Source organism: Rhizobium sp. BK060, assembly GCF_014193145.1.
Classification (GTDB): Bacteria; Pseudomonadota; Alphaproteobacteria; order Rhizobiales; family Rhizobiaceae; genus Rhizobium.
On the sequence record NZ_JACHYW010000019.1, the window covers coordinates 1 to 112,483 of the forward strand.

Consider the following 112,483-nt stretch of genomic DNA (forward strand, 5'->3'; position numbering starts at 1 on the left):
GGCGTGGCCCCGCCGTTCCAGTTCCTTGTCGAGATCGTCAAGCAGGATATTTGACATCAGCGGCGAAAGGGGACCCCCTTGCGGGGTCCCTTCACGGCGTGCCGTTTCCATCCCACCCGTCATCAACCCAGCCTGCAGGTAGCGACGGATCAGTCGCAGTCCGGATACCATCCAGGTCAAACGGTGCCCTCCCACGACGCGCCATGCCTCGCGCACAACGAAAAAAAGCGCCTGAGCATCAGGCGCCTTTTGCTGGAATATGAATGCTTAGGCTGCGTTCGAGGTCTGCTCCTCATTGAGGAACGCATAGATCGCCGAAGCGGAGTCGGTCGCACGCAGCTTGGCGACGAGATCATGATCGCGCAGCACGCGGGCGATGCGCGACAGAGCCTTGAGGTGATCGGCGCCCGCGCCTTCGGGCGCCAGCAGCAGAAACACCAGATCCACGGGCTGATCGTCCAGAGCCTCAAAATCCACCGGCTGATCGAGACGTGCGAAGATGCCGACGATGGAGTGGACGCTTGCGAGCTTGCCGTGCGGGATGGCGATGCCGTTTCCGACGCCGGTCGAGCCGAGGCGCTCGCGCTGCAGGACAACATCGAAAATTTCCCGCTCCGAAAGCCCTGTGACTTTTGACGCCTTTGCAGCCAATTCCTGGAGGAGCTGTTTCTTGGAATTTACCCTGAGGGCGGGAATGATCGCATTTTGCTGCAGCAAATCTGCCAATGCCATTTTATTTTCCTTCTGCGCCAAGAAAGGGAGAGCGGCAGCCTAACTGCCGCCCTTCGCCCCGATCTCAGCTTTTGATGCTGGCTGCATCGATCCAGCCAATGTTACCGTCGTGCCGACGATAAACGATGTTTAGTTGTTCCTTGCCGGGGCTGCGAAAAAGCAGCAGCGGCTCGTCCGTCATGTCGAGCGCCATCACGGCGGTCGCTACGGACATTGTTTTCAGTTGCTTGGTGCTTTCGGCGACAATCGCCGGCGCGAAATCATCCGGAATCTCGTCGTCGTGGTCCGACATCCCACCCATCACGGTATACGCGACTTCCGCAGAACCATTCTGGTGATTTCCGGAGTGGTGATCCTTCAGTTTGCGCTTGTAGCGGCGAAGACGCTTCTCAATCCGTTCGGACGCTGCATCGAAGGCCAGCTGCGGATCCATCGCCTCCCCGGCGGCATGCAATACAACTCCGCTATCGAGATGAAGCTTGCAGTCGGCGGAAAACCGGGCGTTGGCCTTCTGCACGATCACTTGACCGGAATACCCTCCGTCGAAGTATTTCGTGACGGCGACACCGATTTGGTCCTCGATCCGCTGACGGAACGAGTCACCAATTTCCATATGTTTACCGGATACACGCACACTCATGGAGTTTCCCTTCTTATGATGGTTTGCGAGTACCAGTCTACGCCAAGGCTCACCCTCATCCAAGCACTTCGCGCGACCCCAAGCAAGATCGGCCGAAGTTCCCGGCTTCAGGCGCCCTGAGGATGATGGGGATAACTTCCAACGCTGTCCACAGCGCCAATTGCGGCGCGCTTCTAGCCAGAAGTTACCAAAATGTCAACAGACACATGCATTAGAACGTTGGAATACACGCGGTGGTCGCCTCAGGCAACAGTCAAAAGCCGGCGACCTTCGCCAAAGCCCGCTTCTCCCGCCTGCGCTGGACGGACGAAGCAATACTCATCGCCTCGCGATACTTGGCCACTGTACGGCGGGCAAGGTCGACGCCGCCTTGCTTCAGGATACCGACGATATCGTCATCAGAAAGCACGGCATCCGGGCTTTCCTGCAAGATCAGCGTCCGGATCTTGTGGCGCACGGCCTCGGCCGAATGGCTGTCACCGCCCTCGACGGCACTGATCGAGACGCTGAAGAAATACTTGAGCTCGAAGAGCCCCCGCGGTGTCAGCATGTACTTGTTTGACGTCACGCGGCTGACGGTGGATTCGTGCATCTTGATGGCGTCGGCTACCGTCTTAAGGTTGAGCGGCCGCAGGTGATCAACACCATGCATCAGGAAGGCATCCTGCTGTCGAACGATCTCGCTTGCGACCTTCATGATCGTCTTGGCCCGCTGGTCGAGGCTCCGGGTCAGCCAATTGGCGGTCTGCAGGCATTCCGACAGAAAGGCGTGATCGTCACCACTCTTCGTGACTTTGGAAAAATACGTTTGATTGACCAGAACGCGCGGCAGCGTGTCCGGATTGAGCTCCACCAGCCAGCCGCCATCGGAGCCCGCGCGCACGACGACGTCGGGCATGATCGCCTCCGACATTCCGGCTTCGAAGCCGGCGCCCGGCTTCGGATTGAGCTGGCGGATCTCGCCCAGCATATCGAGCAGATCTTCTTCGTCCACGCCGCAAAGCCGCTTCAGCGTCGCGAAGTCGCGCCGAGCCAGAAACTCGAGATTGCAGACCAACGCCTGCATCGCGGGGTCAAAGCGGTCCTTCTGCCGAAGCTGGATCGCCAGGCATTCGGCCAGGTTGCGGGCGAAAACACCGGGCGGATCGAGCGTATGCAAGGCGGCGATCACGCGCTCGACATCGTCAACGCTCGCGCCCAGCCTATCGGCAGCTTCCGTCGCATCGCCCTGGAGATAGCCTGCCTCGTCCAGCTGATCGACGAGGTACTGGGCGATCAGGCGATCGGACATGTCGGGCAGGATAAAGGGCAATTGTTGGGCAAGGTGATCGCGCAGCGAGATCTGACCGGCGACGAAATCATCAAGATCGTAGCTCTCTGCCCCTTCGCCGTTGCCGGGCATCGACTTCCACTGGCTGATCAGCTCGGGAGCATCGGCACGCTGCGGGGCGCCATCATCGGGAAAGACGTTCGCATAGTTGGCGTCGAGCTCATCATTGAGGCGGCTTGCACCGGCGCCGTTGCCACTCTCGTACCAGTCGCCCGACAAAACCTCGGTGCGGCTGTCGTAACCGTCATCGGAGGACTCTTCCGCTTGATGTGGATAGGCCTCGTCTTCCGCTCCACTGCGCTCGGTGCCTACGTCCGCATCATTTGACGGAAGCTCCAGCAGTGGGTTCTTTTCGACTTCCTGGGCAATGAACTGCGTCAGCTCGAAATGCGTCATCTGCAGCAACTGAATGGACTGCATCAGTTGCGGTGTCATGACCAGCGACTGGTTCTGGCGCAGGAAAAGATTGGCCGACAGTGCCATAGCGGACGCGAAACTCCCGTTCGTCTCCTCCGGGAAACCGCGTCCTGTCACGGGCTCAGGCCACGGAAATCCAAGTTGGCCCAAAAATTGCTTTTTTATTCTATTTGGTCAAGCGGAACTGTCACAGAAGGTGAATTTCCGCGGCGCCGGAGCGCGTCAAAGGCTGAAATTGTCGCCCAGGTACAGGCGGCGCACTTCCGGATTGTTGACGATGTCGTTGGCACGACCATGCGTCAGGACTTCGCCGGCATGGATGATATAAGCGCGGTCGATCAGCCCCAGCGTCTCGCGCACATTGTGGTCGGTGATCAGCACGCCGATACCGCGCGCCGTCAGATGATGAACGAGATGCTGGATGTCGGCGACGGAGATCGGATCGACGCCCGCGAACGGCTCGTCGAGGAGCATGAAGGTAGGATCGGTCGCCAGCGCGCGGGCGATCTCGAGGCGGCGACGCTCGCCGCCGGAAAGCGATACGGCCGCGCTCTTGCGCAGCTTACGAATGTGAAACTCATCGAGCAACTCGTCGAGCTTCTTTTCGCGCGCAGCCTTGTCGTTGATATGCACTTCCAGAACGGCGCGAATATTCTCTTCGACGGTCAATCCCCGGAAGATCGACGCTTCCTGCGGCAGGTAGCCGACGCCCAGCCGTGAGCGGCGATACATCGGCATCGTCGTAACCTCATTGCCGTCGATCTCGATCGTGCCCTCGTCAACGGGCACAAGCCCGGTGATCATATAGAAGCAGGTCGTCTTGCCGGCGCCGTTCGGACCCAGCAGGCCAACGGCCTCGCCGCGTCGAACGACCAGCGACACGCCGTTCACGACACGCCGGGTGCTATAGGTCTTGGTCAGACCGCGCGCAATCAGCGTGCCCTGGTAACGGCTCTTGTCACCGGCGGGGGTCTCTGCAGCCACTTGGTGCCCGGACCTGCCGAACATGGTCGATAACGAGAATAAGTTCACGTGGTAAGGCCGGGGTCAGTTCTGTTTCTGTGACTTCGGATCAAGCTGAATCTGGACGCGCCCCCCGCAGCTGTCCAACTGTGCCTGTCCCGTCTCCATGTGCACCGTCAACTGGCAACCCGTGAATACGTTCGGTCCATCGGTAAGGATCACCTTATCGCCCTTGAGGATGAAAAGTTGCTTGGTCATGTCGAAGGAACCATTATCGGCCGTGGCTGTCTGCGTGCCTGAGTTCAGGAACACCTTGTCCGTCACGATGATGTGATCGATATCGGCGTTGCCCGATGAAATCGAGGCCGAAGCGGCCTTGGCGCCATCCGCCGGGGCCGCATTCGCGTCGCCGCCCTTCGGCTTGTAATAGACCGTCATATGTCCGGCCTGCAGTGTCGTCTTACCCTGCACCACCTTCACATTGCCCGTGAAATCGGCCGTGTGCTCCTGATCGTGGATCTCCAGCTTGTCGCTCTCGATCTGGATCGGCTCGTCACTGTTCAGCTTCAAACCGTCCATCTGGCTGGTCGTTGCCTGCGCCAGGGCGCCCCCGGCCAACAGCAGCAGCGCCACCGCGCCACTGAGAAATACTGCTCCCGCCTTGCGGGTAGAAATGCGACAATCGTTTGTCATGGTGACCCGGCTGTTAAGTGCCCTGTTTGTGAATAGCGGACGGATCGACATTCATGCGTACATTCCCCTCGAATGTGATCGTCTGCCCCTTATCCGTCATCTTCATCGAGCGTGCAACAATAGACGCGCCATCTTTCTGAATACTTACGGGATCCTCGCTCGTGAGCTTCCCGCCCTTAATGTCGACCTTGGCGCTCTGGAAGTTGGCTGTCAGCCCGTTGCTCAAAAGGATGGCAAAGGGTGATTTGACATCGAGATTATCGGTCGAACGGTCGTAATCTGCAGCCGTCGCTTCGACGCGGGCAATGAGATCGTCCTTCATCGGTACCGCAGCCTTGATGTTCTCCAGCGTCATCAGGTTGGGATTCTTGATATCCTGAAGCGCCCGTTCGGCCAGCATCGAATAGTTGACCCCATTCGAATTGCGGCCGGAGATTGCGGGCTTCTCCATCACCACCTTGCCGTTCTCGATCTTTGCACCCTCGATCTTGATGTTCTCCGGCAGATAGGTGCGGACCACGGAAACACCAATAAAGACCAACGACACCACAACGGCAGCGATCGGAAGGATGATCTTCAGGCGGCGCACGCGCGCGGAATGGAAGCGCGCAGCACCATAGGCGCTTCGCTCCGGCTTCACATAGTCAGCCTTTCCGCTGGTGTTCAAAGTGTTGAGCATAAACAAGGTCCGTGTCGGTGATCAGGCGACGTATATAGGCATTGTCGCGCTCGATCACAGTTCGTTTCGCATTATTACACTGACTTGCCAATATGGATTTTTTTCTGCAACAAGCAAGAAAGGCGCCGACGCGTGGTAAATCAACGTGTCCGAACGGCGCTCGGGCCCTAGATTTACGGGATTGCGCGTGCTCGCCGCCCCTGGAGGAATGAATGGACAGTTCGATGATCGCCGATCGCCGCAGGCTTCGCCGAAAGGTCGGTTTCTGGCGCGTCGTTGCGGTATTGTTGCTTGTAGCACTGGGTTTTGCCGCCTATCGGGCATTCGTCGGCGACATCGCAACCCGCCGGCCACACGTCGCCCATGTGACCATTTCCGGGCTGATCACCGATGATAACGAACTCCTGGAGCGGCTGAAGAAGATTGAAAAGAACGACGCGGTGAAGGCCGTCGTCGTCTCGATTTCCTCGCCCGGCGGCACCACTTATGGCGGCGAGCGGGTCTTCAAGGCAATCCGCGCCGTTGCCGCCAAGAAGCCTGTCGTATCCGACGTGCGCACACTGGCTGCTTCCGCCGGCTATATGATCGCGACCGCCGGCGACATGATTATTGCGGGAGACAGTTCGATCACCGGTTCGATCGGGGTGATCTTCCAATATCCGCAGGTTAAGCCGCTGCTCGACAAGATCGGCGTTTCGCTGGAAGAAATCAAATCGTCACCGTTGAAGGCCGAACCCTCGCCATTCCATCCGGCAAGCGAAGAGGCCAAGGCGATGATTAACAACATGATCATCGATAGCTATGGCTGGTTCGTCGATCTCGTCGCCGAGCGGCGCAAACTGCCACGCGACGAGGTGCAGAAGCTCGCGGACGGCACGATTTTCACCGGCCGTCAGGCGCTCAAGGCAAAGCTGATCGATCAGATTGGCGGGGATGACGAGATCAGGGCCTATCTTGAGACACGCAAGGTCAGCAAGAGCCTGCCTGAGGTCGATTGGGACAAGAAGAGCAGCACACCCTTCCTGCTCGCAGACAGCGCGTCTCGGATCCTGGCGCTGCTTGGCTACGACGATCTTGCCAAGGCTCGCGATCTCGGCGGAATCCTGCCTCAAAAGTTGCTCCTTGACGGGCTCCTTTCAGTTTGGCAGGTTGGCCATGACTGATAAGAAATCAATAATTTAAGGGGGCGAAAGTGATCAAGTCCGAACTGGTGCAGATAGTTGCAGCCCGCAACCCCCATCTTTACCATCGCGACGTCGAGAATATCGTCAACGCGGTGCTCGATGAGATCACCGACGCGCTCGCCGCGGGTAACCGCGTCGAGCTGCGCGGATTCGGTGCGTTCTCGGTAAAAAATCGCCCGTCCCGCTCCGGCCGCAACCCGCGCACCGGTGATACCGTTTTCGTCGAGGAGAAGTGGGTTCCCTTCTTCAAAACCGGCAAGGAGCTTCGCGAGCGCCTCAATCCGGGACAGGCCGACGAAGAGGATTGATCCCTCTTAGACATGGCTGCTATATGGCTGCCTGCGGCAACCCCGCACTTGAACTTGGCTCTCGGCCCACTATCCTGCTGATCAGAGCAAAGCGCCGCGCCAAAGACGGCGCGCGTTGAAATACGGAGGCCGAGCATGGCGAAAAAGATCACTAACCTATTGATTTTTCTGCCATTTGGAATCATTCTGATCGTCTTTTGCGTCGCCAACAGACAGGTCGTGACACTCGCCTTCAATCCCTTCCTGCCGGAAGACCGAGTTCTCTCGCTGTCGGCGCCATTCTTCGTGTTCATCTTCATCGCGCTGATCATCGGCATCGTCGTCGGCTCGGCGGCCACCTGGCTGAACCAGGGCAAATACCGCAAGCGTGCTCGCACCGAGGCCAAGGAAGCCGTTCGCTGGCAGGCAGAGGCGGATCGCCACAAAAACCGCGCCGAGGAAATTGTCGGGCAGCTGCCGTCGCGGTGACGCGCTCGACAGGGCCGAAGGCTAGAGCGCAGGCTGAAATTCCGGGGCGCAAACACTTGCAGCCGCAGACCCACCTCCATAGCTATATAAAATAGGCCCCACTGCACATCTGCCAGGCACAGTCGTTTCGCGACACACGCGCCGCGCCTTGCGAGGATGAGACTATGAATATCGACGAAGTCCTGCGGTCAGTTGTGGCCGTTCGCTCCTCAATTCCGGAAGATGCCTTTACCGCCGGCACGCTCGGCACACGCCGGGAAGGCAGCGGCGTCGTCATCAGGGAGCCCGGACTGGTCCTCACCATCGGCTACCTGATCACCGAGGCCGAGGAAGTGTGGCTGACCACGCTTGACGGGCGTGTCATCGCAGCCCATCCGCTCGCCTATGACCAAGAGACCGGGTTCGGGCTGCTTCAGGCGCTGGGCGATCTCGGCCTGCCGGCATTGGAATTCGGCGATGGCACCGGAGCCAGCCTCGGCGACCCCGTTGTGCTGGCGGACGGCATCGGCCAGTTCGTGGAAGCCAGGATTGTGGCAAAGCAGGAGTTCGCCGGCTATTGGGAATATCTGCTTGAGGAGGCGATCTTCACGACACCCGCGCATCCCTCCTGGGGAGGCGCGGCACTCATTGACGCCGAGGGCAAATTGCTTGGGATCGGTTCATTGCGCCTGCAGATGAGCCAGAACGACGAGGTCGCCGATATCAACATGATCGTGCCGATCAACCTGCTTCCGCCAATTCTCGACGATCTGATGACCCGCGGCCGCGTGAACAAGCCGCCGCGGCCATGGCTCGGAGCCTTCTCCGCGGAAAGCAATGGCGATGTTGTCGTGATGAGCGTGGCCGAGGGAAGCCCGGCGGCTGACGCCGGCTTGCGGCGGGGCGACATCATTTCCGAGATCCGCGATGGCGAAGTTGATGGACTCGCCGATTTCTATCGCAAAGTCTGGAGCAGCGGACCCGCGGGCGCGGAAATCCCAATGCGAGTTCTGCGCGATGGCCGCGAGGCGTGGCTGCGCATCAGGTCCGCCGATCGCAACGCGTTCCTCAAGAAGCCGCAGTTGCAGTAGGGTCGGCGAATGCCGATTCTACGCGCCCGGATAAAAGCTCATCTCCTCGTAGTCGCCTTCCGCTGATGTGCCTGATCCCGTAACGACGAACCCCTTGGAACGATAGAAGGCCTTCGCGCGGCCGTTCTTCACCAAGCACTTCAATCGATACCTGTTGTGCGGCCAATCCGGCAGCGCCGTGAGCAGCGCGGCACCAGCACCCTGCCCCTGCCAGGATTTGCTGACATAGAGCATGTGAATGAAATCGTCCGGCGGCCATAGCGTCATGAAGCCTGCGGTCTCCCCATTCGGGGCCTCCGCAAGCCATAGATCTTCGCCTTGCGTGTGGGCTTGGAAATCTTCGTGGCGGAAGCTTGAGGGATCGACCCACACGAAGGTTTCACGACGTACGGCCAGATAAATGCTGGCCAGTGTTTCCAAGTCCGACTGGCGTGGCGATCTGATGGTCCACTTTACGGATTGCGGCTGCATCTGAATGGAGAAATCTGTCAATTTGGACCCTTACTCTGCGGCCTTGGCGCTGACGGCAGCGTTGAAACTGGAAAAGAACTGCTGCGCCAGCTTCGTCGATGTCGAATCGATCAATCGCGCGCCTAGCTGCGCGATCTTGCCACCGACCTGGGCTTTTGCTTCGTACTGCAGGATTGTTTCGCCACCGTCGTCCTTCAGCACGACGTCGGCTCCGCCCTTGGCGAAACCGGCAATACCGCCTTTGCCCTCGCCCGAGATCGTATAGCTTTCCGGCGCCTTGATGTTGGATAGCAAGACCTCGCCGTTAAACGTTGCCGAAACCGGACCGATTTTGACCTTCACCACCGTTGTCAGCTCGGTCGGAGATTTCATCTCCAGGCTCTGACAGCCCGGAATGCACTGCTTCAATATCTCAGGGTCGTTGAGCGCTGCCCATACGACATCCCGGGGTGCGGTGATCCGTTCTTCGCCGGTCAAGTCCATCCGAAATCCTCCCATTTCGACCTGCCTCAATTTATCACAGCCGGAAAGCGCTTTGCCAAGGTGAAACGGAATGCTATTTGCACGAGCTCTATCGAATTGAATCACGCGGAAGATCACGTTGAGACAGAAAGAACGCCGGCCGGGCCAGAAATTCGCCGCCGGCCCCTCCGGCGGGCGCCGCGCCGACGATCGTGGCCAGCGACCGACAAAACCCGCTGCCAAGCCTGCGCCAGCGCGCGAAAAGGTGCGTGAACCGGCCTCGGTGCCGACGGCAATCGAGCGACCGCTGATGGAGCGCACCGGCGAGCGTCCGGCCGAACGCGTGCCCGTCATTCTCGAATCCCTTGGCGCAGGCGACTTTCATCTCATCGACAGCGGCAATGGCGAGAAGCTGGAGCAATACGGCCCCTACCGGATCGTACGCCCTGAAGGCCAGGCGCTGTGGCAGCCGTCCTTGCCAAAGCAGGCCTGGGAAAAGGTCGATGCCGTCTTCACCGGCGATACCGACGAGGAAGGCACCGGGCGCTGGCGCTTTCCCAAGGAAGCGCTCGGCGAGACCTGGCCACTCAACCTGCTCGGCGTAGACTTCCTCGGCCGCTTCACCTCCTTCCGGCATGTTGGCGTCTTTCCGGAGCAGATCGTCCACTGGACCTGGATGAAGCAGCAGGTCGAAGCCGCCGGACGACCGCTAAAGGTGCTGAACCTCTTCGGCTACACTGGCGTCGCCTCGCTGGTTGCGGCGGCAGCGGGCGCAGAGGTTACCCATGTCGATGCGTCGAAGAAGGCAATCGGCTGGGCGCGCGAAAACCAGGCGCTGAGCCGGCTGGAGAAGGCGCCGATCCGCTGGATCTGCGAAGACGCGATGAAGTTCATCCAGCGCGAAGAACGCCGCGGCAACAGCTACGACATCATCCTCACCGACCCGCCGAAATTCGGCCGTGGGCCGAATGGCGAAGTCTGGCATCTGTTCGAGCATTTGCCTGTCATGCTCGACATCTGCCGCGAAATCCTGTCGCCCAAGGCGGTCGGGCTGGTGCTGACCGCCTATTCGATCCGCGCCAGCTTCTATTCGATCCATGAGCTGATGCGCGAGACGATGCGCGGTGCCGGCGGCGTGGTCGAGTCAGGCGAGCTCGTCATTCGCGAGGCCGGGCTGGACGGCAAGGCGCCGGGACGCGCGCTCTCCACCTCCCTTTTCTCCCGCTGGGTGCCGAAATGAGCCATGAACACAAGGGCCACGGCCCGCATAAAGTCGGGCACGTGAAAGAGGTCACCTCACTCGCCAATCCCATCATCAAGGATATCAAGGCGCTCAGCGACAAGAAGACGCGCGAGCAGAGCGGCACCTTCATGGCTGAAGGGCTGAAGCTGGTGATCGATGCGATCGACCTCGGTTGGACGATCCGCACGCTGGTCTATGCGAAGGCTGCCAAAGGCAAGCCGCTGGTCGAGCAGATGGCTGCAAAGACTGTCGCTTCCGGGGGACTAGTGCTCGAGGTCAGCGAAAAGGTGATCTCGTCAATCACCCGCCGCGACAATCCGCAGATGGTCGTCGGCATCTTCGAAAGCCGCTGGAAAGCATTGCGCGAGATCCACCCGAAGCGGGGTGAAACCTGGATCGCCCTCGATCGCGTCCGCGATCCCGGCAATCTCGGCACGATCATCCGCACCGCCGACGCCGCCGGCGCCTCCGGCGTCATCCTCGTCGGCGAGACGACCGATCCCTTCTCGCTCGAAACGGTGCGCGCCACCATGGGCTCGGTGTTTGCCGTTCCCGTTGCGCGTGCCACGCCTGAAGAATTCATTGTCTGGAAGAAGCACGCCGGCGTTTCCGTCGTCGCGACGCACCTCGCCGGGTCGGTCGATTACCGCACGATCGACTACAAGATGAAGCCGGTGGTGATCCTGATGGGCAACGAGCAATCCGGTCTGCCGGAGCATCTTGCCAAGGAAGCCGACGCGCTTGCCCGTATTCCGCAGCAGGGCCGCGCCGACTCGCTTAATCTTGCCGTCGCGAGCGCCGTCATGCTGTTCGAGGCACGCCGCCATCTCCTCTCACTCGACGAGGCCAAATGACCGAACAGACGCTAGAACGACGGACCCTGTTTGCCCGGCCCCTGCCGATCCTGATCTTCATCATCATCGCCGTCGTGCTCGACCAGATCGTCAAGATCGTCGTCGACCATACGCTGCCGCTGCAGGAGCCGGTGCATCTCATCCCGATGCTGGCCCTCTACCGGACCTACAACCTCGGAGTCGCCTTCTCGATGCTGTCGGGCATGAACGGCTGGTTTATCGTCGGCATGCGCCTGATCATCGTCGCTTTCGTCATCTGGCTCTGGAACCGCACCGACAAGCAACGCACCTTCGCCCATCTCGGTTATGCGCTGATCATTGCCGGCGCGCTCGGCAACCTGATCGATCGCTTCCTCTACGGCCACGTGATCGACTACATCCTGTTTCATACCAAGACATGGTCGTTCGCCGTCTTCAACCTAGCCGACAGTTTCATCACGATCGGCGCGGGATGCGTGATTCTAGACGAGCTGATACAACCTAAAAACGCAAACCGCTAAAATCTTAGCGGTTTGCTGAAGGCATTTAGAACCGCCGTTATGCTATCCCGGCACCATGCACGGTCTCGGTCAATTGCACGAAAGACTTGCCGCCGCGTTCCGGCGGCTTACCGCTCATCGCGACGGCGAGCGGATTTCGGACGCTGTTGCTTATCAAACCGAGGTCGTTTCTCCACCACTCCAACGTGAACGCGTGGGCCGCAAGCTGCTGTCATGGTGGTTGGGCGGCCTTGGAACTATTGCCGGCTCCGCCGTTGTCGTCGCGGCACAGGCGGGCGGTCCACTGCTGCTTTCGATCAGCCTCGGCGCCGCTGCGCTTTCCGCTATGGTCCTTCTCGCAATTCTTTCGACTGCCAGGCAGAGAACCGCGCGCAAGCACCCCACCTGCGTCTCATCCATATGGAGCCAGGGTGCGGCGCTCTTCGCCGATATCCATGATGCGCTTGGAGACATTACCGTCACGCGCAACATGGACCGGCGTATCGTCGGCGCCAACGAGGCGTTTCGCCGGCTGACCGGCAGGCTCAATCCAGAGGGACTGACCTGTGAGGAGATCGGGATCGCCTTTCGTCCCGGCCCGGCACCGCATCGCTTCGAAGTGGAGATCTCGACGCCCGAAGGCCAGCGTATCTACTTCTGGCGTGACGTCGTTACCCGCGACCCTGGCGATGGACGATTGCTGCTGCAGAGCATCGCCCGCGACGTGACCGAAGAGCGACTGACCGCGCAAGCCCGCGAGGAGGCCCGGCAGAAGGCCGAATACAACAGCGCTGCCAAGTCGCGCCTGCTTGCCACCGTCAGCCATGAAATCCGCACGCCGCTTTCAGGCATCCTCGGCATGACGCATCTGCTGACCGAAACCCGACTGACGCAGGAACAGCAGAACTATCTTACAGGCATCCGCCAATCCGGCTTTGCTTTAACGCAGCTCGTCGAGGACCTGCTCGACTTCTCGACCATCGAAGTCGGTCGCTTTCAACTGCGGCCGCGAGCCGAATCGCTGCGCAAGCTGCTCGAGAGCGTCGTCGAAATGCTCGCCCATCGCGCCCATGAAAAAGGTATCGAGATCGGCGCCACTGTTTCCTCCGACCTGCCCGAATTGATGAGCTTCGATCCAGCGCGCCTGCGTCAGGTGTTGTTCAACGTCATCGGCAACGCCGTGAAATTCACGCAGGCAGGCGGCGTTTTCGTGCGGGCATCGCTGCAGGGCAACGATGTGCTGATCAGCGTCACCGACACCGGGCCTGGCATGACCGAGGAGGAACAGAACCGCATCTTTGGTGAGTTCGAGCAGGGCGGAACGCCGATCGAGAAGAGCGCCGGGACAGGTCTCGGCCTCTCGATTTCCGCCCGCATCATGCGCGAGTTCGGCGGCTCGCTTACGGTCGCCAGCGAGAGAGGAACCGGCAGCGAGTTCAGCATCCGCTTTCCGATCGACATTCCAGAGGAAAGCCGCGGCCGCCGCAACGGCGTGCTTGCCGGCAGCGTCGTGCTGCTGCTGGCGCCTGCCGGCGCGGCACGCATGGCGATATCAGAGACGATCGCAACACTCGGCGGCGATTGTCACCTTGTCACCGACGGCGCGAGTGCACATGCGATGTTGCTTTCGATGGCCTCTCTCGGTCGCCGGCCAACCGACATCATCGTCGACCACCGCATGTCGGCGGAGTTTGCCGAGCACCTGGCCGACCGAGCCGAGATCGCGGCATTGGGACTGCGCAAGATCTTCTTGGTCAACCCGGAACAGCGAAACGCCCATGCACTCGACCTGTTCGACGCCTGGCTGATACGGCCGCTGCGAGAGCAATCGCTGATCGACGTGCTGCGTGGCCGAATGCGCGGCATGGAGAAGCGCGATGCGCTCAACGACAACCAGCCCGGGTTTAGCGTCTCCATCCCCGAAGCAGGAATCCAGAGCGGCTTGCGGATTCTGCTGGCGGAAGACGATCCAATCAACGCGATGCTCATCCGTGCCATGCTCGAAAAGGCCGGCCATGCCGTCGAGCACGTCGAACATTTCGAGATGCTTCTCGACCGTGCGCTGTCAGAGGGAAGCGTGCGCCCCGATATCGTCATCAGCGATCTTTCCATGCCCGGCGGCGACGGCATCGATATGCTTGGCCGGCTACGCGGCCATGAGCGCCGGCTTGATGTTCCGCCCGTCCCGATCATTGTGCTGACCGCCGACAAGCGCGACGAATCCCGTAGACAAGTCTTGCTGAATGGTGCAAACCGCGTCATGGTAAAGCCGGTTGACCCGATAAGGTTGCTGACGGAAGTCCAAGCTGTTGCTGCGCTTTCGGCCCGCCGCGCGGAAGCGCGGTAAGCCATCAAACAACCGGCACGCTTCTTGCCTGTGGCGGCTGTATGATGTCACTTTCCTGTCGCATATAAGTGTTTTATGGCGTGTCAAAAGCCGGCAACGGGAGAATCACCATGCCAGTAGACGCCCTCAACTGTGACGCCGTCGCCGAGATCCATCGGCCGTCTAGCACGCTTGCACCGAAGGAAGGCGATATTCTTGGCCGCATCGGCAGTCTTGAGACCCGCCTTGCCCGCACGGCCAGCGAGATCGATGCTGCCCAGGCCGTCCGCTTCCGCGTCTTCGTCGACGAAATGGGTGCACAGCTTTCGCCGGAGGCCATGCGCCGCAGGCGCGATTTCGATTCCTACGACGCATTCTGCGACCATCTGCTCGTGCTCGATCGCTCGATCGAGGGCGACAGCGAGGATCAGATCGTCGGCACCTATCGCCTGCTGCGACAGGAAGTCGCCATGGCGAATGGTGGCTTTTACTCGGCTTCGGAATTCGCGATCGACGAGCTGCTTGCCCGCCACCCGGATAAGCGGTTCATGGAGCTCGGCCGCTCCTGCGTGCTGCCCGACTACCGCACCAAGCGCACGGTCGAGCTTCTGTGGCAGGGCAACTGGGCCTATGCGCTGAAGCATGGCATGAGCGCCATGTTCGGCTGCGCCTCCTTCCCGGGCATCCACCCGGAAAGCCATGCTCTGGCGCTGTCCTTCCTGCATCACAACGTCGCCGCCAAGGACGAGTGGGCCGTCAGCGCCCTTCCGCACCTGGCACGCGACATGGATCTGATGCCGGTTGAAGCAGTCAACCCGAAGCGGGCGCTGATGGCCCTGCCGCCGTTGATCAAGGGATATCTCCGCCTCGGCGCCATGGTCGGCTCGACCGCCGTCGTCGACAAGGCCTTCAACACGACGGATGTTTTGATCGTTTTGCCGATTGCCAGCATTTCCGATCGCTACCTGAACTACTACGGCGCCGACGCCGGACGGTTCGCGAGCTGATTTTCCACCGATATAACGACGGAGCGGGAGAATGCCTCCCGCTCCGTTTCTATTTCACGATCCAGCGTAGGCCGCGATTGCGGCCATATTGACGATGTCGGAATCCTTCGCGCCCATCGAGGTGATCTGAACTGCCTTGTCGAGGCCGACGAGAATCGGACCGATGACGGTCGAGCCGCCAAGTTCCTGCAGCATCTTCGTGGAGATCGAGGCCGAGTGGAAGGCTGGCATGACCAGCACGTTGGCGGGTCCCGACAAACGGCAGAACGGGTATTGCTCCATCACCTTGCGATTCAGCGCCACGTCGGCCGCCATCTCGCCGTCATACTCGAAATCGACACGTCGCTTGTCGAGGATCTTCACAGCCTCGCGCACGCGCTCGGAGCGCTCACCCGAGGGATGGCCGAAGGTCGAATAAGCAAGCATCGCGACACGCGGCTGATAGCCCATGCGGCGTGCGAAGCCTGCGGCTTCCACAGCGATATCCGCCAGTTCCTCGGCATTCGGCATGTCGTGAACCGCCGTATCGGCGACGAAAACGGTGCGGCCGCGGCAGAGCGCGATGGATACACCGATGACGCGGTGGCCGGGCTTCATGTCGATGCAGCGGCGCACATCTTCGAGCGCCGTCGAATAGTTGCGCGTGATGCCGGTAACCATCCCGTCGGCGTCGCCCAGCGCCACCATGCATGCGGCGAAGTGGTTGCGGTCCTGATGGATCAGGCGCTGGGCATCGCGGTGCAGGTAACCTTTGCGCTGCAGACGCGCATAGAGGTAGTCGATATAGGCTTCGACACGGGTTGAAATGCGTGCATTGACGATTTCCAGTCCCGGCCGATTGAGATCGATGCCGGCGCGTTCGGCGGTCGCGTGAATCAGGTCCTCACGGCCAAGCAGGATCGCCGTACCGAGCTGCTGGTTGGCATAGGACATTGCCGCACGCATGACCTGCTCTTCTTCAGCCTCGGCAAAGACCACCCGTTTCGGACGGCGACGAACGCGCTCGTAGAGGCTCGCCAGCGTTGAGGCGATGGGATCGCGGCGGGCAGAAAGCTCGCGGGAATAGGCCGCCATGTCGGTAATCGGCTTGCGGGCGACGCCGCTATCAATTGCGGCCTGCGCCACGGCGACCGGGATCGCCGAAATTAGCCGCGGATCGAACGGCACCGGAATGATGTACTGCGCGCCGAAACGCGGACGGTTGCCCTGATAGGCGGCAACAACATCATCCGGCACGTCCTCGCGCGCGAGGTTTGCCAGCGCCTGCACGGCGGCGATCTTCATGGCGTCGTTGATAGTGGTGGCGCGAACGTCCAGCGCCCCTCGGAAGATATAGGGGAAGCCCAGGACGTTGTTGACCTGGTTCGGATAGTCGGACCGGCCGGTTGCCATGATGGCGTCGTCGCGGACGCGGGCGACCTCTTCCGGGGTGATCTCAGGATCGGGGTTGGCCATGGCGAAAATGATCGGGCGGTCGGCCATCGAGCGGATCATCTTGTCGGAGAAGGCGCCCTTCTGCGAGAGGCCGAAGACGACATCCGCGCCCTTCATCGCTTCCTCGAGCGTGCGCGCCTTGGTCTTGACCGCATGCGCCGACTTCCACTGATTCATGCCTTCGGTGCGGCCCTGGTAGATCACGCCCTTGGTGTCACAAAGGACGATATTTTCGGGCGCGAAGCCCATGGCCTTGATCAGCTCGACGCAGGCGATCGCTGCTGCACCCGCGCCGTTGCAGACGAGCTTCGTCGTCTTCAGGTCGCGACCGGTCAATTCCAGCGCGTTGATGAGACCGGCGGCGGCAATGATCGCCGTGCCGTGCTGGTCGTCGTGAAAGACCGGAATGTCCATCAGCTCGCGCAGGCGCTGCTCGATGATGAAACAGTCGGGCGCCTTGATGTCTTCAAGGTTGATGCCGCCGAACGAAGGCCCGAGAAAACGGACGCAGTTGATGAACTCGTCGACGTTCTCGGTGTCGACTTCCAGGTCGATGGAATCGACGTCGGCGAAGCGCTTGAAGAGCACCGATTTGCCCTCCATCACCGGCTTCGAGGCCAGCGCGCCGAGATTGCCAAGACCGAGGATTGCCGTACCGTTGGAGATCACCGCGACCATGTTGCCACGCGTCGTGTAGTCGTAGGCGGTAGCGGGATCGGCGGCGATTGCCTTCACTGGTACGGCAACGCCGGGCGAATAGGCGAGCGACAGATCGCGCTGCGTTGCCATCGGCTTCGTGGCGTTGATCTCCAGCTTTCCGGGCCGCCCCATGGCGTGGAACTCAAGGGCCTCGTTGTCGGTCACTGATGTAACCGGCCGCTGCTTCTTCTCGGTATCGGGCATTTTTCCTCCAACGTCTTGTGGGTGACGCCTTGCTCTTCCTCAATCGCGGTTGTCATCTATAGCGGCGGGCGGCTAGGGTTGGCACCTCTTTTTTGGAAAAAATGCATCTCCGTGAACGAACGAATAGACACTGGAATAGAAGCCTTTTCGGCTGCCGAGCTCGCCACGGAAGAAAGCCGTGCCTCGGCAACGCCGATGATGGAGCAATTCATCGAGATCAAGGCCAACAACCCTGACTCGCTGCTGTTCTATCGCATGGGCGATTTCTACGAACTGTTCTTCGAGGATGCGCTGGAAGCCTCCCGCGCGCTCGGCATCACGCTGACCAAGCGCGGCCAGCATATGGGGCAGGATATTCCAATGTGCGGCGTGCCGGTGCATGCGGCCGACGACTACCTGCAGAAGCTGATCGGGCTCGGCTTTCGTGTCGCCGTCTGCGAGCAGGTTGAAGATCCGGCCGAAGCCAAGAAGCGTGGCTCCAAATCGGTGGTGAAACGCGACGTCATCCGGCTTGTGACGCCGGGTACGATCACCGAGGAAAAGCTGCTTTCGCCGTCGGAATCGAACTATCTGATGGCGCTTACCCGGATTCGCGGCGCATCCGAGCCCGTGCTGGCACTTGCCTGGATCGACATCTCGACCGGGATTTTCCGGCTGGCCGAGACCGAAAGCTCGCGGCTGCTTGCCGATATCCTGCGCATCGATCCACGCGAACTGATCGTGCCGGACACGATCTTTCACGATCCCGAGCTGAAGCCGGTCTTCGATGTGCTCGGTCGCACGGCCGTTCCGCAGCCGGCTGTCCTGTTCGACAGCGCCACTGCCGAAGGGCGGATCGCACGTTATTTCAACGTTTCGACGCTCGATGGCTTCGGCACTTTCTCGCGCGCCGAGCTCGCCGCAGCAGCTGCAGCCGTGGCCTATGTCGAGAAGACGCAGATCGCCGAACGGCCGCCACTCGGGCGCCCGGAACGCGAGAGCGCCGCTTCAACGCTCTTCATCGATCCCGCGACCCGCGCCAATCTCGAACTTGCCCGCACGCTCTCCGGCGACCGCCATGGCTCGCTGTTAAAGGCAATCGACCGTACCGTAACCGGCGGCGGAGCGCGGCTGCTCGCCGAGCGGCTGATGTCGCCGCTGACCGACCCCGCGCGCATCAATGAGCGGCTGGATTCGATCGGCTTCCTGATGGAGGAGCCGTCGCTCTGTGGCGACCTGCGGCACCACCTCAAGCATGTACCCGATATGCCGCGTGCGCTCTCGCGCCTTGCGCTCGACCGCGGCGGGCCGCGCGACCTTGCCGCCATCCGACAGGGCTTGAGTGCTGCGGGCGATCTCGCCCGATTGCTGGCCGAAGCGCTGCTGCCGGAAGAGCTGAAGCTTGCGCTTTCGAGCCTCCAGGCCCTCCCCGCCGCTCTCGCAGCGCTGCTTTCCGAGACGCTTGGCGACGAGTTGCCGCTGCTGAAGCGCGACGGCGGCTTCCTGCGCGACGGCGCCAATGCCGAACTCGACGAGGTCCGGGCGCTACGCGACCAGTCGCGCCGCGTCATCGCCGGGCTGCAGCTGCAATATGCCGAGGAAACCGGCATCAAGTCACTGAAGATAAAACACAACAATATCCTCGGCTACTTCATCGAGGTTACCGCCGGCAATGCCGGGCCGATGACCGATACGCCGGAGGCGAAAGGCCGTTTCATCCACCGCCAGACGATGGCAAACGCGATGCGGTTCACCACGACCGAGCTTGCCGACCTCGAAAGTCGGATTGCCAACGCCGCCGACAAGGCGCTTGCCATCGAACTCGCGGCCTTCGACCACATGACGGAAGCCGTCGTTGCCGAGGCGGAAGCAATCAAGGCAGGCGCCCGCGCTCTCGCCGTCATCGACGTCGCGGCGGGCCTCGCACTTCTTGCCGATGAACAGGCCTATTGCCGGCCGCTAGTCGATGCCTCGAAGAGGTTTGCAATCGAGGGCGGACGCCATCCGGTCGTCGAGCAGGCACTGCGGCGGCAATCGTCGGGCCCGTTCGTCGCCAACAATTGCGACCTGTCGCCGGTTGCCGACGGCAAGGATGGCGCGATCTGGCTGCTGACCGGTCCGAACATGGGCGGTAAATCGACCTTCCTGCGCCAGAACGCGCTGATTGCGATCCTCGCGCAGATGGGCTCCTTCGTGCCGGCGACGTCCGCCCATATCGGCATCGTCGACCGGCTGTTCTCGCGCGTCGGTGCCTCCGACGATCTCGCGCGCGGCCGCTCGACGTTCATGGTCGAAATGGTCGAGACGGCGGCGATTCTCAACCAGGCGACCGACCGCTCACTGGTCATTCTCGACGAAATCGGCCGCGGTACGGCCACCTTCGACGGCCTGTCGATCGCCTGGGCCGCTGTCGAGCACCTGCACGAGGCGAACCGCTGCCGTGGTCTCTTCGCGACCCACTTCCACGAACTGACCGTGCTGTCCGAAAAGCTTGCGCGGCTATCGAATGCGACGATGCGGGTGAAGGAATGGGACGGCGACGTGATCTTCCTGCACGAGGTCGGCCCCGGCGCTGCCGACCGCTCCTATGGCATCCAGGTCGCCCGACTTGCCGGCCTGCCGGCCTCTGTGGTGGGGCGCGCGCGTGACGTGCTGACGCGCCTCGAGGACGCCGATCGCAAGAACCCGGCAAGCCAGCTGATTGACGATCTACCGCTGTTTCAGGTGGCGGTGCGCCGCGAGGATGCCAACCGCGGCCCCTCGAAGGTGGAGGAAGCGCTGAAGGGCATGAGCCTCGACGACATGACCCCGCGCGAAGCGATGGACGCGCTTTACGAACTCAAGAAGAAGCTGAAGCGGGGCTAGCCGATGTTCATGGACCGGCTGTTCAACGAGACTCAGAGGCTTGCGGCGATCTTCAGCGCGATCGAAGCATTGCGACTTGCCGACGAGCGGGGCACTCCGCGCGGCTGGGCCTCGCCCTTTGGGTTGCTCCAGATCATCCGCTGCTGCGCCAGGATTCTGGAACTCTCCTCGTGCGTTGCCAAAGCCGGGTACCGCGAATGCGACCGCGAGACGCTGGAGGCGATCGCCGGCGAGACCCGTCAGGTGCTCTATTCCGTACAGGCGCAGGTGGCAGCCTGATTGCCGCACGCGGGCGGTTTCGGGCATGGCAACACCTTTTCGCCAAAATTAAAGGTTCTGCAGTATGAAAGCCCGTGTCATCGGCGGGCAAAGAGGCTATAGCGCATGCAGACGAAACGAGAGGCACAGCAGGAAGCGGCTGCGCCGCGCGAACAGGAAGCCGCCCCGCGCATGGCGACGACGAACGACATCGATTTCTCCGATATCCTCGACACCGACTGTCTCTTGAAGATGTGTGACGCCGTTGCCGAGGCCAACAAGACGCGGCCTGACGTCATGCGGTCCGATCTGCTAGCAATCCTCAAGAAGGCGAGTAGCGAGGGACGCCAGAAGGCGCGCGCGCTGCTCTCGGCCGACGGCAGCGGCATCAATTGCGCCCGCCGTATCTCCTGGCTGCAGGACCAAATCATCGCGGTTCTCTACGAATTCGTCTGCGCCCACGTCTTCCCGCAGCAGAAGGACAAGTTCGCCGTCACCGCCGTCGGCGGCTATGGCCGCGACACGCTGGCGCCGGGCTCCGACATCGACCTGCTGTTCCTCTTCCAGCCGAAGCCGGCGGAAGAGACACATAAAGCAGTCGAATTCATGCTCTACGTCCTCTGGGACATGGGCTTCAAGGTCGGCCACGCCACGCGTACTCTAGAAGAGTGCATCGCGCTCTCGAAATCCGACATGACGATCCGTACCGCGATCCTCGAGATGCGGTACATCTGCGGCCTGCGCTCGCTCGAAACCCAGCTCGAGACCCGCTTCGACAAGGAAATCGTGACCGGCACCGGCCCCGAGTTCATCGCCGCCAAGCTTGCCGAGCGTGACGAACGGCACCGCAAGGCCGGCGACACGCGCTATCTCGTCGAGCCCAACGTCAAGGAGGGCAAGGGCGGCCTGCGCGACCTGCACACGCTCTACTGGATCTCGAAATATTACTACCACGTCCGCGACACGGCCGAACTCGTGCCGCTCGGCGTTCTCTCGAAGCACGAATATCATCTTTTCCAGAAAGCGGACGACTTCCTCTGGGCGGTGCGCTGCCACATGCATTTCCTGACCGGAAAGGCCGAGGAACGACTGTCCTTCGATATTCAGCGCGAGATCGCCGAGGCACTCGGATATCATTCGCGACCCGGCCTTTCCGCCGTCGAGCGCTTCATGAAACACTACTTCCTTGTCGCCAAGGATGTCGGCGACCTGACGCGTATTCTCTGCGCGGCGCTCGAAGATCAGCAGGCGAAGTCGACGCCAGGTCTGACCGGCGTCATTAGCCGCTTTGCGCATCGCAGCCGCAAGATCGCCGGCAGCACGGAGTTCGTCGAGGATCGTGGTCGTATCGCGCTCGCAAGCCCGGATGTTTTTAAGAGCGACCCGATCAGCATCATCCGGCTCTTCCACGTCGCCGATATCAATGGGCTGGAATTCCATCCGGACGCGCTGAAGCGCGTCACCCGCTCGCTCAGCCTGATCGACAACAATCTGCGCGAGAACGACGAGGCAAATCGTCTCTTCATGTCGATCCTGACCTCGAAGCGCGATCCGGCGCTCATCCTGCGGCGCATGAACGAGGCCGGCGTGCTCGGCCGCTTCATCCCGGAATTCGGCAAGATCGTCGCGATGATGCAGTTCAACATGTATCACCACTATACGGTGGACGAGCATCTCATCCGCACCGTCGACGTGCTATCGGAGATCGACAAGGGCAAGGCCGACGATCTGCATCCGCTCGCCAACAAGCTGATGCCCGGCATCGAGGACCGCGAGGCGCTTTACGTCTCAGTCCTGCTGCACGACATCGCCAAGGGCCGCCAGGAGGACCACTCGATCGCCGGCGCCCGCGTCGCCCGCAAGCTCTGCGCCCGTTTCGGTCTGTCGCAGAAACAGACGGAGATGGTCGTCTGGCTGATCCAGGAACATCTGGCGATGTCGATGGTCGCCCAAACCCGAGACCTCACCGACCGCAAGACGATCACCGACTTCGCCGATGTCGTGCAATCGCTCGACCGGCTGAAGATGCTGCTGATCCTGACGATCTGCGACATCCGCGCTGTCGGGCCCGGGGTCTGGAACGGCTGGAAGGGCCAGCTGCTGCGTACGCTCTACTATGAAACGGAACTGCTGCTTGCCGGCGGCTTCTCGGAGGTTTCGCGCAAGGAGCGCGCCAATTTCGCGGCCGAAGCGCTCTACAATGCGCTCTCCGATTGGAGCCAGAAGGACCGCAAGATCTACAGCAAGCTGCACTATCAGCCCTATCTGCTCTCCGTTCCGCTGGAAGACCAGGTTCGACATGCCGGCTTCATCCGCCAGGCGGACAAGGCCGGCCAGGCGCTGGCAACGATGGTGCGGACCGACAGTTTCCACGCGATCACCGAAATCACCGTGTTGTCGCCGGACCATCCGCGCCTCCTGGCCGTTATCGCCGGCGCGTGCGCAGCGGCCGGCGCCAACATCGTCGATGCGCAGATCTTCACGACCTCGGATGGCCGCGCGCTCGACACCATCCATGTCAGTCGCGAGTTCAAGGACGATGCCGACGAGCTGCGCCGTGCCGGCACCATCGGGCGGATGATCGAGGACGTGCTTTCCGGCCGCAAGCGGCTGCCGGAAGTGATTGCGACGCGCGCCAAGAACCGCAAGAAGAGCAAGGCCTTCGTCATCCCGCCGTCGGTCAATATCTCCAACAGCCTGTCGAACAAGTTCACGGTAATCGAGGTCGAATGCCTCGACCGGCCGGGCCTGCTGTCGGAAATCACGGCGGTTCTCTCGGATCTTTCGCTCGACATTCAATCGGCCCGCATCACCACGTTCGGCGAGAAGGTCATCGATACCTTCTACGTGACCGACCTTGTCGGCCAGAAGATCTCGGGCGACAGCAAGCGCTCGAATATCACCGCGCGCCTCAAGGCCGTGATGGCCGAAGAACAGGACGAGCTTCGCGAACGCATGCCCTCCGGCATCATCGCGCAACCGACTCCGGTCCGGGCCGCGACGCAGACGGAAAAGAAGGCGGATTCGCCCGCATGAGCCAAAACGCATGAGCCTCGTCAGAAAATTCGCCACCGTCGGCGGCGCCACCCTCGGCAGCCGCATCTTCGGCTTTGCCCGTGAAACGCTGATGGCAGCGGCCCTTGGCACCGGCCCGATGGCCGACGTCTTCTACGCCGCCTTCCGCTTTCCGAACCTCTTCCGCCGGCTGTTTGCCGAAGGTGCGTTCAACGCCGCCTTCGTGCCGCTGTTTGCCAAGGAGATCGAGGCGAACGGCACGGATGGCGCCAAACGCTTCTCCGAGGAAGTGTTCGGCGTGCTGTTTTCGGTGCTGCTGCTCATCACCATCGTGATGGAGCTCGGCATGCCGCTGCTGGTGCGCTTCGTCATCGCGCCGGGCTTTGCCGACGATGCGGAAAAATTCTCGATCACCGTGCGCATGGCGGCGGTGATGTTTCCCTATCTCATGTGCATGTCGCTGACGGCGATGATGAGCGGGATGCTGAATTCGCTGCATCATTTCTTCGCGGCGGCCATCGCACCCGTTTTCCTCAACGTGGTGATGATCGGGGCGCTGTTTTATGCGCTCTACACCGGCGCGGAGCCGCTTCAGACCGCCTGGTATCTCTCCTGGGGCGTGCTCGTTGCGGGTATCCTGCAGCTCGTGGTCGTGTATGTCGGTGTTCTGCATGCTGGCATGAGCATCGGGCTTCGCTTCCCCCGCATCACGCCGAACGTCAAGCGGCTGCTCATTCTTGCGGTCCCGGCCGCCGTTACCGGCGGCATTACCCAGATCAATCAGATGATCGGCCAGGCGATCGCTTCATCTCGCGAAGGCGCGATCGCCGCGCTTCAATATGCGGACCGCATCTACCAGCTGCCGCTCGGCGTCGTCGGGGTTGCCGTCGGCGTGGTGCTGCTGCCAGAACTGGCGCGCGCCTTGAAGGGCGGCAATCTCCGCGAGGCCGCTAATTTGCAGAACCGGTCGATGGAATTCGTGCTGTTCCTGACCATTCCGGCTGCTTTTGCGCTCTGGATCCTCTCCGACGAGATTATCCGCGTGCTCTATGAGCGCGGTGCCTTCCATCAGGAAAACACCGCGATCGTCGGCTCCATCCTCGCCGTTTACGGCATCGGCCTGCCTGCTTTCGTGCTGATCAAGGCGCTGCAGCCCGGTTTCTATGCACGCGAGGACACCAAGACGCCTATGCGCTTTTCCGCCGTTGCTGTTGGAGTCAACTGCGCGACGGCGCTGACGCTCTTCCCGTTCCTCGGCGCGCCAGGCATTGCGGTTGCGGAAGCGACAGCCGGCTGGATCAGTACCGTGCTTCTCTTCACCACGCTGCTGCGTCGCGGTCACCTCACCTGGGAATGGGCCTTGGCGCGGCGCACGGCGCTGCTCGTCGTATCCGCAGCCATCATGGGCGGCGTGATCATGTATCTGCAGCACCGTTGGGAGCCGTGGCTTGCCTCAGGCGCACACCTGGCGACGAAGGTCGGCACGCTCGGCCTACTGATCGTCATCGCCATGGCCGTCTACTTCGCGACGGCGTTCCTGATCGGCGGCGCAAACCTCGGCATGATCCGGCGCAACCTGAACCGCAAGCCGGCAGCAAAGGTCGACGGCTAGCGGTCTGGCGGCACGCTTCAGCAATAGGTCCAACGTCGTTTGGGACCTATGTCCACGTGAACGATGCCATTGCAGTAGCGGCCGATTCCGCCGATGCCTGGTGCCGACGCCGCGATCGCGATGATCGTTCGCTCCGATACGCCGGGGATGCGGATATCGGCGGCCGCGCAATGGCGATGTTGAGAGTGTGATCGCCCGCGCGCCCGGAACCCCGAGGTTACCATCGGACGGCGGCCGGTCTTGGCGGCGATATAGGCGAGAACGCCGCGCAGTTGCGGCGGGAAGCAGTTCGCCTTGACGCTGACGGTCTGCAGAGAATAGGCGAGCGTTTCTTTGTGCTTCAGCGGCGGTATTGCAACTCTTCTGACATTCTGGGCGTCGGCACCGTCGAAACACGACAGACAGAACAGGCCGGCGAGCGCGATGGAAAATGCGGACTGCATGGTTCCCTCCCCTCGAAATACGCCGGAGCGGCCGGCGTAGCTTTTGGCGGATGGAACGCTCTCCCCAAAAATGGCCTTTTTGTGAAATTGTTTACCTTCCGTAACGGAAGAATGCCACAATTTACCGCTAATTGATGAATTAGTTATACCTCAAAAGAGGTATAAATTTCCCTTCACGTAAATTTGTGAGAAATACTCACAAAAAAATCCGCCACCAAATTTCCCCGCCCGGTGGGGCTCCTCCTACAATGAGATCGTCGAGATCGTCCCTCACGGATACACCGCAAGGCGTTGCGGCGAGACGGGACCGGCGCCGGGTGCGGAGGAAGAACGTGAGCTTCCGCATTCGGGGTTCGCAGAAAATGGTCTCCCGCCGGGGACGGCAGCGCGGCGCCAATGCTGCGTTGAGTGTCGCTCCGGACGTGCCTGTGTGGCACACAAGGCTGTCGGCGGCGCGCAAGCGTCGACCGGAGTTGCGGGCACATACCGCCGAACGGGGCGCTGGGAAGCGCCATATGTTCTTTACTCCAGCGAGGCAATTTCCAGCGCCCTCGAGTGACATGCAGGATCAAGCCACGGGCCGCAATGGTTGCGTGAAGGTGAAGGCGTCGTGGCGGCCTGCCGCAGCCGTCCCCTTGACCGGCCACTCATCCTTGGCGACAACATCACACCACAGATCGGAGCCCACAATGTCCCAATCGCTTTTCCTCGTAACGCTCGTCGTCGACGACTACGATCGCGCCAAGGACTTCTACTGCGGCGCGCTCGGCTTCGATTGCCTCCAGGACGATGTTCAGCCGGACGGCAAGCGATGGGTTGTGGTCAAGCCCAAAGGCGACGACGGCGCGGCATTTCTGCTCGCGCGCGCCGCCAACGATCGGCAAACGGCCGCAATGGGCAACCAGACGGGCGGGCGCGTTGGCTTCTTCCTCAAGACCGATGATTTTGCGCGCGACCACGCGTCGATGCTGGCCAAGGGCGTGCAATTTCTCGAGGGGCCGCGGCACGAGGCTTATGGGACGGTCGCCGTGTTTTCGGATCCTTACGGCAACACCTTCGATCTGATCGAACATGCCACAGGCTGAACCCCTTGATTGCCCTGTCTTCCGCGTGCATAAGCGCGCCCGTTAGCAACATGGGTTACAAACCCTGGGGCCCTCCACCAGCCTAATCGAGGACATAATGAGCGAATTCAAGAAAGTCGTTTTCTCTGGCGTCCAGCCGACCGGCAATCTCCATCTCGGCAACTATCTCGGCGCAATCCGCAAATTCGTGGCGCTGCAGGAAGGCAACGACTGCATCTACTGCGTCGTGGATATGCATGCGCTGACGGCGCAGCTCGTCCATGACGACATGCCGAACCAGATCCGTTCGATCGCCGCCGCCTTTATTGCGTCCGGCATCGATCCGGAAAAGCACATCGTTTTCAACCAGTCGGCCGTGCCGCAGCATGCCGAGCTCGCCTGGATCTTCAATTGCGTCGCGCGCCTCGGTTGGATGAACCGCATGACGCAGTTCAAGGACAAGGCCGGCAAGGACCGTGAGCAGGCCTCGCTTGGCCTCTACGCCTATCCGAGCCTGATGGCTGCCGACATTCTCGTTTACCGCGGCACGCATGTCCCGGTCGGCGACGATCAGAAGCAGCACCTTGAACTCGCCCGCGACATCGCCATGAAGTTCAACCTCGACTATGCGGAGCATATCCGCAAGTCGGGCTATGGCATCGACATCACCGTCGGCGACGAGCCGGTGCATGCCTATTTCCCGATGGTCGAGCCGCTGATCGATGGCCCCGCGCCACGCGTCATGTCACTTCGCGACGGCACCAAGAAGATGTCGAAGTCGGATCCGTCCGATCTCTCGCGCATCAACCTGATGGACGACGAGGACGCGATCTCGAAGAAGATCCGCAAAGCCAAAACCGATCCGGAAGGCTTGCCCTGCGAAGTCGACGGCCTCAAGGGTCGCCCGGAGGCCGACAACCTAGTCGGCATCTATGCGGCGCTAGCCGACAAGTCGAAGGCGGACGTGCTTGCCGAGTTCGGCGGTCAGCAGTTTTCGGTCTTCAAGCCGGCGCTGGTCGATCTCGCCGTCAACGTGCTCTCGCCGATCACCGCCGAGATGCGCCGCCTGATGTCGGACACCAGCCACATCGACGCGATTCTGCGCAATGGCGGCGAGCGCGCAAGGGCGCGCGCCGAGGTGACGATGAAGGAAGTGCGTGACATCGTCGGCTTCCTGTACTGAGATACGGCCCAACGAGCTTGTCCGGGGCGGCGGTTGTCGCCCCGGACTTGTCGAACCCGGACCTGCAGCGTAATCTTTTGGGAACGGTCCGTCAGGAGGCTTCGATGCGAGATCGCAACCTCATCCAGATCGGCGCCATGGAGATCCGGCTTCTGATCGACGAGGATCAGAGTGCCGGCAGCCTGGTGATGTTCGAATTCACAGTCCCGCCTCAGGCACGTGTCCCGGCCGCTCACTATCACCGCGACGTCGACGAAGTGATCTACGGATTGTCCGGCACAATGACGACGACGCTGGACGGGCGCAAACACGAGATCGCACGGGGGGGCACCCTGTTTATCCCGCGTGGTTATGTCCACACCCACGAGAACCTGCACGGTGAAACCGCCAAGGCTTTGATCACCATGACACCGGGCTTGATCGGCAGACGCTACTTCGAGGAGATGGCTCTGGCCATCAACGTTCAGGGCAAGCCGGATATCGAGCATGTGAAGGCAATCATGCGCCTTTATGGACTGGTTCCGGCCTGACGCAGACCCGGATAGCGGACCCTGCAAGGGTCAAAACGAGGGCTTGCAAATTTTCAGGTTCAGGTGTCAGAGTCCGCGCCATGGTATCAAAACGACTCTCCCGGCTCGAAGGTCATCGCCGCAAATTCATGGCGGTCATTGACGATACGCCCGAATGCTCGCGCGCCGTCCACTATGCCGGACGGCGCGCCAAGAACTCGAATGGCGGCCTTGTGCTGATGTACGTCATTCCGGAGGGCGACTTCCAGCAGTGGCTGGGGGTGGAGGAGATCATGCGGGCCGAGGCGCGCGAGGAGGCCGAGGCCGTGGTCGCCAAGGCGGCGCATGTGGTTCGCGAAACGATCGGCATCGACCCGGAAATCGTCATCCGTGAGGGAAGCGCCACCGAGCAGATCAACGCCGTCATCGAAGAAGACCGCGACATCGCGATCCTGGTACTGGCCGCAAGCTCGGCCAAGGAAGGTCCAGGACCGCTGGTGTCGTCGATCGCCGGGCGTGGCGCGACATTTCCCATCCCCGTCACCGTGTTGCCTGATACATTGACCGACGAGGAACTGGATGCTCTCGCATAAAGCGATTTCTTGAGTACCAGTCTCTTGAATAGAGTTGCCAATCGGCTTATTTTCTCTTTTGAAGAATTCTAAAGACGGCTTGGGGCCACTGCCCGCCGCACGGAGAGCGAGATGTTTATTCAGACCGAAGCCACGCCGAATCCCGCCACGCAGAAGTTTCTGCCGGGCCGCGTCGTGATGGAAAGCGGCACGGCCGAATTCCGTAGCGCCGACGAAGCGCAGGCTTCGCCGCTTGCCGCTCGGCTGTTCGAGATTACGGGCGTGACCGGCGTCTATTTCGGCTACGATTTCATCTCCGTCTCTAAGGACAATGCCGAGTGGCAGCATCTGAAGCCAGCAATCCTCGGCTCGATCATGGAACATTTCATGTCGGGCAAGCCTGTGATGGGCGATGCATCGGTTCTTTCCGAAGACCTCGACGCCGGCGGCGAATTCTTTGACGAAGCCGACGAGTCGATCGTTCTCACGATCAAGGAGTTGCTCGATACCCGCGTGCGCCCGGCCGTTGCGCAGGATGGTGGCGACATTACCTTCCGCGGCTTCAAGGATGGCAAGGTCTACCTCAATATGAAGGGCTCGTGCTCCGGCTGCCCGTCTTCGACGGCGACACTGAAGCATGGCGTGCAGAACCTGCTTCGCCATTTCGTTCCGGAAGTCGAGGAAGTCGTCGCCGCCTGACGACGACACTCTGTCCCGGCACTCGTCCTGGCGCAGCATTTGCAAGCGCGGCAGGGTGAATGTATGGACACTCAGGAACGCTTTATTCGGAAATTGATGCCATGATCATACTGGCGCTCGACACCGCAGGTGTGGATTGCGCTGCCGCTCTCTATGACAGCGGCAGGGATACGATGCTGGGGGAGGCATCGGACATGATCGGCAAGGGGCATGCTGAGCATCTGATGGGGATTGTCGACCGTGCGCTGGACCAGGCCGGCGTGGCGCTTTCGGCTGTCGATCGCATTGCCGTCACCGTCGGTCCAGGCTCGTTTACCGGCATTCGCGTCGGGGTCGCTGCCGCCCGCGGCTTTGCGCTATCGCTCGGCGTTCCGGCGGTCGGCGTCACCACCCTTGCGGTGATGGCCGAAGCGCAGCGGCTGAAGACGCCGGGCCGCCCGGTGCTCGCTGCCATGGACGCCAAGCGAAATGAGATCTACCTGCAGGCCTTTCATGCCGACGGCGAGCCGCTTGATGAAGCGCGCGCCGTCAACATCGAGGAAGCGGAGGCATTCGCCGCGACATTCGAAGGCGAAGTCATCGGTTCGGCAACACCTCTCCTGAAGCCGGACGCGACGGGCGATTACGCCAATCATTTCCCGATTTCCATGGTGGCGCGCCTCGGCGCCGCTGCTGATCCATCTGCTGGAAAGCCTAAACCTCTTTATCTGCGCGGACCCGACGCCAAGCCGCAGGTCGGGTTTGCCATTGCGCGAGTATGACCATGTTGGAATCCTATTTGACGCTGAAGCCGGAATTCGAAATCATCGCGATGGATGCCGATGACTGCCGCGCTGTCGCGGCCCTGCACGGTGAACGTTTCGCCCGTGCGTGGGGCGACGGCGAGTTCTACAGCCTGCTCAGCCAGGACAATGTCTTCGGCTTCGTAGCCCGCCAGACCAATGCGTTTCTCAAGAAGCCGCTGCCGGGCTTCGTGCTCGCGCGTCAGGTCGCTGGCGAGGCGGAAATCCTGTCGGTCGCCGTGCAGACGAAGGTCGCACGCGCCGGCCTCGGCTGGCGGCTGATGCAGGCCGCGATGCGCGAAGCACACGCGCGCGGCGCCGAGAGCATCTTTCTGGAGGTCGATGACGGCAATGCGGCGGCGCTCGGCCTCTACCGCAAGCTCGGCTTCGAGAAAGTCGGCGAACGCAGGGGATACTATAAGGATGCCAACGGCGCGGTTTCCACAGCGCTTGTCATGAAGCGCGTTCTTCGCTAGTCCGTTGCTTGAACGTTGACTATCGGAAGGCAGCCCATGACTGACGTCGCCAAGACCCTCGAGGAGCTTTGCGCTGAACGCGGCATGCGCATGACCGAGCAGCGCCGGGTGATCGCGCGCATTCTCGAAGAATCCGCCGATCACCCTGACGTGGAAGAACTCTATCGGCGCTCGGTGAAGGTCGATGCCAAGATCTCGATCTCCACGGTCTATCGCACCGTGAAACTGTTCGAGGACGCCGGCATTATCGAGCGCCACGACTTCCGAGACGGCCGCTCGCGCTACGAGACGGTGCCCGAAGAGCATCACGACCACCTCATCGACCTCAAGTCGGGTGTCGTCATCGAGTTTCACTCGCCCGAGATCGAGGCATTGCAGGAACGCATCGCCCGCGAACACGGCTTCAAGCTGGTCGACCATCGGCTGGAACTTTATGGCATCCCGCTCAAGCCGGACGAGCGCTGAGGCCATGATCGCAGGCGCGGAGTCTTCGTCTTGATCGCCTGGCTGCGCGTCGCCCTTGCCGGCATCGTCATCCTCTTCGCCAGCATCCTGCTCATGCCCTGGCAGCTTTTGGCGCTCCGCTTCGACTGGAAGCTGCGGCGCCGGCTGCCCCGCATCTGGCATAGGATCGTCTGTTTCTGCCTCGGCATCCGCATCCGCGTGCATGGCAAGATGGAAACGCACAGGCCCTTGATGCTTTGCGCCAACCATTCGTCGTGGATGGACATCATGGTGTTGTCGGCTGTCGCCGACGTTGCCTTCATCGCCAAGATCGAGGTACGCGAGTGGCCGATCTTCGGCACGCTGGCGAAGCTGCAGAAGAGCGTCTTCGTGGTGCGCGAGGAAAAGCGCAAAACCGGCCATCAGGCGAACGAGATTGCCACTCGCATGGCGGACGGCGAGATTGTCGTATTGTTTCCGGAGGGCACGACCTCGGATGGGAACCGACTTCTGGAGGTCAAATCCTCGCTGTTCGGCGCTGCTGCCATGGCAGTTCCCGCTTCGCCAACAGGCGCTGTCGTGATCCAGCCAGTCGCGGTCGCCTATACGGGTGTCTATGGTCTGCCAATGGGACGTTATCATCGCCCGCTCGCCTCCTGGCCCGGCGACGTGGAGATGCTCCCGCACCTGAAGGACATGCTGCGATGCGGCGCCTTTGAGGTGGATGTTTGTTTCGGCGAGGCGGTCGAATATCGCGGCGACAGCAACCGCAAGGAAGTCAGCGCGACGATTGCCCGACGCATCCGTACGATGCTTGGCGCCGCCTTGCGCGGCCACAAAGTGGCCTGAGGCAAGATTTCCTTTTCTCGCGCATGAAAAACCACTAAATAGCCGGCCATGACCCAGGACAGCGCCCTTCTTCCGGCCCCGGAGACCGATCTCCGTGATGGCACCAACAGCCGCAAGGTATTCATCAAGACCTATGGCTGTCAGATGAACGTCTATGACTCGACGCGCATGAGCGACGCTCTCGCCCGCGACGGATACGAGCCGACGGAGGTTCTGGAAGAGGCCGACCTCGTTCTCTTGAATACCTGTCATATCCGCGAGAAGGCAGCCGAAAAGGTCTACTCGGCGCTCGGGCGCCTGCGCGACATGAAGAAGGAGCGCAACAAGGAAGGCCGGGAGTTCATGATCGGGGTTGCCGGCTGCGTGGCGCAGGCCGAGGGCGAGGAAATCCTTCGCCGCGCGCCTGCTGTCGATGTCGTGATCGGGCCACAGACTTATCATCGCCTGCCGGAAGCGCTACGCAAGGCGAAGGAAGGGCAGCGCATCGTCGATACCGAATATGCGCTCGAAGACAAGTTCGACCATCTGCCGATCGCCGAAAGCAAGAAAATCCGCTCGCGCGGCGTAACCTCCTTCCTCACCGTTCAGGAAGGTTGCGACAAGTTCTGCACCTTCTGTGTCGTGCCCTATACGCGCGGTTCGGAAGTGTCGCGGTCGGTCAGTCAGATCGTCGAGGAAGCGCAGAAGCTCGTCGAAGGCGGCGTGCGCGAGATCACGCTGCTCGGCCAGAACGTCAACGCCTGGCATGGTGTCGGCGCCAATGGTCAGGAATGGACCCTCGGTGATCTGCTCTATCGGCTGGCCGAAATTCCCGGGCTTGCACGTCTGCGCTACACCACCAGCCATCCGCGTGACATGGACGATCGCCTGATCGAGGCGCATCGGGATCTGCGCGCGCTGATGCCGTACCTGCATTTGCCGGTGCAGGCCGGCTCCGACCGCATCCTGAAGGCGATGAACCGGCGCCATACGGCTGCCGAGTATCTGACGCTGGTCGAGCGCATTCGCACTGCCCGCCCTGATATCGCGCTTTCCGGCGACTTCATCGTCGGCTTTCCGGGGGAGACAGACCGGGATTTTGACGATACACTGCGTCTGGTGGAGGAGGTGCGATATGCGCAGGCCTTCTCCTTCAAGTACTCGACACGGCCGGGCACGCCCGGTGCGGAACTGAAGGACCAGGTGCCGGAAGAGATCAAGGCAGAACGGCTGGAACGCCTGCAGGCGCTTCTCCTGAAGCAGCAGCAGGAATTTGCCGAATCCTGTGTCGGGAAAATCATCGAACTGTTGCTTGAGAAGCCCGGTCGCATGTCTCAACAACTTATCGGGCGTTCACCCTGGCTTCAGTCGGTGAATGTTGATGCAAAAGAATTGCAAATCGGTGACATTATTAATGTGCGAATCACCGGAACTGGAACCAACAGCCTGTTTGCCGAGATTGCAGAGGCTGGAGGTCTAACCCAAGGAGCCTGACCGCTTGAACGGACAAGAATTGGTTTCTTCTTCACCGCGCCACCCACGCATTGCGAGCGACGCCAATCACTTTATTCTGACGTTCGAGAACAATCGGTTCGCCAGTGAACTGTTCGGCCAGTTCGACCAGAACCTCAAGCTCCTTGAAGAGCGCCTGCATATCGACGCTCGAGCGCGGGGCAATTCCGTCGTTATTTCTGGAGACATCGTCGCCACCAACCAGGCGCGGCGTACGCTCGACTATCTCTATGAGAAACTCCAGAAAGGCGGCAGCGTCGAACGTTCCGATGTTGAGGGCGCGATCCGTATGGCGGTGGCCGCCGACGATCAGCTTAGCCTGCCGACGATGGAGAAAAAGGCCAAGCTGACGATGGCCCAGGTTTCCACGCGCAAGAAGACCATCATCGCCCGCACGCCGACGCAGGATGCCTATCTCCGGGCACTGGAGCGCGCTGAACTCGTATTCGGCTGCGGTCCGGCCGGCACCGGCAAGACCTATCTCGCCGTCGCCCACGCCGCTCAACTGCTGGAACGCGGCGTCGTTGAGAAGATCATTCTTTCGCGCCCAGCCGTCGAAGCTGGCGAACGTCTCGGCTTCCTGCCAGGCGACATGAAGGAAAAGGTCGATCCTTATCTTCGTCCGCTCTATGACGCGCTCTATGACATGATGCCCGCCGACAAGGTCGATCGTGCCATTACCGCCGGCGTCATCGAAATTGCGCCGCTCGCCTTCATGCGTGGCCGTACGCTCGCCAATGCCGCCGTCATCCTCGACGAAGCGCAGAACACCACGTCGATGCAGATGAAGATGTTCCTGACGCGTCTTGGCGAGAATTCGCGGATGATCATCACCGGCGACCCAAGCCAGATCGACTTGCCGCGGGGCGTCAAATCCGGCCTCGTGGAAGCGCTGCAACTGCTGAATGGCGTCGAAGGCATCTCGATTGTCCGCTTCAAGGATACGGACGTCGTGCGCCATCCGCTCGTGGGGCGCATCGTCAGGGCGTATGATTCAACCTATGCAACGGATACCGAAGAGGATAGTCAGCAGGGCTGATGGCGGAACTCGATATCCAGATCAGCATCGAGGAGGACAATTGGCCCTCCGAAGATGCGTTGCATGCATTGGCGGATCGCGTACTGGAAGTGGCCGCCACCTATCTTCGCGAGAGTGAGAAGCAGCCTTTTCCCAAGATGGTCCCCGAAGTCTCGCTGGTTTTCACCGACGATGCCTCGATCCAGGACATCAATGCGGAATGGCGCGGCAAGGACAATCCGACCAATGTACTTTCGTTTCCCGCCTTCCCGGTGAAGCCGGGCAAAGTGCCAGGCCCGATGCTGGGCGACATCATCATCGCAAGAGAGACCGTGGAGCGGGAGGCAATCGAGCTCGAGAAGAGCTTTGACGACCATCTAACGCATCTGATGGTGCATGGTTTCTTGCATCTCTTCGGCTACGATCATAATAATAACGCTGAAGCCGAGATAATGGAGGGGCTTGAGACTCGCATTTTGGCGGTACTCGGCCTATCTGACCCATACGAGGGTCAAGACCTTAAAATGGAACCATGAGCGACTTTACGACGAGACCGGCCGCCGAGGCCAAGGACGCCGACCAATCATCCTCCTCTGACGAGGGTGGCAGTAGTAGTAGGCAGTCCGGACGATCCCAATCCTTCTGGTCGCGCGCGGCGCGCATCCTGAGACCACAACAGGGCTCGCGCCTTCGCGAGGACATCGCGGATGCGCTGATGACCGACGCAGCTGACGGCGACGTCTTTTCGCCCGACGAACGGGCGATGCTGCACAATATCCTTCGCTTCCGCGAAGTGCGTGTCGCCGACGTCATGGTGCCCCGCGCCGATATCGAGGCCGTCGATCAGAACATCACCATCGGCGAACTGATGATCCTGTTCGAGGAATCCGGCCGTTCGCGCATGCCGGTCTACGCGGATACGCTCGACGACCCGCGCGGCATGGTGCATATCCGTGATCTCCTGTCCTACATCGCCAAGCAGGCGCGCAACAAGCGCCGCGGCAGCACCAAGACGCTCAAGCCGGCAGAGCCTCTGGTCGAGGTTTCCCCCGAACACCTGCAAAAGCCGACGCGCGTCGCCAAGCCGAATTTCGACCTCAGCCGCGTCGACCTGCAGAAGACGCTTTCGGAGGCCGGCATCATCCGCAAGATCCTGTTCGTTCCGCCGTCGATGCTTGCTTCGGATCTCCTTCGCCGCATGCAGGTGAACCGCACGCAGATGGCGCTCGTCATCGACGAATACGGCGGCACTGATGGATTGGCATCGCACGAGGATATCGTCGAGATGGTTGTCGGTGACATCGACGACGAGCACGACGACGACGAAGTCATGTTCAAGCGTGTGTCCGAAGACGTCTTCGTCGCGGACGCCCGTGTCGAACTGGAAGAGATCGCAGAAGCGATCGGACCGGACTTCGACATCACCGAGCAGGTGGATGAAGTGGACACGCTGGGGGGCCTGATCTTCTCCGAACTCGGGCGCATTCCCGTGCGCGGCGAGGTGGTACAGGCGCTGCCCGGCTTCGAATTCCATATTCTGGATGCCGATCCGCGCCGGATCAAGCGCGTGAGGATCACCCGCAAGCGCCAGGCGATCCGCCGCCGCGTCAAGATCGACGGTGACGGCGCACCAGGTTCGGATCATGGCGAAGAGCGGCAAACGGACGCTCCCACAACAAACTGATTGCCGCAAACCACGACAAACGGTGGCTTTTTTGAAAGACTGCGGTCGGGTTGATTCGCAGCGTGATGGGAGTGTGCATGGAGCGGCTTGCAGACAGGGTTATCCTGGCCTGGGGGTTCAAGAGGGTTGCACTGGCCGTCCTCGCAGGCGCCATCGGCGTTCTGGCCCTACCTCCATTCGGCTTCTTTGCCGCCATGTTCGTGTCGTTCACACTGCTCGTCTGGCTGATCGATGGCTCGGCCGCCGCTCCCGAAAGCGGCCTCATCGGCCGACTGTGGCCTTCCTTCGCCGTCGGCTGGCTCTTCGGCTTCGGCTATTTCGTCGCCGGCCTCTGGTGGCTCGGCCATGCTTTGATGATCGATGCCGAGGCCTTCGCCTGGGCGCTGCCGCTGGCAATCTTCGGCCTGCCTGCTGTGCTCGCCATCTTCTACGGCGTTGCTGCCGCGCTGGCGCGAACCATGTGGTCCGATGGCATGGGGCGGATTGCGGCGCTTGCGGCGAGCTTCGGATTGCTCGAGTGGCTGAGGAGCGTACTTTTCACCGGCTTTCCCTGGAACGCTGTCGGCTACGGTATGACGCCCGTGCCGCTCATGATGCAATCGGCGCACGTCATCGGTATCATGGGCATCACCTCGCTCTCGGTCTTCACCTTCGCCGCTCCCGCGCTCCTCGGCACCCGCCAGGGCGCGAAGCTCGGCCTCTCACTGGCAGCCCTGCTTTTTACAGCGCATGTCGGTTACGGCGCCTATATCCTCTATGGCCTGCAACCTGCGCCAGCACCGGATTCCAACAGCCCGGTCATTCGCCTCGTTCAGCCGATGATCGAACAGACGGCGAAGATGGACAATGACGCCGACCGCGCGGCAATCTTCGAGAAACACCTGAAGCTCTCCGTCGAGCCACCGAAGGACGGCGGCCGGAAGCCCGACATCATCGTCTGGCCGGAAACGGCCATTCCCTTCATCCTGACCGACAATCAGGACGCGCTCAGTCGGATCGCCGACACCTTCGACGACAATCAGATCCTGATCGCTGGCGCCGTTCGGGCGGAAGACACCGGTCCCGGCAATCCGCCCCGCTACTACAATTCGATCTACGTCATCGACGGCCGTGGCCAGATCACCGGAGCCGCCGACAAGGTGCATCTCGTGCCGTTCGGTGAATACGTACCATTCGAGAGCGTCCTCGACGATTTCGGCATCCAGAACGTGGTCGAGATGCCGGGCGGCTTCTCGGCCGCCGCCACGCGCCGACTGCTGACCTTGCCGACGGGGATCAACTTCTATCCGCTCGTCTGCTACGAGATCATTTTCCCCGACGAGATGACAGGCGACCTTGGCGCGGCCAATGCCATCCTCAATGTCACCAATGATGCCTGGTTCGGCGCAACCCCCGGCCCGTATCAGCACTTTCAGCAGGCCAGGTTGCGTGCTGTGGAGACCGGTTTGCCGCTGATTCGCAACGGCAACAGCGGTATTTCTGCCATCGTGAACGCCCGCGGCGAGGTTATTGCCGGCCTCGGCCTCAATGAAACGGGCTTCGTCGACGCAACCATTGAGAGCTTCGGCGCGCAACGCGATCCGGGCTACCCACGCCAAACTTACTTCTGGTTGCTGGAAATACTTCTGTTTGCAATTGCGCTGGTTTCGCGTTTTGGTTTTGTTTTCAAGCAGAATTGACCGAAAACCCCTAAAATTGCATAGTGGTTGGGATCGGCGTTCTTAGCGTATGTTTCAAGGTGGTTAATCAAGACTTTGCAACGTGGCGTTTTGGGGTGGGTTTGGGCATGCCGGTTTGAACAAGGTTGAAAATTATTGTTAGGGCAGGACCATGATTGAGAACAAGAAGAGGCCGAACCCCATCGACGTCCATGTTGGCAGTCGCATTCGCCTTCGTCGAACAATGCTAGGAATGAGCCAGGAGAAACTCGGGGAGAGCCTCGGCATCACGTTTCAGCAGATCCAGAAATACGAAAAAGGCACCAACCGCGTCGGTGCCAGCCGCCTCCAGAACATCTCCAGCATCTTGAACGTTCCGGTTTCCTTCTTCTTCGAAGATGCGCCCGGCGACCAATCCTCCGGCCTGTCCGGTATGGCGGAAGCCTCCAGCTCCAACTACGTGGTCGACTTTCTTTCGTCGTCCGAAGGGCTTCAACTCAACCGCGCCTTCGTGAAGATCACCGATCCCAAGGTTCGCCGCAAAGTCGTCGAACTGGTGAAGGCACTCGCCGCCGAAGCCGACAGCGAATAATCGCCACTCAAAATTTGGTGCAAAACAGGAAAGCGGTCGCAACGGCCGCTTTCTGGCGTTTTTTGGGCATAATTTGCCACTTAGCCGTAGATATAAAGATATATTTATGTCCTTCTACGCTTGTTTTTCCCATGCGAACTGAGTACCTACTACGCAGCTTTTGTTCTTTGAGGGGAATCCCGAAATGCGCGCCAATTACCTCTTTACCAGCGAGTCAGTTGCCGAAGGTCACCCGGACAAGGTGTGTGACCGGATCTCCGACGAGATCGTGGATCTGGTGTACCGCGAAGCCGCCAAGACCGGCGTCAACCCCTGGGGCGTGCGCATTGCCTGCGAGACACTGGCAACCACCAACCGCGTCGTGATCGCCGGCGAAGTGCGCCTGCCGCCGAGCCTGATGAAGAAGGACAAGAACGGCAACGACGTCATCAACCCTTCAAAGTTCAAGGCCGCTGCCCGCCGCGCCATCAAGGACATCGGCTACGAGCAGGACGGCTTCCACTGGAAGACGGCGAAGATCGACGTGCTCCTGCACTCGCAGTCCGCCGACATTGCCCAGGGCGTCGACAATGCCGCCGACCAGCAGGGTGACGAAGGTGCCGGCGACCAGGGCATCATGTTCGGCTACGCCTGCAAGGAAACGCCGGACCTCATGCCGGCGCCGATCTACTACTCCCACAAGATCCTGCAGCTGCTTGCCACGGCTCGCAAGAAGGGCGACGGCGACGTCGCAAAGCTTGGTCCCGATGCGAAGAGCCAGGTGACGGTGCGCTACGTCAACGGCAAGCCCGCCGAAGTCACGTCGATCGTTCTCTCCACCCAGCATCTCGACGAAAGCTGGGATTCGAACAAGGTTCGCGCCGTCGTCGAGCCCTATATCCGCGAAGCTCTCGGCGATCTGCCGATTGCCGACGATTGCGTGTGGTATATCAATCCGACCGGCAAGTTTGTGATCGGCGGCCCTGATGGCGACGCTGGCCTCACCGGCCGCAAGATCATCGTCGACACCTACGGCGGCGCTGCTCCGCACGGCGGTGGTGCGTTCTCCGGCAAGGACACGACCAAGGTCGACCGCTCGGCCGCCTATGCCGCCCGCTACCTCGCGAAGAACGTTGTTGCTGCTGGTCTTGCCGACCGCTGCACGATCCAGCTTTCCTATGCGATCGGCGTCGCACAGCCGCTGTCGATCTATGTCGACCTGCACGGCACCGGCAAGGGCGTGACGGAAGACCAGGTCGAAGCCGCGATCCGCAAGAACATGGATCTGTCGCCGACCGGCATCCGCCGTCACCTCGACCTCAACAAGCCGATCTACGCCAAGACCTCGGCCTACGGCCACTTCGGCCGCAAGGCTGGCCGCGACGGCTCGTTCTCCTGGGAGCGCACCGACCTTGTCAAGGCGCTCAAGGAAGCCGTCAAGGTCAAGGAAGCAGCATGACCGACATGGAACGCCGCGGACGCGCGACCGAAGCCTTCTTCGGTCGTCGCAAGGGAAAGGCTCTGCGCGAACATCAGGCAGAGCGACTGAACACCCTGCTTCCGGCGTTCCTCATTGATCTTTCAGCGGCTCCGCCCGGGCCGCTGAAGACCCTCTTTCCGGTGCCGACAGACAGGCTGCGCCTGGAAATCGGCTTCGGCGGCGGCGAGCATCTGATCCATCGCGCCGTGGAAATGCCGTCCACCGGCTTTATCGGTGTCGAGCCTTTCATCAATTCCATGCAGAAGCTGCTGACGAGCGTTGACAAGGCGAGCGCTAAGAACGTCCGCGTCTACGACGACGATGCGACGCAGTTGCTGGACTGGCTGCCCGATGCCTCGATCGACCATATCGATCTGCTTTACCCGGATCCGTGGCCGAAGCGGAAGCACTGGAAGCGCCGCTTCGTCTCGAAGACCAATCTCGACCGCTTCCACCGCGTATTGAAGCCGGGCGGGCTGTTCTGCTTCGCGTCCGATATCGACACTTACATCAACTGGACGCTGCTCAAGTGCCGCGACCACGGCGGCTTCGAATGGCTGGCCCAGAATGCTGCGGATTGGCTGACGCCCTACAAGGGTTGGCCGAGCACACGCTACGAGGCCAAGGCACGTCGCGAAGGCAGATCTTCCGCCTATCTGACATTCAAGCGCGTCTGAGCCTGCGTTAGTGCAGGCTCACCGTTTTCAGTTCATCCTCGGCAGCCTTGAAGAAGGTGCTGGAGCGGTTGTCCGTCAACAGGATCGGCGTGCCGTCGGCGCCGAATAGCGCCCACAGGTCAACGCTCGGATCGATGTCCGGCGCTTCCGGAAAGCACTTGGCAACTTCTTCGTTGCGCATTTTGCGGATGTAGGCGACCTCGCCGTTGCCGATGCCGGCAAGTTCGGTTTTGGTCAGGTGCGAATTGGCTTCTTTCATCAACATTCCTGTACCTCCAAGAGAAGGGACCAACGGCTCAACCTGCGCCGTTGTCCTACTGTGAGACCGAAATGTTAATTTTCTTCACCATACGGCTCGGCTCCGGGCGGATGAGATCGACCGAGAGCAATCCGTTCTTGAGGCAAGCGCCCAAAACCTGCATCCCGTCGGCCAGAACGAAAGTCCGCTGGAACTGGCGCGCGGCGATGCCGCGATAAAGGTAATCACGCTCGCCTTGATCGACCTGGCGACCACGGATCGAAAGCTGATTTTCCTCAACCGACACGTCTAGTTCTTCTTCGCTAAACCCGGCCACGGCAAGGGTTATGCGCAACCTTTCGGGATCGCCGGAGGCGCGATCGGCGGCGACGCGCTCGATATTGTAGGGGGGGTATCCATCGCTGGCCTTGGAAAGGCGCTCAAGCGTCTTTTCCATGGCGTCAAAGCCCAAGAGCAAAGGGCTCGCGAAAGGCGTAATCCGGCTCATTGTCTTCAAGTCCTTGATTCAAGCGACCTTGCCGGACCTGAAAGACAGCATCCGGATGCCGTCAATATGGGAATTGCTGGAGGCGAGCGCAAGGCGGATGTCCGCACTCGTTGCCGGAAGGCCCGCACGTCCGACCTTGACAAAGCAAGCGCCGCCTCGCATCAAAATCTGCCCGTGCTGGCTGCGCCGATTTGCGACGGGAATATAAACAAACGGTGCATGCCACGAAGCCGCGCACCACGAGGATGGAACGATCGGAATGGCAGACCCTAGAAAGATCATCATCGATACCGACCCCGGTCAGGACGACGCAGCCGCCATCATGCTGGCCTTTGGCAGCCCGGAAGAGCTCGAAGTACTTGGGATCACCACGGTCGCTGGCAATGTGCCACTATCCTATACGAGCCGCAACGCGCGCATCGTCTGCGAACTCTGTGGCCGCACCGATACGAAGGTCTTTGCCGGCGCCGACAAGCCGATCGCGCGCAAGCTGGTGACGGCAGAACATGTGCACGGCAAGACCGGTCTCGATGGCCCTGTTCTCGACGAGCCTGATATGCCGCTGCAGGCACAGCACGCCGTTGATTTCATCATCCAGACGCTGCGCAGCGAGCCTGAAGGCACGGTGACGCTGTGCACCCTTGGGCCACTGACCAACATCGGCTTGGCCTTCCAGAAGGCGCCCGACATCATCCCGCGCATCCGCGAACTGGTGATGATGGGCGGCGGCTTCTTCGAGGGCGGGAATATTACGCCGGCCGCCGAGTTCAACATCTACGTGGACCCCGAGGCAGCCGACATCGTCTTCCGCTCCGGCGTTCCGATCGTTATGATGCCGCTCGACGTCACGCACAAGCTTCTGACCCGCAAGGACCGCGTCAAGCGCATGGCCGATCTCGGCACGCGCCCGGCCATTGCCATGGTCGAGATGCTGGAATTCTTCGAACGTTTCGATGTCGAGAAGTATGGTTCGGACGGCGGCCCGCTGCACGATCCGACAGTCGTCGCCTACCTCTTGAAGCCTGATCTTTTCAAGGGCCGGACCTGCAATGTCGAGATCGAGGTGAAGTCGCACCTGACGGCCGGCATGACCGTCGTCGACTGGTGGCACGTCACCGACCGCAAGCGCAATGCGCAGGTCATGCGTGATGTCGATGCGGACGGCTTCTTCGATCTGCTGATCGAGCGTTTCGCCCGCATCTGAATTTCGACTGCCTTTCGGGCGCCTGAGAGATCAGGCGTCCTTCTGGTCGAAGACCGAATTGGTTTCGGGTTCGACGAGCTTCGGGCCTCCCTTGGCGACGCCGACCATGGCGGGACGCAGAACGCGCTCACCAATGGTGTAACCGGCCTGAACGACCTGAACAACGGTGTTGTTCGGCACGTCGGGGTTCGGCACTTCGAACATGGCCTGATGGAAGTTCGGATCGAACTTCTGGCCGACTGGCTCCAACTTGCGGACACCGTGGCGCTCGAGCGCCGATAACATCGAGCGTTCCGTCATCTCGACGCCTTCAATCAGCGTTGTCAGGCCGGCGTCGGCGGCAGCCTTGGCTTCCTCGGGGATCGCGTCGATGGCGCGGCGCAGGTTGTCCGAAACGGCCAGCATGTCGCGGGCAAAGCCAGCCGCTGAATAGGTCTTGGCGTCCTTGACTTCCCGCTCAGTGCGGCGGCGCAGGTTATCCATCTCTGCAGCAAGGCGCAGATAGCGGTCGCGCAACTCTACATTCTCGACCTTCAGAAGTTCCAGCGGATCGGGCTGTGCTGCAGCTTCAGCGGCGGCTTCGTTCTCGACGTTTGCGGCGGCGTCCGCCGCGGCTTCGGCCGCGGCGGTGTCAGGTCCGTTCTTCGTCGTTTCGTCAGTCATGACGTTCTCCGGTGATTGGTGTCTTTTAGAATGTGCCCGATATCGAGCTTTGACGGGCAAAAATCAAGTCTGCGTGACTGAAAAGCACGCGATGCAAGGCACAACTCATGCAGGGTTGACCGAGAGGGCCGCCTTGACTTGCTCGCGCTAAAGTTCTTTTATTTTAGCCAGATCTAAATCTTTGGTGCTTCGGCCTTATCCAGGGTCAAGGAGCTGCTACCATGAGCGATCAGAAAAGCTATTCCGGGCGCTGCTTCTGCGGCGCCGTGGAGATTGTTGCTACCGGCGAACCGGTGGCTATGGGCTACTGCCACTGTGCCTCCTGTCGGCATTGGTCGGCAGGACCGGTCAACGCCTTTACGCTCTGGCAACGGCACGCTGTCCACGTCACCAAAGGTGGCGAGCACGTGGAAGGCTACCAGAAGTCCGATACGAGCGTGCGGAAATTCTGCGAGCTGTGCGGTGGGCATCTCTACACCGACCACCCCACCTGGGGCGTCACCAACGTTTACGCGGCACTTCTGCCCGATCTCGATTACGCTCCGGCGTTGCACATGAACTATCAGGAAAGCGTGCTGCCTATCCGTGACGGCCTGCCGAAATACAGAGACATGCCTGCTGAGATGGGCGGCTCGGGCGACATGCTGCCGGAGTAGTTGCCCTACTTTGCGCCGCGTGACAATCGCGTCATCAGCTGAGCGGTGTAATCGACCATCGGGACGATGCGCGAGTAGTTGAGCCGCGTGGGCCCAATCACGCCGACGGCGCCAACGATACGGTCGTCATCATCACGATAGGGCGCGACGATCAACGAGGAGCCGGAAAGCGAGAAGAGTTTGTTTTCCGAGCCGATGAAAATGCGCACGCCCGGCCCGCTTTCTGCGAGATTGAGAAGCTCCAGCAGGCTGTCCTTCTTTTCGAGGTCGTCGAAAAGCATGCGCAGGCGGTCGAGATCGTCGGCTCCGGCAAGACCGGCCAGCAGATTGGCGCGGCCGCGGATGATGAGCTGGGCCGGCTTGCCCTCGTCGGCGCTGCCGGACCAGACGGCGATGCCGCGCTCGACGAGATCCTGCGACAGCGTATCGAGCTCGCGGCGAACATCGTCCTTCAGCCGGCTTAATTCATTGCGCAGTTCCGGCAGCGTCTGGCCGGTCATGTGGGCGTTGAGAAAATTGGCGGCCTCGGTCAACTGCGACGACGTGACGCCTGCCGGAAGCTCGATAATGCGGTTTTCCACCTGGTCGTGATCACCGACAAGAACCGCAAGCGCCTTCGTCGGCTCAAGCCGGATGAATTCGACATGCTTGAGAACAGGATCGCTCTTCGAAGTGATAACAAGGCCGGCGCCGCGCGAAATGCCCGAAAGCATGCGGCTAGCCTCATTCATCATCAATTCCATCGGGTTGTCGCGGCTTTCGGCACGCACCTGGCGATCGATGTTGGCGCGATCCTCGGCCGAGAGATCGCCGACCTGCATGAAGGCGTCGACAAAGAAGCGCAAGCCGATCTGTGTCGGCAGGCGGCCGGCACTGACATGCGGCGAGTAGATGAGGCCAAGTTCCTCCAGATCGCTCATCACGTTGCGCACGGAAGCTGGCGACAGCGACATCGGCAGGATGCGCGACAGGTTGCGGGAGCCGAGCGGTTCACCCGTCTCCAGATAGCCCTCTACGATGCGGCGAAAGATTTCCTTGGAGCGTTCATCCAGCGCAGCCACTGCATCTGAAACCGACGTCGATCTGAACTCCATGAAACCTTGCGTACCCGTGCTGACGATGATCCGACAAAATATAGCCAATCTCCCCGCAGCGGCAAAAGGGAAATTGCAAATAGGCGCTGCCAATCGTAGAAGCTCTCAACAACATAAGCACGCACGATCTAACCGAAAACCACTCGCGTCTTCGGCATCATGATTAGGAGAATAGTATGCGGCCCTCAGGCAGAAAAACCGACCAGATGCGCAAGGTCTCTTTCGAGCGCAATTTCTCCAAGCACGCGGAAGGCTCCTGTCTGGTGAAGTTTGGCGATACGCATGTGTTGTGCACGGCGAGCGTCGAGGAGAAGCCGCCGGCATGGCTGCGCAATACCGGCAAGGGTTGGGTCACGGCCGAATACGGCATGCTGCCGCGCGCCACCGGCGAGCGCATGAAGCGCGAGGCCGCATCCGGCAAGCAGGGTGGGCGCACGCAGGAAATCCAGCGCCTGATCGGCCGCTCGCTGCGCGCCGTCGTCGACCTCAAGGAACTCGGTGAGCGTCAGATCACGCTCGACTGTGACGTCATCCAAGCGGACGGCGGAACGCGCACAGCATCCATCACCGGCGCTTGGGTTGCGCTCTATGATTGCCTGAAGTGGATGGAGAGCCGCAACATGCTGAAGGTCGAGCGCGTGCTCAAAGACCACGTCGCGGCCATCTCCTGCGGCATCTTTGCCAACCAGTCGGTGATCGACCTCGACTATCTCGAAGACTCCTCAGCCGAGACCGACGCGAACTTCGTGATGACGGGCGCGGGCGGTATTGTGGAAATCCAGGGCACCGCCGAAGGCACGCCTTTCACCGACGAGGAGTTCGCCTCGCTGATGACACTCGCCAAAACAGGCATTGCCGAGCTCGTCGCGATGCAGAAGCAGGCGATCGCTGGATGAACGACATGCTGGAAGGCATGCTGGAGACGGCGCTCTATGCGGACGATCTCGACGAGGTCGAAGCCTTCTACGAGGGCATTCTCGGCCTTTCGAAGATCTCGCGAGGCGGCAACCGGCATGTCTTCTTTCGCTGCGGCACCGGCGTATTGCTGATCTTCAACGCTAAGGAAACGATCAAGCCCCCCTTACCCACCGCGCTGCAGGTGCCACCGCACGGCACAAGCGGTGCAGGACATGCCTGTTTTCGTGTCTCCGGGGGAAATCTCGATGCGATTGCGGCCCGACTAAAGTCCAAAGGTGTCGCCATCGAATCCGAAGTCACCTGGCCGCAAGGCGGCCGATCGATCTATTTCCGCGATCCGGCGGGCAACAGCCTCGAATGCGCTGAAGCCCGCATCTGGGGCATCGAATAGGACAATCATGCGCAAGCTCGAAACCAAGACCATCGTCGTTGCCAGCCACAATGCCGGGAAGATCCGGGAAATCCAGGACCTGATCGGTCCGTTCGGTTTCACGGCAAAGTCAGCGGCCGAATTGAACTTCGTGGAGCCTGACGAAACCGGCACCACCTTTGAGGAAAACGCGACGATCAAGGCGCTCGCCTCCGCCGAAGCCGCTGGACTGCCGGCGCTATCGGACGATTCCGGCCTTGTCGTCGATGCGCTCGGCGGCGATCCGGGCGTCTACACCGCCAACTGGGCTGAGAAGCCCGACGGCACTCGCGACTTCGCGATGGCGATGGAAAAGGTCGAGACGGCTCTGGAAAAGGCCGGCGCTTCCAGGCCGGAACAGCGCACTGCGCGCTTCGTCAGCGTGCTCTGCCTTGCCTGGCCGGATGGCCATAGGGAGCTCTTCCGCGGAGAAGTGGAAGGCACCGTCGTCTGGCCGCCGCGTGGCAGCCAGGGCTTCGGCTACGATCCGGTCTTTCAACCCGACGGCTATGAGACTACCTTTGGCGAGATGAGCGCGGAAGAGAAGCACGGCTGGAAGCACACAGAGGCACTGTCGCACCGCGCCCGCGCCTTCAAGATTTTCGTCGAAACTTGCTTGGAAGCCTAAGGGCAAACGTGGACACTTTGGAACAGCCTGATCTGACGCGCTATGCCGCTCTTCTGCCCGACACCGGCGAGCCCGGCTTCGGCGTCTACGTGCATTGGCCGTTCTGCGCCGCCAAGTGCCCCTATTGCGATTTCAACAGCCATGTCCGCCACCAGCCGGTGGACCAGGAGCGCTTCACCGCAGCCTTCCTGAAGGAAATGGCGACAGTGCGCCAGATGAGCGGACCGAAGACGGTGACCAGCGTGTTCCTCGGCGGCGGCACGCCCTCGCTGATGAACCCTGCGACGGTGTCGGCCATTCTCGACGGTATCGCCAAGCATTGGCATGTACCCGACGGGATCGAGATCACCATGGAAGCGAACCCCTCCAGCGTCGAGGCGGACCGCTTCCGCGGCTATCGCGCCGCCGGCGTCAACCGCGTGTCGCTCGGCGTCCAGGCGTTGAACGACCGCGACCTGAAGTTTCTCGGGCGGCTGCACGATGTTGCCGACGCGCTGAAGGCGATCAAGCTGGCGCGCGACATCTTCCCGCGCATGTCCTTCGACCTGATCTATGCCCGCCCGAACCAGACCGTCGACGAATGGGAACGCGAGCTCAAAGAAGCGATTTCCTACGCGGTCGATCACCTCTCGCTCTATCAGCTGACGATCGAGGAAGGCACACCCTTCTACGGCCTCCACAAGGCTGGCAAGCTTATCGTTCCGGACGGCGATCAATCGGCGCTGCTCTATGAAGCGACGCAGGAGATCACGGCCGGCGAAGGGCTGCCGGCCTACGAGGTGTCCAACCACGCGCGTCCGGGCGCGGAGAGCCGCCATAACCTCACCTACTGGCGCTATGGCGATTATGCCGGGATCGGCCCCGGCGCCCATGGCCGCCTGACACGCGGCGGCATGAAGATCGCGACCGCAACGGAGCGCAAGCCGGAAAGCTGGCTTGACCTCGTCGAGTGCGACGGCCATGGCATCCTCGACCAGGAACAACTCGGCTACGAGGAACAGGCGGACGAACTGCTTTTGATGGGGCTGCGCCTGAAGGAAGGCGTCGATCTCGCCCGCTGGCAACAGCTTTCGGGCCGCGATCCCGACCCGAAGCGGGAGGAGTTCCTCCTGGAGCACGGCTTTATCGAGCGGATCGGCAACTCCCGGCTTCGCTGCACGCCGTCAGGCATGCTGATTCTCGATTCCGTGGTCGCCGATCTCGCCTGCTAAGCTGGCCGTTTTCTACCCAGAGAGAACAACCGTCCGTCGATCGCTGCAAGGCCGATCGCGATCATTGCCATGCCGATCAGGTGCTTGGCCCGCATCGGCTCGCCCAGAATGGCTGCGCCGAGCAGGATGGCGCTGACGGGGATCAGGAAAGTCACGAGCATAAGGTTCGTTGCTCCCGCCGTTGCCAGAATGCGGAAGAACAGCACATAGGCGATCGCCGTCGACAGCAAGGCCAGACCAAACAGCGCCATCCAGGTCTCGAATGACGGGGCGGCCAGTGTCCACGGCCGGTCGACGATGAGCGCGATCGGCAGCATCAGGACGGTCGAGGCGCTGACCTGTCCTGCGGCGGGAATGAGCGGCGCCATGTCCATCTGGCGGAAGCGGCGACCGAAAATCCCGGCAAACGAATAGGAGAGCGCAGCGCCCAGCACGGCAAGTTGGGCCAGCACGTTCGAGCCGAGATCGCGCAGCACGTCGAAGCCGATCATATAGGCAACGCCGGCAAAGCCGACGAGGACGCCGAGCAGGCGGTTGCCGGTCATCTTTTCATCCGCGGTTAGGAAATGCGCGACAACGACGCCGAAGAGCGGTGTCGTGGCATTCAGGATGGAGGCAAGGCCGCTTGCGATATGCGTTTGGCCCCAGACGATGAGGCAGAACGGGATCATGTTGTTGAGGATGCCCATGCCGAAGAACGCCGCCCACGACTTGCCATCACGCGGCATGGCATGGCCGGCCGCGCGTACAATGAGGTTCAGCGCCAGCGCGGCAATCAGCACCCGACCCGTGACGATGGTAAAGGGCGGCAGGGTCTTCACCAGAATACCGTTGAAGAGGAAGGATCCGCCCCACAGCAGGGAAAGCACTAGCAACATTCCCCACTCGGCAAAGCCCATCTGTTTCGGCTGCATCGTTCACTCCTTTGTCGGCCTGTCACTGACCTACATGCCGTCACAGCCTGCCGCCACCCGATTGTTGCGCGCGGGCGCGGACGCCAATATCTTCGATCTAATCTCGCTCCTCACTGAGCTTTAACCAGCTTTTGTGGCGGCCTTCATGCTGATATTATTGCTATGTCGATGAGCCGACAAACGAGTCTTTCTCGACCCATGATATAGCTGAGCTAAACCATGAGCGACTATCTTCCCTCTCTTTCAGCGCTTCGAGCCTTCGAGGCGGCCGCCCGGCATCTCAGCATGACGCTCGCGGCAAAAGAGCTCAACGTCACCCCAGGCGCCGTTAGCCTGCAGATCCGTGATCTGGAATCATCCCTTGGCGTCAAGCTGTTCGAGCGCAAGACCCGCGCGCTGACTCTGACCGTGGAGGGTGCGGACTATTTTTCGACGCTCAGGGCAGCGTTTCGTCTCGTCAGGGAAGCGACGGCGGCGATCACGGCGCGAGGGCACGGCGCCATCCTCAATGTTACCTGCACTGCGGGCTTTGCGACCTATTGGCTGGTGCCTCGTCTGGGACGCTTCGAGGCGATGCACCCCGAAATCGACGTCCGCATCAGCGCATCGCACCGCGTGCTGGATTTTCAGCGCGACGGCATCGACCTCGCAATCCGCCACGGGCTTGGCGGTTATGACCGCCTGATCAGCGAACGTCTCGTCGACGACGAACTCGTGCCGGTCTGCACGCCAACGCTTGCCGCTGAACTGGGGGACAATCCGTCGCCAAGCGCGCTCGCTAGTTTCCAGTTGATCCACGACGTCTATCGCCATGACTGGCGGCTCTGGCTGGAAGCCGCCGGCGCCACGGGAGTTGACCCGTCGCGCGGACCGATCTTCATGCATGGCAACGGCGCCTATGACGCGATGAAGGCCGGGCTGGGCTTTGCCTTGGTGCGACGCTCGTTTCTGGAGCGGGATCTGAAGGAAGGCACGGTGGTCACGCCCTTCCCTCTCGGCATTGCAAGTCGGCTTGCCTTCCACCTCGTCTATCCGGGCCTTGCGCTGGAGCGGCCAGCCGCGGCCGCTTTCCGCCGCTGGCTGCTGTCGGAGGCGCAAGCCTGACCTGACTGTGGCCGATCTGTTATGCTGATTAAAAAGTTGAGTAATTTAATCATAAAAACGACTTTTCACCGGGAATTTTCTTGACTATTACACTCCACATAAAATCCCGCAACAGGCATACCCGGTGTGATAAGCCAATGAATAGTCTTCGATTTTCCTCGCGAATCCTTTCTACATCAGCATTGACAGGCGTGGCGCTCATCCACCTTCTCGCGCCAGCCGCAGCACAGGATGCCACAGGACAGCAGCAGGATGGCGCGACGATTCTCGAAGATATCATCGTCAACGGTGGCAGCGGCGGCGTGATCCAGGCCGACGGCTATGTCGGCAAGAGCAGCGCGACGGGCACGAAGACCGACACGCCTTTCATCGAGGTCCCTCAGTCGATTTCGTCGGTGACCGAACAGCAACTCAAGGATCGCAACCCGCAAAGCCTGTTGGATACGGTTGCCTACACGCCGGGCACGCGCGTCGGCGCCTACGGCTTCGATCCGCGTTTTGATTCTTTCTCGGTGCGCGGCTTCGACGTGACCTATACTGGGATCTTTCGCGACAACCTTCGTCAGCCCGGTGCAGGTTCGTCGCTCTTCAAGACCGAGCCCTACGGCCTCGAAGGAGTCTCGATCCTGCGTGGCCCTTCCTCGGCGCTTTATGGGGCGACGGGCGCCGGCGGTCTCTACAACATCATCACCAAGCGGCCGACGGAAGAGCCTTTTCGCGAAGTTCAGCTGCAGTATGGTACCGAACAGCGCTACCAAACCCAGTTCGACTTCTCGGGTCCGGTTAACAATACGGATCCCTTCTATTATCGCCTGACGGGCCTCTACCGCGATGCCAATACAGAGCAGATCAGCGTTCCCGACGACCGCATCTATATTGCGCCGGCCTTCATGTGGAAACCGGACGAAGATACCAAGCTTACCATTCTCGGCGAGTATTCCCGAACCAAGACCGGCGGCACGGCGGCGTACTACAATGATCCAGCTGGCAACGTCACGGACTATTTCGCAGGCAATCCGGCCTTCAACGATTCAATCCAAAACCAGGCCCGCATCGGCTATGAATTCGAGCATCGACTGAACGACGTCTTCGTCTTCCGTCAGAACGCCCGCGTTTCGACACTCAACATCGACGCCGACTGGGCCTTCGCCTACGCGCCCAGTTCGGTCAATCCGAGTCTGCTTAGCCGCAGTGCCGGAACGTTTGACGAGCGGCTGACGGCCTTGGTCATCGACAATCAGTTGGAAGCCCAGTTCGAGACGGGGGCGGTCGACCATACATTGCTTGCCGGTCTAGACCTGACCAGGCTGCGCTGGCGCTCGCTCGGTGGCCGCGGCGTGTCGCCGCCGCTCGACACCAACAATCCAACGGCGGGCGCGTTTGTTGCTCCGATCGACTTCGACACACGCACCGTCCAGGACCAATGGCAAGTCGGCACCTATCTACAGGATCAGATCCGTTATGACGCCTGGATACTGACCGTCGGTGGTCGCTACGACTGGGTCTCCACGGACACCGACAATACCGACCTCAGCACGAATGCCCTGACCACCATTTCGCAAAAGGACAAGGCATTCTCCAGCCGCGTCGGCCTGGGCTACGAGACCGACTTCGGCGTCGTACCCTATGCCAGCTACTCCACCGCCTTCGCGCCGAATGCCGGCGTCAACCAGGAGACGGACCAACCCTTCAAGCCAACGGAAAGCGAGCAGGAAGAGATCGGCGTCAAGTACCTGCTGCCGAATAGCAATACACTCATCACGGCGGCGCTGTTCAATATCGACCAGGAGAACAGCCTCTATTACGAGGTCGTGAACCTGCCGACCGGGCCGGCTAACATCCAGGTACAGCGCGGCAAGATTCGCTCCCGCGGCTTTGAACTCGAAGCGAACACGAGCCTCGACAACGGCCTGTCGTTGGTTGCGTCGTATACCTTCACCGACACCGAGATCCTGGAGGGAACGACCGGGACGGTGGGCAATTCCGTCTCGTCGGTTCCAAGGCACATGGCTTCGCTCTGGGCGCATTACACATTCCAGGAAAGTAGTCCGATCTACGGTCTCGGCGTCGGTTTCGGTTCCCGGTATCTCGGCAAGAGCTACACCAGCGACTACAATACGGCCCAGAACGGCTCGCGCGTACTCTTCGACGCCGCGATCAGCTATGATTTCGCGGCGCTCGACAAGAAATACGAGGGCCTGAGCCTCCAGGTGAACGCCACCAACCTCTTCGATCGCCGCGAGGCCATCTGCTCGGCTGGATTCTGCTACCGCGACCAGGGCCGGGCCGTGATCGGCAGCCTGCGATACACCTGGTGAGTTGATGGCAAGCGCGCAGCACCATGTCGCTGATCCGGGCGACGGCGCCTCGGTCCTCTCGCCGGCCTTCGCCGGCGAACATGCGTGGTGCAGCGAGAAGATGGCGCTCTCTGTCGACCTGCAGGACGGGGTACCACTGCCACTGTTCTTCGGCGGTGATAGCTTCAGAGAGGCAATCGATCGCTACGCCGACGCCTGCGGCGACAGCGACAGGCGCGCCGTCGTGTCGATGTGGTCGCTATACTACTTCTCGTCACTCTCCATTCCCTATGTGCTGGCCCGTCGTCTCGCCGCGCAGGAGCTTCCGGTCGCCTTCGACGGGATGACAATCGCGTTGCAGGAGAATGGCCTGCCGCGGGCATTCGGCGTCCCGCACCGGGGCCGAAATGCTGAGGGTGGCGAAGAGGACGGTTTCGAAGCTATTGGTCCGCTGTTGGAAGAGCATCTACCGGAAGCCGTCAGGAAGCTCACCGCCTCCGGCATTTCGGCCAAGCTGTGCTGGAACAATGCCGCAGTTTATCTCGACTACGCGCTGCGGTTGACGCGACCGCCCGAAGGCCCCGATCTAGCGGTCTTCGTCCGCGGCTGCCTGCCCGATGGCGGCGTCAACCCCCTCTGCGGCAGCGTGCGCTATGTCGAGGAAGACGGTGAGCGGATCGCCCGTCGGAAGATTTGCTGCCTGCGCTACATGCTGCCTGGCATCCAGAGCTGCGGCAAGCTTTGCGCTCTTCCCAGCCAAAGGAACGTGCAATGACATCGCCCACGATCACACGGCGCGGCTTTCTCGCTGCGACGTCCGCCACGCTCTGCGCGCCGCCTCTGCTGAAAGCGGAAACGCGCTGGCCGCTGACCGTGACCGATGCCATCGGTCGAATGGTGACGATCACCAAGAAGCCGAAGTCGATCATCCTCGGAACGGGTTTCAATCTCTTCGCGCTGTCGCTGATCCATCCGGATCCGGTGAGCCTGCTGGCGGGTTGGGCGACCGACATGAAGACGGACAACCCGTTCATCTACGATGCCTTCCGCAAAAAATTTCCGGCCCTCGACAAGGTGCCGCTTGTCAGCAATGGGCAGGCGGATGGCATGTCCTTCGAAGCCGCGCTCTCCCTGGAGGCCGACCTTGCCGTCATGGGCAGGTGGCAAGCAGAAGGCGAGCAGGGCAAACGTGCCATCGACTATCTGGCATCGATCGGCGTGCCCGTCATCGTCGTCGATTTCAATCTCGATCCGCTGAAGAGCACTCCGCGGGACATTCGCCTCCTCGGTCGCGTTCTGGAATGCGACCAGCCAGCGGAAAGCTACGCTCAGTTCTTCGAAAGGCGGGTGGAGCGCATCAGGGTGAGGGCGGTCGGGAAAGGCGGAGATGGGCCGCTCGTGCTGATGGATGCCTTCCCAAGCGCGACACGTGGCAGTTGGGCTGTGGGTCGGACGGGCCTCGGCGAATTGATCACGCTTGCCGGCGGCCGCAACATCGCGGACAAAAACCTGCCGCCACAGGGCGGGCCGGTGACGGCAGAATACATCATCGCGGCGGAGCCTGACGTCTATATCGCCACCGGCTCGCCGGGCGGCACCTACACCGTCTTCTCGATCGGTCCCGGGGTCGATCCTGCAGAAGCCCTGCAGTCGCTGCAGGAAACCGTCAAGGCACCGAGCCTTGCGCCGCTGAAGGCAGTGCGCGAAGGGAACGTGCACGGCATGTGGAACTTCTTCAACGCCGTGCCGCTGAACGTGCTGGCCGCGGAGGCTGTCGCATCCTGGGTAAGGCCCGACCTGTTCGGCGATGTCGATCCGGCAAGTAGCCTCGCCGAGATCAACGAGCGTTTCGCCGCTGTCCCCTTCGAGGGGGCATACTGGACCAGCCTGACAAGCTAACGGCCTGGCGCGCCGGTCTTGAATAGGCTGCCGGTCGGCGTGTTCAGGAACATGTCCAATGGAATGTATTCCTGATGCAGGAAACCAGTGGACGGCAGCAGGTCGTCGCGCACCATCTCGATCACGGCAACCACTGAGGCCGACGTCGTCCAGGCGATCGCCGTGCGGCGGGCGCCGGCGATCTCGATTGGATAGTAGGCGCGGACAAATTCCTTGCGGCGCAGGTTGCCGTTCTCCGTGCCCTCCGCTGCCACGTGGACATACACGACATCGTCCTCGACCGGCGGTTTGGCGTTGGTCAGGATTTCACCGGCGAGCTTGCGCTTGTCGCGCATCAAGAGTTCATGGAAGAAGAAGTTCATCAGATCCATGTGTCCGGGATAGCGCATCGTCTTGTAGTCGAGGTTTTCGACCTTGCCGAGCAGCGTATCGCACATGGTTCCGAGGCCCCCTGACGTCGTGAAGGCCTCGAGCTTCACGCCCTCGACATAGATCGTCTCGTGCCATTCCATCGGCGAGACGAACTTGCGAACGCCGCCCTCGATCACTTCGCAGTCGTTCAGATATTCGTTGACCACGCCTTCCGGCGACCAGTTGAAGGCGTAGCCGAGGAGACCAGTCGGATGCTGCGGCAGCGCGCCGACCCGCATGCGGATGGAGCGGCACTTGTCAAATCCGTCCGCAAGGCTCGATCCGACAATGCCGACGAAGCCGGGCGCCAGGCCACATTGCGGCGCCATCAGACCGCGCGCCGTGCTGGACAGTTCGATGATGAAGTTTGTGGTCGGCACGTCTTCGGTCAGATCGAAGTAGTGGATCCCTGCGAGATGGGCGGCGCGCGACAGACCGATATTGAGGTGATAGGGCAGACAGGAAAGTACGGCCTCAACGCTGGACAACAGGTCACCGATGACGGCGGGGTCGGAGATGTCGCCACTCCTGCATTCGAACGGCAGGCCTTCCGTCGGCGCCTGAATATCGACGCCTAAAACGTCGAAGCCCCCCTCATGCAGAAGCGTTGCGGCCAAGCGCCCGATCTTGCCCAGTCCGAGAACAGCGATCCTGTCGAAACTCATCGGCTCCCCCTGCGGCCAAACGGTACATTTCCGCCACTCCAGCGTACAGAAGATTGTGCGCAAAAGAAAACGGCCGGGGCAATGCCCGGCCGTCAAGCTTGCACAGAAGATTGCCCGACTATTCGTTGATCAAGCGCTTCAGCAATTCGATTTCATGCGAAAGCTTGGTGTCTCCCGCAATCAGCTCCTCGATCTTACGCACGGCATGCAGCACGGTCGTATGGTCGCGACCGCCAAAGCGGCGGCCGATTTCCGGGAAGGACCGCGGCGTCAGGGTCTTTGACAGATACATGGCGATCTGGCGCGGTTTGACGATGACGCGGGTGCGGCGGTTCGAGACCAGCTCCTGACGCGACACGTTGTAGTGCCGTGCGACGATCCGCTGGATGTCCTCGATGCGGACACGGCGCGGCTCGCCCGAGCCAACGAGATGAGCAAGAAGCTCATCGACGCGCTCGACCGTCAGGTTCGGCTCGAAGGAGCGGCGGAAAAGCAGCTGGTTGAAGGCGCCTTCCAGCTCGCGGCCGCTTGCCGTGATATTGCGGGCAACATGGTTGATCAATTCCGCCGGGATTTCCAGAGACGGATCCTCAACGCGGGCAGCAGCGAGGCGGCGCTTCAGGATCTCAAGGCGCATTTCGTAGTCCGGCGCATCGAGCTCGATGGCCACACCGCCCTGAAGACGCGAGCGGACGCGTGGATCAAGCGATTCCAGCTCCCAGGGAGCGCGGTCAGCAGCGACCACAACCTGCTTGGCACTGTCGAGCAGCATGTTCAGCAGGTGGCAGAACTCGTGCTGGATCATCTTGCCCTGCAGGAACTGCATGTCATCGATGATCAGAAGGTCGATGTTGCGCAGCGAGTCCTTCAGGGTCAAAGCATCATTGTCGCGGATCGCCGTTGCGAAACGCCACATGAAATACTCCGCCGTTAGATAGACGACGCGCAGTGCGCGCGGGTTCTGAACCGCGGCATTGGCGATCGCCTGCAAAAGATGCGACTTGCCGAGACCAACGCTGGAATGGACGAAGAGCGGATTGAAACGGACAGCGCCCTGCCCGGCTTCCGCAATCGTCTTGGCAGCAGCAAGTGCTACGCGGTTCGAGCTGCCTTCAACGAAGGTGTCGAAGGTGAAGCGCGAGTCGAGCGGCGAACCAAAGAGCGGCTGGCCAGCACTGGCCGGACGCGCAGCGGCTGCGGACGATACCGCCTGCTGCACAATCTGGCCGGCATGCTGCGCCGCTGGGCGGCGCGTCTGCGTAGTGGCAACAGGCTCAGCGGAAACCGGCTCTTCGGCCGGCTTGCCAACGCCACGCGTTGCCGTGCGAACAAGAATTTCGACTTTCAGGATTTCGGAGTCTTCGGCCTGGAACAGGCTGGTGATCAGCTCAAGATACCGGTTGTTGATCCAGGACTTCAGAAAAGTTGTCGGCACCGTTAGGCGCACGACGCTCTTGGAAACCGAATGCAATTTCAGCCGCGCAAACCAGCTTGCATAGACATCCGGACCGACTTGCGCCTTCAAGCGGGCGCTGACACGCTCGAAAAGTACACCATGCTTCATGTCTCCCTTTTCCCCTGCCGCTCCAGCACAAATAGAGCCAAACGCCTGCGGTTCATTGTCCCCACTCTCCAGGGCATCCGCCGTCATTGTATTCATCTGCATCATGCCGCCTTCCATTCGTCGGCCGACTTTGTTCGTCGCCCGACTATTTCCCCGCTATGACCAGAAAGTGGCACCCTCATGAGCCACTCGCCTGCCGGTTCACTCAAATACTGCCCCACTCACAAGACTTTCCAAGAAAGCGCGAGCCCGCCTCATGCGGCTTCGACCACCTTCTGTGGGACTGGAAGCCGCTCCTCGTCAGCTGGCGTCCGGTCGTCTTGCCACGACTTCTCTTCCCCATTCCGGTTTCACGCAACGCGTGCAAACCAACACACAAAACATCACTATTCCGCGACAGCCACGTCGCAGTCAAAAATGCTCAAGTGCGTGAAAAACCGGAGGCTTTAGACTCTCCGTAACAAGTGGCACAGCTTCATCGTCCTGCCGACGTGGCAGTTTCAGACCAAGCCTTCACAGGTGATGTCTGGACCCCTTGTTGATCGGCATTTAGGCAGGATCGAATGCGGGAATCAACGATGAATTTTACGCAAAATTAAGAGCGGGCCGTTGACTCCGGGGGCAGTCTTTGGGCGTCACATCCGTGTCAAAAAAGAATCGCTTTTGAATCAAGGAGATTCGTCCCGCCGGCATTTTTGACACGCATAAAAAGAAAAAAATAAAAAAGCTTCTTGACTCAGCTCAGACCGCAGATTGTAGGCCCTGAGTCGAGCCCACCTGAAGTATCCTACAGCAAGCACTTGTTTCTATTGCATTTTTCGTGTCACACGCTCGACATGAAATCGTCGCCGAATTAACCATACGGAAGCCAGTCGGCGGAATCGAAAAAGCCCGACAAAGTTGCCGGGCTAATCATAACGACGCGTTTGTTAATGAAAGATTATGCGGTCGCAGAAACCGACAGAGCCTTCACACGAGCTGCCAGGCGCGAGACCTTGCGGGAAGCCGTGTTGGCGTGCAGCACGCCCTTACCTGCGGCGCGCGCCAGTTCCGGCTGCGCGGCGAGGAATGCTTCCTTTGCCTTGGCAGCATCCCCGGATGCGATTGCCTCTTCGACCTTGCGAACGAAAGTACGAACGCGCGAGCGACGAGCCTTATTGACGTCGGTACGGCGGGCGATCTTGCGGGTCGCTTTTTTCGCCGAAGTTGTATTGGCCATGGATGCCTCTCTAAGAATTCGAACAAACTCCGTCATCACCGCGGGCCTTGCGGCCACTACATACAGCAATACGGGAGCATAATCGGAAAACCGGAGTGGCTTCCCGAACCGTGGGCGGGCATATAACCCTAAAGCCGACCCACGTCAACGCGCATTTTCGAGGAAACGCCGCCTTTCTCCAAGGCTCAGCGGTTCTTGAAGGCGGGCTTACGCTTTTCGATGAAGGCCGTCATCCCTTCTTTCTGGTCTTCGGTGGAAAAGAGGCTGTGGAAAAGGCGACGCTCGAAGCGCAGACCTTCCTCCAAGGTGGTCTCCAGTGCGCGGTTTACGGCCTCCTTCGCCATCAGCACGGAAGGACGCGATAGCGAGGCGATCTTGGCGGCTGCCTCCAATGCCTCATCCAGCAGCCGCTCGGGCGCCACCACACGCGAAACGAGTCCTGCGCGCTCGGCTTCGGCAGCGTCCATCATGCGGCCGGTGAGGATCAGATCCATGGCCTTGTACCTGCCGACAACGCGCGTAAGTCGCTGCGAGCCGCCCATGCCAGGAATGACGCCGAGGGTGATCTCCGGCTGGCCGAACTTGGCAGTCTCCGAGGCGATGATGACGTCGCACATCATTGCCAGCTCGCAGCCGCCGCCAAGCGCAAAGCCGCTGACGGCCGCGATCACGGGCTTGCGCACCTTCGCGACGTCGTCCCATCCGCTCATCAGATCGCGGCTGTAGACATCGACATAGTCCAGCGGCTGCATTTCCTTGATGTCGGCACCGGCGGCGAATGCGCGCTCGGAACCGGTCAGGACCATCGCGCCAACGGCATCATCGGCCTGGAAGGCTTCGTAGGCCTGAAGAAGCTCCTTCAGCACGGTCGAGTTCAGCGCGTTCAGCGCCTGTGGACGGTTCAGCGTGATCAGGCCGACCGCGCCGCGGGTTTCGACGATCAGCGTTTCATAGGCCATGGACAATCCTCCCGTTACTTTTGACAGGCAGGGCAATAGAAGGTCGAGCGCCCAGCCTGGACAATGCGGGCGACCGTACCGCCACAGCCCAGGGTGCGGCAAGGTAGACTTTCGCGGTCATAGACAGAGAAGGAATGCTGGAAATAACCGAGCGAGCCATCCGCCTGGATATGGTCGCGCAGTGACGAGCCGCCAGCCTTGATGGCGTCGGCGATGACGTCGCGAATGGAGGCGACCAGAAGGTCCATCTGCTTGTTCGGCTTGCCTGTCTTGGTGATAAGCGTCGCTGCAGCACGGGTGGGACGCAGGTGCGAACGCCACAGCGCCTCGCAGACATATATATTGCCGAGCCCGGCAATGGTCTTTTGATCCAGCAGCGCGCTCTTTAGCGGCTGCGCCTTGCCGGCGAAACGTTCCGCCAGATAGGCGGCGCTGAGTTCGTTGCCCGTCGGCTCCGGCCCGAGGCCGAAGAGGAACGGATTGAGCTCCAGTTCGGAACGCTGCGCCATGTCCATGAAGCCGAAGCGACGCGGGTCATTATAGATGACGCGGCTGACACCGTTCGGCCCTTCCAGATGGAAGATCGCATGATCATGCTTTTCGTCCTTCGAGCGCGGATGATTAAATTCGCCCGGCGCATCGGAAAGCGGTCCCGCCTCGATGCGGAACGAGCCGGACATGCCGAGATGCGAGATGATCGTCGTGCCGTCGTCGAGGTCGATCAGCAGATATTTAGCGCGGCGACCGAGCGCGACGATCCTGCGGCCTGTCACGCGCGCTTCCAAACCGTCGGGAAAGGGAAACCGAAGGTCCTTGCGACGTAGCTCCAGGCGGGCGATCCGCGCGCCTTCCATGGTCGGGGCAAGCCCGCGTCTGACGGTTTCGACTTCTGGCAATTCCGGCATCTTAACCCATCTATATCTAACATGTTTCAACCACGAGCGTTGTGCGCTATAGCGCCAAGGTGCCGCGGCTTTGAGCGTGGCCCACAGATAGCGCCGCGCGCGTCCGTTCGCTATGGTCGCCGCGCCGATTTCAGAGAGATGGAGTATTTCGATGTCACAAAGCCGTACCTCCGCCGAAGGCGGCATGGAAACATCCTACGGCTTCCGCGAAGTGGCGGATGGTGAAAAGCAGGGCCTGGTCAACGAGGTCTTCCACAAGGTCGCCAAACGCTACGACATCATGAACGACGTCATGTCGGTCGGCATGCACCGCGTCTGGAAGGACGCGATGATTGCAGCGCTCAATCCGCGCAAGGAGCCCGGCTACAAGGTTCTCGACGTTGCCGGCGGCACCGGCGACATCGCATTTCGCATCGTTGAGGCGTCCAACCGGCAGGCCCATGCGACCGTGCTCGACATCAACGGCTCCATGCTGGCGGTCGGCGCCGAGCGCGCCGCCAAGAAGAAGCTTTCGGACAACCTGACTTTCGTCGAGGCAAACGCTGAGGATCTGCCATTCGATCCGAACAGCTTCGACGCCTATACGATCGCCTTCGGTATCCGCAATGTGCCGCGCATCGACGTGGCACTGAGCGAAGCCTATCGTGTGCTGAAGCGCGGCGGCCGGCTGCTCGTACTCGAGTTTTCAGAAGTGGATATGCCGTTTCTCGATCGCGTCTATGACAGCTGGTCCTTCAATGCCATTCCAAAGTTCGGCAAGGCGATCACAGGCGAGGCCGAGCCCTATCAGTATCTCGTCGAATCCATCCGCAAGTTCCCCAACCAGGAGAATTTTGCGGACATGATCCGCAACGCCGGCTTCTCGCGCGTGAACTTCACGAACTATACCGGCGGAATCGCAGCTCTCCACTCCGGCTGGAAGCTCTGAGGGATGGTTCGAGAACAGTCGTTCACCCGCTTGCTTTCGCAGGCAGGCAATCCGGCATGAGCACCTTGGGAGCATATTTCCGGCTCTGGCGTGTCGGCTGGATTCTCGTGCGCGAAGGCGTGATTTCGGCCCTTCCGTCGGAAGATCTTCCGCCCTCGGTCGGCCTTGCCAAGTCGTTTGTCGGCCTCTTCGCGCGCAATCGTTCGAAATCGAAGAAGCGCAGCGATCGGCTGGCGCAGGCCGTTGAGCGGCTCGGCCCCTCCTATGTGAAGATCGGCCAGTTCCTGGCAACGCGCCCGGATGTCGTTGGCGTCGAGTTCGCCGACGATCTGTCGCAGCTCCAGGACCGTATGGCGTTCTTTCCGCTCGCCGCCGCCAAGGCGAGCATCTCCGGGTCTCTCGGCCGCCCGATCGAGGAGCTATATGCAAGCTTCGGCGACCCGATTGCGGCCGCTTCGATCGCCCAGGTCCACCCCGCCGAGGTCGATACGGCTGCCGGACGCAAGAAGGTTGCGGTCAAGGTTGTACGCCCAGGCGTGCGTCAGCGTTTCTCCCATGACATTGAGGCGATGTATCTCGTCGCTCACATGCAGGAGCGCTTCATGCCTTCAAGCCGGCGGTTGAGGCCGGTCGAAGTGACGAAGACCCTGGAGCAGACGACCAAAGTGGAAATGGACCTGCGCCTGGAGGCTGCGGCCCTTTCCGAGATCGCCGAAAACACCGAGAAAGACCCGGGCTTCCGTGTGCCGAAGGTCGATTGGGAGCGCACCGGCCGCGACGTGATCACCATGGAGTGGATCGACGGCGTCAAGATGTCCGACGTCGATGGCTTGCGCGCAGCCGGTCATGATCTCAATATGCTTGCGGATGCGCTGATCCAGTCCTTCCTGCGTCATACGCTGCGCGACGGCTTCTTCCACGCCGACATGCATCCCGGCAATCTCTTTGTCGACGAGCACGGCGATATCGTTGCTGTCGACATGGGGATCGTGGGAAGGCTGGGGAAGAAGGAGCGCCGCTTCCTTGCCGAAATTCTGTTCGGTTTCATCACCCGTGACTATATCCGGGTGGCGGAGGTCCACTTCGAGGCGGGCTACGTGCCGGGCCACCACAATGTCGAGAGCTTCGCGCAAGCGATCCGCGCGATCGGCGAGCCGATCCATGGCCAGCCCGCCGAAACCATCTCGATGGGCAAGCTGCTGACGCTGCTGTTCGAGGTGACCGAACTCTTCGACATGGCGACGCGGCCAGAACTGGTCATGCTGCAGAAGACGATGGTCGTGGTCGAAGGTGTATCACGCATGCTCAATCCACGCTTCAACATGTGGAAAGCGTCCGAACCCGTCGTCGGCGACTGGATTCGCAACAATCTCGGCCCGAAGCGCGTCGTCACCGATCTCAAGGACGGGTTGAAGGCGGCGGTCAAGCTTGCCGAAGCTGCACCCGAGATTGCCGCCAAGACGGAGAAGTTCCACCATCAACTGCTGCACATGAGCGAGCATGGATTGCGGTTCGATGCGGAAACGGCCGAGGCCATCGGCAAATCCGAAGCGCGCCACAATCGCTCCGGTCGGTTCGCCCTCTGGATTATCGCGCTCGCCCTTCTCTATATAGCCTGGGTGGTGACCTGATCCATCGCAGCAATGCATGTTGTGTTCGATATTTGGGATATCCCATCGAGTAGCGCCGTCGCATAGTCTCACTTTTCAAGGAGATATGGCAGATGAAGCATGAACGCCCCCGCATCGAACTTTCCGGGCAGCCGCTCAGCTTTGCTGAGATGGTGAGGATCGGATCGGGCAAGGTGGCGCTTTCGGCTTCGGCAACGGGCATGGCCCGTGTCGAGATCGCGCGCGGAATTGTCGAGGATGCGATCAACGCCGGGATGCCCGTCTACGGTGCGACGACCGGCGTCGGCGCCATGAAGGATGTCGAGTGGTCCCCGGAGGATCTGGACGCTTTCAATCTCGGGCTCGTGCGTGCGCATCACTTCGGCACAGGGACGCCGTTTTCGAGTTCCGTTGTGCGCAATGCGATGGCCATCCGTATCAATACCGCTCTGACCGGGCAGGTCGGCTGCACGCCCGGACTCGTCGATGCCTATATGCGGATGCTGGAAGCTGACATCATTCCGATCGTCCGCCGTACCGGCTCCATTGGCTGCGCCGACATCGGCCTCATGGGGCAGATCGGCGCCGTGCTGACCGGCGTCGGGGAAGCCGTCCATCGTGGCAAGCGCATGCAGGCGGCCGATGCCTTCGCGGCAGCCGGCATGAAGCCCTTCACCATGGCTCCGCGGGACAGCCTCGCCTCGCTCAGCGTCAACGCCGTGAGCTTCGCGGCAGCGGCGGATGCGACACGCAATGCCGCAGCCTCCATTCGCGTGCTGCTGGCCTCCGGCATGATGGCATCAGGCGCGCTTGGCGCGTCCCGCGATCCGTGGCTTTCCGTCCGCCATGTCGGCACCTCCCGGGAGGCTTTGATCGGCTCCTGGCTCTGCAACGCTTCGGACGCTTGGGATTGGCCGGTCAAAACCCACGTCCAGGACCCGTTGAGCCTGCGCATGATCGCGCAGGTTTTCGGCGCGGTGATCGAGAACCTGCTGACAACAGGACACAAGATCCTGGCCGCCACCGGACGCTCCGACGACAACCCTGTCGTCGTCGAGGGTCGGGTCATGACCTCGGGCGGGTCGCTGCCGCTCGATGTGACGATCCTGCTGGAGTCAGCGGCTCTCTGCATGGCGCACGCCGCCCGCAACGCTTTCAACCGATGCGTCCTGCTCGGCAACGGCCAGCGCCGCGACCTGCCCGTCAATCTCGTGCCGCCCGGCCGTATCGCCACAGGTTTCGGCCCAATCATCAAGCTGGCCGGCGAGATTTTCTCGCGCGTGCTGTCGATGTCGAACCCGGTGTCGGCGCAGTCTCTGGTCGTTGCGGCGGGCCTTGAGGATGAGGCTGCCTTCCTGCCGCTGGTGATCGAGCGTTTCGAGCGCCAGATGCGAGCTCTGATGCGACTTGCCGCTCTCGAAGCGCTGCTTTCGGCACAGGCCGTGGACATCCTCGGCGACAAGCCGAAGGGCGTCGGCGGTATGCTTTATGACGTCGTTCGCAAGCATGCGGACTTTTATACGGTCGACCGGCCGCTCTCTGCCGAGGTGGAAGCGATCGAGGAAGAGCTTGGTTCCGGCGCCTTCATGTCCAAACTCATCGAAGAGGTGCCGATCGCTTCGTTCGACGATTTCTTTGCGCTCGGCTCGCTGGAGCGCATCGAACAGCGCCTGACCCAGGAACCGGTCGCTATCTGATCCCTTCAATATTCGCCACGGAGAAAGCGGCATGGCTGATTTCGATCTCGTTCTGCAAGGCACGGTCGTTTTGCCGGAGCGCATCCTGGAAGCCGGCTACGTCGCCGTCCGCGATGGCAAGATTGCGGAAATCGGTCTCGGCGTGCCGCCTGCCGCGCGCGAGCGCCACCTCCTCGGCAAGGCATTGATCCTGCCAGGAGCAATCGACGCCCAGGTTCACTCGCTGTCGCAAAAGGACCAGGAGGATTTCATCTGGTCGACCCGCTCGGCTGCTGCCGGCGGCGTGACGACGATCGTCGATATGCCGTACGATGAAGGCAACCTTGTCTGCTCGGCGGAAGCCGTGAAGAAGAAGATCGCCCATGCCGGTCCGCAGGCGCGGGTCGATTTTGCGCTGTACGGAACCGTGGATCCTGAGGAAGGCGCCAAGCGGGTAGCCGAAATGGTGGATGCCGGCGTTGCAGCCTTCAAGTTCTCGACGTTCGGTACGGACCCGAAACGTTTCCCGCGCATCCCCCCTGCCCTTCTGGACGAGTGCTTTGCCGCGATCACGCCGACGGGGCTGACCGCCGGCGTTCACAACGAGGATGACGAAGCTGTTCGCACCTATATGGAGCGCGTGAAGGCAAGCGGAATCACCGATTGGCGGGCGCATGGCCTGTCCCGGCCGCCGATCACCGAGCTGCTGGCGATGCACACCATCTTCGAAACCGGCGCCAATACTGGATGCCCGTCGCATGTGGTGCATTGCTCCCTCGGACGCGGCTACGACATCGCACGCGCCTACCGCCGCGATGGCTTCGAGGCGACGGTGGAATGCTGCATTCATTATCTGACGCTGGACGAGGAAAACGACGTCAAACGCCTCGGCGGCAAGGCGAAGATCAATCCGCCGATCCGGCCGCGCGCCGAGGTCGAGGCGCTGTGGCGCAGGGTCGCCGAGGGCAATGTCTGGCTGGTCTCGACGGATCACGTCAGCTGGTCTGAAAATCGCAAGACCAACCCTGACATGCTCGCAAACGCGTCAGGCGTGCCCGGGCTCGAAGTGATGGTGCCGCTCTTCATCAAGGGCGCCTCCGAGCGCGGCATCCCGCTGACATGGGCGGCAAAGCTGATGGCGGAAAACCCGGCGAAGCATTTCCGCCTCGATCACGTGAAGGGCGCGCTCACATCAGGCAAGGACGCCGATATCGTCGTGCTCGAGCCGCGCGAAACGGTCTATGACGCGGCAGCGAGTGGCAACAACGTGGTCGGCTGGAGCCCTTACAACGGCATCCGCCTTCCCTGGACGGTCTCCGCGACCTATCTGCGCGGTAGCAAGATCACCGATGGCGCGACCGTGTTGGCTGAGCCGGGGACCGGCCAATTTGTGCGTCCGCTGCCAAGGCAGGTGATTGCCGGAGCCGCAGAATGAGCCGAAACCTGCCGGTCAATGCCGGCCGTATCGCGGAGGATATCGACGCTCTGGCCGGGATTACCGAGCCGTCCCGTCCGTGGACGCGCCGCGCCTTCTCCCCGCTCTTTCTCGAGGGGCGCTCCCATATCGAAGCGCGCATGCGGGCGGCTGGCCTTGAGACAAGGATCGATGCCGCCGGCAACCTGATCGGCAAGCGACGGGGCGTCGTAGACGGGCTCGGCACGATCATGCTCGGATCGCACTCGGACACCGTGCCGGATGGTGGGCGCTTCGACGGCACTGCCGGCGTGGTGGCGGCGCTGGAAGTCGCCCGTGCGCTGAGCGATCAGGACATTGAACTCGATCACGACCTGGAGATCGTCGACTTCCTTGCGGAGGAGGTCAGCATTTTCGGCGTCTCCTGTATCGGCAGCCGAGGCATGACCGGGCAACTGCCGGAAGCCTGGCTTTCCCGCGTGACGGACGGGCGTGATCTGGCCGAGGCGATTGCCGAGGTCGGCGGGCGCCCGGGCGTGCTGCCGCAGCAGAACAGGCCCGATATTGCCGGCTTTCTCGAACTGCATATCGAGCAGGGACCGGTCCTTGAGAACGAGAAGAAGGATATCGGCATCGTCACGGCGATCGCCGGGATCACCCGGATTGAGATCATCGTCGAGGGGCGCGCGGACCATGCCGGCACGACGCCGATGGATAGCCGCTCGGATGCGCTGGTCGCCGCCGCGCAACTGGTTCTCGATATCCGCAATGCCGCGGCCGCCCGGGCAAAGACGCCTGGACATTTTGCGGCGACGGTCGGCGAGTTCCGGATCGAGCCGAATGCGGCCAACGTCGTTCCCTCGAAAGTCGTCTTGCTGATCGATGGGCGCGCCGAGGTCCGAAATGACATGGAGGCCTTCTGTGAGTGGCTGGACGAGCATGTCATTAAGTTAGCCATTGCTTACGGAGTGTCGATCAAGAGCCCTATGCGCGTCTCTGACAATTATCCGACGCCGAGCGATGCCGGACTGTTGAAGACACTCGAAAAGGCGTGCGAAACCGTCGGCGCCAAGCACCGGCGCATGGCATCGGGCGCCGGCCACGACATGGCATGGATTGCCAAGGTGGCGGCCGCGGCCATGATCTTCGTGCCGTGCAAGGAGGGGCGCAGTCACTCCGCTGACGAATGGGCGGAAAACGATGACATCGCGCTTGGGGCGGCCGTGCTTTTCGAAGCCGTCTTAGACATGGACAAGAGCTTGAAGCAGGAGAATGCCTGATGGGACGCATACTCGTTGAGAAGGATGTCGAAGCAGCCGTCAAGGGAGGGTCGGTCTATGCCGCCGGTGGCGGCGGCTGGGCGGATCATGGCCGCATGCTCGGCTATGCCGCCGTCAACGTCGGCAAGCCGGAACTCGTATCGATCGATGAGCTGAAGGACGACGACTGGATCGCTACTGCCGCCGCGATCGGCGCGCCCGCCTCAACGACCCCCTGGGAAATGCAGGGCATCGACTATGTGAAGGCCGTGCAGTTGCTGCAGGACGAACTCGGGGAGAAGCTGTCCGGGCTGATCATCGGCCAGAACGGCAAGTCATCGACGCTGAACGGCTGGCTCCCGTGCGCTATTCTCGGAACCAAGGTCGTCGATGCCGTCGGCGATATCCGCGCGCATCCGACCGGCGACATGGGCTCGATCGGCATGGCGGGCTCGCCTGAACAGATGATCCAGACGGCGGTCGGCGGGAACCGCGCCGAAAACCGATACATCGAGCTTGTCGTGAAGGGCGCGACGGCGAAGATCTCGCCGATCCTGCGGGCGGCTTCCGATCAGTCCGGTGGCTTTATCGCAAGTTGCCGCAATCCGCTGCGCGCCTCTTATGTGCGTACCCACGCAGCGCTTGGGGGCATCTCAATGGCATTGGCGCTTGGCGAGGCGATCATCGCCGCGGAGAAGATCGGTGGCTCGGCCGTGATCGATGCCATCTGCAAGACAACCGGCGGGCACATCCTGGCGGAAGGCATCATCACCAAGAAGGACGTCGTCTATACCAATGAGGCCTTCGACATCGGCACGATCGTCGTCGGCTCCGGCGACAAGGCAGTGACCATGCATGTGATGAACGAATACATGGCCGTCGACGACATCGAGGGCAAACGGGTCGCGACCTTCCCCTCTGTTATCACGACGCTCTCGCCTGACGGAGAGCCGCTGAGCGTCGGCCAGTTGAAGGGCGGCATGCATGTCTTCATCCTGCATGTGCCGATGAGCATCATTCCGCTGTCGGCCAGCGTTCTTGACCCGACCGTATATCCCCCGGTGGAGAAAGCGATGGGCATCGAGCTTGCCCGCTACGCGCTCGCGGCAGAGGCCTGATCTCATGGCGCGGGACGTCGGCCTCGAGGAATTGCTGCGGGAGGAGCTAGGCACTATTTCCGGTCTCAGCGAGAAGCCGATGTTCGGCGGCTTGGCCTTCCTGCTCGACGGAAATCTCCTTTGCGGCGCCCGAGCAGACGGCATGCTGATCCGTCTCGGCAAAGGCAATGACGGCTGGGCGCTCAATTTGCCCGGCGCCGCGCAGATGCTTTCCGGCGGTCGTGCGATGCACGGATGGGTCAGGGTCGGCGCGGAGATTTACGGCGATGACGATATGCGGCGCCGTCTCCTGGAGGCCGCCATAACCTTTGTGCGCTCACTGCCCGCCAAGTGAGCGGGACATGGGGCCAAGAGGCCAAAAAGACAGAGATAGAGGAACGACCAAGATGCCGAAGCCCAATCCACGTCATCCGAAATTTCCGATTCCGGGCGGACCGGAATTGCGCGCCAAGGGTTGGCGGCAGGAGGCGCTGCTGCGGCTTCTGGAAAACGTTCTCTCGGTCGGCGAGGATCCGGACAATCTCGTCGTCTACGCCGCACTCGGCAAAGCCGCCCGCAACTGGGCGGCGCACAAGGGCATCGTCAAGGCACTGACCGAAATGGACGAGGACCAGACGCTGCTGATCCAGTCCGGCAAGCCGATCGGCCTTGTGAAGACGCACGCGAAGGCGCCGCTGGTGATCATGGCGAACTGCAATATCGTCGGGCAATGGGCGAAGGCCGAGGTCTTCTACGAGCTGCAGCGCAAAGGATTGATCTGCTGGGGCGGGCTGACAGCCGGCGCCTGGCAGTATATTGGCAGCCAAGGCGTCATTCAGGGCACCTATGAAATCTTCATGCGCATCGCCGAGCGCCGGTTCGGCGGCGACCTCCTCGGACGCTTTGTGCTGACGGCGGGGCTCGGCGGCATGGGCGGCGCACAGCCGCTCGCCGGCCGCATGGCGGGCGCGGCGATCCTCTGCGTCGACATCGACCCCGAGCGCGCGAAAAAGCGGCAGGAGATCGGCTACCTGCAGGAAATCGCACCGGATCTCGACACCGCGCTCGCCGTGATCGACGCCGCTGTGAAGGATAAGCGAGCGCTTTCCGTCGGTCTCGTCGGCAATGCGGCGGAGATCTATCCCGAAATCGCGCGGCGCGGCATCGTTCCCGATATCGTCACCGACCAAACCTCCGCCCACGACCTCGTCTACGGCTACGTGCCGAAGGGCATGAGTCTTGCACAGGTTCGCGAGCTGCGCGACGACGGCCAGGGACAGTTGATGGCGGCAAGCCGCGCCTCGATCGTCCAGCATGTGACAGCAATGCTGGACTTCCAGAAGAAGGGCTCGGAAGTCTTCGACAACGGCAACCTGATCCGCACCCAGGCGAAAGAAGGCGGCGTAGCCAACGCCTTCGACATTCCGATCTTCACCGAAGCCTATCTTCGGCCGCTCTTTGCGCGGGCAATCGGTCCCTTCCGCTGGATGGCACTGTCCGGCGAGGAAAGCGACATCGCGCGGATCGACGATCTGCTCTTGGAGATGTTCCCCAAGAACAAGATCATCACAAACTGGATCCGGCTGGCGAGCGAGCACGTGCCCTTCGAGGGCTTGCCGGCGCGCATTGCCTGGCTCGGCCACGGCGAACGCACGATGCTGGCCCGCCGGGTCAACGAGCTGGTCGCAAGCGGTGAGTTGAGGGGACCTATTGCCTTCTCGCGCGATCATCTCGACGCCGGTGCGATGGCGCATCCGAACATCATGACCGAGCGGATGAAGGACGGCTCCGACGCGATCGCCGACTGGCCGTTGATCGATGCGATGATGCTCTGCTCGTCGATGGCCGATCTCGTGGTCGTCCATTCAGGCGGCGGAGGCTATGCCGGCTACATGACGAGCTGCGGCGTAACCGTGGTGGCCGATGGCACCCACGCCGCCGACGAGCGGCTCGACCATGCGCTCACCAACGACACGGCGCTTGGCGTCATGCGCTATGCCGATGCCGGCTATGACGAGGCGCTGGACGAGGTGGCAAAGAAGGACGTTCCTTACATCCGTCTTGGATAGGATCGCACCGAGGTCCGTCATCCAAAATTTTCCGTCGGATTGCGCTATGGCGTGGCGCAACGGATCGATCGCGAGTCGCGCGTGTCTGATAGAGATCGGATGTCGATTCGCCGCTGCCCTTCCAACGAACGGACCTCGCCATGCAGCCCCGCACTTACGGTATGCTCCTCGTCGGCATCGCTACGATCATGTGGAGCACCGCGGGGCTCTTCGTGCGGGCGCTCGATCTCGACGTCTGGACCGTACTCGGCTGGCGCTCGCTGTTCGGCGGGTTGGCGCTGACGATCATCATTCTGGCAAAGCAGCGGATCAGCGCGGAGCCCGGCAAGGTGCCGTTCTATTTCTATCCGCTGTTTGGGCTGATGGCCGCAACGTCGATGTATGGCTATATCGGCGCGCTGAAGCTGACGACTGTCGCCAACGTCCTTGCGATTTACGCAACTGTTCCCTTTGTCGCAGCGGGTATCGCTTATGTCTGGCTGAAGGAGACCATCAGCAGACGGGTGCTTACCGCCAGCCTGATCGCGTTCGTCGGCGTCCTGATCGTCGCCGGTTTCGGCGCGAAGCCCGACGATATCGCAGGCAACGCGCTTGCCTTTCTGATGACCGTGACCTTCAGTATCCTGCTTGTCGCGGCGCGGCGCTATCCCGCCCTGCGGCTGGCGCCGGTCAATGCGCTTGGATCCGGCTTCTGCATGCTGCTCTGCCTGCCCTTGATGTCTCATGCGATGCCGAGCCTGCAGGAAATCCTCGTGCTTGCCGTTTTTGGGTCGACGACATCGGGAATCGCTTATCTGCTGTTCATGACCGGCGGTCGCTACATTCCCTCGAGCGAGGCCGGGTTAATCGGGCTGCTGGACGTGGTGCTCGGCCCACTCTGGGTCTGGCTTGCCTTCGCCGAGACACCCGCTGTTTCCACGATCATCGGCGGCGTGATCGTTCTGATCTCCGTTTTCTGGTATTTGTGGAGCGGCATGAGAGGGGTTCAGCCGCGACGTACGCTGAAAAACGTATAGCCGGCTTATTATTTTCAGGCTTCAGGTTTCGGATTCGACACTTCGATTAGATTGCCATCCGGATCCCTGATATAGACGGAGCGGATTGGCCCGGCTGCACCTGTACGATCGACAGGTCCCTCGACGATTGTCACTCCCTGCGATTGAAGATGCGCGATGACATCTGCCAGCGGCGTGCTGGCGATGAAGCAGAGGTCAGCCGAGCCCGGGGTCGGCTGCTTCGTCTTGGGCTCGAATTCGCGGCCATGCTGGTGAAGGTTGATTTTCTGGTCGCCAAACCTCAGGGCTCTGCGCCCCTCCCCGAAGGTTTCGGCGGTCATGCCGAGCGTCCGCGCGTAAAAGCCGCAGGTCGCGTCGATATCGGTGACCGTCAGAACAAGGTGATCGAGGTGGTCAATACGGATCATGAGCGATTCTACCGACTTGCCGGCCGTGCGGCAACGAGGGCTGCTATCATACCCAAGGCGAGCAACGCCAGTGTGAAGAGCACGACAGCATTCCAGCCATCGGCGCCCCAGAAATAACCGCCGGCCGAACCGGCGACGCTGGAGCCTACGTAGTAGGACAGCAGGTAGAGCGAGGAGGCATGCCCCTTGGTGCCGCGCGCAAGACGACCGACGAGGGCGCTTGCGACGGAGTGAGCGACGAAGAAGCCTGATGTCAGCAGCACAATGCCGAGCACGATCAGCGGCAAGGAGGGGGAAAGGGTCATCGCGACACCGGCGGCCGCAACGGCAATGCCAGCCGGCAGGACGATGAAATGGCCAATCCGATCTCCCAGCAGTCCGGCGATCCAGGATGCAGCGATACCAAAGAGATAGACCGTGAAGATCAGGCCGAGCTCGGTCTGGTTGAGATTATAGGGTGCCTGAACGAGGCGGAAGCCGATGTAATTATAGACGGTGACGAAGGTGCCCATGGCGAGAAAGCCGACGGCAAAGAGCAACGGCAGTGCTGGATTGCTGATGTGGCCGACCCAGGCCTTCACATGAAAGCGGGCGTCAAAACCCCTGCGCGGCTTAAAATTGCGCGATGCGGGCAGCAGCAGGAAGAAGCCTATCGCTGCGGCAAGGCCCAGCATGCCGAGCGTGCCCAACGCGATGCGCCACGAGAAGAATTCAGCCAGCGTACCGGTGACGACACGGCCAGCCATGCCGCCGAAAGCGTTCCCAGCAATATAAAGGCCCATCGAAGCGCCAAGCCCGCGAGGATCGATTTCCTCGGAGAGGTAGGCCATGGCAACGGCAGGCACGCCGCCGAGCAACAACCCTTCGAGCGCGCGGATAACAAGGAGCGCGTGCCAGCTTGGCACGAGGGCGCAGGCGATCGTGCAAAGGGCAGCGCCGAGCAGCGAGGCGAACATCAGGCTACGGCGGCCGAAGCTTTCGGAGACGGCCGCGGCACAGAAGATCGCAAAGGCGAGGAAGCCGGTCGACAAGGACAATGATAGCGAGCTCGCGGCCGGGCTCACTCCGAAGTCCACAGCAAAGATCGGCATCAGTGGCTGCACGCAATAGAGCAGCGAGAATGTCGCAAAACCGGAGAGGAAGAGTGCCAGGCTGGCGCGACGATAGGACGAGGCGCCGCGCAGCAGAAACTGCTTGTCGTGCGGTTCCGCCGTCGTTCGCACGACGTGGAGATTTGGACGCGAATGGATTTCGGAGACGTCTGGCGAGTTGTCTGCGCGGCGTTGCATGAGGTAACCAACCTTTCACGCCTTTTGATCTAGCCAGCAGCACGCCATTTGTCCAATATATGACAATAACATTCTTCATAGCTTTTGGAGATACCGATGGAGTTGCGCCATATCCGCTATTTCCTGGCCGTGGCCGAAGAGGGAAATTTCACTCGCGCCGCAGCGAAGCTCGGCATCGGCCAGCCGCCGCTCAGCCAGCAAATCCGCGATCTCGAAAACGAAGTCGGGGCCGCGCTGTTTCATCGCGTTCCGCATGGCGCGGAGTTGACAGAGGCCGGCAACGCCTTCCTGCCGGAAGGACGCGCTGCCGTCGCGGCTGCCGAGAAGGCGAAGCTCGCCGCCCAGCGCGCGACACGCGGCGAGACCGGCAGGCTGGCGCTCGGCTTCACCGCCTCCTCAGCCTTCAACACAGCAGTCAGCGGCACAATCCGTCGTTTTCGTGGACAATGGCCGGATGTCAGCCTGTCGCTGACCGAGATGAACAGCAATTGGCTCATGGAGAAATTGCTGCGCCAGGAAATCGACGTCGCCTTCATCAGGCCCGGGCTGGAGGATCCGAAAGACGTCACGCTGAAACGGCTGGCCGATGAGCCGATGCTGATCGCCCTGCCGGCGCACCACCCGCTCGCAAAATACGACAAGGTGCCGCTCTCAGCGCTTGCCGGCGAGCCCTTCATCTTGTTTCCGCGCACGGTTGGTCTCAGTCTCTACGATGATATCGTACGCGGGTGCCGCGATGCTGGCTTCGAGCTTGTCGTGACACAGGAGGCGCCCCAGATTCCCTCTGTCGTCAATCTTGTCGCCGCCGATCTTGGCGTGTCGATCGTCCCGGCTTCGATTGCGCATCTGGCACTCGATGGCGTGGCCTACCGGCCGATTGAGGGACCACCTCTGGTCGCGCGTCTCGGCCTCGCCGTGCTGAAGGCACAGCGGTCGCGGGTGGCCGCCAATATGATGAGCCTCATTTGATCAGCCGGCAGTATCCCAATAGGGCGGATCGCCGAAGGTCTTGCGCAAGTGGTCGGCGACGGCGCGCAGCTTAGCGGAGGGATTGCGACCCTCGGGATGGGCCATGTAGATGAACTCGGCTTCCGGTTTGTAGCCGACATCGATCTCCTGCAGCTGCCCTGCGCTGATCGCGCGTCCGGCAATGAATGCGGGAAGAAGCGCGATGCCGAGACCGGCGGCCGCAGCATCGCGGATCATATCGCCGTTGTTCATCCCGAGCGCCTGACTGGCGCGGACGACAATCGCGCCATCTGGCGTCTGGAAGCGCCAGTCCGCAACGCCACGATTGGTGTAGAAAATGCCCTTGTGGCCATTGAGATCGGCTAGGGTTTTCGGCATGCCATGGCGATCCAGATAAGCCGGAGAAGCGACGAGAATCCGGCGGCTGCGGCTGAGCTTCCAAACAACCAGGCGGGAATCGACGATTGGGCCATGGCGGATCACCGCATCATAACCTTCGGACGAGACATCGACGCGCCGGTCGTCGATGTCGAGCACCAGTTGGATTTCCGGATGCTCGGCCAGGAAGGGGTAGAGCGCAGGGCCAAGGTGCATGCGCCCGAAGGTGACGGGGGCGGCTATCCGCAGCGGGCCGGACAGCGTGCCGCGGCGCACCGCCATCTCCGCGGTGGCTTCCTCAATTTCCTGAACGATCCGCGTCGCGCGCTCCAGAAAAGCCGTACCGTCTTCTGTCAGGGTAAGCTTCCGGGTGGTGCGATGCAGGAGCACGCCACCAAGCGACCTTTCGAGTTCCGCGAGCCTTTCGCTGACGACCGACTTTGAAAGTCGCAAGCGCCTAGCGGCCTCGCTGAGCGAGCCGGATTCCACGATCGCCACGAAGGCCGTTATTCCCTCAATCCTGATCATCGTTCGGTAAATCCGAATTCGAGTTCCACCATTTGGAGACTAATCCGAACGAAAAGAAAATGCCATCTTCTGCCCATCGAAAGGGACGGCAATCGCCGTCCCAAAACCCACACTGGAGATGGAACAATGAACCGCTTGAATGGAAAAGTCGCCATCATCACTGGCGCAAGCTCGGGCATCGGCCGTGCAACCGCCAAACTCTTTGCTGCCGAAGGCGCAAAGGTCGTGGTCGGCGCCCGCCGCCGGGCAGAACTCGACAGTCTGGTCGAAGAGATCAAGGCAGCCGGGGGAGAGGCCGTGGCCGTGGCCGGCGACGTTCGCTCGGAAGATTATCACAAGGCGCTGGTCGCCACCGCCGTCGACCGCTACGGCAAGCTCGACGTTGCCTTCAACAACGCCGGCATCCTTGGCGAAGCTGGACCCAGCACCGGCGTTTCGGAAGCCGGTTTCGCCGAGGCTCTGACGATCAACCTGACGGCCTCTTTTCTTGCCGCCAAGCATCAGATCGGACAGATGGAAAAGAACGGTGGCGGCTCGGTGATCTTCACCTCGACCTTCGTCGGCTACAGCTTCGCCTTCCCTGGCGTCGCCGCCTATGCCGCCAGCAAGTCCGGCCTGATTGGTCTGACGCAGGCGCTCGCCGCCGAATTCGGGCAAAAGAAGGTCCGCGTCAACGCCGTCCTGCCGGGTGCGGTCGATACCGATATGTATCGCGAGATGAACGACACGTCGGACAAGCAGAGCTTCATCACCAACCTGCATGCGTTGAAGCGCGTCGCAGCGCCGGATGAGCTTGCGCGCTCGGTTCTCTACCTCGCATCCGACGATTCAAGCTTCGTCACCGGCACGTCCTCACTCGTAGACGGCGGCGCATCGATCACCCGCACCTGAGGCCGCGGATTATCCGCTCTGACTGGAGAGATTTTCCGGGGATGAGCGGTTCGTCGCGACAGGCAATTGCATCGCATCCTCCCAGCATCAACCGGATCATAAGGACCCACGACAATGGCACGCTTACAGAACAAAACGGCCCTCATCACCGGCGGCACCAGCGGCATCGGCCTCGAAACCGCCCGTCAATTCATTGCCGAAGGCGCTCGTGTAGCCATCACCGGCAGCAGCGAGAAGAGCGTCGAGGCCGCCCGCGCCGAGTTCGGCGACAAGGCGTTGGTCATACAGGCGGATGCCGGCAACGCTGCCGGCCAGAAAGTCGTCGCCGGCGCGATCAAGGATGCCTTCGGGGATCTCGACATTCTTTTCGTCAATGCCGGCGTGGCCGAATTCGGCCCGCTCGAACAATGGAGCGAGGAAGCCTTCGACAAGTCGATCGCGATCAACGTCAAGGGCCCATTCTTCCTCATCCAGGCGCTTTTGCCGGTCTTTTCGAAGCAGGCTTCGATTGTGCTAAACACCTCGATCAATGCCCATATCGGCATGCCGAATTCGAGCGTTTATGCTCTGACCAAGGGGGCGCTTTTGACGCTTGCCAAGACGCTCTCCGGAGAACTGATCGGTCGCGGCATCCGCGTCAACGCCGTCAGCCCCGGCCCGATCGCAACACCGCTTTACGGCAAACTTGGCATGTCGGAAGCCGATTCCAAGGCGATGGCGGCACAGATCCAGTCGCAGATCCCAGTTGGCCGTTTCGGCGATGCCGGCGAAGTCGCGAAGACCGTCATCTTTCTTGCCTCCGATGAGGCTGCCTACATCGTTGGCAGCGAGCTCGTCATCGATGGCGGGATGAGCAACCTCTGAGGACCGAGACCCTATCAGAGGCGCATGAATAAGGCCGCGGCTCCTCTCCTCCGCGGCCTTTCTGCCGCTTATCGGCCAGTTTCAACGAGCGTCTCAGCCCGATCGCGGCCTTCTGGCTCTGAGATGCAGCCAGTCCGCCACCAGCATGACGATCAACGACAGGCCGACCAGCGGGAAAACGATCCCACCAACGGCAAGCATCGCAATCAAGCCACGAAACACGCGCTTGTCAGCAGGCATCGGCGGTACGCCAAATGAACCTGCCGGGCGTCGCTTCCACCACATGACGACAGCCGAAACCGCAAGCAGGATGATCGCCAGGCAGGCGGCGAGCAGCACGAGTTGGTTCGCAAGCCCGAATTGTTGGCCGAGATGGGTATTGATGCCCCACTCCAGCGATTTCCCCAGCGGACCGTAGTCGGCATAACTCATATCGATCAGCGACTTCCCCGAGTACTGGTCGAGATGCACGACCCGCTGCTTGGAAAGATCGTCCGGATAGACCGAGCCGGAAAACACGCCATCCGCTGTCATTGGTATGTTGACGCCGTAGCCCCGATGCAGGCCAAGACGGTCGAAGGCGGCGACCGCATTATCGAGACCGATCGGCTGTGCATGATGCGCGTGCCCGGCAGACTGCGGCACCTGCGCCTGTTCCAGAGACCAGGAAGTCTTGGCGACGTGATCGAGATGTTCGTCGGACATCGGTATGGCAACCCGCACGCCTGCGGGATAGCCGAAGTTGATACCGTTTGCCCATTCGTTGACCTTGCCGCCCCAGACCCCAGACCAGGGCATTCCCGTAATGGCCAGGAAGACGATGAAGAAGCCGACGAAGATCCCGGTCACAGCATGCATGTCCCGCCAGAAGACTCGCCGCTTTGGCGTACCGCGAACGGAGACAACACCACCTGTCTGCCGGCGCGGCCACCAGAGATAGATGCCGGTGGCGACGAGGAGGATCGACCAGCCGGCGGCGATCTCGATCAGCATGCGCGCGTAGTTGCCGAAATACTTGAGGCTGTGAAGGTAGCGGATCGTCCACATGACGGTGCCGCGATCAGGCAGCGCGCCCAGCACCTCGGCGGTGTAGGGATTTACGTAGACCGCAAGTTTGCCTTCCGCCTCGGTGCCGATGGTGATTTCAGCCGACGCATCCGACGCGGCCGGGTCGGTGAACCTGATGGCAATTCCCGGGTGGGCGGTGAGGGCGGCGGTCACCATTGCGGAAGGTGCTACCCGGCTTGCGCCTTGCTGCACTTCAATGCGCTTGAGATCAGAATGGATCACCGCATCGATCTCATCCTTGAAAAGATAGAGGGCGCCAGTAATTGCCAGCGTGATCATGAAAGGCAGGACGAGAAGGCCGGCGTAAAAATGCCAACGCCAGACGGCGCGATAGAGGTCGGAGGCGGAGCGCACCGAAGCGCCGACGCTCTCGCGACCGATGGTAAGGTCGGACATGAATGTCTCCCAACGTAAGAAAATCGGGCCTCTGCCCAATAGGCGCGGAGGCGGAACGATGACGTCAGGCAGTGATGGGGGGCGCACGCGGTTCGGCGATCCGCCCGCGTAAGGCCGGAGAAATGACTGCATCGGTTCGGATCGCGGTGTCGATCGCAGTCTCGACCGCGACATAAAGAGGACCCGTCTGCCCGTCGAGAATTGCCGGCATGGCGGCCGATGCCAGGCGGCAGAGCGTGCCACACGGGCACTCCGGCGCTTTCTTGGCCGGCAAATTACCGTGGCCGGCATCATCGACGGAACCGTGTCCGCTCGAAGAGCAAGTGATCGTGAAGGGATCGACGGCGGATGCCGCCACGGCGCCCTGAGCATTGCCGCCCAGCAGCCCTTGGATCAACAGCAGACAGGCGACCAGCAGCGCGACAGCGCTGGCCGATACCCGATCCCGCAAGATGCTGCGCATGGTCCCCATGCTTCGTTCCATGCCACAGCAGCAAGGTGCTGTCACTGCGACCGATCGGCCTTCGCTGCCGATTGCTTATTATTCCCCAAAGGCTTAGGGTTTCACACAATCAGATACTCGATGGACGAACGTCATGGTTCTCAGCGGCAAACGCATCCTCCTCGTCATTTCCGGCGGGATCGCGGCCTATAAAAGCCTGGACCTCATCCGACGGCTCAAGGAGCGGGGCGCATCGGTGCGGCCACTGATGACCAAGGGCGCGGAGGAATTCGTGACGCCGCTTGCGGTCGGCGCCCTCGCCGCCGACCATGTGTTCACCGATCTGTTTTCACGGCAGGACGAGCAGGATGTCGGCCATATCCGGCTGGCGCGCGATTGCGACCTCGTCCTGATTGCTCCGGCAACAGCAGACCTGCTGGCCAAGATGGCGAACGGGCTCGCAGACGACCTTGCTTCGACCGTCCTGCTTGCGACCGACCGGCCGGTGCTCGCCGCCCCGGCCATGAACCCGCATATGTGGGCGCATCCGGCGACGAAGCGCAATGTCGAGACTCTGCGCGGCGACCGCATCCGCTTCATCGGGCCTATGTCCGGCGAGATGGCCGAGAGCCGCGAAGCGGGCATCGGGCGCATGGCCGAACCGCTCGAGATCGTCGCCGCGGCGGAAGCCTTGCTCCATGATCGGCCGAAGCCGCTTACCGGCCGCAAGGCGATCGTCACCTCCGGCCCGACGCATGAGCCGATTGACCCTGTGCGTTACATCGCCAATCGCTCCTCTGGCCGCCAGGGACATGCAATTGCCGCGGCGCTTGCGGCGCTTGGCGCAGATGTGACCCTCGTTTCCGGACCGGTTTCCATTCCCGATCCTTTTGGCGTCAAGGTCGTCCATGTCGAGCGCGCAGATCAGATGCGGGACGCCGTGCTTGCCGCGCTTCCTGCGGATGTCGCCGTAATGGTTGCGGCGGTCGCCGACTGGCGTGTTGCGTCGGCCACCGACCAGAAGATCAAGAAACATCCGGGCGAATCCATTCCGACGCTCGCGCTGACGGAGAATCCCGATATTTTAAAGACGGTCGGCCATCACACGATGCGGCCGAAGCTGGTGATCGGCTTCGCGGCAGAGACGCAGGATGTGGAAAGCAACGCCAGGGCGAAGCTTGACCGCAAGGGTGCCGATATCATCGTCGCCAACGATGTTTCGCCGGCAACCGGCATCATGGGCGGCGTCCGCAACAGGGTGAAAATCGTCAGCCACAGCGGCATCGAGCAATGGCCGGATCTGGCGAAGGAAGAGGTTGCAACGAGGCTTGCGGCGATGATTGCCGAACGACTCAAGCCGTGATCGCGACCGGGGTGGCTTTTGCAACTGCCTGCACCGGACGAAACGGCGCGATAGCAAGGCCATTTTCGCCGAGCGTGACGGCGCTTCCGTCCGGGATCTCCGCCCAGGCATCGACATCATCGTTCAGCGGCTCGGACACCAAGCAGTAGCCCTTGCCGAGCGGAGAGGCATAGAGCGTCGGCGCTTTGCGGTCGGTCGCATAGCGGATCGCGTAGAGCGCCTTGCCATCCGAGAAGGCAGCCGTGTAGCGCAGCAGCACCGATCCGAGAAGTTTCTCGGCAAGGCTTTCGACGAAGCGGATCATCTCCGCCATCGCAGCCATCGGCGTCTGCTGCAGGCCGAACTGCAGGGCGAGCAAGAACATCAGTTCGGAATCGGTCGTCCCTCCGCGGGCGTTGAAGAGTTCGTCATCAAGCATCGCTTCCATAGGGCGACGCAGCCGTTCGAAACCTGCGATCTGGCCATTGTGCATGAAGGACCAATTGCCGAAGGTGAAGGGGTGACAGTTGTCACGGCGGGTGCCGCCGCCGGTCGCTGCCCGTACGTGCGCCAGGAACAACGGAGAGCGGATTTGCCGCGCCAAACTCTTGAGATTGCAGTCGGACCAAGCCGGCAAGGTATCACGATAGCGGCCAGGTTCCGGGCGGTCGCCATACCAGGCGATGCCGAAACCGTCGCCATGGTGGGGGTCTTGGCGCGTGTCGCGCAATGCGATTGCTCGATCAGCGAGTGCGCGGGCGAGGACACCAGTTCCTCCAGATAGAGGGGGTCTCCGCGATAGGCTGCCCAGCGACACATGCTCTTTCCACTCCGGAGCCCGCGTTGTTGGAGGCGGGAGAAATGCTGAAACGCGACAACGATTGTCGAATCTGATGGTTAATAAGACCTGAACGGCTTCCTGACTTGCAAGCGGAAGATGACAAATTTCTGACGGTCGATGCGATCGAATTGCGCAATGCGACATCTTCTTTTGTGAACAGTGCGTTCCCGCGGCGGCCAATTTCGCCGAGGCTGGTCCGGCGGCTATAGTCCCGGGCAAGTTGAAACCTTCGAGAGGATGCCATGTCGATACGTCCCGTAAAGCATACGAGCACCGCAACGCCAACCATGGAAGGCGCCGGTGTGAAGCTGCACCGCGTCTTCGGCTTCGGGGATCCGTCGATGACAGACCCCTTCCTGATGATGGACGATTTCCGCAATGACAATCCGGCCGAATATATCCGCGGCTTTCCCTGGCATCCGCACCGCGGCATCGAGACGATCACCTACGTGCTTGCAGGCACGGTCGAGCACGGCGACAGCCTCGGCAATCGCGGTCTGCTCGGCGCCGGCGACATCCAGTGGATGACGGCAGGAAGCGGCATCATGCACCAGGAAATGCCGAAGGGCGATTTTGCCGGACGCATGCATGGCTTCCAGCTCTGGGCCAACCTGCCCTCGTCGCTGAAGATGACGGCGCCGCGCTATCAGGACGTCAAATCCGCCGACATTCCCGTCGTTGTCGATGACGACGGTACGGCCGTGCGCGTTATCTGTGGCGACTTCTGGGGCAAAGCGGGGCCAGTTGACGGCGTCGCAGCCGAACCGATCTATCTCGATGTCTCGGTCCCTCCGGGGAAGAAGAAGCGCCTGCCTGTCGAGACCTATCGCAACGCATTTGCCTATTTCTTCGCAGGCTCCGGCACATTCCGCGACGCCTCCAAGCCGTTCGGCGTCCGTGTCGAGAAGGAGGTCAACGGCGAGGAACTCAACATTCGCGACATGTCCGGCAACCGGACGCTCGTCGTCTTCGACAGCGGTGACGAAGTGACGGTGCAGGCCGGCGACGAAGGCATCCGGTTCCTGCTCGTTTCAGGCAAGCCGATCGAGGAGCCGGTTGCCTGGCATGGGCCGATCGTCATGAACTCGCGAGAGGAGATCATGCAGGCGATGCGAGAGTTACAGAACGGCACCTTCATCAAGGCCGCACACTGAGCCGGCTTAATCCACAGCCCTCTGCCGCAATGTTTGCTCACTACGGCAGCATACAGGACATCATTGTAAACATTGGTGTATTGTCGGCGACCGTAAAGTGAAACACCGCTGCCAGGGAAGCTGCGCAGCACCTGACACCTCGTTTTTTCTTGCATCTCCGGCGAATCATCCTACCTTTTATCTATCTTCAACAGAACGAAAGGAAGGTGATCCAATGTCTAATGAGATTTCGGACCTCGTAAAAGGCATGGAAGTGGTGATGAAAGCGAGGCAGCCCTCGCTCTAAGCCCACCTTCCTAGGATCGCTTTGACGGTCCGGCCATTTACAGGCCAGAACTCATGGAAAGGGTCGCCTCGAGCGGCCCTTTTCATTTTTCAGCATAGGATTGACGAGGACAACGGCCTCAAGGTATTCATAAAGTCATCTGATGACTTTATGAATACGGGCGATGCAACCAATTGCAAGAACGAAACTTGCGGACACGGCCATTGAGGCGATCCGCACGGAGATACTGGGTAAGCGATGGGCCGTGGGCGAGAAATTGCCCAACGAGGCGACGCTGTCTTCCACGCTCTCCGTCAGCCGCGGCACGATCCGAGAGGCGGTGCGGGTGTTGGTGTCGCAAGGCCTGCTCGAAACCCGGCAGGGCTCGGGAACCTACGTGCTCTCGACCACCGACACCCGGCTGCCGCTCACCATGGCGCGTCGCGCCGGTCTGCGCGACCTCTTCGAAGCCCGGTGCGCACTCGATGTCGAGGCCGCACGGCTGGCCGCGATACGACAAACGCCTGAGATCATTGCGGAGTTGCGGGCGCTTCTCGCCAAGCGGGGCAATTTCGAAGGCGGCGACAGAAGCGTCTTCGTCGAACGCGATCTTGCTTTCCACAAGGCGATCATTGCCGCTTCCGCCAACCGCGCGATGATCGAAATCTATCAGTTTTTTTCCGCCTCGATTGCCGAAACGATCGCGGCGACATTGGACGACGAGATTCCCGAGCCTGATATGCGGGCGCATGCCGACATCATCGACGCGCTCGCCACCGGCGATCCGCAACAGGCCGATGCGGCCGTTCGCCGCTTCATGGCCCCCATCATCGGCGCTCTCGACCGGATGCTCCATTCATGACCACGCCCCTTCAGGATGCCGCACAGGTCTACGACCTGGCGGACGAACAGCTCATCGATGCCGAAGCCGATAGCGTACCGCAGCCGCAGCCCCCCGTTGGCAGCAGCGCAGCGGTGCGCTTTCTCCTTGGCGCCAGCCTCGTCCTGATCGCCTTCAATCTGCGTCCCGTCTTCTCCAGCGCCTCCGCGCTGCTGCCCGAAATCAAGACGGAACTCGGCCTTTCATCCCTCGGTGCCAGCCTGCTGACCACCCTGCCCGTCGTCTGCCTCGGCGCCTTTTCGCCGTTGGCGCCGCGGCTTGCCCAGCGGATCGGATCGGAGCGCACGCTTCTGGCGGTCCTCGTCCTGCTGGCGCTCGGGACGGGTCTGCGTGGCTTATCATCCGTTCCGCTGCTCTTCGTCGGCACTGCGCTTGCCGGCGCCTGCATCGCGGTCGGGAACGTGCTGCTGCCAGGGCTGGTCAAGCGCGACTTTGCCGATCGCGCAGCGCTGATGACCGGCTTTTACACGATGGCACTATGCGCGGGCGCGGCGAGCGCCGCAGGCTTCACGCTGCCGCTCGAGCGCATCCTCGGCGGCTCGCTCTCCGGAGCGCTGGCCGCCTGGGGTCTGCCTGCATTGGTCGTCGGGATGATCTGGTTGCCGCAGGTGCTGTCCACCAAGAATCAAGTCAAGCGCAGCGGCTTTTCCGTCCAAGGGCTGTGGCGGGATCGCCTGGCCTGGCAGGTCACTCTCTTCATGGGTCTGCAGTCGGCTCTGGCTTATTGCGTGTTTGGTTGGCTCGTCCCGATCCTGCGCGAGCGCGGTCTTGACGGCGTCACCGCTGGAGCGATCGTTTCGGTATCCGTGATGGTTCAGGCTGCGGCATGCCTGGTTGCCCCGCAGATCGCCGTCAGGGGCAAGGATCAGCGCGTGATCAATGCGTCGCTCTGCGTCGTTGCCGTCGTCGCGTTGTTCGGCCTGCTGTTTGCGCCGCTCTTCACCATCTGGGTCTGGGCGGTGCTGCAGGGCATTGGCCAGGGCGGCCTGATCGCTGTCGCGATGACGACGATCGTGCTGCGGTCGCGCGATCCGCATGTCGCGGCCCATCTTTCGGGCATGGCCCAATGCGTGGGCTACCTTCTTGCCGCGATCGGCCCGCTCTTGGTCGGGCTCATCCGCGGCTGGACCGGCAGCTTCGCATGGTCGGCAGTGCTTTTCGTGGTGCTTGGTGCCGGCGCCGCTATCAACGGCTGGAACGCCGGTCGCGCGCAGTATGTGAATGCGCAGACGATCGAGAAGGCGGACTGACGTCGGCCTCACCATCTGTTGATTTCTCCCCCAACGGGGCGATGCTACGCTGACGCCTCCCATGCCGCTTCCGTCGGAGGAGAAGTCTTGCGTTTCCTATCCGCCATTCTGCTTGCAACCGCCTTGCTTGCTCCGCTGCCCCCCGCCTTATCGCAGGAGGGTCGAGGCGAGGCTGCCGCACAGGGTTCATCGAGCGAGGGCGTATTGAAGCTGCTGCCGAGCGACTCGGTCACCCAGCACACAATGACGATCGGCGGCCGGACCCTCGACTTCGTGGCGACGGCCGGCACGTTGGATCTCTTTGCGCAAGACGGCTCCAAGGCCGGCGCCGTATTCTATACGGCCTATGTCGCCAAGAACGGGAGGTCCGACCGGCCGCTGACCTTTGCCTTCAACGGCGGCCCCGGCGCCGCATCGGCGTTCCTGCATCTCGGCCTCGTAGGGCCGCGCATCCTGGATTTCGGCCCGGATGGGGCCGATGGGGCCGATGCAAAATTGACCGACAATCCGCAGAGCTGGCTCGACTTTACCGACATTGTCCTCATCGATCCGATCGGAACCGGATGGAGCCGAACCGCCAAGGCCGACGACGCCCCCAATTACTACAACGTCAATTCCGACGCGCAGAGCGTTGCGAAGGCGATCGCTCTCTATGTCGCCCACAACAACCGGTCCGGTTCGCCCAAATATCTTCTCGGAGAGAGCTATGGCGGCTTCCGCGCCGCCAAGGTGGTCGGCGCGCTGAAGGATAGCCAAGGCATCATCGTTTCGGGCGCGATCATGCTTTCGCCATTGCTCGAAGGGCAACTGATGTTCAATGCCGATCAGTTTGCACTGGGCGCGGCACTCGAGTTTCCGTCGCTTGCGGCAGCGAACATGGACAGACGCAATGCCTTCGATGAAGCGCAGCAGCGCGATGCGGAGAAATTTGCGCTTGGCGACTATCTGACGACACTCGCTGGCCCGCTGCCGATTGGCCAGGCGGCCAAAGCCTTCTACGGGAAGGTTGCCGGCATGACCGGCATTCCCGAAGATATCGTGGCAAAGAACCGCGGCTTCCTCGGAAACGCCTATGCGAAGCAATCAAGCGGGCAGGATGGTCGAATTGTCAGCCCTTACGACGCGGCGTTCTCGACGCCCGATCCTTATCCGGAGTCGGACTCTGACCGTGGCGACGATGCCATCCTCGACGGCTTCACCCGCGCCTATGGCGGGGCCTTCGCCGACTATGCGCGCAATGAACTCGGCTTCAAGACCGAGATGACCTATTCGCTGCTGGACGGCGACATCAGCCGCAGATGGGAATGGGGCGGACGCGGCGGTGGTTCTAGGCTGCAGGCGAGCGTCACCGACGATATTCGCCAGTTCCTCGCCTCCAATCCGAAATTCCGCCTGTTGATCGCCCACGGCTACAGCGATCTCGTCACTCCTTATGGCGTGAGCCGTTATGTTGTTGACCACTTGCCGCCTTCGCTTGCCGGCGAGCGGGTGGCGCTGAAGGTCTATCCCGGCGGTCACATGTTTTACACGCGGAGCGTTCAGCGCGCAGCCTTTACCGCCGATGCCAAGGCCTTCTTCACCGAGCATTCCGGCACAATGCCGGCTGAATGAACGATTGATCAGTGCACGGATTCCACGGCAAAATCTGAGATTTCCTCGCATTATTGAGCCAAAACGGGTTGCCTTCGGCAGATGCCGACATAGGTATGTCAGCATGTCATACCCCAGTGAGCCATTTCCTGCCGTGATGCCGCAACCGGCCTCAGGGCAGACGGAATTGCTAAGCGCCGTTTTATCCTCCCCTCAAGACTGCGCTCTTTTTCTCGATATCGATGGCACATTGCTTGACCTGGCCGCGGTGCCGGATGCGATCGTCATGCCACCGTCGCTGCCGGCAGCGCTTTATGCCGCGTCGCGAAGGCTCGGTGGCGCGCTAGCCTTGGTCACAGGACGGGCACTCGCTTATGCCGACGAGCTGTTCGCACCATTCCGATTTCCGATCGCCGGCTTGCACGGCGCCGAATTGCGTTGGCCGGACGGCAGCATCATGAAAGCCGAGACCACTGCCGCATTCGAGGCATTGAAGGCGGAGCTCCGCGCCGCAACCGAAAATCTGCAAGGCGTACTCGTGGAAGACAAGGGAGCTGCGGTCGCCGCTCACTATCGCCTCGCGCCGCAAAGGCAGGCGGATGTGGAGCTGATCATGGAGAGGCTGCAGTCCAAGGTCGGGCCGAACTGGACCTTGCAGCGCGGCAAGATGGTTCTCGAAATCCGACCCGCGAGCGCCGACAAAGGTCACGCTGTGGAGACGTTTCTGTCGATGCCGCCCTTTGCCGGCAGGCGTCCGATTGCCATCGGTGACGACGTTACGGACGAGGCGATGTTCCGTGTCGCCAATCGCTTTGGCGGCCATTCCGTTCGTGTCGGGCCGTCTTCGGACACTGCCGCCATTCTGGCGCTGCCTTCCTCATCGGCGGTGCGGGAACTGATTGGGCAGCTCGCCGTTTGATCCATGCACGATGTGCCGCCCTCCCGATGAAAGGAACCTCCGTGACCCGTCTTGTCATCGTCTCCAATCGCGTGCCAGCTCCCGCGAAGGAGGGCGCGGCCTCCGCCGGCGGACTGGCGGTGGCGCTCAAAGCGGCACTCGAAGAACGGGGCGGCATCTGGATGGGCTGGTCCGGCAAATCGAGCGAAAACGACGAGCCCGGCCCGCTCTCGCTGACGGAAGAGGGCAAGATCACCTATGCACTGACGGATCTCACCGGCAAGGATGTCGAGGAATACTATCACGGCTTCGCCAATCGCGTGCTCTGGCCGATTTGTCACTACCGCCTGGACCTCGCGGAGTATGGCCGCAAGGAAATGGCGGGGTATTTCCGCGTCAATCGTTTCTTCGCGCATCGGCTTGCGCCGCTGCTGCGGCCGGACGACATCATCTGGGTCCATGACTACCATTTGATCCCGCTCGCCGCGGAACTGCGGCAAATGGGCTTCAAGAACCGCATCGGCTTTTTCCTGCACATTCCCTGGCCGCCGGCCGATGTGCTCTACACCATGCCGGTTCACGAGGAAATCATGCGCGGTCTTGCCGCCTACGATCTCGTCGGCTTTCAGACGGACCACGATCTCGAAAACTTTGCCGGCTGCCTTCGCCGCGAGGATATGGGCGACGCCATCGGCGACGGCCGCTTCACAGCGAATGACAAGGTTTTCAAGGGCGGAGCCTACGGCATCAGCATCGAGACCGCCGCCTTCGCCGAATTCGCCAAGAAGGCCGGCAGCCACCATCTGGTGCAACGAGCGCGGCAAAGCATCAAGGACCGCGACCTTATCATCGGCGTCGACAGACTGGATTACTCCAAGGGCATCACCCAGCGGCTGGACGCTTTCGAGCGCTTCGTCGTCAACAATCCAGCCCACCAGCGGAAGGTCACCTATCTGCAGATCACACCGAAATCACGCTCGGAAGTCCCGGAATACGAACAAATGCAGCGCACCGTCGCGGAACAGGCAGGCCGAGTTAACGGCGCACTGGGGACGGTGGACTGGGTGCCGATCCGCTATATCAACCGCTCCGTCAGTCGTCCGATCCTCGCGGGTCTTTATCGACTGGCCAAGGTTGGCTTGGTCACGCCGCTTCGCGACGGCATGAACCTCGTGGCAAAGGAATATGTCGCCGCACAGGATCCCGAAGATCCTGGTGTGCTCGTACTATCCCGCTTCGCCGGCGCAGCGCGCGAATTGAGGAGGGGGGCGTTGCTGGTCAATCCCTATGACATCGAAGGAACCGCCAACGCGCTGGCGCGTGCGTTGAATATGCCTCTGGAAGAACGCCGCGAGCGTTGGCAGCGGATGATGGACTATCTGCTGGAGTACGATGTGTCGCGTTGGTGCGACGATTTTCTCAAGGATCTAGTCGACTGACGATACCGGCTTCCACCGTGAGCCATGCCGCAAGCAGATCGCTTTGGGCATCACGCGTGCGCGATGGCAATAGCCAGTAACCACGGTCCGGCGCTTCCAGCGCCGGACCTGCGGTTTTCAGCATCCCCGAGGCGAGCAGCGAGTCGACGAGGCCCATCCATCCGATGGCAACCCCCTGTTCGCCGATCGCGGCCTGCACGACCAGCGAGTATGTATTGAAGCTCACATCGCCCTGCCCCGCGTGAGTATCGCGGCTGACACCGAATTCCGCGAGATAATGCCGCCAGTCGAACCAGGGCGAAGGTTCCGCGGCATCGAGATGGATCAGGCGCGCTCGGGCAAGGTCCGTCGGCGTGGAGATGGCACCGTAGCGATCGAGGAAGCCTTGGGTGCAGACGGGTGCGACCCTTTCCGGCAAAAGCAGAACGGCGTGGCGCTCTAACTCCGACCGCCTGCCAAAGACAACAGCAACATCGTCGTCGTCCGACCGGTCGCGTTGTGTTCGCTGCGTCGCGACGATCTGAATATCAACATTCGGGTACAGCGTGCGGAAGGCATGCATGCGCGGGATTAGCCATAGGGCGGAAAACGCATAATCCGTACGCAGCCTTATGATTGGCCGATCAGATTCATTGCGGAAGCGCCGCGCCAGCTGGTCGATCTCGTTGACACTCTTTGCGACGATGTCGAAAAGACGCTGGCCTTCGGGCGTCAACTCCACGCCCCGATGCTGGCGTTTCAAGAGGCTGACGCCAACTTGCTCCTCCAGCCGGCGGATCTGATAGCTGACGGCAGGTTGCGTCAGGCCAAGAACGCCTGCAGCCGCCGACAGACTTCCCGCCTTGCCGATCTCAGCGAATATTCTCATCCATCCAAGTTCGACACGGCGGCTTTCCATAAAAAATCCTTAGATAGGATATCAAAAAATGCCTGCTTCACAGGTCATCCGATATGGATAATCAATAAAGCAATCAAATGGCATAAGCGAGATGAGGCCGAGATTCCTGGCGCGATTTCCAGTCAACGCAGACTGGAACAGCTTCGCGGATGCGGCTAAGTTCCCGCTCCCGAAAGCCGAAGGACACCATACGCATGGCGCGCCCGAATATTCTCATTCTGATGGTCGATCAGTTCAATGGCACGCTGTTTCCCGACGGACCGGCCGATTTCCTTCACGCACCGCATCTGAAAGCGCTGGCGCAACGCTCCGTCCGATTTGCCAATAGTTACACGGCAAGTCCGCTTTGCGCGCCGGCACGCGCATCTTTCATGTCCGGCCAACTGCCGAGCCGGACCCGCGTTTATGACAATGCCGCCGAGTTCGCATCTGATATCCCGACATTCGCGCACCATCTGCGTGCGGCCGGCTACCATACCGCCCTCTCCGGAAAGATGCATTTCGTCGGTCCCGACCAATTGCATGGCTTCGAGGAACGTCTGACGACTGACATCTATCCCGCCGATTTCGGCTGGACGCCTGACTACACCAAGCCCGGCGAGCGCATCGACTGGTGGTACCACAATCTCGGCTCGGTGACCGGCGCAGGCGTTGCCGAGATCACAAACCAGATGGAGTACGACGATGAGGTCGCCTACAACGCGACCCGCAAGCTCTACGACCTGTCGCGCCGTCACGACGACCGTCCCTGGTGCTTGACGGTGAGCTTCACGCATCCGCACGATCCCTATGTCGCACGCCGCAAATATTGGGACCTCTACGAGAACTCCCCGGCGCTCGATCCTGATGTCGATGCGATTCCGTTCGACCAGCAGGATCCGCACTCGCAGCGCCTTTTGAAGGCCTGCGACTATGATGCGTTCGAAATCACGCCGGAGCAGATCCGGCGCGCACGCCAAGGCTACTTCGCCAACATCTCGTACGTCGACGACAAGATCGGCGAGATCCTTGACGTCCTCGAGCGCGCGCGGATGGCCGACAACACGATCGTGCTGTTCGTTTCCGACCATGGCGATATGCTCGGCGACCGTGGCCTCTGGTTCAAGATGTGCTTCTTCGACGGCTCCTCACGAGTGCCCTTGACGATCGCGGCTCCGGGCTGGAATGTCGCCTGCATCCAGCAACCGGTCTCGACGCTCGACGTGACGCCGACGCTGGCCGCACTGGCGGGCATCGACATGACCAAGCTCGCACCATGGACGGATGGCGAAGACCTTGCGCCACTCGCGACCGGGACCGGGGGGCGTGGCCCAGTGCCGATGGAGTATGCCGCCGAAGGTTCCGAAGCCCCTCTCGTTTGCCTGCGCGACGGTCGCTTCAAACTCACCCTTTGCGACAAGGACCCGCCGCTGCTGTTCGATCTCGACGCGGATCCCAAGGAACTGAACAACCTTGCCGGCGATGCAGGACATGTCGAAATCCTGGAGAACCTCAAGTCCCTGGCCGAGAAGCGCTGGAACCTGCAGGGCTTCGATGCCGCCGTGCGCGAAAGCCAGGCGCGCCGGTGGGTCGTCTACGAGGCACTGCGGAACGGCGCATACTATCCCTGGGACTATCAACCACTGCAAAAGGCTTCCGAACGCTACATGCGCAACCACATGGATTTGAATGTGTTGGAAGAAAGCCAACGCTATCCGCGCGGCGAGTAAGATTGCGACACCGGGGCCGAGCCGATACAGTCTGCCATCCCGAGCCAGGAGACATCTCGTGAAGATCAGCGCACGGAATCGACTGAAGGGAAAGATCATCGAGGTGAAGAAAGGTGCGACCACGGCGCATGTCCGAATCGATATCGGCGGCGGGTCGATCGTCACGGCCTCCATCACCAACGAAGCCGTCGATGAACTGGGGCTCGCCTTCGGCGGCGACGCCTGTGCGGGCGTCAAAGCCTCGGACGTCATGATCGCCGTCGACTGATCGTCAGGCCCTCTTGCAAGAATGCGCCACGTCGTCGCCGGCCTGGAAATCTCCAGTCTGCGGCAGCGCTATCGGCTTGAACAATGTGCGATCGGGCTTCAGATCGAGAAGCGGCGTACCGTCAAGACAATCCATCCCCCGAACCAGCAGGACGCCACCTTCTATTCCCTCCAGCTTGACGATGGAGGTTCCGATCGGGTTCGGGCGCACCGGCGAGCGAAGAGAAAACGCGCCATGCACCTTTCCGCTGCTGGCCGGGCTTTGCAGAACGAGGTCGCGCCGCGACCGATCCAGCCAATAGAGCACCTCCAGCCGCTCGAAGGCTTCCACACCCTGGAGAGCCTGTCTCCACGGCTCGAATATTTCGATTTTGCAGAGCGGACCGTCATGCCGCCCCTGGCGGGGCGTCTCCTTGCGAGAGGTCCAGGGCGTCAGTATGCGCCCGATGAACACCAGGCCGGCGTCGGTCGCCGGCGGTAGTTCGACGGCGACTTCGTTTTCTCTGATTTCATTCTCGCAAACCATGAAACGCTCCTTTTCTTAAGGCATCATGGCAGATCGTTATATCCGATCCAATATCACGCTGCCTTGACGGCGTGATATTCCTTGAGGGCAGCCATCTTGATCGCCGGATAGCGCTCCGCTTCGTAGCGGAGCGAGAAGCTGTCCTGCGCCAGGAACACGGGATCGTGGTCTAAGTCCCGCGCGATATCGCCGCGGCGAGCGGTGACGAATTTCTCGAGCTCGGCGGGCTGATCGGCGGAGATCCAGCGACAGACGGAGAAGCGCGACATTTCGAAGGAGACGGGCAGGCCATATTCGGCCATCAAACGCTCCTTGAGAACATCGAGCTGCAGCGCACCGACAACGCCAACGATAGCCGGCGAACCATCCTCCGGCTGGAACAGCTGGACGACGCCTTCTTCAGCCATCTGCTGCAGCGCTTCCTTCAACTTCTTCGCCTTCATCGCGTCTTCCAGGCGCACGCGGCGCAGGATTTCCGGCGAAAAGTTCGGCACGCCCTGGAACACCAGCGCTTCGCCCTCCGTCAGCGTATCGCCGATGCGCAGCGTGCCGTGATTGGGAATGCCGACGACGTCGCCGGCATAAGCGGTATCGGCAAGCTGCCGCTGCGAGGCGAAGAAGAACTGCGGCGCGGTAAGGCCGAGCTGCTTGCCAGTGCGCGACAGCCGCGCCTTCATGCCGCGCTCGAGCTTGCCGGAGCAGATGCGGGCAAAGGCGATGCGGTCGCGATGGTTCGGGTCCATGTTCGCCTGGATCTTGAAGACGAACGCCGTCATCCTGTTGTCGGTCGCATGCACGGTACGGATATCGGCGACCTGATCGCGCGGCGGCGGCGCAAACTCGCCGAGCGCGTCGATGAGATCGCGCACCCCGAAATTGCGCAGCGCCGAGCCGAAGAAAACCGGCGTCAGGTGCCCCTCCAGGAAGGCCTTCTGGTCAAACGGCTTGCACGCCTCGATCGCCAGCGTCGTCTCCTCGACAAACGCGTCCCTCTCGTTTTCAGGCAGGCGGTGGGACACCATCTCGGGATCGGTGACCTTGGTCATGATCTCCTGCGTGTCGGAGGCGCGCACTTCATTGTTGGCTAGGTGGTAGGTGCCGCAGAAAGTCTTCGAGCGGCCGATCGGCCACGTCACCGGCGCGCAATCAAGCGCCAGCTTCTCCTCGACTTCATCCAGGATCTCGAAGGGATCGCGGCTTTCGCGGTCCATCTTGTTGATGAAGGTGATGATCGGAATGTCGCGCATGCGGCAGACTTCGAACAGCTTCAGCGTCCGTGGTTCGATACCCTTGGCGGCGTCGATCACCATGACCGCGGCATCGACGGCGGTCAGCGTGCGATAGGTGTCATCGGCGAAGTCTTCGTGGCCGGGCGTATCGAGGATGTTGAAGACGTTGTCTTTATATTCAAACGTCATCACCGACGTAACGACGGAGATGCCACGCTCGCGCTCGATCTTCATCCAGTCGGAGCGCGTCTGCATGCGGTCCTTCTTTGCCTTGACTTCGCCGGCAAGCTGGATGGCGCCGCCGAACAACAGCAGTTTTTCGGTGAGCGTGGTCTTACCAGCGTCCGGGTGCGCGATAATAGCGAATGTGCGGCGGCGGGAGACCGCCTCGGCGAGACTTTCGGCCATAGTGTGAATCCTGTGGAATTGCGGCGTATCTAGCGATTAAAGCCCGGCATTGCAATTGACCTTGGCGCATCGGGCGCAAACTAATGCCCCATGACAATCCACACCGATACGCGCCCGACGCTTGATATCATCCGCCTCGCCAACGGCCAGGATCTCGATCTGCCCTCCTACGAAAGCAAGGGGGCGGCAGGAATGGACCTACGCGCCGCCGTCGATGGCGCCATGCCGATGACCCTCGAGCCCGGAAAGCGCGCGCTGGTGCCGACGGGCTTCATCTTCGAAATTCCTGAAGGTTTCGAAGGTCAGGTGCGCCCGCGTTCCGGCCTCGCCTTCAAGCACGGCATCACCTGCCTGAACACGCCCGGCACCATCGACAGCGACTATCGCGGCGAGGTCAAGGTGCTGCTGATCAATCTCGGCGATGAGCCGTTCGCGATCACCAGAGGCATGCGCATCGCGCAGATGGTGATCGCTCCGGCGATCCAGGCACATATCTCAGAGATTTCCGAGGCGAGCGTAACGACGCGTGGCGCCGGCGGTTTCGGATCGACCGGAGTATGACCTCCAAGAGCATCGATCATTCCGGCCTGACCTTCCGCCGAGACTATTTCGGCGACCTCACGGCCTGGCAGGCGCTGGTCGATCTCTTGAAGGACACATTCGATATCGACATCGGCCCATTGCAGCAAATGGGCGGACCCGACCCGAGCAGCATGCCCTTCGGCTGGTTCGCCGCTGATGGCCAGCTTGCCGCCAATCTTTCGGCCTTCGCAATGCCGCTTATGGTCAACGGGCGCACCGTGAATGCCGCCGCATTTCAATCGGGTGCCGTTCGTCCCGCATGGCGCGGACGTGGCCTCTATCGCGACCTCACACAAAGGGCACTCGCCTGGTGCGAGGAAAAGGGCTTCGAAGCCATCGTCCTTTACACGGACAAGCCGGCGCTCTACGAACCCTACGGCTTTCACGCGCTGCCGATGCACGCCTATTCCGGCCCGGCGCCGGCGCCTGCCGCTTCGGGTCGCCCTGCCCGCACGCTCGATCCCTCGCGGCCAGCCGACCTCTCCGTATTGCAGGCGGCCTTGAAGCGCCGCATGCCGGTGTCGGAGACGCTGGCCGTCGTGGAAAGCACGGCGATGTTCCTCATCAACACCCGGCTCGATCCGAGCGTGCGGCTGAGCTTTATCGAGGACAGGCAGACGATCATCGCCTGGAAGGCGGATGGCGATCGTTTCATTCTGCTCGATGTCGTGGCACAGCAAATCGCCGCCCTTGCCGAAATCATCGGCAGCCTCGGTCTGCGACCGGCCATGGCCGAAGTGCTCTTCTGCCCTGACAGGCTTGGCTGGGAAGGCGAAACGCGGGCACCCGGAGGCGGCACGTGCTTTATGTTTCGCGCCAGCGACGAAATCGCGCTTGAAGCACCCGCCATGCTTTCGCCGATGGCCGATTTCTGACACCCGCGCGCTTGCCAGCCGAGACTTATGCAGATCGAAGGAGGGCTGAAATGGCGGAGGTCGCATTCATTTACCCGGATTCGGAATGGCGGCAGCGTACCGAGGGCGGCTGGGATGCCGCGGTGCTGGAAAACCTCGTCCGCGAGCTGGAGCGCGGCGGATCAACCGCGATGATGATTATCGACGGCGGACGTCTCGCCTTTTCCTGGGGCGACACGGCCTACAAGTCGAGCATCGCTTCAGTGCGCAAGAGCCTGATCAGCATGCTCTTCGGCATCCATGCCGAGGCCGGCCGGATCGACCTTTCCGCCACGCTCGCCGATCTCGGTATCATCGACGTCGCGCCGCTGACGGCAGAGGAACGGACGGCCACGGTTCGCAACCTTCTCGCCGCGCGATCCGGCGTCTATCTCCCTTCGGTCTATGACACGAAGCGGGGACGACCGGAGCGCGGCAACCACCCGCCGGGTTCTTTCTGGTTCTACAACAATTGGGATTTCAACGTCCTCGGCACGATTCTCGAAGCCCAGACCGGCGAGAACCTGTTCGAAAGCTTTGCCGCCCGCATCGCCGCGCCCCTCGGCATGCAGGACTTTTCGCCGGACGACTGCCGCTATCAGCATGGACCCGAATCGCTGCATCCCGTTTACAAGATGGCAATGAGTGCTCGCGACTTCGCAAGGGTCGGACTGCTTTATCTGCGAGGCGGCCGCTGGAACGGCGTACAGGTTGTGCCCGAGGACTGGGTTCGCCTGTCAACGCAACCGCATTCTGATCTCGGGGGCGGCAGGGGCTATGGCTATCTCTGGCTGACGGCGGAGGCGAATGCGCCGAAGGATCTGCTCTCCATCCAAACGCCGCTGTTTTATGCCAGCGGCTTTGGCGGGCAATACATCATCGTCGTTCCGGCACTCGAGCTCGTCGTTGTGCACCGCGCCGCGCGGGTCGATTATGGCATCAGCCATATCCGTATGGGAGAGCTGATGCGGCTTGCCATTTCGGCGCGCTCGAACCGATAGCACTTACCTTTCAGGGCTTTGCTGCGAGCGGCGGCAGCCGACGCTTGACGGGCGATGCCTTGACCATCGAGGTGCTCGTTTCGGCCTTCTCCGCCACCTTGTCGAGGATCGTGTCGAGCTCCGCCATCGAGCGGACGACAAGCCGGGCGATGAAGCAGTCGTCTCCCGTCACCTTGTCGCATTCCACGAACTGCGGCGTGTCCTGGATGATCCGCTGAACGACATGCAGCTGTCCCGGCAGCGGACGGACGCGTACGATCGCCTGCAGCGGGTATCCGAGTGCTGCAGCGTCGATATCAATGGTGAAACCCGCGATGATCCCGCGCTCTTCCAGGCGACGGAGGCGTTCGGCGGCACTCGGTGAAGAAAGCCCGGCAGCCTGTGCCAGCTCCTTCAACGAGATGCGAGCGTTTTCCGCCAGCGCCTCCAATATTCTCTGATCGACATCATCGATCGCATTATCATTAGGCGAAACCGACATTATTCCTCACAATGACAGGAGAGCGGCACAATCAACCTAATGCAAACTATATAAACCGGGACAGGACCGCAATAATCTTCATCTATCGAGATGGAGAAACGTGATGCATAGCGAAATCCGCACCGGCACCGCCCAAATGACCGCAGCTATGCTGATATCGGGAACAATCGGCTGGTTCGTGGTCATGTCAGGCCAGCCGGTGAGCGGCGTGGTGTTCTGGCGCTGCCTCTTCGGTGCGATCAGCCTGCTTGCGGTCTGCGCTGCCATGGGGCTGCTTCGACCTGGTATCATCAGCTTGAAATCGGTCGGTATCGCGATCTTCGGCGGCGTGGCCATCGTTCTCAACTGGCTGCTGCTCTTTGCATCATACGGCCATGCATCGATTTCGATCGCTACGACTGTCTACAACACGCAACCCTTCATGCTGCTTGCGCTGGGCGCCTTGTTTCTCGGCGAGAAGATCACCGCCGCAAAGCTGTTCTGGCTGACGCTGGCCTTTGCCGGCATGGCGGCGATCGTCGAGGCGAAGCCTGCCACCACTGGTGGGCACGAGGGCTACGGCCTCGGCATCTTGCTGGCGCTTGGTGCCGCATTCTTCTACGCTCTCGCGGCGCTGGCGGCAAAGCGGCTGAAGGGTACGCCGCCGCACCTTATCGCGCTGATCCAGGTTGCCACCGGCGTACTCATGCTGCTGCCGACCATGAACTTCTCGGACCTGCCCGCGGACGGCTCCTCATGGTCGATCCTGATCACCATGGGTATCGTGCACACCGGCCTGATGTATGTGCTGCTCTACGGTGCGATCCAGAAGCTGCCGATCCATCTGACCGGCGCGCTGTCATTCATCTACCCGATCGCGGCGATCCTTGTGGATCGACTGGCCTTCGGACATGCATTGCAGCCGATGCAGCTGCTTGGCGCAGCCGTCATCCTTGTCGCCGCCGCAGGCATGAACCTTGGCTGGACGCCCGCGCAGTTTTTGCGCGCGCGGGCGAGCTGATCATCCGAGAAGCCAACGAGATTACTTCTGCTGCCGCGTCGTTTCGAACAGGAACCAGGTGCGGCGCTCGGCCTCATCGATCCACACTTCCAGCAGGCTCGTCGTGGCGACGTCATTGTGCTCGGAGCAGACATCATGGGTCTCGCGCAACAGCGAGACCAGCTGCCTGTTGTCGTCGCGCAGTTCCGCCAGCATGTCTTCCGGCGTGACATACTCGGCATCATTGTCGTTGATGCGCTGCAGGCGGCCGATATGGCCGATGGAGCGCAGCGTGGTGCCGCCGATCTTGCGGGCGCGCTCGGCAATCGCATCGGTCGTGGCGAAGATCTGCTCGGCCTGCTCGTCGAGCATCAGGTGATAGTCGCGGAAATGCGGTCCCGACATATGCCAATGGAAATTCTTAGTCTTAATGTAGAGCGCAAAAACATCCGCCAGCAACGCAGCCAGAACGGCTGAGATATCCTGAATGGCATTGCTCTTCAGGTCCGTGGGGGTAGCGAGCGGGGCGAGTTTGCGCTTTTCGGCTGACGTAGGGCTCATCGGGTGTCTCCTTTGGCGAGCGGCGGGCAATTGGTGGGTATTGGGGCGGTTGACAAGGTGTCGGCTTTCACCAGCCATCGATCACCGCCGTGGAACTAGAACCGCGACAGCCAGCGTCAATAGCGGCAAGCTACCGCAGGATGATGACAAGAGCTCCGATCCTTGAAAGTACCAGGCCGCAGGCGTAGAAGGCGGTTGAAGCAGGAGCTACCGTCATGTCGTTCACCGCCCTTTTCGCTTATGCAGCAGCACTTTTCATCGCGGCGGCGATTCCGGGACCGGGCATCACGGCGATTGTTGCCCGCGCGCTAGGCTCGAATTTCCGCGAGACGTTTTTCATGGGCCTCGGTCTCGTCCTTGGCGACATGACCTATCTGACAGCAGTTATCCTCGGTCTTGCCTTCGTGGCACAAACCTTCACGGAAGTTTTCATTGTCATCAAGATCGCCGGTGCGCTCTATCTCGGCTACATCGCCTACAAGCTCTGGACGGCCGGACTGCTGCCACTGGACGTCGCAGCAAAGAAGGCAAGCAACATCGGCATGAGCTTCCTGTCCGGCCTGCTGGTAACGCTTGGCAACCCCAAAACCATGCTTTTCTACGTCGCGCTGGTGCCAACGCTGATCGACCTCAACAGCATCGGGCTTCGCGAATACGGCATCCTGCTCGCTACCACCTTCGTGGTCCTGCTGGTTGTTCTGGTGCCCTATATGCTGCTTGCCGCACGTGCGCGAATGATGCTGAAGCAACCGCGTGCGCTGCAGGCACTGAACAAGATGGCGGCTGGCATTCTGGTCGGCACGGCAGCCTTCATCGCCACCCGCGCAGCCTGAAAAAGTTCGTTCGGCAAAGGTCGGTTTTCAAAGGATTTTTTCTCCGAAGGCGCCTTCGCGCGAGTGATGCCACACTGGTCTCCGGCCGCCTTTGACCCTATTCTCTCCGCACATTTCATCAAGGGAGAGCCGAATGTCGAAGAAACCGGGCCGTGGCCGTATCTATTCCTCGATCACCGAAACCATCGGCGACACGCCGATCGTGCGGCTCGACAAGCTCGCCAAGGCGAAGGGCGTAAAGGCAAACCTGCTCGCCAAGCTGGAATTCTTCAATCCGATTGCTTCCGTCAAGGACCGTATCGGCGTTGCCATGATCGAGTCGCTGGAGTCCCAGGGCAAGATTTCGCCTGGCAAAACAACCCTGATCGAGCCGACATCCGGCAATACCGGAATTGCGCTCGCCTTTGCTGCGGCCGCCAAGGGATACAAGTTGATCCTGACGATGCCGGAAACGATGTCCGTCGAGCGCCGCAAGATGCTGGCGCTGCTCGGCGCCGAGCTCGTTCTGACCGAGGGCCCGAAGGGGATGAAGGGCGCGATCGCGAAGGCCGAGGAACTGGCTGCGACGCTCCCGGATGCCATCATCCCGCAACAGTTCGAGAACCCGGCCAACCCAGAAATCCATCGCCGCACGACAGCCGAAGAGATCTGGAACGATACCGAGGGTGCGGTCGACATCCTGGTTGCCGGCATCGGCACCGGCGGCACCATCACCGGGGCGGGACAGGTGCTGAAGTCGAAGAAGCCCGGCATCAAGGTGGTCGCTGTCGAGCCGGCGGAATCGCCGGTTCTTTCCGGCGGCCAGCCGGGACCTCACAAGATTCAGGGCATTGGCGCCGGCTTTGCGCCGGCAATCCTCGATACGCACATCTACGACGAGATCATCACGGTGAGCAGTCCCGAGGCGCTGGAACTTGCCCGCGAGGTTGCCAAGCTCGAAGGCGTGCCCGTTGGCATTTCCTCCGGCGCAGCACTGGCCGCGGCCATCGCGGTCGGCAGCCGCGAGGAGAATGCGGGAAAGAATCTCGTCGTCATCATTCCGTCTTTTGCCGAACGCTATCTCTCGACCGCACTGTTCGACGGCCTCGGCAACTGAACGCCCTCATCCTGAATGAACCTGGGGCGCCTCGGCGCCCCTTTTCGTTTCAGGCGGCTGTCGTCAGCCGCTCGCCGGCGATTCGATAGGAAATCGCCTCGGAATGCGGCCTACGGTCTCGTTGCCATCGAGATCCGCCAAGGTGCGCGCCACTTTCAACACACGGATAGTAGCCTCGCGCCGAGAACTTCATTTTCACGGCCGCGTCGCGGAGCACTGCAGGCCAGCAGCATCCAGTGCGGCGTATTCTCGATCATGGCGGTCGAACACCGAGCGTTTGTGCCGATGCCTCCGAGTCCGACTGCTTCAAAGGGTTTCGCTGAATGTCACGTGTACGGGCAACGCGGCGGCCGATATCCGCGCTCCTTTCGGCAGGCATCGGTCGGATAGGATCGACGGCAGAGACGGCAGGCACATCGATACGGATGTCGATGCGATCCATTGGCGGACCTGATATGCGCGCCTGGTAGTCCGTCATGCAGCGTGGGCCGCGCGCAGCTATGACCGGGTTCGCCCGCCATGCCGCAGCGACAGGGGTTCATGGCTGCGACGAGCTGGATGTTGGCGGGATAGGCCGCACGATGATTGGCGCGGGCGATGATGCATTCGCCCGTCTCCAACGGTTGCCGCAGGGCATCGAGCGCCTGCGGCGAAAACTCAGGAAACTCACCAAGGAACAGCACGCCATGGTGGGCGAGCGACGCCTCGCCCGGCCTCGGCGCGCAAGCCGCCTGCCACCAGGGCGGCCATCTTCGCCGAATGATGCGGGGTCCGGAAGGGCTGCGATCCGAAAGTCTTCCGCCTGATAGTAGTCCGGCTACCGAATGAATCATCGAGACTTCCAGAAGTTCAGCGGCGGAAAGCGCCGGGCCGTGAGAGGCCGGAGGCATGCAGCGTGGCGTAAACACGCTCGCGGCCTTCTGCAACCGCCTTGTCGGGAAGCCCGACGATTTGCGTCACGACCCGCCCGGGTGCGACCGTGACCTTAACCTCGACCGGAACACCCTCAATGCCCTGATATTCAACCGCGCCGACGCGTGCGACCATGCCCCAATCCCCTGTGCCGCAACCCACGACACCGCAGCTTAACGACGTATCATTGTCGCGAATTGCAATTCTGTATAGAAACGGGAATGAAACAAGAACAATAAAGGAACAGATTCTCGCCTTCGCTGTGCGCAGGTTGTGGCCGGTTATAGCTTGAGAACAAAATAGGCGATACACCCGGATCGACAGGATCCGTGATCATTCAGAGGCGAGTTGTCACTGCGGAAAACCGTCCTCGCCGCACGAAGCCATGCAGCCAAGGAGCGCTAGACGCGCTTCCGCTCAATCGCGTCCCAAAGCAGAGCGGCAATATCGGCGCCGCCGAACTTGCGCACTTCACGAATACCTGTCGGCGACGTGACGTTGATCTCCGTCATATAGTCGCCGATGACATCGATGCCGACAAAGAGGAAGCCGCGTTCCCTAAGCGCAGGGCCGATGCGCTTGCAGATTTCGATTTCGCGTGCCGTCAGTTCAGTTGCCTCGGCACGTCCGCCGACATGCATGTTGGAACGACTGTCGTGCTCGGCGGGGACGCGATTGATGGCACCGACCGGCTCGCCATCGACAAGCAGGATGCGCTTGTCGCCCTTGCGGACGTCGGGAAGGTACTGCTGCGCGATGAAGGGTTCGCGGAACAGTTGTCCGAACATTTCAAGCAGTGACGATAGGTTGCGGTCGTCCCTGGTCGAGTGGAACACGCCGGCACCGCCATTGCCGTAGAGCGGCTTCAAAATGATGTCGCCCATCTCGTCCCGGAAACGACGGATTTCGCCCGCGTCCTTCGTGATCAGCGTCTTCGGCATCAGATCGGCAAATTCGGTGACGAAGATCTTCTCGGGAGAGTTCCGCACCCAGGCCGGATCGTTGACGACGAGTGTCTTCGGGTGGATCCGCTCCAGCAGGTGAGTCGAGGTGATATAGGCCATGTCGAACGGCGGGTCCTGGCGCAGCAGGATCACATCCATCGTCGACAGATCGACACGTTCGGGCGCTCCGAGCTCGAAGTGATCGCCCTTGACGTCGCGCAACACCATCGGCTCGACGGTGGCGTATAGATTCCCATCTCTGAAGCTCAGTCGCTCGGGCGTGTAGTGGAAGAGCTTATAGCCGCGAGCCTGCGCTTCGAGGCTCATCGCGAAGGTGGAATCCCCTGCAATATTGATGCCGGCGACATGGTCCATCTGGACCGCTACATTCTTGATCTTGGCCATTTCCGTCCCTTAGCTAATGCCGGACAGATGTAGGCTGCAGATGCCCCGAAAGCAACGCCGTGCTCGCCTCGCGAGACGAAATCTTCAGGCCGCGATGCCGCTCTTGGGAGCGTCGCCGCGCAGCAGGCTGCGGAGCCGATAGGCAAGCGCAACTGGCTTCGGAAACGGCTTCCTGAGGAACGCGACCTTGCGCACGTAATTGTCGACGCTCCAGCTCGCCCAGGTGCCAGCCGCGAAGAAGGCAACGTCGCCGGCCTCCAGCGTGCGCTCCGTGCCATCCTCGGCGAGGATGTGCACGCCGCCGTCAAGAATCATCACCGTTTCGTCCCAGTAGAAGTACCAACGGAATTCGCCGGCCGTGCAGTCCCAGATCGCCGTGTAGGCTGCATCGTCGTTACTGCGGGAATGCTCCCCGGTGCGTGCCTGCGGATCGCCGCTGACGATCCAGTCTGGATTGATCGGCGTCGCGTGCATGACGAGGTTGTCGCCGGACTTCGCCACAAATGTCTTTGCCGCCGGTTGCGGCAGATTCGGAAAAGGCACCACGCGCGCGGCCATCGCGACCACACTGGCCAGCATCATCTGCATACCCATGAGCAACCCCCGCTGCTATCAGATCCTTGTCGGGATAGCAGAGAGTCGTAAAGGCACCGTACAAGCAGTGGCTACAATTTGAACGATCACAACGCCCAAAGGACTAGGCGATTTCCGTCTTTGCCACCATGGCCTGTTGAAGAGCCGTTCCGCCGATACGCTTTCCGGTGTCGTGAGTGAAGAAATGCAGTCTCTCGGCACCCACGACCAGCCGCAGTTCGGACGTTAATTCCGCCTCCGGAGACAGGGCTGCCGTCAGCGATTGATCGCCGAGATTTCCGTGCACGAGACGTTGGGAGCCGAGCTCTTCCACATAGTCCACTGCAACAGTCATGGCATGTTCGCCAGGGCTTGCGAGGCGCAGGTCCTCGGCGCGAATACCGACGGTGACAGATCCGGATGCAGGTGCATGACCGCCAAGGTCGATCAGGTTCGGGCCCAGTGCAAGCTTGTCGCCATGCAGCTCGCCCTGCAGCAGATTCATCGCCGGGGAGCCGATGAAGCTCGCGACGAAGGTCGACGCTGGGGTGTGGTACACGTCGAGTGGCGCGCCGATCTGCTCGATCTCGCCGCCGTTGAGAACGACCAGCCGATCGGCGAGTGTCATCGCCTCCAGCTGATCGTGGGTGACGTAGATCGAGGTGGTGCCGAGACGGCGCTGCAGCCGCTTGATCTCGCCGCGCATCGAGACGCGCAGCTTTGCATCGAGGTTCGAGAGCGGCTCGTCGAACAGGAAGGCGGCGGGCTTGCGGACGATGGCGCGGCCCATGGCGACGCGCTGACGCTGGCCGCCGGAAAGGGCGCGCGGCTTGCGCTCGAGATAGGCTTCGAGCTGCAGCATGCGGGCCGCTTCAGCGACGCGGGCATCGATCTCGGCCTTCGGCGTCTTGCGGTTGCGCAGGCCGTAAGCGAGGTTGTCGTAGACCGTCATGTGCGGATAGAGCGCATAGTTCTGAAACACCATGGCGATGTCGCGTTCGGCGGGGTCGACCTTGTTGACGACGCGGTTGCCGATCTTCACCTCGCCCTTGGAGATTTCCTCCAACCCGGCGACCATGCGCAGAAGCGTCGACTTTCCGCAGCCGGAGGGGCCGACGAGGACGATGAACTCGCCGTCCTTGATGTCGATGTTCACGGATTTCACCGCATGCACGTCCCCGGTATAGATCTTGGAGACCTGATTGATTTCGATGGCGGCCATCGGCGTTTCCTTTACTTGTCGCTTTCGGTGAGGCCCTTGATGAACCAGCGCTGGAACACCACGACGATGATGACAGGCGGCAGCATCGCGAGAATCGCGATGGCGAAGGCTTCGTTGTAGTCGGGGATCTGCGCGCCGACCCAGACCAGCAGAATCTGCTTAATGCCGCGCACCAGCGTGTAGAAGCTCTCGTCGTTGGTCATCAGCATCGGCCAGAGATACTGGTTCCAGCCATAGACGAACATGATGATGAAGATGGCGGCCACCATCGTCTTCGAAAGCGGCACGATCACGTCGAAGAAGAACTTGATCGGACCGGCGCCATCGATACGCGCCGCTTCCAGCAACTCGTCCGGGATCGATTTGAAGAACTGCCGGAAATAGAAGGTGCCGGTTGCCGATGCCAGCAGCGGCACGATCATGCCGGTATAGGTGTTGATCAGGTGCAGCTGGTGCATCACCTCGTAAGAGGGAAGGATGCGGACTTCGAGCGGCAGCAGCAGCGTCGTGAAGATCATCCAGAAGAACAGCGTTCCGAGCCGGAAACGGAAGTAGACGATCGCATAGGCGGCGAGCATCGACAGGATGATCTTGCCGACGGCAAAGCCGATGCCGAGGATCAACGAGTTCATCAGCATACGCGTCCCGGTCACCTGCCCGGTGAAGCCGCCTTCGCGATTGAGCACGGTGCTGTAGGTCTCGGCGAAATGGTTGCCCCAGGTGAGGGTCAAACCTTGCCGATGGATCTCGGCGGCATCGTGCGTCGAGGTGAAGAAGGCAACGACGACAGGCGCCATCATGACGAAGACGCCGAGAAGCAGGATGATGTGATCGACTATCTTGAGACGGTACATTCCCGCTCCTCAATTGTAGTGAACGCGCCGCTCAAGGAAGCGGAACTGGAAGACGGTCAACACGAAGACGACGATCATCAGGATCACCGACTGGGCCGAGGAGCCGCCGAGGTCGTTGCCGCGGAAGCCATCCATGTAGACCTTGTAGACGAGCGTGATCGGGTTGTTGGCGGCCTTGTCCTTCACCATCACGTCGACGATGCCGAAAGTATCGAAGAGCGAATAGGTGACGTTGATGACGAAGAGGAAGAAGGCGGTCGGTGCCAAGAGCGGCAGGATGACGGTCCAGAACCGGCGGAAACCCGAGCGGCAGTCGAGCGCCGCAGCCTCGCGAACGGAAACGGGAATCCCCTGAAGGCCCGACAGAAAGAAGATGAAATTGTACGGGATCTGTTTCCAGACGGAGACGACCACCATCGCAAACGCCGTGTCGAAATAATTGAGACCGATCTTCATGTCCCAGCCGAACAGGGCAGCGAAACGCACGAAGGGACCGATGTGCTGGTCGAAGAACATCATGCCGATCAGGCCGGCGACCGGCGGGGCGATCGCGTAGACCGAAATCAGCAATGTTTTGTAGGTCGAGCTGCCGCGGATGACGGCATCGGCCTTGACGGCGAGAAGCAAGCCTAGCGACAGCGAGAAGAAAGTGACGAGTGCCGTGAAAATGGCTGTGAAGCCAGCAATCGAGCGGTACTCGGCGCTTTCGAGAACGCCCTTGTAATTGTCGAAGCCGACGAAGCTCGAGCCGAAGCCGAACGGGTCTTCCAAAAAGAACGAGGACTTCACCGCCTGAACGGACGGCCAGTAGAAGAAAATAAAGATGACCGCCATCTGCGGCAGCAGGAAGAGATAAGGCAGCGTCGGCGACGAAAACTGCACGCGCTTCATGGCGGGACCTTTTTGCAAAGCGGTTCCGGAGACGGCGAGCGCCTCCGGAACCGTGGTTTTCAGCAATGGGCTTTATCAGCCGGCAGTCTTGGCAAAACGCTCGAGGAGCTGGTTGCCTTCCTTCTCGATGGTATCGAAAGCGTCCTTGACGGAGGTTTCGCCCGAGAAGATACGGCCGTATTCGCGTTCCATGATTTCGCGGATCTGCGGATAGAAGCCGAGGCGATAGCCCTTCGACCACTCGCCGTCTTCGAGTTTCAGCTGCTTGATGCCGACTTCGGCCGCCGGTTCCTTGTCGTAGTAGCCTTCCTTCTTGGCGAGCTCGTAAGCTGCCTCGGTGATGGCGACGTAGCCGGTTGCCTGGTGGTAGAACTTCTGGATCTCGGGCGAGGTCAGGAACTGGAAGAAGTCCGCAACGCACTTGTTCTCTTCAGCCGACTTGCCGGACATGGCAAAGAGTGCGGCGCCGCCGATGAAGCTATGGGTGCCAGCGCCCTTGATCGAACCCCAGTAGGGCAGGAAGGTTGCCGAGAAGGGCATCGTTGCAGTCTTCTTCAGACCGCCGAAGGAACCCGAGGAACCGATCCAGAGAGCGACCTTGCCTTCTTCGAAGGGCTTCTGGTTGTCGGCCCAGCCGGCGCCGTAGTACTTGAAGTAGCCTTCGTCGGACCAGGCCTTCAGCTTGTCGAACATCATGATGAGGTTCGGATCGGTGACCTTGAGCTTGGTGTCGACGACGCTGTCGTAGCCGTTGTTGTTGGTGGCGAACTGAATGTTGTTGCGCGAGAAGAAGTTCTCGGTGAACTCCCAGGTCAGCTGCGACTGGACGAGCGGGATGTAGCCTGCAGCCTTGAGCTTCGGAGCGATCGCCTCGAATTCTTCCCAGGTCTTCGGGGCTTCGACGCCAGCCTTCTTCAACGCTTCCGGATTGGTGTACATGATCGGCGCGGAAGAGTTGAAGGGCATGCCGACGAACTTGCCGTCAGCAGCAGCGTAGAAATAGCGAACACCCGGAATGAAGGCATTGCGGTCGAACTTGTAGCCGGCCTGCTTGATCAGGTCTTCGGCCGGAACGACGGCGCCCTTGGCGTTGATGATGGTTGCAGCACCCGCGTCGAAGACCTGGAGGATGTTCGGCTGTTCGCCGGAGCGGAAGGCAGCGATGCCGGCAGCAAGCGCTTCTTCGTAGGTACCCTTGCTGACCGGGGTCAGGGCGCAGGCGGACTGCGAAGCGTTGAACTTCTGTGCCACCTCATTGATGACTTCGCCGTTGCGGCCGCCCATGCCGTGCCACCATGTGATGTTGGTCGCAGCAAAGGACGACGATGCCGAAAAGCTTACGGCCACAGCCGCCATCGAAATTTTCTTGAACATGGCTAATCCCTCTCCACCAGTTGTTGGGGTGAGGAGTGCAATAGAGGCCTTCCATGACGCCTCCTTAATGATTTGATGACAGGAGTGTTACATCGATACCTTTTTGCACGCGATTGCAATCCACATTAGAAGGCATTCGGAAAATGCCGCGGCAGGCGGCCAGGCAGGATGGCCACGATGTCGTAACGCTACGAAAGCACAGCATAATCGCGTTGCCTCGCCAACCACAGATCACTGGCAGCTCTGATGCGGTTTTGCGCCGTTGGCGACACGGCGTCGATGGCGCTCATGTGGTCACGGCGCGCCTTCACTTCCACGAAAATCGCCAGATTGCGCTTGCGTGCAATAATGTCGATCTCGCCGAGCTTGGTGCGATAGCCCAGTGCGACGATGCGATAGCCCTTGAGCATGAGATAAAGAGCAGCCAGATACTCGGAGACATGGCCCCGGCCAAGCGCCTTGCGGCGGTCGTTGGCCCTATCGCTCATCGCTGCCCTTCATATCGAGGAGACGCTGGTAGAGCTCCTTCTTGGAAATGCCTGTGATCCGCGACGCTTCCGCAGCCGCCTTGGAGGTCGGTAAGGTCTTCGCCAGGTCGGCCAGGATCGCATCCACATTCGCGGGTTCTACCGGGCGCTCTGGAGGCGGACCGATAACGAGCACGATCTCGCCTCTGACGCTATCGACGTCGGAATAATGGGCAGCAAGCTCCGCCAGCGTGCCACGACGAAACTCCTCATAGGTCTTGGTCAATTCACGGCAGACCGACGCAACGCGATCACCGCCGAGCACATCGGCGGCGGCGGCTAGCGTTGCGGCTATACGATGTGGCGATTCAAAGAACATCAGCGTTGCGGGAACGGCTTCGAACTCGGCCAGCCGATCGCGACGCGCCTTGTCCTTGGTCGGCAGAAACCCGGCGAAGAGAAAGGCGTCATTGGGCAGGCCGGAGCCAACCAGAGCGGCGAGCGGCGCGGAGGCCCCTGGAATGGGTATGACGCGATAGTCTGCCTCGATGGCTTTTTGCGCCAGACGATAGCCGGGATCCGAGACCAGCGGCGTCCCGGCATCCGAGACCAGGGCAACGGACTTGCCGGATTCCAGCGCCTGCAAGAGCCGTGGCCCAGCTTCATCGGCATTGTGTTCGTGGTAGGCATAGGGCCGGTTTTGAATGCCGTAGCGGTCAAGCAGGACGCGGGTGACGCGCGTGTCTTCGCAGGCCAGCACATCCGCACCTGCAAGCGTTTCCAGCGCCCGCAATGTGATGTCGCCGAGATTGCCGATCGGCGTCGCGACGAGGTAGAGCGCCGGTTCCAATGGTCGCGCCGGAATGGACATATTGTGCAGGCGGAAGCTGCGTTGCCTGCCACCTTCGGCCATCACATCGTCATTGCTCAAGATAGTTTCACTTTCTTTGGCTTCGCGCCTTTATGGGCGAGGCCTTGCAGTTCGGCAAGGCCGCTGCGATTTCTGTGAGCATTGCACGGGAAAACGGCAATTGCATTGACGCTTCCGCTGGTACCTCTTGCAATCGATCGCAAATTCCTGCCATTTTGCCTGTCCACTCTCTGGTCCCTCTTGGGCAAAAGCATTCCTTGCGGCGCGCAACATGTGCGCTCAAGCAGTAACGGTCGAAAGCGGTAGCATCCCATGCGTATTACAATTGAGCGGTCCAACCTTTTGAAGTCGCTGAACCACGTGCATCGCGTGGTCGAACGCCGGAACACGATCCCGATCCTGTCCAACATCCTGCTGCGCGCCGAGGGCCAGAACCTCGACATGAAGGCGACCGATCTCGATCTCGAAGTGACCGAAGCGACCCCCGCCAATGTCGAACAGGCTGGTGCCACGACCGTTCCTGCCCATCTTCTTTACGACATCGTGCGCAAGCTGCCGGACGGCTCCGAAGTCCTGCTGGCGACCAGTACCGACGGCGGCTCGATGACGGTTCAGTCCGGCCGCTCGAAGTTCTCGCTGCAGTGCCTGCCGGAATCCGACTTCCCGGATCTCACCGCCGGCACCTTCAGCCATACCTTCAAGCTGAAGGCGACCGACCTCAAGATGCTGATCGATCGCACGCAGTTCGCGATCTCGACCGAGGAAACCCGCTACTACCTCAACGGCATCTTCTTCCACACGATCGAGAGCAAGGGCGACCTGAAGCTGCGCGCCGTCGCAACCGACGGCCACCGCCTCGCCCGCGCCGACGTGAATGCGCCATCGGGCTCGGAAGGCATGCCCGGCATCATCATCCCGCGCAAGACCGTGGGCGAACTGCAGAAGCTTGTCGATGTGCCGGATGCGATCGTGACCGTCGAGGTTTCCGACGCTAAGCTCCGACTGAGTATCGGCTCGATCGTCATGACCTCGAAGTTGATCGACGGCACCTTCCCGGATTACCAGCGCGTCATTCCGACCAATAACGACAAGGAAATGCGCGTTGATTGCACGACGTTTGCGCAAGCCGTCGACCGTGTCTCGACGATCTCCTCGGAGCGTGGCCGCGCCGTCAAGCTCGCCCTCTCCGACGGTCAACTGCTGCTCACCGTCAACAATCCGGATTCCGGCAGCGCGACGGAGGAAGTCGCGGTCGGCTACGATACCGACTCGATGGAAATCGGCTTCAACGCGAAATATCTGCTCGACATTACGGCGCAGCTTTCCGGCGATGAGGCGATCTTCCTGCTTGCCGATGCCGGCTCGCCGACGCTCATTCGCGACACGACCGGCGACGACGCTCTCTACGTGCTGATGCCGATGCGGGTCTAACCGCGTCGCATTTGCCGTGCAAACTTTGCCAATTGCGACGTCGGGCCTTGTTTTTCGCTCGAACCAACTGCAATTAAAGACCGGGCTGCTTTGTTGCATATCTAGGAGGATGGTGGAATGGCGTTGCGCCTGAAGGAACGGCTGGGCAAGAAGTTTGACGAAGAGATCCGCTTCTTCAAGGGAATGATGCAGGGGCCGAAGACTGTCGGTTCGATTGTTCCCACCTCCTCCATTACAGCGCGCAAGATGGCGAGCGTCATCAACCTGCACTCCGGACTGCCGGTCCTCGAGCTCGGGCCAGGCACCGGGGCGATCACCAAGGCAATCCTCGGACGAGGCGTGAAGCCGGAGAACCTGGTCGCTGTCGAGTATTCGACGGACTTCTACGAGCACCTGGTCCGGCTCTATCCGGGCGTGAACTTCATCAATGGCGATGCGTTCAATCTCGATAAGACGCTCGGCGCCATGAGGGATCAAAAGTTCGATTCCGTCGTTTCCGCCGTCCCGCTGCTAAACTTCCCGATGCAGGCCCGCATCGCGCTTCTCGAGAGCCTGCTCGACCGCCTGCCGGCAGGCCGGCCCGTCGTGCAGATTTCGTACGGCCCTGTGTCGCCGATCATCGCGCGGCCGGATCGCTATCATATCCAGCACTTCGACTTTATCGTCCGCAACATCCCGCCGGCGCAGCTCTGGATCTACCGGCGCGGCTGAACCCTGTGTTCGGCCTCTACATCACGCATCCGCAGGTGAGGATCGATCCGGCGGTTCCCGTACCGAAATGGGGGCTGTCACAGCTTGGCGCCGCGCGCGCCCACAAAGCAGCCGAAAGCGACTGGGGAAAGCAGCTGCGGCGCGTCGCTTCCAGCCACGAGACGAAGGCGATCGAGACCGCCGAGATCCTTGCCGCCGCGGCCGGGCTGGCCATCGAGATTGTCGACGGCATGCATGAGAACGACCGCTCGGCAACCGGCTTCCTGCCGCCGCCACCTGAGTTCGAGAAGGCCGCCAACTGGTTCTTTGCGCATCCCGAAGACAGCTTCAGGGGTTGGGAACGGGCAATCGACGCGCAGCGCCGTATCATTTCGGCCGTTACCAATATTCTCGCGTCGCATGATCCTGCCCTGCCCATTGCATTCGTCGGCCACGGAGGCGTGGGAACTTTGCTAAAGTGCCATTTGCAAGGCCGCCCGATCCGGCGCGATGGCGATCAACCGGGCGGCGGCGGCAATCTCTACTGTTTCAGCCTTGCGGATCGACGCCTGTCGTGCGACTGGACGCCTATCGAAGAGTGGCAGGGATGGATGTGACATGGATGCACGCGAGCGGCTGATCGTCGGGCTGGATGTTCCAACGCTTGGCGAGGCCGAACGGATCGTCGACACGCTCGGCGACGAAGTCGTCTTCTACAAGATCGGCTATCAGCTGGCCTTTGCCGGCGGCCTGGAGTTTGCGCGCGACCTTGCCAGGAGCGGCAAGAAGGTCTTCCTCGATATGAAGCTGCTCGACATCGACAACACCGTCGCCTCCGGCGTCGAGAACATCGTCAAGATGGGCATGTCGATGCTGACGCTGCACGCCTATCCAAAGGCGATGAAAGCTGCGGTGGAGGCCGCAAAGGGCTCCGATCTCTGCCTTCTCGGCGTAACCGTCCTGACCTCGATGGACGAACAGGACCTGATCGCGGCCGGCTACGAATATGACCCGCACACGCTCGTCCTGCGCCGCGCCGAACAGGCGCACCTCGCCGGCATGGGTGGCGTTGTCTGCTCCGCTGAGGAAGCGTCCGCCGTCCGCAAGATCATCGGCCCCGATATGGCGCTTGTCACGCCGGGCATTCGCCCCGTCGGCGCCGACAGGGGCGACCAGAAGCGTGTGATGACACCGGCTGCCGCGCTGAAGGCCGGCTCCAGCCATCTCGTTGTCGGCCGCCCGATCGTCAAGGCAGCCGATCCCAAGGAGGCGGCCCTGGCGATCCTCGCCGAGATGTCGGCGGCCCTTCAATAATCACGTGAGCCAGGGAGCATCTAAAATGGCAAAAGGATATTGGATTGCGCGCGTCGATGTTCGTGACGCGGAGCGCTACAAGGATTACGTCGCGGCGGCAAAGCCGGCCTTCGAAAAGTACGGCGCCAACTTTCTCGCCCGTGGCGGCGCGATCACCGAACTCGAGGGCAAGGCGCGCGCGCGCAACGTGGTGATCGAGTTTCCTTCGATGCAGCACGCTGTCGATTGCTACAATTCGCCGGAATACCAGATCGCGGCGAAAATCCGCCAGGATGTCGCCGACGCCGAGATGGTCGTCGTCGAAGGCATCTGAGGCGAGTTCTCAGCGGCGCGATGGCCCTTTTCGTCGCGCCGCGATTGGTCTAAGACGAAACCAGATCGACCAAACAATTGAGCCTTTCGAGGAGCCTGCCATGACCCTTGCCAACCTGCCGCCACTCGTCACCGTGTTCGGAGGGTCCGGCTTCATCGGCAGGCATATCGTGCGCGTGCTGGCAAAGCGCGGCTACCGCATCCGCGTTGCCGTCCGCCGCCCTGACCTCGCCGGCTTCCTGCAACCGCTTGGCAATGTCGGACAGATATCCTTCGTCCAGGCAAATCTGCGCTACCGCAACTCGGTCGACCGCGCCGTCG

Annotated in this window: 110 protein-coding genes and 4 pseudogenes (1 of these 114 cut by a window edge); 73 read left to right on the plus strand and 41 right to left on the minus strand. The window is 61.2% G+C overall.

The window, feature by feature from the left end; all coding sequences use genetic code 11:
* The 7 genes and pseudogenes from FHT71_RS20335 to lptC form a co-directional block, all read right to left on the minus strand.
* Positions 1 to 159: pseudogene (locus tag FHT71_RS20335) on the minus strand (group II intron reverse transcriptase/maturase); the annotation flags it as partial.
* A gap of 108 nt (positions 160 to 267) precedes the next feature.
* Complete coding sequence (gene ptsN, locus FHT71_RS20340) at positions 268 to 732, minus strand: PTS IIA-like nitrogen regulatory protein PtsN (protein ID WP_007529605.1); 465 nt, start codon at positions 730 to 732, stop codon at positions 268 to 270.
* A gap of 64 nt (positions 733 to 796) precedes the next feature.
* Complete coding sequence (gene raiA, locus FHT71_RS20345; protein ID WP_007787745.1) at positions 797 to 1,372, minus strand: ribosome-associated translation inhibitor RaiA; 576 nt, start codon at positions 1,370 to 1,372, stop codon at positions 797 to 799.
* A 253-nt stretch (positions 1,373 to 1,625) separates the two neighbouring features.
* Complete coding sequence (gene rpoN, locus FHT71_RS20350) at positions 1,626 to 3,185, minus strand: RNA polymerase factor sigma-54 (RefSeq protein WP_132592015.1); 1,560 nt, start codon at positions 3,183 to 3,185, stop codon at positions 1,626 to 1,628.
* Between the two features lie 156 nt (positions 3,186 to 3,341).
* Entirely contained in the window at positions 3,342 to 4,127 is a 786-nt protein-coding gene (gene lptB, locus FHT71_RS20355; RefSeq protein WP_132592013.1) for an LPS export ABC transporter ATP-binding protein, read from the minus strand.
* Positions 4,128 to 4,166: 39 nt separating this feature from the next.
* The gene (locus FHT71_RS20360; protein WP_183721668.1) at positions 4,167 to 4,775 is read right to left on the minus strand and encodes an LptA/OstA family protein; all 609 of its coding nucleotides are present in this window, start codon (positions 4,773 to 4,775) and stop codon (positions 4,167 to 4,169) included.
* Positions 4,776 to 4,788: 13 nt separating this feature from the next.
* Complete coding sequence (lptC, locus tag FHT71_RS20365) at positions 4,789 to 5,454, minus strand: LPS export ABC transporter periplasmic protein LptC (protein WP_183721670.1); 666 nt, start codon at positions 5,452 to 5,454, stop codon at positions 4,789 to 4,791.
* 212 nt (positions 5,455 to 5,666) lie between these two features.
* Here lptC and sppA point away from each other — a divergent pair, with 212 nt between their 5' ends.
* From sppA to FHT71_RS20385, 4 genes are all read left to right on the plus strand, one after another.
* On the plus strand, positions 5,667 to 6,617 hold the full coding sequence (sppA, locus tag FHT71_RS20370) for a signal peptide peptidase SppA (RefSeq protein WP_132592007.1): 951 nt from the start codon (positions 5,667 to 5,669) through the stop codon (positions 6,615 to 6,617).
* Positions 6,618 to 6,646: 29 nt separating this feature from the next.
* Positions 6,647 to 6,946 carry an integration host factor subunit beta gene (locus FHT71_RS20375; protein WP_003544934.1) on the plus strand — a complete coding sequence of 100 codons (300 nt, stop codon included), beginning with the start codon at positions 6,647 to 6,649 and terminating at the stop codon, positions 6,944 to 6,946.
* 135 nt (positions 6,947 to 7,081) lie between these two features.
* Positions 7,082 to 7,414, plus strand: a complete 333-nt coding sequence (locus tag FHT71_RS20380) for a DUF1049 domain-containing protein (RefSeq protein WP_132592005.1) — start codon at positions 7,082 to 7,084, stop codon at positions 7,412 to 7,414.
* Between the two features lie 164 nt (positions 7,415 to 7,578).
* Entirely contained in the window at positions 7,579 to 8,484 is a 906-nt protein-coding gene (locus FHT71_RS20385) for a S1C family serine protease (protein WP_132592003.1), read from the plus strand.
* Positions 8,485 to 8,502: 18 nt separating this feature from the next.
* Here the strand turns inward: FHT71_RS20385 and FHT71_RS20390 are convergent, their stop codons facing one another.
* Complete coding sequence (locus tag FHT71_RS20390) at positions 8,503 to 8,955, minus strand: GNAT family N-acetyltransferase (RefSeq protein ID WP_183721735.1); 453 nt, start codon at positions 8,953 to 8,955, stop codon at positions 8,503 to 8,505.
* Between the two features lie 30 nt (positions 8,956 to 8,985).
* Entirely contained in the window at positions 8,986 to 9,438 is a 453-nt protein-coding gene (locus FHT71_RS20395) for a carbon monoxide dehydrogenase subunit G (protein WP_132592001.1), read from the minus strand.
* Positions 9,439 to 9,556: 118 nt separating this feature from the next.
* Between FHT71_RS20395 and FHT71_RS20400 the strand changes: the two genes are divergently transcribed.
* The 5 genes from FHT71_RS20400 (at position 9,557) to FHT71_RS20420 (ending at position 15,326) form a co-directional block, all read left to right on the plus strand.
* Complete coding sequence (locus FHT71_RS20400) at positions 9,557 to 10,657, plus strand: class I SAM-dependent methyltransferase (RefSeq protein ID WP_132591999.1); 1,101 nt, start codon at positions 9,557 to 9,559, stop codon at positions 10,655 to 10,657.
* Entirely contained in the window at positions 10,654 to 11,514 is an 861-nt protein-coding gene (locus FHT71_RS20405; protein ID WP_132591997.1) for an RNA methyltransferase, read from the plus strand. The genes FHT71_RS20400 and FHT71_RS20405 overlap by 4 nt, the downstream gene beginning before the upstream one ends.
* On the plus strand, positions 11,511 to 12,014 hold the full coding sequence (gene lspA / locus FHT71_RS20410) for a signal peptidase II (protein ID WP_183721672.1): 504 nt from the start codon (positions 11,511 to 11,513) through the stop codon (positions 12,012 to 12,014). Before FHT71_RS20405 ends, lspA begins: the two co-directional genes overlap by 4 nt.
* A 55-nt stretch (positions 12,015 to 12,069) precedes the next feature.
* Positions 12,070 to 14,340 carry an ATP-binding protein gene (locus FHT71_RS20415; protein ID WP_183721674.1) on the plus strand — a complete coding sequence of 757 codons (2,271 nt, stop codon included), beginning with the start codon at positions 12,070 to 12,072 and terminating at the stop codon, positions 14,338 to 14,340.
* A gap of 110 nt (positions 14,341 to 14,450) precedes the next feature.
* Positions 14,451 to 15,326 (plus strand): GNAT family N-acetyltransferase, encoded by an 876-nt coding sequence (locus FHT71_RS20420; RefSeq protein WP_007787759.1) that lies wholly within the window; start codon positions 14,451 to 14,453, stop codon positions 15,324 to 15,326.
* Positions 15,327 to 15,380: 54 nt separating this feature from the next.
* On the opposite strand, the gene FHT71_RS20425 is transcribed toward FHT71_RS20420, so the two are convergent.
* Positions 15,381 to 17,663: an NADP-dependent malic enzyme gene (locus tag FHT71_RS20425; RefSeq protein WP_132591991.1), complete on the minus strand. Its 2,283-nt coding sequence runs from the start codon at positions 17,661 to 17,663 to the stop codon at positions 15,381 to 15,383.
* A 111-nt stretch (positions 17,664 to 17,774) separates the two neighbouring features.
* Here FHT71_RS20425 and mutS point away from each other — a divergent pair, with 111 nt between their 5' ends.
* The 4 genes from mutS (at position 17,775) to murJ (ending at position 25,392) form a co-directional block, all read left to right on the plus strand.
* Positions 17,775 to 20,507, plus strand: a complete 2,733-nt coding sequence (mutS, locus tag FHT71_RS20430; RefSeq protein WP_132591989.1) for a DNA mismatch repair protein MutS — start codon at positions 17,775 to 17,777, stop codon at positions 20,505 to 20,507.
* A gap of 3 nt (positions 20,508 to 20,510) precedes the next feature.
* Positions 20,511 to 20,786, plus strand: coding sequence for a hypothetical protein (locus FHT71_RS20435; protein WP_183721676.1), 276 nt, complete (start codon positions 20,511 to 20,513; stop codon positions 20,784 to 20,786).
* A 105-nt stretch (positions 20,787 to 20,891) separates the two neighbouring features.
* Positions 20,892 to 23,801 carry a [protein-PII] uridylyltransferase gene (locus tag FHT71_RS20440; protein WP_132591987.1) on the plus strand — a complete coding sequence of 970 codons (2,910 nt, stop codon included), beginning with the start codon at positions 20,892 to 20,894 and terminating at the stop codon, positions 23,799 to 23,801.
* 10 nt (positions 23,802 to 23,811) lie between these two features.
* Positions 23,812 to 25,392, plus strand: a complete 1,581-nt coding sequence (gene murJ / locus FHT71_RS20445; protein WP_132591985.1) for a murein biosynthesis integral membrane protein MurJ — start codon at positions 23,812 to 23,814, stop codon at positions 25,390 to 25,392.
* 17 nt (positions 25,393 to 25,409) lie between these two features.
* Here the strand turns inward: murJ and FHT71_RS20450 are convergent, their stop codons facing one another.
* The gene (locus FHT71_RS20450; protein WP_007789338.1) at positions 25,410 to 25,835 is read right to left on the minus strand and encodes a DUF882 domain-containing protein; all 426 of its coding nucleotides are present in this window, start codon (positions 25,833 to 25,835) and stop codon (positions 25,410 to 25,412) included.
* 689 nt (positions 25,836 to 26,524) lie between these two features.
* Between FHT71_RS20450 and FHT71_RS20455 the strand changes: the two genes are divergently transcribed.
* From FHT71_RS20455 to FHT71_RS20535, 17 genes are all read left to right on the plus strand, one after another.
* Positions 26,525 to 26,920 carry a VOC family protein gene (locus FHT71_RS20455; protein ID WP_007789340.1) on the plus strand — a complete coding sequence of 132 codons (396 nt, stop codon included), beginning with the start codon at positions 26,525 to 26,527 and terminating at the stop codon, positions 26,918 to 26,920.
* A gap of 97 nt (positions 26,921 to 27,017) precedes the next feature.
* The gene (trpS, locus tag FHT71_RS20460; RefSeq protein ID WP_007789342.1) at positions 27,018 to 28,082 is read left to right on the plus strand and encodes a tryptophan--tRNA ligase; all 1,065 of its coding nucleotides are present in this window, start codon (positions 27,018 to 27,020) and stop codon (positions 28,080 to 28,082) included.
* A 104-nt stretch (positions 28,083 to 28,186) separates the two neighbouring features.
* Positions 28,187 to 28,612, plus strand: a complete 426-nt coding sequence (locus tag FHT71_RS20465) for a cupin domain-containing protein (RefSeq protein ID WP_132591983.1) — start codon at positions 28,187 to 28,189, stop codon at positions 28,610 to 28,612.
* 80 nt (positions 28,613 to 28,692) lie between these two features.
* Entirely contained in the window at positions 28,693 to 29,184 is a 492-nt protein-coding gene (locus tag FHT71_RS20470) for a universal stress protein (RefSeq protein ID WP_007789346.1), read from the plus strand.
* A gap of 111 nt (positions 29,185 to 29,295) precedes the next feature.
* Positions 29,296 to 29,862: a NifU family protein gene (locus tag FHT71_RS20475; RefSeq protein WP_132591981.1), complete on the plus strand. Its 567-nt coding sequence runs from the start codon at positions 29,296 to 29,298 to the stop codon at positions 29,860 to 29,862.
* 101 nt (positions 29,863 to 29,963) lie between these two features.
* Positions 29,964 to 30,623, plus strand: a complete 660-nt coding sequence (tsaB, locus tag FHT71_RS20480) for a tRNA (adenosine(37)-N6)-threonylcarbamoyltransferase complex dimerization subunit type 1 TsaB (RefSeq protein ID WP_132591979.1) — start codon at positions 29,964 to 29,966, stop codon at positions 30,621 to 30,623.
* Positions 30,620 to 31,120, plus strand: coding sequence for an N-acetyltransferase (locus FHT71_RS20485; RefSeq protein WP_183721678.1), 501 nt, complete (start codon positions 30,620 to 30,622; stop codon positions 31,118 to 31,120). The genes tsaB and FHT71_RS20485 overlap by 4 nt, the downstream gene beginning before the upstream one ends.
* A 36-nt stretch (positions 31,121 to 31,156) precedes the next feature.
* On the plus strand, positions 31,157 to 31,585 hold the full coding sequence (locus tag FHT71_RS20490) for a Fur family transcriptional regulator (protein WP_007789354.1): 429 nt from the start codon (positions 31,157 to 31,159) through the stop codon (positions 31,583 to 31,585).
* A gap of 30 nt (positions 31,586 to 31,615) precedes the next feature.
* Complete coding sequence (locus tag FHT71_RS20495) at positions 31,616 to 32,413, plus strand: 1-acyl-sn-glycerol-3-phosphate acyltransferase (protein WP_132591975.1); 798 nt, start codon at positions 31,616 to 31,618, stop codon at positions 32,411 to 32,413.
* 48 nt (positions 32,414 to 32,461) lie between these two features.
* Positions 32,462 to 33,886, plus strand: a complete 1,425-nt coding sequence (gene miaB / locus FHT71_RS20500; protein ID WP_132591973.1) for a tRNA (N6-isopentenyl adenosine(37)-C2)-methylthiotransferase MiaB — start codon at positions 32,462 to 32,464, stop codon at positions 33,884 to 33,886.
* Between the two features lie 4 nt (positions 33,887 to 33,890).
* Positions 33,891 to 34,943 (plus strand): PhoH family protein, encoded by a 1,053-nt coding sequence (locus tag FHT71_RS20505; RefSeq protein WP_132591971.1) that lies wholly within the window; start codon positions 33,891 to 33,893, stop codon positions 34,941 to 34,943.
* On the plus strand, positions 34,943 to 35,458 hold the full coding sequence (gene ybeY, locus FHT71_RS20510) for an rRNA maturation RNase YbeY (protein ID WP_007789362.1): 516 nt from the start codon (positions 34,943 to 34,945) through the stop codon (positions 35,456 to 35,458). The genes FHT71_RS20505 and ybeY overlap by 1 nt, the downstream gene beginning before the upstream one ends.
* Positions 35,455 to 36,606, plus strand: a complete 1,152-nt coding sequence (locus FHT71_RS20515; protein WP_007789364.1) for a hemolysin family protein — start codon at positions 35,455 to 35,457, stop codon at positions 36,604 to 36,606. The genes ybeY and FHT71_RS20515 overlap by 4 nt, the downstream gene beginning before the upstream one ends.
* A 77-nt stretch (positions 36,607 to 36,683) precedes the next feature.
* The gene (gene lnt / locus FHT71_RS20520) at positions 36,684 to 38,285 is read left to right on the plus strand and encodes an apolipoprotein N-acyltransferase (RefSeq protein WP_132591969.1); all 1,602 of its coding nucleotides are present in this window, start codon (positions 36,684 to 36,686) and stop codon (positions 38,283 to 38,285) included.
* 151 nt (positions 38,286 to 38,436) lie between these two features.
* Entirely contained in the window at positions 38,437 to 38,856 is a 420-nt protein-coding gene (locus tag FHT71_RS20525) for a helix-turn-helix domain-containing protein (protein ID WP_132591967.1), read from the plus strand.
* Between the two features lie 184 nt (positions 38,857 to 39,040).
* Positions 39,041 to 40,294, plus strand: coding sequence for a methionine adenosyltransferase (gene metK, locus FHT71_RS20530; RefSeq protein ID WP_007789370.1), 1,254 nt, complete (start codon positions 39,041 to 39,043; stop codon positions 40,292 to 40,294).
* A complete protein-coding gene (locus FHT71_RS20535) occupies positions 40,291 to 40,992 on the plus strand; it encodes a tRNA (guanosine(46)-N(7))-methyltransferase TrmB (protein ID WP_007789372.1) in 702 nt (233 codons plus the stop codon). Before metK ends, FHT71_RS20535 begins: the two co-directional genes overlap by 4 nt.
* A 7-nt stretch (positions 40,993 to 40,999) precedes the next feature.
* Here FHT71_RS20535 and FHT71_RS20540 read toward each other — a convergent pair whose 3' ends face one another.
* Together FHT71_RS20540 and FHT71_RS20545 are read right to left on the minus strand one after the other, a co-directional pair.
* Positions 41,000 to 41,257 carry a DUF1150 family protein gene (locus FHT71_RS20540; RefSeq protein ID WP_007799651.1) on the minus strand — a complete coding sequence of 86 codons (258 nt, stop codon included), beginning with the start codon at positions 41,255 to 41,257 and terminating at the stop codon, positions 41,000 to 41,002.
* Between the two features lie 49 nt (positions 41,258 to 41,306).
* Positions 41,307 to 41,738 carry an Hsp20 family protein gene (locus FHT71_RS20545; RefSeq protein WP_007799649.1) on the minus strand — a complete coding sequence of 144 codons (432 nt, stop codon included), beginning with the start codon at positions 41,736 to 41,738 and terminating at the stop codon, positions 41,307 to 41,309.
* 259 nt (positions 41,739 to 41,997) lie between these two features.
* Between FHT71_RS20545 and FHT71_RS20550 the strand changes: the two genes are divergently transcribed.
* On the plus strand, positions 41,998 to 42,942 hold the full coding sequence (locus tag FHT71_RS20550) for a nucleoside hydrolase (RefSeq protein WP_183721680.1): 945 nt from the start codon (positions 41,998 to 42,000) through the stop codon (positions 42,940 to 42,942).
* Positions 42,943 to 42,972: 30 nt separating this feature from the next.
* Here FHT71_RS20550 and grpE read toward each other — a convergent pair whose 3' ends face one another.
* Positions 42,973 to 43,605 (minus strand): nucleotide exchange factor GrpE, encoded by a 633-nt coding sequence (gene grpE / locus FHT71_RS20555; RefSeq protein WP_132591963.1) that lies wholly within the window; start codon positions 43,603 to 43,605, stop codon positions 42,973 to 42,975.
* Positions 43,606 to 43,826: 221 nt separating this feature from the next.
* Between grpE and FHT71_RS20560 the strand changes: the two genes are divergently transcribed.
* The gene (locus tag FHT71_RS20560) at positions 43,827 to 44,261 is read left to right on the plus strand and encodes a GFA family protein (RefSeq protein WP_007799644.1); all 435 of its coding nucleotides are present in this window, start codon (positions 43,827 to 43,829) and stop codon (positions 44,259 to 44,261) included.
* A 5-nt stretch (positions 44,262 to 44,266) separates the two neighbouring features.
* Here the strand turns inward: FHT71_RS20560 and hrcA are convergent, their stop codons facing one another.
* Positions 44,267 to 45,355 carry a heat-inducible transcriptional repressor HrcA gene (gene hrcA, locus FHT71_RS20565; RefSeq protein ID WP_007799642.1) on the minus strand — a complete coding sequence of 363 codons (1,089 nt, stop codon included), beginning with the start codon at positions 45,353 to 45,355 and terminating at the stop codon, positions 44,267 to 44,269.
* A 176-nt stretch (positions 45,356 to 45,531) separates the two neighbouring features.
* Between hrcA and rph the strand changes: the two genes are divergently transcribed.
* From rph to hemW, 4 genes are read left to right on the plus strand one after another with little or no spacing between them, the layout of a single operon-like run.
* Positions 45,532 to 46,251 carry a ribonuclease PH gene (gene rph / locus FHT71_RS20570; RefSeq protein WP_132591961.1) on the plus strand — a complete coding sequence of 240 codons (720 nt, stop codon included), beginning with the start codon at positions 45,532 to 45,534 and terminating at the stop codon, positions 46,249 to 46,251.
* The gene (locus FHT71_RS20575; protein WP_007799638.1) at positions 46,248 to 46,664 is read left to right on the plus strand and encodes a VOC family protein; all 417 of its coding nucleotides are present in this window, start codon (positions 46,248 to 46,250) and stop codon (positions 46,662 to 46,664) included. Before rph ends, FHT71_RS20575 begins: the two co-directional genes overlap by 4 nt.
* Before the next feature lie 7 nt (positions 46,665 to 46,671).
* On the plus strand, positions 46,672 to 47,310 hold the full coding sequence (gene rdgB, locus FHT71_RS20580) for an RdgB/HAM1 family non-canonical purine NTP pyrophosphatase (protein WP_183721683.1): 639 nt from the start codon (positions 46,672 to 46,674) through the stop codon (positions 47,308 to 47,310).
* 8 nt (positions 47,311 to 47,318) lie between these two features.
* Positions 47,319 to 48,521 carry a radical SAM family heme chaperone HemW gene (gene hemW, locus FHT71_RS20585; RefSeq protein WP_132591957.1) on the plus strand — a complete coding sequence of 401 codons (1,203 nt, stop codon included), beginning with the start codon at positions 47,319 to 47,321 and terminating at the stop codon, positions 48,519 to 48,521.
* Here the strand turns inward: hemW and FHT71_RS20590 are convergent.
* Positions 48,518 to 49,435: a DMT family transporter gene (locus tag FHT71_RS20590; RefSeq protein WP_183721685.1), complete on the minus strand. Its 918-nt coding sequence runs from the start codon at positions 49,433 to 49,435 to the stop codon at positions 48,518 to 48,520. The genes hemW and FHT71_RS20590 overlap by 4 nt on opposite strands.
* Positions 49,436 to 49,654: 219 nt before the next feature.
* Between FHT71_RS20590 and gcvA the strand changes: the two genes are divergently transcribed.
* The 4 genes from gcvA to FHT71_RS20610 all read left to right on the plus strand — a co-directional run bounded on the left by gcvA (position 49,655) and on the right by FHT71_RS20610 (position 54,735).
* On the plus strand, positions 49,655 to 50,539 hold the full coding sequence (gcvA, locus tag FHT71_RS20595) for a transcriptional regulator GcvA (protein WP_132591953.1): 885 nt from the start codon (positions 49,655 to 49,657) through the stop codon (positions 50,537 to 50,539).
* Between the two features lie 137 nt (positions 50,540 to 50,676).
* Positions 50,677 to 52,857 (plus strand): TonB-dependent siderophore receptor, encoded by a 2,181-nt coding sequence (locus tag FHT71_RS20600; protein WP_183721688.1) that lies wholly within the window; start codon positions 50,677 to 50,679, stop codon positions 52,855 to 52,857.
* A 4-nt stretch (positions 52,858 to 52,861) separates the two neighbouring features.
* On the plus strand, positions 52,862 to 53,611 hold the full coding sequence (gene fhuF, locus FHT71_RS20605) for a siderophore-iron reductase FhuF (protein WP_183721691.1): 750 nt from the start codon (positions 52,862 to 52,864) through the stop codon (positions 53,609 to 53,611).
* Positions 53,608 to 54,735, plus strand: a complete 1,128-nt coding sequence (locus FHT71_RS20610) for an ABC transporter substrate-binding protein (protein ID WP_132591947.1) — start codon at positions 53,608 to 53,610, stop codon at positions 54,733 to 54,735. The genes fhuF and FHT71_RS20610 overlap by 4 nt, the downstream gene beginning before the upstream one ends.
* On the opposite strand, the gene FHT71_RS20615 is transcribed toward FHT71_RS20610, so the two are convergent.
* From FHT71_RS20615 to mutM, 5 genes are all read right to left on the minus strand, one after another.
* Complete coding sequence (locus tag FHT71_RS20615) at positions 54,732 to 55,811, minus strand: saccharopine dehydrogenase C-terminal domain-containing protein (RefSeq protein ID WP_183721694.1); 1,080 nt, start codon at positions 55,809 to 55,811, stop codon at positions 54,732 to 54,734. The two genes, FHT71_RS20610 and FHT71_RS20615, sit on opposite strands and share 4 nt — an antisense overlap.
* Positions 55,812 to 55,929: 118 nt before the next feature.
* Positions 55,930 to 57,477 (minus strand): chromosomal replication initiator protein DnaA, encoded by a 1,548-nt coding sequence (dnaA, locus tag FHT71_RS20620; RefSeq protein ID WP_007799619.1) that lies wholly within the window; start codon positions 57,475 to 57,477, stop codon positions 55,930 to 55,932.
* A gap of 838 nt (positions 57,478 to 58,315) precedes the next feature.
* Entirely contained in the window at positions 58,316 to 58,594 is a 279-nt protein-coding gene (rpsT, locus tag FHT71_RS20625; protein WP_007799616.1) for a 30S ribosomal protein S20, read from the minus strand.
* Between the two features lie 185 nt (positions 58,595 to 58,779).
* Positions 58,780 to 59,553 (minus strand): enoyl-CoA hydratase, encoded by a 774-nt coding sequence (locus FHT71_RS20630; RefSeq protein WP_183721697.1) that lies wholly within the window; start codon positions 59,551 to 59,553, stop codon positions 58,780 to 58,782.
* 14 nt (positions 59,554 to 59,567) lie between these two features.
* Entirely contained in the window at positions 59,568 to 60,458 is an 891-nt protein-coding gene (gene mutM / locus FHT71_RS20635) for a bifunctional DNA-formamidopyrimidine glycosylase/DNA-(apurinic or apyrimidinic site) lyase (RefSeq protein ID WP_132591943.1), read from the minus strand.
* A gap of 151 nt (positions 60,459 to 60,609) precedes the next feature.
* Here mutM and ubiE point away from each other — a divergent pair, with 151 nt between their 5' ends.
* The 9 genes from ubiE to FHT71_RS20680 all read left to right on the plus strand — a co-directional run bounded on the left by ubiE (position 60,610) and on the right by FHT71_RS20680 (position 71,527).
* The gene (gene ubiE / locus FHT71_RS20640; RefSeq protein ID WP_132591941.1) at positions 60,610 to 61,386 is read left to right on the plus strand and encodes a bifunctional demethylmenaquinone methyltransferase/2-methoxy-6-polyprenyl-1,4-benzoquinol methylase UbiE; all 777 of its coding nucleotides are present in this window, start codon (positions 60,610 to 60,612) and stop codon (positions 61,384 to 61,386) included.
* A gap of 56 nt (positions 61,387 to 61,442) precedes the next feature.
* Positions 61,443 to 63,017 carry a 2-polyprenylphenol 6-hydroxylase gene (ubiB, locus tag FHT71_RS20645; RefSeq protein ID WP_007799608.1) on the plus strand — a complete coding sequence of 525 codons (1,575 nt, stop codon included), beginning with the start codon at positions 61,443 to 61,445 and terminating at the stop codon, positions 63,015 to 63,017.
* Positions 63,018 to 63,109: 92 nt separating this feature from the next.
* Complete coding sequence (locus FHT71_RS20650; protein ID WP_007799606.1) at positions 63,110 to 64,693, plus strand: aromatic amino acid lyase; 1,584 nt, start codon at positions 63,110 to 63,112, stop codon at positions 64,691 to 64,693.
* 31 nt (positions 64,694 to 64,724) lie between these two features.
* Positions 64,725 to 66,107, plus strand: coding sequence for an amidohydrolase family protein (locus FHT71_RS20655; RefSeq protein ID WP_007799605.1), 1,383 nt, complete (start codon positions 64,725 to 64,727; stop codon positions 66,105 to 66,107).
* Complete coding sequence (locus FHT71_RS20660) at positions 66,104 to 67,366, plus strand: Zn-dependent hydrolase (protein ID WP_132591939.1); 1,263 nt, start codon at positions 66,104 to 66,106, stop codon at positions 67,364 to 67,366. The genes FHT71_RS20655 and FHT71_RS20660 overlap by 4 nt, the downstream gene beginning before the upstream one ends.
* Complete coding sequence (locus FHT71_RS20665; protein WP_132591937.1) at positions 67,366 to 68,463, plus strand: DUF917 family protein; 1,098 nt, start codon at positions 67,366 to 67,368, stop codon at positions 68,461 to 68,463. The genes FHT71_RS20660 and FHT71_RS20665 overlap by 1 nt, the downstream gene beginning before the upstream one ends.
* A 4-nt stretch (positions 68,464 to 68,467) precedes the next feature.
* Entirely contained in the window at positions 68,468 to 68,797 is a 330-nt protein-coding gene (locus FHT71_RS20670; RefSeq protein ID WP_007799599.1) for a TfoX/Sxy family protein, read from the plus strand.
* A gap of 52 nt (positions 68,798 to 68,849) precedes the next feature.
* Positions 68,850 to 70,511: a urocanate hydratase gene (locus tag FHT71_RS20675; RefSeq protein ID WP_132591935.1), complete on the plus strand. Its 1,662-nt coding sequence runs from the start codon at positions 68,850 to 68,852 to the stop codon at positions 70,509 to 70,511.
* A 140-nt stretch (positions 70,512 to 70,651) separates the two neighbouring features.
* Positions 70,652 to 71,527, plus strand: a complete 876-nt coding sequence (locus FHT71_RS20680) for a DMT family transporter (RefSeq protein ID WP_007799594.1) — start codon at positions 70,652 to 70,654, stop codon at positions 71,525 to 71,527.
* Positions 71,528 to 71,541: 14 nt separating this feature from the next.
* Here the strand turns inward: FHT71_RS20680 and FHT71_RS20685 are convergent, their stop codons facing one another.
* Together FHT71_RS20685 and FHT71_RS20690 are read right to left on the minus strand one after the other, a co-directional pair.
* On the minus strand, positions 71,542 to 71,934 hold the full coding sequence (locus FHT71_RS20685; protein ID WP_132591933.1) for a VOC family protein: 393 nt from the start codon (positions 71,932 to 71,934) through the stop codon (positions 71,542 to 71,544).
* Positions 71,935 to 71,942: 8 nt separating this feature from the next.
* Positions 71,943 to 73,223: an MFS transporter gene (locus FHT71_RS20690; protein ID WP_183721700.1), complete on the minus strand. Its 1,281-nt coding sequence runs from the start codon at positions 73,221 to 73,223 to the stop codon at positions 71,943 to 71,945.
* Between the two features lie 96 nt (positions 73,224 to 73,319).
* Here FHT71_RS20690 and FHT71_RS20695 point away from each other — a divergent pair, with 96 nt between their 5' ends.
* Positions 73,320 to 74,192 carry a LysR family transcriptional regulator gene (locus FHT71_RS20695; protein ID WP_007799588.1) on the plus strand — a complete coding sequence of 291 codons (873 nt, stop codon included), beginning with the start codon at positions 73,320 to 73,322 and terminating at the stop codon, positions 74,190 to 74,192.
* Here FHT71_RS20695 and FHT71_RS20700 read toward each other — a convergent pair whose 3' ends face one another.
* Positions 74,193 to 75,098: a LysR family transcriptional regulator gene (locus tag FHT71_RS20700; protein WP_132591929.1), complete on the minus strand. Its 906-nt coding sequence runs from the start codon at positions 75,096 to 75,098 to the stop codon at positions 74,193 to 74,195.
* 126 nt (positions 75,099 to 75,224) lie between these two features.
* On the opposite strand from FHT71_RS20700, the gene FHT71_RS20705 reads away from it, so the two are divergent.
* Together FHT71_RS20705 and FHT71_RS20710 are read left to right on the plus strand one after the other, a co-directional pair.
* Positions 75,225 to 75,989, plus strand: coding sequence for an SDR family oxidoreductase (locus tag FHT71_RS20705; RefSeq protein WP_007799585.1), 765 nt, complete (start codon positions 75,225 to 75,227; stop codon positions 75,987 to 75,989).
* 114 nt (positions 75,990 to 76,103) lie between these two features.
* Positions 76,104 to 76,853: an SDR family oxidoreductase gene (locus FHT71_RS20710; RefSeq protein ID WP_007799583.1), complete on the plus strand. Its 750-nt coding sequence runs from the start codon at positions 76,104 to 76,106 to the stop codon at positions 76,851 to 76,853.
* 93 nt (positions 76,854 to 76,946) lie between these two features.
* Here FHT71_RS20710 and FHT71_RS20715 read toward each other — a convergent pair whose 3' ends face one another.
* Positions 76,947 to 78,317, minus strand: a complete 1,371-nt coding sequence (locus FHT71_RS20715) for a PepSY domain-containing protein (protein ID WP_132591927.1) — start codon at positions 78,315 to 78,317, stop codon at positions 76,947 to 76,949.
* A gap of 64 nt (positions 78,318 to 78,381) precedes the next feature.
* The gene (locus tag FHT71_RS20720; RefSeq protein WP_132591925.1) at positions 78,382 to 78,789 is read right to left on the minus strand and encodes a DUF2946 domain-containing protein; all 408 of its coding nucleotides are present in this window, start codon (positions 78,787 to 78,789) and stop codon (positions 78,382 to 78,384) included.
* A 124-nt stretch (positions 78,790 to 78,913) separates the two neighbouring features.
* Between FHT71_RS20720 and coaBC the strand changes: the two genes are divergently transcribed.
* Positions 78,914 to 80,122 (plus strand): bifunctional phosphopantothenoylcysteine decarboxylase/phosphopantothenate--cysteine ligase CoaBC, encoded by a 1,209-nt coding sequence (gene coaBC, locus FHT71_RS20725; protein WP_183721703.1) that lies wholly within the window; start codon positions 78,914 to 78,916, stop codon positions 80,120 to 80,122.
* On the opposite strand, the pseudogene FHT71_RS20730 reads toward coaBC, so the two are convergent.
* Positions 80,112 to 80,920, minus strand: a pseudogene (locus tag FHT71_RS20730) (class II glutamine amidotransferase). The gene coaBC and the pseudogene FHT71_RS20730 sit on opposite strands and share 11 nt — an antisense overlap.
* A gap of 264 nt (positions 80,921 to 81,184) precedes the next feature.
* On the opposite strand from FHT71_RS20730, the gene FHT71_RS20735 reads away from it, so the two are divergent.
* The 6 genes from FHT71_RS20735 to otsA all read left to right on the plus strand — a co-directional run bounded on the left by FHT71_RS20735 (position 81,185) and on the right by otsA (position 88,439).
* On the plus strand, positions 81,185 to 82,096 hold the full coding sequence (locus FHT71_RS20735) for a pirin family protein (RefSeq protein WP_183721706.1): 912 nt from the start codon (positions 81,185 to 81,187) through the stop codon (positions 82,094 to 82,096).
* Positions 82,097 to 82,545: 449 nt separating this feature from the next.
* The gene (locus FHT71_RS20740; protein WP_132591917.1) at positions 82,546 to 83,223 is read left to right on the plus strand and encodes a FadR/GntR family transcriptional regulator; all 678 of its coding nucleotides are present in this window, start codon (positions 82,546 to 82,548) and stop codon (positions 83,221 to 83,223) included.
* Entirely contained in the window at positions 83,220 to 84,512 is a 1,293-nt protein-coding gene (locus tag FHT71_RS20745; protein WP_183721709.1) for an MFS transporter, read from the plus strand. Before FHT71_RS20740 ends, FHT71_RS20745 begins: the two co-directional genes overlap by 4 nt.
* 87 nt (positions 84,513 to 84,599) lie before the next feature.
* Positions 84,600 to 86,123, plus strand: a complete 1,524-nt coding sequence (locus FHT71_RS20750) for a carboxypeptidase (protein WP_183721711.1) — start codon at positions 84,600 to 84,602, stop codon at positions 86,121 to 86,123.
* Positions 86,124 to 86,226: 103 nt separating this feature from the next.
* A complete protein-coding gene (gene otsB, locus FHT71_RS20755; protein WP_132591911.1) occupies positions 86,227 to 87,021 on the plus strand; it encodes a trehalose-phosphatase in 795 nt (264 codons plus the stop codon).
* A 41-nt stretch (positions 87,022 to 87,062) separates the two neighbouring features.
* Positions 87,063 to 88,439 (plus strand): alpha,alpha-trehalose-phosphate synthase (UDP-forming), encoded by a 1,377-nt coding sequence (gene otsA / locus FHT71_RS20760; protein ID WP_132591909.1) that lies wholly within the window; start codon positions 87,063 to 87,065, stop codon positions 88,437 to 88,439.
* Here otsA and FHT71_RS20765 read toward each other — a convergent pair.
* Entirely contained in the window at positions 88,420 to 89,337 is a 918-nt protein-coding gene (locus FHT71_RS20765) for a LysR family transcriptional regulator (protein ID WP_132591907.1), read from the minus strand. The genes otsA and FHT71_RS20765 overlap by 20 nt on opposite strands.
* A 194-nt stretch (positions 89,338 to 89,531) precedes the next feature.
* On the opposite strand from FHT71_RS20765, the gene betC reads away from it, so the two are divergent.
* Complete coding sequence (gene betC, locus FHT71_RS20770; RefSeq protein ID WP_132591905.1) at positions 89,532 to 91,046, plus strand: choline-sulfatase; 1,515 nt, start codon at positions 89,532 to 89,534, stop codon at positions 91,044 to 91,046.
* A gap of 58 nt (positions 91,047 to 91,104) precedes the next feature.
* A complete protein-coding gene (locus FHT71_RS20775) occupies positions 91,105 to 91,314 on the plus strand; it encodes a molybdopterin-binding protein (RefSeq protein WP_132591903.1) in 210 nt (69 codons plus the stop codon).
* Between the two features lie 3 nt (positions 91,315 to 91,317).
* Here FHT71_RS20775 and tsaA read toward each other — a convergent pair whose 3' ends face one another.
* Together tsaA and FHT71_RS20785 are read right to left on the minus strand one after the other, a co-directional pair.
* Positions 91,318 to 91,839 carry a tRNA (N6-threonylcarbamoyladenosine(37)-N6)-methyltransferase TrmO gene (gene tsaA / locus FHT71_RS20780; RefSeq protein WP_132591901.1) on the minus strand — a complete coding sequence of 174 codons (522 nt, stop codon included), beginning with the start codon at positions 91,837 to 91,839 and terminating at the stop codon, positions 91,318 to 91,320.
* Between the two features lie 53 nt (positions 91,840 to 91,892).
* Complete coding sequence (locus FHT71_RS20785; protein WP_183721714.1) at positions 91,893 to 93,476, minus strand: peptide chain release factor 3; 1,584 nt, start codon at positions 93,474 to 93,476, stop codon at positions 91,893 to 91,895.
* 90 nt (positions 93,477 to 93,566) lie between these two features.
* On the opposite strand from FHT71_RS20785, the gene dut reads away from it, so the two are divergent.
* From dut to FHT71_RS20800, 3 genes are read left to right on the plus strand one after another with little or no spacing between them, the layout of a single operon-like run.
* Positions 93,567 to 94,037 (plus strand): dUTP diphosphatase, encoded by a 471-nt coding sequence (gene dut, locus FHT71_RS20790; protein ID WP_007799549.1) that lies wholly within the window; start codon positions 93,567 to 93,569, stop codon positions 94,035 to 94,037.
* A complete protein-coding gene (locus FHT71_RS20795; protein WP_132591897.1) occupies positions 94,034 to 94,933 on the plus strand; it encodes a GNAT family N-acetyltransferase in 900 nt (299 codons plus the stop codon). The genes dut and FHT71_RS20795 overlap by 4 nt, the downstream gene beginning before the upstream one ends.
* A gap of 50 nt (positions 94,934 to 94,983) precedes the next feature.
* A complete protein-coding gene (locus FHT71_RS20800) occupies positions 94,984 to 95,952 on the plus strand; it encodes a serine hydrolase (RefSeq protein ID WP_183721717.1) in 969 nt (322 codons plus the stop codon).
* A 10-nt stretch (positions 95,953 to 95,962) separates the two neighbouring features.
* On the opposite strand, the gene FHT71_RS20805 is transcribed toward FHT71_RS20800, so the two are convergent.
* A complete protein-coding gene (locus tag FHT71_RS20805) occupies positions 95,963 to 96,433 on the minus strand; it encodes an Lrp/AsnC family transcriptional regulator (RefSeq protein ID WP_007799543.1) in 471 nt (156 codons plus the stop codon).
* A gap of 103 nt (positions 96,434 to 96,536) precedes the next feature.
* Here FHT71_RS20805 and FHT71_RS20810 point away from each other — a divergent pair, with 103 nt between their 5' ends.
* Positions 96,537 to 97,433 carry a DMT family transporter gene (locus FHT71_RS20810; protein ID WP_132591893.1) on the plus strand — a complete coding sequence of 299 codons (897 nt, stop codon included), beginning with the start codon at positions 96,537 to 96,539 and terminating at the stop codon, positions 97,431 to 97,433.
* A 21-nt stretch (positions 97,434 to 97,454) separates the two neighbouring features.
* Here the strand turns inward: FHT71_RS20810 and FHT71_RS20815 are convergent, their stop codons facing one another.
* Entirely contained in the window at positions 97,455 to 97,973 is a 519-nt protein-coding gene (locus tag FHT71_RS20815) for a DNA starvation/stationary phase protection protein (protein WP_007799538.1), read from the minus strand.
* Between the two features lie 215 nt (positions 97,974 to 98,188).
* On the opposite strand from FHT71_RS20815, the gene FHT71_RS20820 reads away from it, so the two are divergent.
* Both FHT71_RS20820 and cysK read left to right on the plus strand, forming a co-directional pair.
* Positions 98,189 to 98,806, plus strand: a complete 618-nt coding sequence (locus FHT71_RS20820) for a LysE family translocator (RefSeq protein WP_007799536.1) — start codon at positions 98,189 to 98,191, stop codon at positions 98,804 to 98,806.
* A gap of 133 nt (positions 98,807 to 98,939) precedes the next feature.
* Positions 98,940 to 99,902, plus strand: coding sequence for a cysteine synthase A (gene cysK, locus FHT71_RS20825; RefSeq protein ID WP_132591891.1), 963 nt, complete (start codon positions 98,940 to 98,942; stop codon positions 99,900 to 99,902).
* Between the two features lie 49 nt (positions 99,903 to 99,951).
* Here the strand turns inward: cysK and FHT71_RS20830 are convergent.
* From FHT71_RS20830 to rsmI, 9 genes and pseudogenes are all read right to left on the minus strand, one after another.
* Positions 99,952 to 100,949 (minus strand): annotated as a pseudogene (locus FHT71_RS20830) (ATP-binding protein).
* A 266-nt stretch (positions 100,950 to 101,215) separates the two neighbouring features.
* Entirely contained in the window at positions 101,216 to 102,163 is a 948-nt protein-coding gene (gene gshB, locus FHT71_RS20835) for a glutathione synthase (RefSeq protein ID WP_132591889.1), read from the minus strand.
* 84 nt (positions 102,164 to 102,247) lie between these two features.
* Entirely contained in the window at positions 102,248 to 102,757 is a 510-nt protein-coding gene (locus FHT71_RS20840; protein WP_183721720.1) for a cupin domain-containing protein, read from the minus strand.
* Positions 102,758 to 102,860: 103 nt separating this feature from the next.
* Positions 102,861 to 103,958, minus strand: a complete 1,098-nt coding sequence (locus tag FHT71_RS20845) for a sn-glycerol-3-phosphate import ATP-binding protein UgpC (protein ID WP_007799524.1) — start codon at positions 103,956 to 103,958, stop codon at positions 102,861 to 102,863.
* Positions 103,959 to 103,969: 11 nt separating this feature from the next.
* The gene (gene ugpE, locus FHT71_RS20850) at positions 103,970 to 104,812 is read right to left on the minus strand and encodes a sn-glycerol-3-phosphate ABC transporter permease UgpE (RefSeq protein ID WP_007799522.1); all 843 of its coding nucleotides are present in this window, start codon (positions 104,810 to 104,812) and stop codon (positions 103,970 to 103,972) included.
* Between the two features lie 9 nt (positions 104,813 to 104,821).
* Positions 104,822 to 105,703 carry an ABC transporter permease subunit gene (locus FHT71_RS20855; protein ID WP_132592019.1) on the minus strand — a complete coding sequence of 294 codons (882 nt, stop codon included), beginning with the start codon at positions 105,701 to 105,703 and terminating at the stop codon, positions 104,822 to 104,824.
* 75 nt (positions 105,704 to 105,778) lie between these two features.
* Positions 105,779 to 107,077, minus strand: coding sequence for an extracellular solute-binding protein (locus FHT71_RS20860; protein WP_183721722.1), 1,299 nt, complete (start codon positions 107,075 to 107,077; stop codon positions 105,779 to 105,781).
* 125 nt (positions 107,078 to 107,202) lie between these two features.
* A pseudogene (locus tag FHT71_RS20865) lies at positions 107,203 to 107,565 on the minus strand (YraN family protein).
* Entirely contained in the window at positions 107,555 to 108,457 is a 903-nt protein-coding gene (rsmI, locus tag FHT71_RS20870; protein ID WP_183721738.1) for a 16S rRNA (cytidine(1402)-2'-O)-methyltransferase, read from the minus strand. Before rsmI ends, FHT71_RS20865 begins: the two are co-directional and overlap by 11 nt.
* A 270-nt stretch (positions 108,458 to 108,727) precedes the next feature.
* Between rsmI and dnaN the strand changes: the two genes are divergently transcribed.
* From dnaN to FHT71_RS20900, 6 genes are all read left to right on the plus strand, one after another.
* Positions 108,728 to 109,846, plus strand: a complete 1,119-nt coding sequence (gene dnaN, locus FHT71_RS20875; RefSeq protein ID WP_007799511.1) for a DNA polymerase III subunit beta — start codon at positions 108,728 to 108,730, stop codon at positions 109,844 to 109,846.
* A 117-nt stretch (positions 109,847 to 109,963) separates the two neighbouring features.
* Positions 109,964 to 110,557 (plus strand): phospholipid N-methyltransferase PmtA, encoded by a 594-nt coding sequence (pmtA, locus tag FHT71_RS20880; protein ID WP_007799509.1) that lies wholly within the window; start codon positions 109,964 to 109,966, stop codon positions 110,555 to 110,557.
* A 5-nt stretch (positions 110,558 to 110,562) separates the two neighbouring features.
* Complete coding sequence (locus FHT71_RS20885) at positions 110,563 to 111,153, plus strand: histidine phosphatase family protein (RefSeq protein WP_183721725.1); 591 nt, start codon at positions 110,563 to 110,565, stop codon at positions 111,151 to 111,153.
* A gap of 1 nt (position 111,154) precedes the next feature.
* On the plus strand, positions 111,155 to 111,850 hold the full coding sequence (gene pyrF, locus FHT71_RS20890; RefSeq protein WP_132591879.1) for an orotidine-5'-phosphate decarboxylase: 696 nt from the start codon (positions 111,155 to 111,157) through the stop codon (positions 111,848 to 111,850).
* A gap of 25 nt (positions 111,851 to 111,875) precedes the next feature.
* Entirely contained in the window at positions 111,876 to 112,163 is a 288-nt protein-coding gene (locus tag FHT71_RS20895) for a DUF1330 domain-containing protein (RefSeq protein WP_132591877.1), read from the plus strand.
* 100 nt (positions 112,164 to 112,263) lie between these two features.
* Positions 112,264 to 112,483 carry the 5' end (the start) of a complex I NDUFA9 subunit family protein gene (locus FHT71_RS20900; RefSeq protein WP_132591875.1) on the plus strand. The gene runs 761 nt beyond the window's last position, so 220 of the gene's 981 nt are visible here — the first part of the coding sequence; its start codon is at positions 112,264 to 112,266; its stop codon lies off the right edge, out of view.

Excerpts from the sequence above, each read along its gene's own strand:
- FHT71_RS20675 (WP_132591935.1), top strand. The coding sequence starts at position 68,850 with ATGCCGAAGCCCAATCCACGTCATCCGAAATTTCCGATTCCGGGCGGA.
- gshB (WP_132591889.1), bottom strand. The coding sequence starts at position 102,163 with ATGGCCAAGATCAAGAATGTAGCGGTCCAGATGGACCATGTCGCCGGC.
- metK (WP_007789370.1), top strand. The coding sequence starts at position 39,041 with ATGCGCGCCAATTACCTCTTTACCAGCGAGTCAGTTGCCGAAGGTCAC.
- FHT71_RS20475 (WP_132591981.1), top strand. The coding sequence starts at position 29,296 with ATGTTTATTCAGACCGAAGCCACGCCGAATCCCGCCACGCAGAAGTTT.
- FHT71_RS20455 (WP_007789340.1), top strand. The coding sequence starts at position 26,525 with ATGTCCCAATCGCTTTTCCTCGTAACGCTCGTCGTCGACGACTACGAT.
- FHT71_RS20515 (WP_007789364.1), top strand. The coding sequence starts at position 35,455 with ATGAGCGACTTTACGACGAGACCGGCCGCCGAGGCCAAGGACGCCGAC.
- ubiB (WP_007799608.1), top strand. The coding sequence starts at position 61,443 with ATGAGCACCTTGGGAGCATATTTCCGGCTCTGGCGTGTCGGCTGGATT.
- fhuF (WP_183721691.1), top strand. The coding sequence starts at position 52,862 with ATGGCAAGCGCGCAGCACCATGTCGCTGATCCGGGCGACGGCGCCTCG.
- FHT71_RS20610 (WP_132591947.1), top strand. The coding sequence starts at position 53,608 with ATGACATCGCCCACGATCACACGGCGCGGCTTTCTCGCTGCGACGTCC.
- FHT71_RS20535 (WP_007789372.1), top strand. The coding sequence starts at position 40,291 with ATGACCGACATGGAACGCCGCGGACGCGCGACCGAAGCCTTCTTCGGT.
- FHT71_RS20660 (WP_132591939.1), top strand. The coding sequence starts at position 66,104 with ATGAGCCGAAACCTGCCGGTCAATGCCGGCCGTATCGCGGAGGATATC.
- lptB (WP_132592013.1), bottom strand. The coding sequence starts at position 4,127 with ATGTTCGGCAGGTCCGGGCACCAAGTGGCTGCAGAGACCCCCGCCGGT.
- raiA (WP_007787745.1), bottom strand. The coding sequence starts at position 1,372 with ATGAGTGTGCGTGTATCCGGTAAACATATGGAAATTGGTGACTCGTTC.
- FHT71_RS20560 (WP_007799644.1), top strand. The coding sequence starts at position 43,827 with ATGAGCGATCAGAAAAGCTATTCCGGGCGCTGCTTCTGCGGCGCCGTG.
- betC (WP_132591905.1), top strand. The coding sequence starts at position 89,532 with ATGGCGCGCCCGAATATTCTCATTCTGATGGTCGATCAGTTCAATGGC.
- FHT71_RS20665 (WP_132591937.1), top strand. The coding sequence starts at position 67,366 with ATGGGACGCATACTCGTTGAGAAGGATGTCGAAGCAGCCGTCAAGGGA.
- FHT71_RS20415 (WP_183721674.1), top strand. The coding sequence starts at position 12,070 with ATGCACGGTCTCGGTCAATTGCACGAAAGACTTGCCGCCGCGTTCCGG.
- FHT71_RS20440 (WP_132591987.1), top strand. The coding sequence starts at position 20,892 with ATGCAGACGAAACGAGAGGCACAGCAGGAAGCGGCTGCGCCGCGCGAA.
- mutM (WP_132591943.1), bottom strand. The coding sequence starts at position 60,458 with ATGCCGGAATTGCCAGAAGTCGAAACCGTCAGACGCGGGCTTGCCCCG.
- FHT71_RS20670 (WP_007799599.1), top strand. The coding sequence starts at position 68,468 with ATGGCGCGGGACGTCGGCCTCGAGGAATTGCTGCGGGAGGAGCTAGGC.
- FHT71_RS20820 (WP_007799536.1), top strand. The coding sequence starts at position 98,189 with ATGTCGTTCACCGCCCTTTTCGCTTATGCAGCAGCACTTTTCATCGCG.
- hrcA (WP_007799642.1), bottom strand. The coding sequence starts at position 45,355 with ATGGAGTTCAGATCGACGTCGGTTTCAGATGCAGTGGCTGCGCTGGAT.
- FHT71_RS20615 (WP_183721694.1), bottom strand. The coding sequence starts at position 55,811 with ATGAGTTTCGACAGGATCGCTGTTCTCGGACTGGGCAAGATCGGGCGC.
- coaBC (WP_183721703.1), top strand. The coding sequence starts at position 78,914 with ATGGTTCTCAGCGGCAAACGCATCCTCCTCGTCATTTCCGGCGGGATC.
- FHT71_RS20845 (WP_007799524.1), bottom strand. The coding sequence starts at position 103,958 with ATGGCCGCCATCGAAATCAATCAGGTCTCCAAGATCTATACCGGGGAC.
- FHT71_RS20575 (WP_007799638.1), top strand. The coding sequence starts at position 46,248 with ATGAACGACATGCTGGAAGGCATGCTGGAGACGGCGCTCTATGCGGAC.
- FHT71_RS20540 (WP_007799651.1), bottom strand. The coding sequence starts at position 41,257 with ATGTTGATGAAAGAAGCCAATTCGCACCTGACCAAAACCGAACTTGCC.
- rdgB (WP_183721683.1), top strand. The coding sequence starts at position 46,672 with ATGCGCAAGCTCGAAACCAAGACCATCGTCGTTGCCAGCCACAATGCC.
- rph (WP_132591961.1), top strand. The coding sequence starts at position 45,532 with ATGCGGCCCTCAGGCAGAAAAACCGACCAGATGCGCAAGGTCTCTTTC.
- gcvA (WP_132591953.1), top strand. The coding sequence starts at position 49,655 with ATGAGCGACTATCTTCCCTCTCTTTCAGCGCTTCGAGCCTTCGAGGCG.
- FHT71_RS20420 (WP_007787759.1), top strand. The coding sequence starts at position 14,451 with ATGCCAGTAGACGCCCTCAACTGTGACGCCGTCGCCGAGATCCATCGG.
- FHT71_RS20785 (WP_183721714.1), bottom strand. The coding sequence starts at position 93,476 with ATGGCCGAAAGTCTCGCCGAGGCGGTCTCCCGCCGCCGCACATTCGCT.
- ptsN (WP_007529605.1), bottom strand. The coding sequence starts at position 732 with ATGGCATTGGCAGATTTGCTGCAGCAAAATGCGATCATTCCCGCCCTC.
- ybeY (WP_007789362.1), top strand. The coding sequence starts at position 34,943 with ATGGCGGAACTCGATATCCAGATCAGCATCGAGGAGGACAATTGGCCC.
- FHT71_RS20715 (WP_132591927.1), bottom strand. The coding sequence starts at position 78,317 with ATGTCCGACCTTACCATCGGTCGCGAGAGCGTCGGCGCTTCGGTGCGC.
- FHT71_RS20860 (WP_183721722.1), bottom strand. The coding sequence starts at position 107,077 with ATGTTCAAGAAAATTTCGATGGCGGCTGTGGCCGTAAGCTTTTCGGCA.
- FHT71_RS20545 (WP_007799649.1), bottom strand. The coding sequence starts at position 41,738 with ATGAGCCGGATTACGCCTTTCGCGAGCCCTTTGCTCTTGGGCTTTGAC.
- FHT71_RS20360 (WP_183721668.1), bottom strand. The coding sequence starts at position 4,775 with ATGACAAACGATTGTCGCATTTCTACCCGCAAGGCGGGAGCAGTATTT.
- rpsT (WP_007799616.1), bottom strand. The coding sequence starts at position 58,594 with ATGGCCAATACAACTTCGGCGAAAAAAGCGACCCGCAAGATCGCCCGC.
- FHT71_RS20690 (WP_183721700.1), bottom strand. The coding sequence starts at position 73,223 with ATGCAACGCCGCGCAGACAACTCGCCAGACGTCTCCGAAATCCATTCG.
- rpoN (WP_132592015.1), bottom strand. The coding sequence starts at position 3,185 with ATGGCACTGTCGGCCAATCTTTTCCTGCGCCAGAACCAGTCGCTGGTC.
- murJ (WP_132591985.1), top strand. The coding sequence starts at position 23,812 with ATGAGCCTCGTCAGAAAATTCGCCACCGTCGGCGGCGCCACCCTCGGC.
- dnaN (WP_007799511.1), top strand. The coding sequence starts at position 108,728 with ATGCGTATTACAATTGAGCGGTCCAACCTTTTGAAGTCGCTGAACCAC.
- FHT71_RS20650 (WP_007799606.1), top strand. The coding sequence starts at position 63,110 with ATGAAGCATGAACGCCCCCGCATCGAACTTTCCGGGCAGCCGCTCAGC.
- FHT71_RS20805 (WP_007799543.1), bottom strand. The coding sequence starts at position 96,433 with ATGTCGGTTTCGCCTAATGATAATGCGATCGATGATGTCGATCAGAGA.
- lspA (WP_183721672.1), top strand. The coding sequence starts at position 11,511 with ATGACCGAACAGACGCTAGAACGACGGACCCTGTTTGCCCGGCCCCTG.
- FHT71_RS20525 (WP_132591967.1), top strand. The coding sequence starts at position 38,437 with ATGATTGAGAACAAGAAGAGGCCGAACCCCATCGACGTCCATGTTGGC.
- FHT71_RS20465 (WP_132591983.1), top strand. The coding sequence starts at position 28,187 with ATGCGAGATCGCAACCTCATCCAGATCGGCGCCATGGAGATCCGGCTT.
- FHT71_RS20705 (WP_007799585.1), top strand. The coding sequence starts at position 75,225 with ATGAACCGCTTGAATGGAAAAGTCGCCATCATCACTGGCGCAAGCTCG.
- FHT71_RS20745 (WP_183721709.1), top strand. The coding sequence starts at position 83,220 with ATGACCACGCCCCTTCAGGATGCCGCACAGGTCTACGACCTGGCGGAC.
- ubiE (WP_132591941.1), top strand. The coding sequence starts at position 60,610 with ATGTCACAAAGCCGTACCTCCGCCGAAGGCGGCATGGAAACATCCTAC.
- trpS (WP_007789342.1), top strand. The coding sequence starts at position 27,018 with ATGAGCGAATTCAAGAAAGTCGTTTTCTCTGGCGTCCAGCCGACCGGC.
- FHT71_RS20855 (WP_132592019.1), bottom strand. The coding sequence starts at position 105,703 with ATGAAGCGCGTGCAGTTTTCGTCGCCGACGCTGCCTTATCTCTTCCTG.
- dnaA (WP_007799619.1), bottom strand. The coding sequence starts at position 57,477 with ATGCAGATGAATACAATGACGGCGGATGCCCTGGAGAGTGGGGACAAT.
- cysK (WP_132591891.1), top strand. The coding sequence starts at position 98,940 with ATGTCGAAGAAACCGGGCCGTGGCCGTATCTATTCCTCGATCACCGAA.
- tsaB (WP_132591979.1), top strand. The coding sequence starts at position 29,964 with ATGATCATACTGGCGCTCGACACCGCAGGTGTGGATTGCGCTGCCGCT.
- FHT71_RS20735 (WP_183721706.1), top strand. The coding sequence starts at position 81,185 with ATGTCGATACGTCCCGTAAAGCATACGAGCACCGCAACGCCAACCATG.
- FHT71_RS20720 (WP_132591925.1), bottom strand. The coding sequence starts at position 78,789 with ATGGGGACCATGCGCAGCATCTTGCGGGATCGGGTATCGGCCAGCGCT.
- FHT71_RS20600 (WP_183721688.1), top strand. The coding sequence starts at position 50,677 with ATGAATAGTCTTCGATTTTCCTCGCGAATCCTTTCTACATCAGCATTG.
- FHT71_RS20385 (WP_132592003.1), top strand. The coding sequence starts at position 7,579 with ATGAATATCGACGAAGTCCTGCGGTCAGTTGTGGCCGTTCGCTCCTCA.
- FHT71_RS20435 (WP_183721676.1), top strand. The coding sequence starts at position 20,511 with ATGTTCATGGACCGGCTGTTCAACGAGACTCAGAGGCTTGCGGCGATC.
- FHT71_RS20710 (WP_007799583.1), top strand. The coding sequence starts at position 76,104 with ATGGCACGCTTACAGAACAAAACGGCCCTCATCACCGGCGGCACCAGC.
- ugpE (WP_007799522.1), bottom strand. The coding sequence starts at position 104,812 with ATGTACCGTCTCAAGATAGTCGATCACATCATCCTGCTTCTCGGCGTC.
- FHT71_RS20695 (WP_007799588.1), top strand. The coding sequence starts at position 73,320 with ATGGAGTTGCGCCATATCCGCTATTTCCTGGCCGTGGCCGAAGAGGGA.
- dut (WP_007799549.1), top strand. The coding sequence starts at position 93,567 with ATGACAATCCACACCGATACGCGCCCGACGCTTGATATCATCCGCCTC.
- FHT71_RS20470 (WP_007789346.1), top strand. The coding sequence starts at position 28,693 with ATGGTATCAAAACGACTCTCCCGGCTCGAAGGTCATCGCCGCAAATTC.
- lnt (WP_132591969.1), top strand. The coding sequence starts at position 36,684 with ATGGAGCGGCTTGCAGACAGGGTTATCCTGGCCTGGGGGTTCAAGAGG.
- FHT71_RS20765 (WP_132591907.1), bottom strand. The coding sequence starts at position 89,337 with ATGGAAAGCCGCCGTGTCGAACTTGGATGGATGAGAATATTCGCTGAG.
- pyrF (WP_132591879.1), top strand. The coding sequence starts at position 111,155 with ATGGATGCACGCGAGCGGCTGATCGTCGGGCTGGATGTTCCAACGCTT.
- grpE (WP_132591963.1), bottom strand. The coding sequence starts at position 43,605 with ATGACTGACGAAACGACGAAGAACGGACCTGACACCGCCGCGGCCGAA.
- FHT71_RS20380 (WP_132592005.1), top strand. The coding sequence starts at position 7,082 with ATGGCGAAAAAGATCACTAACCTATTGATTTTTCTGCCATTTGGAATC.
- FHT71_RS20815 (WP_007799538.1), bottom strand. The coding sequence starts at position 97,973 with ATGAGCCCTACGTCAGCCGAAAAGCGCAAACTCGCCCCGCTCGCTACC.
- FHT71_RS20490 (WP_007789354.1), top strand. The coding sequence starts at position 31,157 with ATGACTGACGTCGCCAAGACCCTCGAGGAGCTTTGCGCTGAACGCGGC.
- FHT71_RS20800 (WP_183721717.1), top strand. The coding sequence starts at position 94,984 with ATGGCGGAGGTCGCATTCATTTACCCGGATTCGGAATGGCGGCAGCGT.
- otsB (WP_132591911.1), top strand. The coding sequence starts at position 86,227 with ATGTCATACCCCAGTGAGCCATTTCCTGCCGTGATGCCGCAACCGGCC.
- FHT71_RS20840 (WP_183721720.1), bottom strand. The coding sequence starts at position 102,757 with ATGGGTATGCAGATGATGCTGGCCAGTGTGGTCGCGATGGCCGCGCGC.
- FHT71_RS20810 (WP_132591893.1), top strand. The coding sequence starts at position 96,537 with ATGCATAGCGAAATCCGCACCGGCACCGCCCAAATGACCGCAGCTATG.
- FHT71_RS20740 (WP_132591917.1), top strand. The coding sequence starts at position 82,546 with ATGCAACCAATTGCAAGAACGAAACTTGCGGACACGGCCATTGAGGCG.
- lptC (WP_183721670.1), bottom strand. The coding sequence starts at position 5,454 with ATGCTCAACACTTTGAACACCAGCGGAAAGGCTGACTATGTGAAGCCG.
- FHT71_RS20550 (WP_183721680.1), top strand. The coding sequence starts at position 41,998 with ATGGCAGACCCTAGAAAGATCATCATCGATACCGACCCCGGTCAGGAC.
- FHT71_RS20700 (WP_132591929.1), bottom strand. The coding sequence starts at position 75,098 with ATGATCAGGATTGAGGGAATAACGGCCTTCGTGGCGATCGTGGAATCC.
- FHT71_RS20795 (WP_132591897.1), top strand. The coding sequence starts at position 94,034 with ATGACCTCCAAGAGCATCGATCATTCCGGCCTGACCTTCCGCCGAGAC.
- sppA (WP_132592007.1), top strand. The coding sequence starts at position 5,667 with ATGGACAGTTCGATGATCGCCGATCGCCGCAGGCTTCGCCGAAAGGTC.
- FHT71_RS20680 (WP_007799594.1), top strand. The coding sequence starts at position 70,652 with ATGCAGCCCCGCACTTACGGTATGCTCCTCGTCGGCATCGCTACGATC.
- FHT71_RS20425 (WP_132591991.1), bottom strand. The coding sequence starts at position 17,663 with ATGCCCGATACCGAGAAGAAGCAGCGGCCGGTTACATCAGTGACCGAC.
- rsmI (WP_183721738.1), bottom strand. The coding sequence starts at position 108,457 with ATGGCCGAAGGTGGCAGGCAACGCAGCTTCCGCCTGCACAATATGTCC.
- FHT71_RS20895 (WP_132591877.1), top strand. The coding sequence starts at position 111,876 with ATGGCAAAAGGATATTGGATTGCGCGCGTCGATGTTCGTGACGCGGAG.
- FHT71_RS20630 (WP_183721697.1), bottom strand. The coding sequence starts at position 59,553 with ATGGCCTATGAAACGCTGATCGTCGAAACCCGCGGCGCGGTCGGCCTG.
- FHT71_RS20590 (WP_183721685.1), bottom strand. The coding sequence starts at position 49,435 with ATGCAGCCGAAACAGATGGGCTTTGCCGAGTGGGGAATGTTGCTAGTG.
- FHT71_RS20450 (WP_007789338.1), bottom strand. The coding sequence starts at position 25,835 with ATGCAGTCCGCATTTTCCATCGCGCTCGCCGGCCTGTTCTGTCTGTCG.
- FHT71_RS20655 (WP_007799605.1), top strand. The coding sequence starts at position 64,725 with ATGGCTGATTTCGATCTCGTTCTGCAAGGCACGGTCGTTTTGCCGGAG.
- miaB (WP_132591973.1), top strand. The coding sequence starts at position 32,462 with ATGACCCAGGACAGCGCCCTTCTTCCGGCCCCGGAGACCGATCTCCGT.
- FHT71_RS20485 (WP_183721678.1), top strand. The coding sequence starts at position 30,620 with ATGACCATGTTGGAATCCTATTTGACGCTGAAGCCGGAATTCGAAATC.
- FHT71_RS20405 (WP_132591997.1), top strand. The coding sequence starts at position 10,654 with ATGAGCCATGAACACAAGGGCCACGGCCCGCATAAAGTCGGGCACGTG.
- FHT71_RS20685 (WP_132591933.1), bottom strand. The coding sequence starts at position 71,934 with ATGATCCGTATTGACCACCTCGATCACCTTGTTCTGACGGTCACCGAT.
- FHT71_RS20390 (WP_183721735.1), bottom strand. The coding sequence starts at position 8,955 with ATGCAGCCGCAATCCGTAAAGTGGACCATCAGATCGCCACGCCAGTCG.
- pmtA (WP_007799509.1), top strand. The coding sequence starts at position 109,964 with ATGGCGTTGCGCCTGAAGGAACGGCTGGGCAAGAAGTTTGACGAAGAG.
- FHT71_RS20395 (WP_132592001.1), bottom strand. The coding sequence starts at position 9,438 with ATGGACTTGACCGGCGAAGAACGGATCACCGCACCCCGGGATGTCGTA.
- tsaA (WP_132591901.1), bottom strand. The coding sequence starts at position 91,839 with ATGGTTTGCGAGAATGAAATCAGAGAAAACGAAGTCGCCGTCGAACTA.